General features: G+C 58.6%; 99 protein-coding genes, 4 tRNA genes, 1 rRNA gene and 1 pseudogene (2 of these 105 running past the window's edge). 54 read left to right on the top strand and 51 right to left on the bottom strand.

Annotated elements, in window-relative coordinates:
* From ACYZTY_RS24315 to ACYZTY_RS24300, 4 genes are all read right to left on the bottom strand, one after another.
* Nucleotides 1-253: the start of a FadR/GntR family transcriptional regulator gene (locus ACYZTY_RS24315; protein WP_461955795.1), read on the bottom strand. It extends 452 nt beyond the left edge of the window; only the first 253 of its 705 coding nucleotides appear in the window; it begins with the start codon at nt 251-253; its stop codon lies off the left edge, out of view.
* A gap of 67 nt (nt 254-320) precedes the next feature.
* Nucleotides 321-1,634 (bottom strand): C4-dicarboxylate transporter DctA, encoded by a 1,314-nt coding sequence (locus tag ACYZTY_RS24310; protein WP_461955794.1) that lies wholly within the window; start codon nt 1,632-1,634, stop codon nt 321-323.
* Nucleotides 1,635-1,915: 281 nt separating this feature from the next.
* Nucleotides 1,916-3,169 (bottom strand): serine hydroxymethyltransferase, encoded by a 1,254-nt coding sequence (glyA, locus tag ACYZTY_RS24305; protein WP_092277784.1) that lies wholly within the window; start codon nt 3,167-3,169, stop codon nt 1,916-1,918.
* 211 nt (nt 3,170-3,380) lie between these two features.
* Nucleotides 3,381-7,229 carry a sensor domain-containing protein gene (locus ACYZTY_RS24300; RefSeq protein ID WP_461955793.1) on the bottom strand — a complete coding sequence of 1,283 codons (3,849 nt, stop codon included), beginning with the start codon at nt 7,227-7,229 and terminating at the stop codon, nt 3,381-3,383.
* Between the two features lie 285 nt (nt 7,230-7,514).
* On the opposite strand from ACYZTY_RS24300, the gene ettA reads away from it, so the two are divergent.
* On the top strand, nt 7,515-9,179 hold the full coding sequence (gene ettA, locus ACYZTY_RS24295; protein ID WP_461955792.1) for an energy-dependent translational throttle protein EttA: 1,665 nt from the start codon (nt 7,515-7,517) through the stop codon (nt 9,177-9,179).
* A 163-nt stretch (nt 9,180-9,342) separates the two neighbouring features.
* Here ettA and ACYZTY_RS24290 read toward each other — a convergent pair whose 3' ends face one another.
* The 4 genes from ACYZTY_RS24290 to ACYZTY_RS24275 form a co-directional block, all read right to left on the bottom strand.
* Nucleotides 9,343-9,837, bottom strand: a complete 495-nt coding sequence (locus ACYZTY_RS24290; RefSeq protein WP_461955791.1) for a GreA/GreB family elongation factor — start codon at nt 9,835-9,837, stop codon at nt 9,343-9,345.
* A gap of 70 nt (nt 9,838-9,907) precedes the next feature.
* The gene (locus ACYZTY_RS24285; protein ID WP_461955790.1) at nt 9,908-10,264 is read right to left on the bottom strand and encodes a hypothetical protein; all 357 of its coding nucleotides are present in this window, start codon (nt 10,262-10,264) and stop codon (nt 9,908-9,910) included.
* 207 nt (nt 10,265-10,471) lie between these two features.
* Complete coding sequence (locus ACYZTY_RS24280) at nt 10,472-12,325, bottom strand: Lnb N-terminal periplasmic domain-containing protein (RefSeq protein ID WP_461955789.1); 1,854 nt, start codon at nt 12,323-12,325, stop codon at nt 10,472-10,474.
* Nucleotides 12,326-12,542: 217 nt separating this feature from the next.
* Nucleotides 12,543-13,031 (bottom strand): DUF3015 domain-containing protein, encoded by a 489-nt coding sequence (locus ACYZTY_RS24275; RefSeq protein ID WP_461955788.1) that lies wholly within the window; start codon nt 13,029-13,031, stop codon nt 12,543-12,545.
* A gap of 276 nt (nt 13,032-13,307) precedes the next feature.
* On the opposite strand from ACYZTY_RS24275, the gene ACYZTY_RS24270 reads away from it, so the two are divergent.
* Both ACYZTY_RS24270 and ACYZTY_RS24265 read left to right on the top strand, forming a co-directional pair.
* Nucleotides 13,308-15,746, top strand: a complete 2,439-nt coding sequence (locus ACYZTY_RS24270) for a Lon protease family protein (protein ID WP_461955787.1) — start codon at nt 13,308-13,310, stop codon at nt 15,744-15,746.
* Between the two features lie 319 nt (nt 15,747-16,065).
* A pseudogene (locus tag ACYZTY_RS24265) lies at nt 16,066-16,405 on the top strand (PA4575 family protein).
* Nucleotides 16,406-16,410: 5 nt separating this feature from the next.
* On the opposite strand, the gene ACYZTY_RS24260 reads toward ACYZTY_RS24265, so the two are convergent.
* Nucleotides 16,411-18,240 carry a hypothetical protein gene (locus tag ACYZTY_RS24260; RefSeq protein WP_461955786.1) on the bottom strand — a complete coding sequence of 610 codons (1,830 nt, stop codon included), beginning with the start codon at nt 18,238-18,240 and terminating at the stop codon, nt 16,411-16,413.
* Between the two features lie 159 nt (nt 18,241-18,399).
* On the opposite strand from ACYZTY_RS24260, the gene ACYZTY_RS24255 reads away from it, so the two are divergent.
* From ACYZTY_RS24255 to ACYZTY_RS24245, 3 genes are all read left to right on the top strand, one after another.
* Entirely contained in the window at nt 18,400-18,888 is a 489-nt protein-coding gene (locus ACYZTY_RS24255) for a TIGR00645 family protein (protein ID WP_131061871.1), read from the top strand.
* 242 nt (nt 18,889-19,130) lie between these two features.
* Complete coding sequence (locus ACYZTY_RS24250; RefSeq protein ID WP_461955785.1) at nt 19,131-19,442, top strand: DUF6482 family protein; 312 nt, start codon at nt 19,131-19,133, stop codon at nt 19,440-19,442.
* Between the two features lie 121 nt (nt 19,443-19,563).
* On the top strand, nt 19,564-20,181 hold the full coding sequence (locus ACYZTY_RS24245; protein WP_109634978.1) for an FKBP-type peptidyl-prolyl cis-trans isomerase: 618 nt from the start codon (nt 19,564-19,566) through the stop codon (nt 20,179-20,181).
* A gap of 126 nt (nt 20,182-20,307) precedes the next feature.
* Here the strand turns inward: ACYZTY_RS24245 and ACYZTY_RS24240 are convergent, their stop codons facing one another.
* The 3 genes from ACYZTY_RS24240 to ACYZTY_RS24230 form a co-directional block, all read right to left on the bottom strand.
* Nucleotides 20,308-20,565, bottom strand: coding sequence for a PA4570 family protein (locus ACYZTY_RS24240; protein WP_084319505.1), 258 nt, complete (start codon nt 20,563-20,565; stop codon nt 20,308-20,310).
* A 206-nt stretch (nt 20,566-20,771) separates the two neighbouring features.
* Nucleotides 20,772-21,113, bottom strand: coding sequence for a zinc ribbon domain-containing protein YjdM (locus tag ACYZTY_RS24235; RefSeq protein ID WP_461955784.1), 342 nt, complete (start codon nt 21,111-21,113; stop codon nt 20,772-20,774).
* A 180-nt stretch (nt 21,114-21,293) separates the two neighbouring features.
* Entirely contained in the window at nt 21,294-22,262 is a 969-nt protein-coding gene (locus ACYZTY_RS24230) for a polyprenyl synthetase family protein (RefSeq protein ID WP_461955783.1), read from the bottom strand.
* A gap of 240 nt (nt 22,263-22,502) precedes the next feature.
* Here ACYZTY_RS24230 and rplU point away from each other — a divergent pair, with 240 nt between their 5' ends.
* From rplU to ACYZTY_RS24205, 5 genes are all read left to right on the top strand, one after another.
* On the top strand, nt 22,503-22,817 hold the full coding sequence (rplU, locus tag ACYZTY_RS24225) for a 50S ribosomal protein L21 (RefSeq protein ID WP_003176051.1): 315 nt from the start codon (nt 22,503-22,505) through the stop codon (nt 22,815-22,817).
* Nucleotides 22,818-22,851: 34 nt separating this feature from the next.
* Nucleotides 22,852-23,127 (top strand): 50S ribosomal protein L27, encoded by a 276-nt coding sequence (gene rpmA / locus ACYZTY_RS24220; protein WP_003215862.1) that lies wholly within the window; start codon nt 22,852-22,854, stop codon nt 23,125-23,127.
* 193 nt (nt 23,128-23,320) lie between these two features.
* Nucleotides 23,321-24,544 (top strand): Obg family GTPase CgtA, encoded by a 1,224-nt coding sequence (gene cgtA, locus ACYZTY_RS24215; RefSeq protein WP_461955782.1) that lies wholly within the window; start codon nt 23,321-23,323, stop codon nt 24,542-24,544.
* A gap of 137 nt (nt 24,545-24,681) precedes the next feature.
* Complete coding sequence (proB, locus tag ACYZTY_RS24210) at nt 24,682-25,800, top strand: glutamate 5-kinase (protein ID WP_461959392.1); 1,119 nt, start codon at nt 24,682-24,684, stop codon at nt 25,798-25,800.
* Between the two features lie 12 nt (nt 25,801-25,812).
* Nucleotides 25,813-26,277 (top strand): CreA family protein, encoded by a 465-nt coding sequence (locus ACYZTY_RS24205; protein WP_007938427.1) that lies wholly within the window; start codon nt 25,813-25,815, stop codon nt 26,275-26,277.
* 184 nt (nt 26,278-26,461) lie between these two features.
* On the opposite strand, the gene rpsT is transcribed toward ACYZTY_RS24205, so the two are convergent.
* On the bottom strand, nt 26,462-26,740 hold the full coding sequence (gene rpsT, locus ACYZTY_RS24200) for a 30S ribosomal protein S20 (protein ID WP_008154937.1): 279 nt from the start codon (nt 26,738-26,740) through the stop codon (nt 26,462-26,464).
* Nucleotides 26,741-26,992: 252 nt separating this feature from the next.
* Between rpsT and murJ the strand changes: the two genes are divergently transcribed.
* From murJ to ispH, 6 genes are all read left to right on the top strand, one after another.
* A complete protein-coding gene (gene murJ, locus ACYZTY_RS24195; protein WP_461955781.1) occupies nt 26,993-28,531 on the top strand; it encodes a murein biosynthesis integral membrane protein MurJ in 1,539 nt (512 codons plus the stop codon).
* A 129-nt stretch (nt 28,532-28,660) separates the two neighbouring features.
* Nucleotides 28,661-29,611, top strand: a complete 951-nt coding sequence (ribF, locus tag ACYZTY_RS24190) for a bifunctional riboflavin kinase/FAD synthetase (RefSeq protein ID WP_461955780.1) — start codon at nt 28,661-28,663, stop codon at nt 29,609-29,611.
* The gene (ileS, locus tag ACYZTY_RS24185; RefSeq protein WP_461955779.1) at nt 29,612-32,443 is read left to right on the top strand and encodes an isoleucine--tRNA ligase; all 2,832 of its coding nucleotides are present in this window, start codon (nt 29,612-29,614) and stop codon (nt 32,441-32,443) included.
* Complete coding sequence (gene lspA, locus ACYZTY_RS24180; protein WP_461955778.1) at nt 32,436-32,948, top strand: signal peptidase II; 513 nt, start codon at nt 32,436-32,438, stop codon at nt 32,946-32,948. The genes ileS and lspA overlap by 8 nt, the downstream gene beginning before the upstream one ends.
* A gap of 7 nt (nt 32,949-32,955) precedes the next feature.
* Nucleotides 32,956-33,393, top strand: a complete 438-nt coding sequence (fkpB, locus tag ACYZTY_RS24175; RefSeq protein ID WP_461959391.1) for an FKBP-type peptidyl-prolyl cis-trans isomerase — start codon at nt 32,956-32,958, stop codon at nt 33,391-33,393.
* A gap of 140 nt (nt 33,394-33,533) precedes the next feature.
* Complete coding sequence (ispH, locus tag ACYZTY_RS24170) at nt 33,534-34,481, top strand: 4-hydroxy-3-methylbut-2-enyl diphosphate reductase (RefSeq protein ID WP_461955777.1); 948 nt, start codon at nt 33,534-33,536, stop codon at nt 34,479-34,481.
* On the opposite strand, the gene ACYZTY_RS24165 is transcribed toward ispH, so the two are convergent.
* Entirely contained in the window at nt 34,450-35,007 is a 558-nt protein-coding gene (locus ACYZTY_RS24165) for a GspH/FimT family pseudopilin (protein WP_461959390.1), read from the bottom strand. The two genes, ispH and ACYZTY_RS24165, sit on opposite strands and share 32 nt — an antisense overlap.
* Before the next feature lie 131 nt (nt 35,008-35,138).
* Here ACYZTY_RS24165 and ACYZTY_RS24160 point away from each other — a divergent pair, with 131 nt between their 5' ends.
* The 7 genes from ACYZTY_RS24160 to thiO are packed head-to-tail and all read left to right on the top strand — an operon-like array spanning nt 35,139 to nt 41,903.
* Nucleotides 35,139-35,612 carry a GspH/FimT family pseudopilin gene (locus ACYZTY_RS24160; RefSeq protein ID WP_461955776.1) on the top strand — a complete coding sequence of 158 codons (474 nt, stop codon included), beginning with the start codon at nt 35,139-35,141 and terminating at the stop codon, nt 35,610-35,612.
* Complete coding sequence (gene pilV, locus ACYZTY_RS24155; RefSeq protein WP_461955775.1) at nt 35,609-36,058, top strand: type IV pilus modification protein PilV; 450 nt, start codon at nt 35,609-35,611, stop codon at nt 36,056-36,058. Before ACYZTY_RS24160 ends, pilV begins: the two co-directional genes overlap by 4 nt.
* Nucleotides 36,055-36,768: a PilW family protein gene (locus ACYZTY_RS24150; protein WP_461955774.1), complete on the top strand. Its 714-nt coding sequence runs from the start codon at nt 36,055-36,057 to the stop codon at nt 36,766-36,768. Before pilV ends, ACYZTY_RS24150 begins: the two co-directional genes overlap by 4 nt.
* Nucleotides 36,765-37,235 carry a pilus assembly PilX family protein gene (locus ACYZTY_RS24145; protein ID WP_461955773.1) on the top strand — a complete coding sequence of 157 codons (471 nt, stop codon included), beginning with the start codon at nt 36,765-36,767 and terminating at the stop codon, nt 37,233-37,235. Before ACYZTY_RS24150 ends, ACYZTY_RS24145 begins: the two co-directional genes overlap by 4 nt.
* A complete protein-coding gene (locus ACYZTY_RS24140; RefSeq protein WP_461955772.1) occupies nt 37,222-40,329 on the top strand; it encodes a pilus assembly protein in 3,108 nt (1,035 codons plus the stop codon). Before ACYZTY_RS24145 ends, ACYZTY_RS24140 begins: the two co-directional genes overlap by 14 nt.
* A gap of 14 nt (nt 40,330-40,343) precedes the next feature.
* Nucleotides 40,344-40,745, top strand: a complete 402-nt coding sequence (locus ACYZTY_RS24135; protein WP_461955771.1) for a type IV pilin protein — start codon at nt 40,344-40,346, stop codon at nt 40,743-40,745.
* Between the two features lie 57 nt (nt 40,746-40,802).
* Nucleotides 40,803-41,903 carry a glycine oxidase ThiO gene (thiO, locus tag ACYZTY_RS24130; RefSeq protein ID WP_461955770.1) on the top strand — a complete coding sequence of 367 codons (1,101 nt, stop codon included), beginning with the start codon at nt 40,803-40,805 and terminating at the stop codon, nt 41,901-41,903.
* A gap of 94 nt (nt 41,904-41,997) precedes the next feature.
* Here thiO and ACYZTY_RS24125 read toward each other — a convergent pair whose 3' ends face one another.
* The 4 genes from ACYZTY_RS24125 to ACYZTY_RS24110 form a co-directional block, all read right to left on the bottom strand.
* On the bottom strand, nt 41,998-43,344 hold the full coding sequence (locus ACYZTY_RS24125; protein ID WP_461955769.1) for a sigma-54-dependent transcriptional regulator: 1,347 nt from the start codon (nt 43,342-43,344) through the stop codon (nt 41,998-42,000).
* Nucleotides 43,341-44,930: a sensor histidine kinase gene (locus ACYZTY_RS24120; protein ID WP_461959389.1), complete on the bottom strand. Its 1,590-nt coding sequence runs from the start codon at nt 44,928-44,930 to the stop codon at nt 43,341-43,343. The genes ACYZTY_RS24125 and ACYZTY_RS24120 overlap by 4 nt, the downstream gene beginning before the upstream one ends.
* Nucleotides 44,920-45,153, bottom strand: a complete 234-nt coding sequence (locus tag ACYZTY_RS24115) for a PP0621 family protein (RefSeq protein ID WP_131061749.1) — start codon at nt 45,151-45,153, stop codon at nt 44,920-44,922. The genes ACYZTY_RS24120 and ACYZTY_RS24115 overlap by 11 nt, the downstream gene beginning before the upstream one ends.
* Before the next feature lie 185 nt (nt 45,154-45,338).
* On the bottom strand, nt 45,339-46,361 hold the full coding sequence (locus ACYZTY_RS24110; RefSeq protein ID WP_461955768.1) for an outer membrane protein assembly factor BamD: 1,023 nt from the start codon (nt 46,359-46,361) through the stop codon (nt 45,339-45,341).
* A 151-nt stretch (nt 46,362-46,512) separates the two neighbouring features.
* Between ACYZTY_RS24110 and rluD the strand changes: the two genes are divergently transcribed.
* From rluD to ACYZTY_RS24070, 8 genes are all read left to right on the top strand, one after another.
* Nucleotides 46,513-47,475 (top strand): 23S rRNA pseudouridine(1911/1915/1917) synthase RluD, encoded by a 963-nt coding sequence (gene rluD / locus ACYZTY_RS24105; RefSeq protein WP_007942311.1) that lies wholly within the window; start codon nt 46,513-46,515, stop codon nt 47,473-47,475.
* Nucleotides 47,472-48,197, top strand: a complete 726-nt coding sequence (gene pgeF, locus ACYZTY_RS24100) for a peptidoglycan editing factor PgeF (RefSeq protein WP_461955767.1) — start codon at nt 47,472-47,474, stop codon at nt 48,195-48,197. The genes rluD and pgeF overlap by 4 nt, the downstream gene beginning before the upstream one ends.
* 130 nt (nt 48,198-48,327) lie before the next feature.
* The gene (gene clpB / locus ACYZTY_RS24095; RefSeq protein WP_461955766.1) at nt 48,328-50,892 is read left to right on the top strand and encodes an ATP-dependent chaperone ClpB; all 2,565 of its coding nucleotides are present in this window, start codon (nt 48,328-48,330) and stop codon (nt 50,890-50,892) included.
* Between the two features lie 298 nt (nt 50,893-51,190).
* Nucleotides 51,191-51,266: transfer RNA gene (locus tag ACYZTY_RS24090), tRNA-Asn, on the top strand.
* 9 nt (nt 51,267-51,275) lie between these two features.
* Nucleotides 51,276-51,352, top strand: a tRNA-Pro gene (locus ACYZTY_RS24085).
* 5 nt (nt 51,353-51,357) lie between these two features.
* Nucleotides 51,358-51,433: transfer RNA gene (locus ACYZTY_RS24080), tRNA-Lys, on the top strand.
* 96 nt (nt 51,434-51,529) lie between these two features.
* A tRNA-Pro gene (locus tag ACYZTY_RS24075) sits at nt 51,530-51,606 on the top strand.
* 181 nt (nt 51,607-51,787) lie between these two features.
* Nucleotides 51,788-53,413 (top strand): methyl-accepting chemotaxis protein, encoded by a 1,626-nt coding sequence (locus tag ACYZTY_RS24070; protein ID WP_461955765.1) that lies wholly within the window; start codon nt 51,788-51,790, stop codon nt 53,411-53,413.
* A gap of 62 nt (nt 53,414-53,475) precedes the next feature.
* Here ACYZTY_RS24070 and ACYZTY_RS24065 read toward each other — a convergent pair whose 3' ends face one another.
* The 3 genes from ACYZTY_RS24065 to ACYZTY_RS24055 form a co-directional block, all read right to left on the bottom strand.
* Nucleotides 53,476-53,874 (bottom strand): HvfA family oxazolone/thioamide-modified RiPP metallophore, encoded by a 399-nt coding sequence (locus ACYZTY_RS24065; RefSeq protein WP_461955764.1) that lies wholly within the window; start codon nt 53,872-53,874, stop codon nt 53,476-53,478.
* Nucleotides 53,875-54,191: 317 nt separating this feature from the next.
* On the bottom strand, nt 54,192-59,345 hold the full coding sequence (locus ACYZTY_RS24060) for an RHS repeat domain-containing protein (protein ID WP_461955763.1): 5,154 nt from the start codon (nt 59,343-59,345) through the stop codon (nt 54,192-54,194).
* 34 nt (nt 59,346-59,379) lie between these two features.
* Complete coding sequence (locus ACYZTY_RS24055) at nt 59,380-59,853, bottom strand: hypothetical protein (protein ID WP_461955762.1); 474 nt, start codon at nt 59,851-59,853, stop codon at nt 59,380-59,382.
* A 960-nt stretch (nt 59,854-60,813) separates the two neighbouring features.
* Between ACYZTY_RS24055 and ACYZTY_RS24050 the strand changes: the two genes are divergently transcribed.
* Both ACYZTY_RS24050 and ACYZTY_RS24045 read left to right on the top strand, forming a co-directional pair.
* Entirely contained in the window at nt 60,814-61,833 is a 1,020-nt protein-coding gene (locus ACYZTY_RS24050; RefSeq protein ID WP_461955761.1) for a hypothetical protein, read from the top strand.
* An 83-nt stretch (nt 61,834-61,916) separates the two neighbouring features.
* Nucleotides 61,917-62,894 carry a hypothetical protein gene (locus ACYZTY_RS24045; RefSeq protein ID WP_461955760.1) on the top strand — a complete coding sequence of 326 codons (978 nt, stop codon included), beginning with the start codon at nt 61,917-61,919 and terminating at the stop codon, nt 62,892-62,894.
* A 121-nt stretch (nt 62,895-63,015) separates the two neighbouring features.
* Here the strand turns inward: ACYZTY_RS24045 and ACYZTY_RS24040 are convergent, their stop codons facing one another.
* The 4 genes from ACYZTY_RS24040 to ACYZTY_RS24025 are packed head-to-tail and all read right to left on the bottom strand — an operon-like array spanning nt 63,016 to nt 65,751.
* Nucleotides 63,016-64,314, bottom strand: coding sequence for an NAD(P)/FAD-dependent oxidoreductase (locus ACYZTY_RS24040; protein WP_461955759.1), 1,299 nt, complete (start codon nt 64,312-64,314; stop codon nt 63,016-63,018).
* Nucleotides 64,315-64,374: 60 nt separating this feature from the next.
* On the bottom strand, nt 64,375-64,548 hold the full coding sequence (locus tag ACYZTY_RS24035; RefSeq protein ID WP_008028730.1) for a DUF3094 domain-containing protein: 174 nt from the start codon (nt 64,546-64,548) through the stop codon (nt 64,375-64,377).
* 52 nt (nt 64,549-64,600) lie between these two features.
* Entirely contained in the window at nt 64,601-65,128 is a 528-nt protein-coding gene (locus tag ACYZTY_RS24030; protein WP_461955758.1) for an MOSC domain-containing protein, read from the bottom strand.
* Nucleotides 65,125-65,751: a DUF1780 domain-containing protein gene (locus tag ACYZTY_RS24025; RefSeq protein WP_419116713.1), complete on the bottom strand. Its 627-nt coding sequence runs from the start codon at nt 65,749-65,751 to the stop codon at nt 65,125-65,127. The genes ACYZTY_RS24030 and ACYZTY_RS24025 overlap by 4 nt, the downstream gene beginning before the upstream one ends.
* A 138-nt stretch (nt 65,752-65,889) precedes the next feature.
* Between ACYZTY_RS24025 and ACYZTY_RS24020 the strand changes: the two genes are divergently transcribed.
* Nucleotides 65,890-66,579: an energy-coupling factor ABC transporter permease gene (locus ACYZTY_RS24020; protein WP_461955757.1), complete on the top strand. Its 690-nt coding sequence runs from the start codon at nt 65,890-65,892 to the stop codon at nt 66,577-66,579.
* 63 nt (nt 66,580-66,642) lie between these two features.
* Nucleotides 66,643-66,858: a hypothetical protein gene (locus ACYZTY_RS24015; protein WP_131061760.1), complete on the top strand. Its 216-nt coding sequence runs from the start codon at nt 66,643-66,645 to the stop codon at nt 66,856-66,858.
* A 3-nt stretch (nt 66,859-66,861) separates the two neighbouring features.
* On the opposite strand, the gene yacG is transcribed toward ACYZTY_RS24015, so the two are convergent.
* The 5 genes from yacG to pilB are packed head-to-tail and all read right to left on the bottom strand — an operon-like array spanning nt 66,862 to nt 71,473.
* Nucleotides 66,862-67,062, bottom strand: coding sequence for a DNA gyrase inhibitor YacG (gene yacG, locus ACYZTY_RS24010; RefSeq protein ID WP_150764878.1), 201 nt, complete (start codon nt 67,060-67,062; stop codon nt 66,862-66,864).
* Nucleotides 67,059-67,682 (bottom strand): dephospho-CoA kinase, encoded by a 624-nt coding sequence (gene coaE, locus ACYZTY_RS24005; protein WP_461955756.1) that lies wholly within the window; start codon nt 67,680-67,682, stop codon nt 67,059-67,061. Before coaE ends, yacG begins: the two co-directional genes overlap by 4 nt.
* Complete coding sequence (locus tag ACYZTY_RS24000) at nt 67,679-68,551, bottom strand: prepilin peptidase (protein ID WP_461955755.1); 873 nt, start codon at nt 68,549-68,551, stop codon at nt 67,679-67,681. The genes coaE and ACYZTY_RS24000 overlap by 4 nt, the downstream gene beginning before the upstream one ends.
* 1 nt (nt 68,552) lies before the next feature.
* A complete protein-coding gene (locus ACYZTY_RS23995) occupies nt 68,553-69,770 on the bottom strand; it encodes a type II secretion system F family protein (protein WP_461955754.1) in 1,218 nt (405 codons plus the stop codon).
* A 2-nt stretch (nt 69,771-69,772) separates the two neighbouring features.
* A complete protein-coding gene (gene pilB / locus ACYZTY_RS23990) occupies nt 69,773-71,473 on the bottom strand; it encodes a type IV-A pilus assembly ATPase PilB (protein WP_461955753.1) in 1,701 nt (566 codons plus the stop codon).
* Nucleotides 71,474-71,698: 225 nt separating this feature from the next.
* Here pilB and ACYZTY_RS23985 point away from each other — a divergent pair, with 225 nt between their 5' ends.
* Together ACYZTY_RS23985 and ACYZTY_RS23980 are read left to right on the top strand one after the other, a co-directional pair.
* A complete protein-coding gene (locus ACYZTY_RS23985; RefSeq protein ID WP_461955752.1) occupies nt 71,699-72,112 on the top strand; it encodes a pilin in 414 nt (137 codons plus the stop codon).
* Nucleotides 72,113-72,427: 315 nt separating this feature from the next.
* Nucleotides 72,428-72,781, top strand: coding sequence for a BON domain-containing protein (locus ACYZTY_RS23980; protein ID WP_438659568.1), 354 nt, complete (start codon nt 72,428-72,430; stop codon nt 72,779-72,781).
* A gap of 302 nt (nt 72,782-73,083) precedes the next feature.
* Here ACYZTY_RS23980 and ACYZTY_RS23975 read toward each other — a convergent pair whose 3' ends face one another.
* The 16 genes from ACYZTY_RS23975 to dksA form a co-directional block, all read right to left on the bottom strand.
* A complete protein-coding gene (locus tag ACYZTY_RS23975; protein WP_461955751.1) occupies nt 73,084-73,380 on the bottom strand; it encodes a DUF2845 domain-containing protein in 297 nt (98 codons plus the stop codon).
* Nucleotides 73,380-76,334, bottom strand: a complete 2,955-nt coding sequence (locus tag ACYZTY_RS23970; RefSeq protein WP_461955750.1) for a DUF748 domain-containing protein — start codon at nt 76,332-76,334, stop codon at nt 73,380-73,382. The genes ACYZTY_RS23975 and ACYZTY_RS23970 overlap by 1 nt, the downstream gene beginning before the upstream one ends.
* A 104-nt stretch (nt 76,335-76,438) precedes the next feature.
* Complete coding sequence (locus tag ACYZTY_RS23965) at nt 76,439-77,455, bottom strand: class I SAM-dependent rRNA methyltransferase (RefSeq protein ID WP_461955749.1); 1,017 nt, start codon at nt 77,453-77,455, stop codon at nt 76,439-76,441.
* 183 nt (nt 77,456-77,638) lie between these two features.
* The gene (locus ACYZTY_RS23960) at nt 77,639-78,511 is read right to left on the bottom strand and encodes an oxygenase MpaB family protein (RefSeq protein ID WP_461955748.1); all 873 of its coding nucleotides are present in this window, start codon (nt 78,509-78,511) and stop codon (nt 77,639-77,641) included.
* 50 nt (nt 78,512-78,561) lie between these two features.
* A complete protein-coding gene (gene acs / locus ACYZTY_RS23955) occupies nt 78,562-80,499 on the bottom strand; it encodes an acetate--CoA ligase (RefSeq protein ID WP_461955747.1) in 1,938 nt (645 codons plus the stop codon).
* Nucleotides 80,500-80,730: 231 nt separating this feature from the next.
* Nucleotides 80,731-82,395 (bottom strand): glucose-6-phosphate isomerase, encoded by a 1,665-nt coding sequence (pgi, locus tag ACYZTY_RS23950; protein WP_461955746.1) that lies wholly within the window; start codon nt 82,393-82,395, stop codon nt 80,731-80,733.
* 225 nt (nt 82,396-82,620) lie between these two features.
* Entirely contained in the window at nt 82,621-83,001 is a 381-nt protein-coding gene (gene panD / locus ACYZTY_RS23945) for an aspartate 1-decarboxylase (protein WP_003228271.1), read from the bottom strand.
* A gap of 195 nt (nt 83,002-83,196) precedes the next feature.
* A complete protein-coding gene (gene panC, locus ACYZTY_RS23940; RefSeq protein ID WP_461955745.1) occupies nt 83,197-84,057 on the bottom strand; it encodes a pantoate--beta-alanine ligase in 861 nt (286 codons plus the stop codon).
* Entirely contained in the window at nt 84,054-84,854 is an 801-nt protein-coding gene (panB, locus tag ACYZTY_RS23935; protein ID WP_461955744.1) for a 3-methyl-2-oxobutanoate hydroxymethyltransferase, read from the bottom strand. Before panB ends, panC begins: the two co-directional genes overlap by 4 nt.
* 367 nt (nt 84,855-85,221) lie before the next feature.
* On the bottom strand, nt 85,222-85,701 hold the full coding sequence (folK, locus tag ACYZTY_RS23930; protein ID WP_461955743.1) for a 2-amino-4-hydroxy-6-hydroxymethyldihydropteridine diphosphokinase: 480 nt from the start codon (nt 85,699-85,701) through the stop codon (nt 85,222-85,224).
* Nucleotides 85,702-85,704: 3 nt separating this feature from the next.
* A complete protein-coding gene (locus ACYZTY_RS23925; RefSeq protein ID WP_461955742.1) occupies nt 85,705-87,105 on the bottom strand; it encodes a polynucleotide adenylyltransferase PcnB in 1,401 nt (466 codons plus the stop codon).
* Nucleotides 87,106-88,002: 897 nt separating this feature from the next.
* A complete protein-coding gene (locus tag ACYZTY_RS23920) occupies nt 88,003-89,439 on the bottom strand; it encodes a sigma-54-dependent transcriptional regulator (protein WP_461955741.1) in 1,437 nt (478 codons plus the stop codon).
* 22 nt (nt 89,440-89,461) lie between these two features.
* Nucleotides 89,462-92,416, bottom strand: a complete 2,955-nt coding sequence (locus tag ACYZTY_RS23915; RefSeq protein WP_461955740.1) for a sensor histidine kinase — start codon at nt 92,414-92,416, stop codon at nt 89,462-89,464.
* Nucleotides 92,400-92,576, bottom strand: coding sequence for a hypothetical protein (locus ACYZTY_RS23910; protein WP_003176118.1), 177 nt, complete (start codon nt 92,574-92,576; stop codon nt 92,400-92,402). The genes ACYZTY_RS23915 and ACYZTY_RS23910 overlap by 17 nt, the downstream gene beginning before the upstream one ends.
* 77 nt (nt 92,577-92,653) lie before the next feature.
* Nucleotides 92,654-93,550: a tRNA glutamyl-Q(34) synthetase GluQRS gene (gluQRS, locus tag ACYZTY_RS23905; protein ID WP_461955739.1), complete on the bottom strand. Its 897-nt coding sequence runs from the start codon at nt 93,548-93,550 to the stop codon at nt 92,654-92,656.
* Nucleotides 93,551-93,824: 274 nt separating this feature from the next.
* Nucleotides 93,825-94,265, bottom strand: a complete 441-nt coding sequence (gene dksA / locus ACYZTY_RS23900) for an RNA polymerase-binding protein DksA (RefSeq protein WP_131061781.1) — start codon at nt 94,263-94,265, stop codon at nt 93,825-93,827.
* A 334-nt stretch (nt 94,266-94,599) separates the two neighbouring features.
* On the opposite strand from dksA, the gene ACYZTY_RS23895 reads away from it, so the two are divergent.
* Nucleotides 94,600-95,772 carry a pyridoxal phosphate-dependent aminotransferase gene (locus tag ACYZTY_RS23895; RefSeq protein WP_461955738.1) on the top strand — a complete coding sequence of 391 codons (1,173 nt, stop codon included), beginning with the start codon at nt 94,600-94,602 and terminating at the stop codon, nt 95,770-95,772.
* A complete protein-coding gene (sfsA, locus tag ACYZTY_RS23890; protein ID WP_461955737.1) occupies nt 95,772-96,485 on the top strand; it encodes a DNA/RNA nuclease SfsA in 714 nt (237 codons plus the stop codon). Before ACYZTY_RS23895 ends, sfsA begins: the two co-directional genes overlap by 1 nt.
* Here sfsA and ACYZTY_RS23885 read toward each other — a convergent pair.
* The gene (locus tag ACYZTY_RS23885) at nt 96,482-96,799 is read right to left on the bottom strand and encodes a Rieske (2Fe-2S) protein (RefSeq protein WP_461955736.1); all 318 of its coding nucleotides are present in this window, start codon (nt 96,797-96,799) and stop codon (nt 96,482-96,484) included. The two genes, sfsA and ACYZTY_RS23885, sit on opposite strands and share 4 nt — an antisense overlap.
* A gap of 165 nt (nt 96,800-96,964) precedes the next feature.
* Between ACYZTY_RS23885 and ACYZTY_RS23880 the strand changes: the two genes are divergently transcribed.
* Genes ACYZTY_RS23880 through ACYZTY_RS23865 form a run of 4 tightly spaced genes read left to right on the top strand, consistent with a single transcriptional unit; the run spans nt 96,965 to nt 100,511 of the window.
* Nucleotides 96,965-97,837 carry a heme/hemin ABC transporter substrate-binding protein gene (locus ACYZTY_RS23880; protein WP_461955735.1) on the top strand — a complete coding sequence of 291 codons (873 nt, stop codon included), beginning with the start codon at nt 96,965-96,967 and terminating at the stop codon, nt 97,835-97,837.
* The gene (locus ACYZTY_RS23875) at nt 97,834-98,871 is read left to right on the top strand and encodes a FecCD family ABC transporter permease (RefSeq protein WP_461955734.1); all 1,038 of its coding nucleotides are present in this window, start codon (nt 97,834-97,836) and stop codon (nt 98,869-98,871) included. The genes ACYZTY_RS23880 and ACYZTY_RS23875 overlap by 4 nt, the downstream gene beginning before the upstream one ends.
* The gene (locus ACYZTY_RS23870) at nt 98,871-99,638 is read left to right on the top strand and encodes a heme ABC transporter ATP-binding protein (protein ID WP_461955733.1); all 768 of its coding nucleotides are present in this window, start codon (nt 98,871-98,873) and stop codon (nt 99,636-99,638) included. Before ACYZTY_RS23875 ends, ACYZTY_RS23870 begins: the two co-directional genes overlap by 1 nt.
* A 21-nt stretch (nt 99,639-99,659) precedes the next feature.
* Nucleotides 99,660-100,511: a ChaN family lipoprotein gene (locus ACYZTY_RS23865; protein ID WP_461955732.1), complete on the top strand. Its 852-nt coding sequence runs from the start codon at nt 99,660-99,662 to the stop codon at nt 100,509-100,511.
* Between the two features lie 265 nt (nt 100,512-100,776).
* Here ACYZTY_RS23865 and ACYZTY_RS23860 read toward each other — a convergent pair whose 3' ends face one another.
* From ACYZTY_RS23860 to ACYZTY_RS23850, 3 genes are all read right to left on the bottom strand, one after another.
* Entirely contained in the window at nt 100,777-101,049 is a 273-nt protein-coding gene (locus ACYZTY_RS23860) for a TfoX/Sxy family protein (protein WP_010467623.1), read from the bottom strand.
* Nucleotides 101,050-101,292: 243 nt separating this feature from the next.
* Nucleotides 101,293-101,637 (bottom strand): pentapeptide repeat-containing protein, encoded by a 345-nt coding sequence (locus ACYZTY_RS23855; protein WP_461955731.1) that lies wholly within the window; start codon nt 101,635-101,637, stop codon nt 101,293-101,295.
* A 91-nt stretch (nt 101,638-101,728) separates the two neighbouring features.
* The gene (locus ACYZTY_RS23850; RefSeq protein ID WP_461955730.1) at nt 101,729-103,285 is read right to left on the bottom strand and encodes a bifunctional aminoglycoside phosphotransferase/ATP-binding protein; all 1,557 of its coding nucleotides are present in this window, start codon (nt 103,283-103,285) and stop codon (nt 101,729-101,731) included.
* 118 nt (nt 103,286-103,403) lie between these two features.
* Between ACYZTY_RS23850 and mrcB the strand changes: the two genes are divergently transcribed.
* From mrcB to ACYZTY_RS23835, 3 genes are read left to right on the top strand one after another with little or no spacing between them, the layout of a single operon-like run.
* Nucleotides 103,404-105,728 (top strand): penicillin-binding protein 1B, encoded by a 2,325-nt coding sequence (gene mrcB / locus ACYZTY_RS23845; protein ID WP_461955729.1) that lies wholly within the window; start codon nt 103,404-103,406, stop codon nt 105,726-105,728.
* A 16-nt stretch (nt 105,729-105,744) separates the two neighbouring features.
* Complete coding sequence (locus ACYZTY_RS23840) at nt 105,745-106,479, top strand: tetratricopeptide repeat protein (RefSeq protein WP_461955728.1); 735 nt, start codon at nt 105,745-105,747, stop codon at nt 106,477-106,479.
* On the top strand, nt 106,479-106,814 hold the full coding sequence (locus ACYZTY_RS23835; RefSeq protein ID WP_461955727.1) for a YqcC family protein: 336 nt from the start codon (nt 106,479-106,481) through the stop codon (nt 106,812-106,814). The genes ACYZTY_RS23840 and ACYZTY_RS23835 overlap by 1 nt, the downstream gene beginning before the upstream one ends.
* Before the next feature lie 85 nt (nt 106,815-106,899).
* On the opposite strand, the gene ACYZTY_RS23830 is transcribed toward ACYZTY_RS23835, so the two are convergent.
* The gene (locus tag ACYZTY_RS23830; protein WP_461955726.1) at nt 106,900-107,325 is read right to left on the bottom strand and encodes a DUF4124 domain-containing protein; all 426 of its coding nucleotides are present in this window, start codon (nt 107,323-107,325) and stop codon (nt 106,900-106,902) included.
* 399 nt (nt 107,326-107,724) lie between these two features.
* Here ACYZTY_RS23830 and ACYZTY_RS23825 point away from each other — a divergent pair, with 399 nt between their 5' ends.
* The 7 genes from ACYZTY_RS23825 to ACYZTY_RS23795 form a co-directional block, all read left to right on the top strand.
* Nucleotides 107,725-109,449, top strand: a complete 1,725-nt coding sequence (locus ACYZTY_RS23825) for an acetolactate synthase 3 large subunit (protein WP_131061795.1) — start codon at nt 107,725-107,727, stop codon at nt 109,447-109,449.
* Between the two features lie 2 nt (nt 109,450-109,451).
* A complete protein-coding gene (gene ilvN / locus ACYZTY_RS23820; protein ID WP_003205610.1) occupies nt 109,452-109,943 on the top strand; it encodes an acetolactate synthase small subunit in 492 nt (163 codons plus the stop codon).
* Between the two features lie 48 nt (nt 109,944-109,991).
* Entirely contained in the window at nt 109,992-111,008 is a 1,017-nt protein-coding gene (gene ilvC, locus ACYZTY_RS23815; RefSeq protein WP_007948647.1) for a ketol-acid reductoisomerase, read from the top strand.
* 144 nt (nt 111,009-111,152) lie between these two features.
* On the top strand, nt 111,153-112,010 hold the full coding sequence (gene pssA, locus ACYZTY_RS23810) for a CDP-diacylglycerol--serine O-phosphatidyltransferase (protein WP_461955725.1): 858 nt from the start codon (nt 111,153-111,155) through the stop codon (nt 112,008-112,010).
* Between the two features lie 63 nt (nt 112,011-112,073).
* Nucleotides 112,074-113,087: a protein-methionine-sulfoxide reductase catalytic subunit MsrP gene (gene msrP / locus ACYZTY_RS23805; RefSeq protein ID WP_461955724.1), complete on the top strand. Its 1,014-nt coding sequence runs from the start codon at nt 112,074-112,076 to the stop codon at nt 113,085-113,087.
* Nucleotides 113,087-113,707 carry a protein-methionine-sulfoxide reductase heme-binding subunit MsrQ gene (gene msrQ / locus ACYZTY_RS23800; protein ID WP_461955723.1) on the top strand — a complete coding sequence of 207 codons (621 nt, stop codon included), beginning with the start codon at nt 113,087-113,089 and terminating at the stop codon, nt 113,705-113,707. Before msrP ends, msrQ begins: the two co-directional genes overlap by 1 nt.
* A 544-nt stretch (nt 113,708-114,251) precedes the next feature.
* A 16S ribosomal RNA gene (locus ACYZTY_RS23795) occupies nt 114,252-114,914 on the top strand (it continues 876 nt past the right edge of the window).

Here is a 114,914-nt window from a genome sequence, read left to right as displayed (position 1 = left end):
CTGCGCTGTCGTGGCTTTGGCTGTCGCTGAGATTGGCCTCCAGCACCACCACGCCTTTACCCGGCATGGAGCGCACCAGCCCAAGGGTTTCGAGCACGATGACGGCTTCACGCAGGCTCGGGCGGCTGATGCCCAGTTGTTCCGCCAGTTCACGCTGCCCCGGCAGCATTTCGCCGGAGCGCCACTGACCACGGGCCAAAGCGGCCCGGAGTTTTTCTACGACTGAGTTCACAACGGTCGACGAGGTAATCACTGTTCGCTCCATGAGCATCCAAAACGATTGATGGCCGTGCCTGCCCGCAGGCAGGCACGGCGATGATTCAAAATTCCTGCTGATGCGCCGGGGCAACCGGTTTTCTTGCCTGGAAGGTATAACCCACCTGGCCGGAAAGCACTTTGTTCGCCCGTTGAATATCGATGTCCTTCTCCCAGCGGGCGATGGCCACGGTAGCGACGCAGTTGCCGATCAGGTTGGTCAGCGCCCGGCCGATGCCCATGAACCAGTCCACCGCCAGCACTAGCACCAGGCCCACCACCGGAATCGCCGGGATCGCCGTGAGTGTCGCCGCCAGAATCACCAGCGCCGAGCCGGGAATCCCGTGAGCGCCTTTGGAGGTGATCAGCGACACCAGCAGAATCGTCAGCAGGTCGGTCATGGCCAGCGGCGTGCCGGTGGCATTGGCGATGAAGACGATGGCGAGGGTCAGGTAGATCGAGAAACCGTCGAGGTTGAACGAGTAGCCGGTAGGAATGACCAGCCCGACCGTCGAACTGCCGATGCCCAGATGCTCAAGCTTGCGCATGATTTGTGGCAGCACAGCGTCGGAGGAGGCGGTGCCCATGACGATCAGCAGTTCTTCGCGCAGGTACTTGAGCAACGGCCACATCTTCAGGCCCGAAAGGCGCATCACCAGGCCGAGAATCAATGTCACAAACGCCACACAGGTCAGATAAAACAGGCCGACCAGGCTGCCCAGGTGCTGCAGCGAATCCAGGCCATATTTGCTGGTGGTGAAGGCAATGGCTCCGAATACGCCGATCGGCGCCAGGCGCACGATCATGCCCATGATGCGGAAGATCACGTGGCTGAGTTCGTTAATCAACCGTGAGATACCGGAGGCCGCCTCGCCCACCAGGTTCAGCGCGCTGCCGAACAGCACCGAAAACAGCAGCACTTGCAGAATATTGTTCTCCGCGAAGGCGCCGATCACCGAGGTCGGGATCAGGTTCATCAGGAACTGGGAGGTGGTTTGCATGTGCTGACCACGCTGGGCGATGTCGCCCATGTCGGCAGCGGAAAGCTGATCCAGATGAATGTTCGCACCGCTGCCGATCCCGGTGGTGAAGGCGAGCACCAGGCCAATTACCAGGGCGATGGTGGTCAGGATCTCGAAGTAAATCACCGATTTCAGGCCGATGCGGCCGACTTTCTTCAAATCTCCGGCACCGCTGATGCCGCTGACCACTACGCAGAACACGATCAGGCCGATGAGCATCTTGATCAGTTTGATGAAGCCGTCGCCGAGCGGTTTGAGCTGGGCAGAGTATTCAGGAAGGGTCAGCCCGCAGACGATGCCGAGCACCAGTCCGAGAACCACTTGGAGGAAGATTGAACGCGAGCACCATCTGAGCATGGGAGGAATCCTGGTCGGTGTCCTGGCTGCCGTGCGCTTGAGTGGGCGCATCAGATTAAGGACTTAATTATTGTGGTCTTACCGGTATGTCCAGTGCAGGCGCAGTCTAGGCGCTGTTTTTGGGTGATCGCAAGCGGAAATTGTGGAATTGGCATGACCGGTCTTACCAGTTGAGCGCAATAGCCCGACCTTGAGCCTTTTCGTCCTTTGAAAATAATCCAGACGAAAAAAAACCGGCCATCACGTGGCCGGTTTTTCAGTGCTGCGGTTCAGCGGTGCAATTAAGCGCCGTACACCGGCAGCTTCTTGCAGATGGCCTTGACCTTCTCACGAACGGCGTCGATCACCGCTTCGTTGTTCAGGTCCGCCAGGATGTCGCAGATCCAGCCGGCCAGCTCTTTGCACTCAGCTTCCTTGAAGCCGCGAGTGGTCACAGCCGGAGTACCGAAGCGCAGGCCGGAGGTGACGAACGGGGAGCGTGGATCGTTTGGCACGGAGTTCTTGTTCACGGTGATGAACGCTTTGCCCAGAGCGGCGTCAGCGTCTTTACCGGAGATTTCCTGCTTGATCAGCGACAGCAGGAACAGGTGGTTTTCAGTACCGCCCGATACCACGTCGAAACCGCGCTCGATGAACACGCCGGCCATGGCCTTGGCGTTCTTCACCACTTGTTGCTGGTAAGTCTTGAACTCAGGCTGCAACGCTTCTTTGAAGCAGATCGCTTTGGCGGCGATCACGTGCTCCAGCGGGCCACCCTGGGCGCCCGGGAATACGGCGGAGTTCAGCTTCTTCTCGATGTCGGCGTTGGCGCGAGCCAGGATCAGGCCGCCACGTGGACCGCGCAGGGTCTTGTGCGTGGTGGTGGTCACGACGTCAGCGAAAGGCACCGGGTTCGGGTAGACGCCAGCGGCGACCAGACCGGCCACGTGAGCCATGTCGACGAACAAGTAGGCGCCAACTTTGTCAGCGATTTCGCGGAAGCGCGGGAAGTCGAGGATCTGCGAGTAGGCAGAGAAACCGGCCACGATCATTTTCGGCTTGTGTTCAACGGCCAGGCGCTCGACTTCGTCGTAGTCGATCAGGCCATTGGCGTCGATGCCGTACTGAACGGCGTTGTACAGCTTGCCGGAGGAGGAAACACTGGCACCGTGGGTCAGGTGACCACCGTGGGCCAGGCTCATGCCCAGGATGGTGTCGCCCGCTTGCAGCAGGGCCAGGTACACGGCGCTGTTGGCTTGCGAACCAGCGTGCGGCTGAACGTTGGCGTAATCGGCGCCGAACAGTTCTTTTGCACGGTCGATGGCCAGTTGCTCAACGATGTCGACGAACTCGCAACCACCGTAGTAGCGCTTGCCCGGGTAGCCTTCGGCGTACTTGTTGGTCAGTACCGAGCCTTGAGCTTCCATCACCGCTGGGCTGGTGTAGTTTTCCGAAGCGATCAGCTCGATGTGTTCTTCCTGGCGCTGAGCTTCTTGCTCCATGGCGGCAAAAAGATCGGCGTCGTACTTGGCAATAGTCAAATCACGGCTGAACATGGCGGTCCTCAAGGATCGGGGGCAGAAAAGGGGGGCATTCTAACCCAACCGCTTTTAGAAGGGATATGAAACGCAGTCAGGTTGTGGATAAGCGGGCTTCAAGCAGCAAGCCCCAAGCGGCAAGCAAAAGCCGATTTGCTCTTACTTGTAGCTTGCCACTTGAAGCTTGCAGCTCTTTTCATGTTCGATTGATTGGAGCCAACAGCTCCGATCAGTCGAACATGAACAGCGCATCATTGCTGAACTGCGCCTCAAACCGGCTCGCCGGCATCGGCCGCCCGAACAGATACCCCTGAACCTCATCGCAGCCATGCTCACGCAGGAAGTCGAGTTGCTCGTGGGTTTCCACGCCCTCGGCGATCACCGCCAGATTGAGGCTGTGGGCCATGGCGATGATCGCCCGGGCAATCTGCGCATCCTGTTCACCCGACGGCAGGCCATCAACGAAGGTGCGGTCGATTTTCAGCACGTCGATCGGGAATTGCTTGAGGTAGTTGAGCGATGAATAACCGGTGCCGAAGTCGTCAACCGCGATGCTCAGGCCGAGATTTTTCAGCCCGGCGAGAATCTGCATCGCTTCGCTGACTTCACGCATCAGGATACTTTCGGTCAGTTCCAGCTCCAGGCATGCCGGCGGCAGGCCGGTTTCCTTGAGGATGTTAGCGATCCGCGTGCCGAGCTGGCCGTCGGAGAACTGCCGGGCCGAAATGTTCACCGACACCTTCGGCACCCGCACCTTGGCCTGATGCCAGGTCTTGAGCTGACGGCAGGCTTCACTGATCACCCAGTCGCCGACATCCACCACCAGACCGAGCTCTTCGAGCACCGGAATGAAGTCTCCCGGCGGCACCAGACCGCGTCGCGGATGGCGCCAACGCAGCAAGGCTTCGGCACCTGTCAGGCGTTTGCCATCGCCGCTGAACTGCGGCTGGTAATACAGCACAAATTCGTCTTGCTCCAAGGCATGCCGCAAGTCGCTTTCCAGCTCCAGGCGCTCCAGGGCGCTGGCGTTCATGTCCGCCTGATAAAACTGGAAGTTGTTCTTGCCGCGCTCCTTGGCGTGGTACATCGCGGTGTCGGCGTTCTTCATCAGTTGACTGAGCTCGTTGCCATCCTGCGGGCTCAGGGCGATACCGATACTGGCGGTGACGAAGAACTCCCGGCCTTCCAGCACGAACGGTTTCACCAGGCTGGCGAGGATCTGCTCGGCCACATGAATCGCCCGGTTCAAGGCGATTTCACGGTTGACCCGCGGTTGCAGCAGCAAGGTGAATTCATCGCCGCCCATGCGCGCCACGGTGTCGTCATCGTCGACGCAACCGAGCAGGCGCGTGGCCATTTCCTTGAGCATGCGGTCGCCGGCGGCATGGCCGAGGGAGTCGTTGATCGGTTTGAAACGGTCGAGGTCGAGGAACATCAGCACCACCCAGGACTTCTGCCGCTCGGCCGATTGCAGCGCGGTGTGCAGACGGTCCTGGAACAGCGTGCGGTTGGGCAGGTGGGTCAGGGCGTCGTAGTAGGCGAGGCGGTGAATCCGCTGTTCGCTGGCCTTGCGCTCGCTGATGTCGCTGAAGAAGCACACGTAACTGGCCAGATCACCTTCATCGTCGAGCACCGCGGTGATGCCGACCCAGGCCGGGTAATGCTCGCCATTGCGCCGCTTGAGCCAGACTTCGCCCTCCCAGGTGCTGTTCTCATGCAGTTGCTTGAGCACATAACGCAGATGGGCTTCCTGCTGCTCGTCGACGGTCAGCATGTTCGGCAACTGGTCCAGCACCTGCTCCACGGCATAACCGCTGACGCGACTGAACGCTTCGTTGGCCTGGACGATGTAGCCGGCCGGGTCGGTGATCAGGATCGCCGAGGTCGAATGCTCGAATACCGTGGCGGCCATGCGCAGGTCTTTCTCGGCCCGGCGTTGCTGGCTGATGTCGCGACCAACCCCGAGCACGCCTTCGAATGCACCGTGCTCGTCCCAGACCAGCACCAGCCGCAGCTCGATCGGGATCTTTCGCCCGTCGGCCCGCAGGCAATCGAACAGGAACAGTTGGGTCTGCACCTGGCTGCGCAACAACGCCAGTTGCTCGGGTTTATCCAGCGCTTTGCTGACCCGGTCCATCAGGCCGTAAATGCCGGTCAGTTGCTGCGGGTTGGCGATGGTCGATTGCCAGCCGTTCTGGAAGATCCACTCGGCGTCGTAGCCCAGCACGGCATGCACCGACGGGCTGACGTAATTGAGCGACATCTTGCTGTCGGTGGAGAAAATCACGTCGCTGATGCTTTCGGCGAGCATCCGGTAGCGCTGCTCGCTGTCACGCAGGGATTCACTGGCTTCGATCTGTTCGGTGATGTCCTTGGCCACGCCGATGATCCGCGTGACCTGATCGTGTTTGTCCCGCGCCAAAGCCTGTTCGCGAATGTCGAAGCGCCGCCACTTGCCGTCGCGATGACGGAAACGCAGTTGGCATTGCAGCAATTGGGTGTAACCCGCGTGGCGCTGGGTTTGGCGCGAGCGGTGGTAGTAATCGGCGTCTTCGGGGTGCAGGAGGATTTCCCAGAAGTACTCGCCCATCTGTTGCAGCTCGGTGCGGTTGTAACCGAGGGTCTGGCCCAGGTGATGGTTGCTGAAGATCATTCGCTGGCTGATCACGTCCTGCACGTACAGGTGATCCGGCACGGTGCGCACTACGTCGGACCAGAATCCTTCGCGTTCCAGCAGCGACAGCTCGATGAGTTTGCGGCTGGTGATGTCGGTGATGCTCAGGATCACCGCTTTGTAGTCGTCCTGGTCTTCCGGCAGGCGCAGCACCAGCCACAGGTGCTGGTCGCGGCCATTGGCATCCTGGAGTTGGATTTCCAGTTCAAGCTGTTTCTGCTGGTTGAGCACGGTTTCGAGCACTTGGTGGCCAATGGCAGTGCCGTCCAGCGGGGAGCCATCAATCAACAGTTTCCAGGCCTGATCGCAGGAGTTGACGTTCAGCAGTTGCAGGGCGACCTGGTTGACCTCGGTGATGCGCAGCTCCGAAAGCAGCTGCCCGCGCTGCTCCGGTATTTCGAGCCAAGCCTTGAGTTGCTCGCTGTTGTGCAGGTGGGCCTTGTCGAAGAAGGTCTTGAGCCCCGAGACGTCAAGTACGCAAAGGGCAACGCCGGTGCCTTCGAAAATATCGTGATAGCGCCGGCGGCCTTCATGCAACTGTCGTTGACGGCGGCGAATGTTCAGCAGCGCGATGAACGGCAACAGGGAGAAGGCCAGGCCCAACAGGCATTTGCCGATGAACGCCGGCAACAATTGTTCGAGCACTTGCTGGCGATCGAACAGCCCGCGCAGCTGCCAGTCGCTGCTGCTCAGGGGCACCGTCAGCACGCTGTTGGCCAGATCGTCCGGGGACAACGCGCTCGGTTTGACCGAAGGTGACGCTTCATCGCGGCTGATGATCTGGTGATTGACCCGGTTTTCCACCAGCCACAGCGGGCGGATGCCGGCTTCGTTTGGTTTGGTCAGTGACGAGAAAAATGTCGGCGTCAGGCGCAGGGCCCAGTAACCACGGCTGCTGCCAATGGCTTGATGCAGCAGCAGGTGCACCACTGAACCGTCATCAGCATTGCTGAAATAGTGGGCCTGAGCGCGGCTGCGCCGGACCAGCTCGCTCAGGTAGTCGGCGTCCTGGCTGTCGGCGGCGCTGTCGCTGAGGACTTTGCCGGAAGGACTGAGCAACGCCAGGCTGCGCAGTTCTGGCAGCGACTGTTGCAACTTGCGCAGCAACGCCTGCTGTTCGTCGGCAGTTTGCGGTTGTTCGACGATTGGTAGCAGGTTGAGGGCAATCTGGGCGTTGAGCGCCATGTTCAGGCTGACTTGCGCGGCCAGGTCGGCGGTGTAGTCGATGGTGTATTGGCGCTGGTGTTTCTGTGTTTCGCGAAGTTGATCCAGCAGCTGCCAGAACAGCAGCGCGAGCAGCAACAGCACGAGCGTCGCCAACGCACCCTTCAAGGATCCGCGCAGGGGCGAGCCGGTCGCAGGACTGGCTGCGCTCACGGACGATGGCGGAGAGACATTAGACAAACTGTAATCCTGCGGTTTGGCTGGACTGGCGCGACGTGCACTATAAGCCGGACGCCCGAAGGGCGGCTAGCATGCCTTGAGTTGTGGCGAAGTGCCAGCCCCTCACGGCTGGACTGCCATCTGTCATTAAGGTAGCTTTGCCGGTTACGCGGGAGCGTTCCAGCTCCTAGAATCAGACTTTTTCAGCGCGCACGCATTGATAACCATCAATCGGACGACGCGCACAGTCTGGCCGGGCTTCGCCTGCGCTCCAATCATTCATCTGTCACTGACCCAAGGTTCTCCATGGCTCAATACGTATTCACCATGCATCGGCTGGGCAAAGTTGTTCCGCCGAAGCGGGAAATCCTGAAAAACATTTCGCTGTCCTTCTTCCCCGGCGCCAAAATTGGCGTACTCGGCCTCAACGGTTCGGGTAAGTCCACGCTGCTGAAAATCATGGCGGGCGTCGACACCGAGTTCGAGGGCGAAGCCCGTCCGATGCCGGAGCTGAACATCGGCTACCTGCCACAGGAACCGATCCTGGACCCGACCAAGACCGTACGTGAAGTGGTCGAGGAAGCGGTCAGCGTGATCAAGAACGCCCAAGCGCGCCTGGATGAGGTCTACGCCGCTTACGCTGAGGAAGATGCCGACTTCGACAAGCTGGCCGCCGAACAGGCCAAGCTCGAAGCCATCCTGCAAGCCAGCGACGGTCACAACCTGGATCGCCAACTGGAAGTCGCCGCCGATGCGCTGCGTCTACCAGCGTGGGATGCCAAGGTCGAATTCCTCTCCGGTGGTGAAAAGCGTCGTGTGGCCCTGTGCCGTCTGCTGCTGTCCGCCCCCGACATGCTGCTGCTCGACGAACCGACCAACCACTTGGACGCCGATTCTGTCGCCTGGCTGGAACACTTTCTGCACGATTTCCCGGGCACCGTGGTCGCGATCACGCACGACCGGTACTTCCTGGACAACGTCGCCGGCTGGATCCTCGAGCTCGACCGCGGCGCCGGTATCCCGTACGAGGGCAACTATTCGGGTTGGCTTGAAGCCAAGTCCGATCGTCTGGCGGCTGAATCCAAGTCGCAGTCGGCCCACGAAAAAGCCATGAAGGAAGAACTGGAGTGGGTGCGCAAAGGCGCCAAGGCCCGCCAGTCCAAATCCAAGGCTCGTCTGCAACGCTTCGAAGAAATGCAATCGCAGGAATTCCAGAAGCGCAGCGAAACCAACGAGATCTACATCCCGGCCGGTCCGCGCCTGGGTGACAAGGTCATCGAGTTCAAGAACGTTTCCAAGGGTTATGGCGATCGCGTGCTGATCGACAACCTGTCGTTCTCCATGCCTAAAGGCGCCATCGTTGGCGTGATCGGCGGTAACGGTGCCGGTAAATCGACCCTGTTCCGCATGCTGATGGGCAAGGAAACACCGGATTCGGGCAGCATCGAAGTCGGCGAAACCGTGCAACTGGCGTGCGTCGACCAGAGCCGCGAAGACCTGGATGGCAGCAAGACTGTGTTCCAGCAAATCTCCGACGGTTCCGATCAGATCCGCATCGGCAACTACGAGATCCCGTCGCGCACCTACGTCGGTCGCTTCAACTTCAAGGGCGGCGACCAGCAGAAGTTCGTCAAGGACCTGTCCGGTGGTGAGCGCGGTCGCTTGCACCTGGCCCTGACCCTGAAAGAGGGCGGCAACGTCCTGCTGCTCGACGAACCGTCCAACGACCTCGACGTTGAAACCCTGCGTTCCCTGGAAGAAGCCCTGCTGGACTTCCCGGGCGCCGCCATTGTGATCTCTCACGATCGGTGGTTCCTTGACCGCGTCGCGACGCACATCCTGGCGTACGAAGACGACTCGCAAGCGGTGTTCTTCGAAGGTAACTACACCGAGTACGAAGCCGATCGCCGCAAGCGCCTTGGCGAAGCCGCTACTCAGCCGCATCGTGTACGGCACAAGAAACTGGCCTGATAGCGGGTGGGTTGCATGAAAAACGGAGCCTTCGGGGCTCCGTTTTTTTATGGGTGTTATTCAGCTAAAACGCGGCGCGGCCTTCGCGGGCAAGCCTCGCTCCTACAGAGGAATGCATTCCAAATTGTAGGAGCGAGGCTTGCCCGCGAAGGCGTCCTCCTGATCACCCGATCTCAATGCCCAGAACCTCAATCACCAAATCCCCCACCGGCCGCTTCCACACAACTTCATCCCCGACCTGCGCGCCCAGCAACGCCCGCCCCAGCGGCGAACCCCAGTTGATCAGCCCGCTCGCAGCATCCGCCTGATCCTCGCCCACCAACTGCACGCGTTGTTCGTTGCCCTGTTCATCGGCAAAGGTCACCCAGGCGCCCATCTGCACTTTGTTCGTCGAGGAAGCCGGGACGACTAGCTGAGCACTTTGCAGGCGTTGATTGAAATACCGCCAGTCACGCTCAAGGTCGGCCTGGCGTTGTTTGTCCGCCAGTTCACCCTTGGCACTTTGTTCATTGAGCAGTTTTTGCACCTCGGCGACTTTCGCCTGAAGCTGCGCAAGCCCGGCGGGCGTGACGTAATTGGGCTGCGCGCTGATCTGCCGTTCGACGGGCTGATCGGCTTGCGCGGCGGCGTTATCTTCATTGACGAAAGCGCGACTCATGGTTTTCTCCCGTTATAGGGTTTGGGCCATGGTTGCAGGCTTTTAGTTTCGAGGGATGTCTGTCAGCGACTCATTGCGAGCGATAGGCACGGGCAGCATCCTGGTCTTTCTGTTGCTGCCAGGCTTTGTCGCGGTCGTCCCAATGGTGGCTGCGATAGTCCTGGCGATCCTCGCTTTCGCGCATGGCCTGGCACTGGCGAAAGCCGTCGCTCCAGCCTTCGGCGTACTGCTTGTCCTTGAGATAACGCGGGACGTTCTTGCGAAATTCCCCGGTGATTGCCCCCGCGGCTTGCCGGCCACTGCTGCAACCGTCATCGAAACCATCGGCGAACGCCGGTGGATAACCTTTGGCGATCAACTCCTCGTGGGTCGTCTGGCAACCCGCGATCAACATCAACAACCCCAGCACACCTGCGTAACGCGACATCTTGGACTCCCGGGCCGTTAGACGGCTTACAGGGAAAGTCTAGGACCGGATTCGTGAGGCGCTTGTGAAATGAGCGTGATGAATCTGTTGGTCAACGATATCCCCTGTAGGAGTGAGCCTGCTCGCGAATGCGGTGGATTAGTCAACATTGATGTCGACTGACACTCCGCCTTCGCGAGCAGGCTCACTCCTACAGGGGAACTTGCGTTAATAGTGATACCACTTCACCTCAAGCATCACCTCGTTCTCGGGCGAGGCGAGGTGGCTGAATTCGCGCTGGGCACTCAGGCGTACACCGAGGTTGCGCGACAATTCCCACTGCTGATTCAGGCTCATGCTGCGGCGCACTTCGCCATTGGTGAAGAAATCGCCCTTGGTTTCGAGGCTGAAGTTGCCCAACGGGTTTTTCCACAGCAGACCACTGTTGAAACCTGCCGCCGGAGCAATAAAGCCCGCAAAGTCGTTGTTGTGCTCGACACGCACGGTGCCCAGTGCAAAGCCCAGCATGTCTTCGCCCAGTTGCCAGGTGCCGCCGCCGCCACCGTTGACGTGGCTGACCAGCGTTTCATCGTCATGCTTGCCCGGTACGCGCTCCAGACCACCCGTGACTTGCCACGACAACGGCTGCAACAGCTCATTGCGCGGCGTCAGGGAGCGAATGGTCGCCAGGTCCAGTTGCTGGAACTGCCAGTGATTGCCTTCGTACTGGCGCAGTTTCATCTGCAGGATTTCGATCTGCGCACCGAGCGGGAAGCTCTCGGCGTTATCGTTGAGGTCGTGATAAGCCATGCGCAGGCCATATTCGCCGAACGCCTTGTCACCCCGGGTGCCGATACCGGCCTGCCAGGTGCGGGATTCGTGTCCGTCTTCGGGCAAGCCGGGTTGCGGGATGGCCAGCTCAGGCGGTGGGTTCTGATTGATCGCGCGCAGCAGTTCGAAACTGCGTTGCGCCTGCTCTGGATCGCGTTCCTGACCGTTGGCGCGGTAACGCTCCAGTCGGTAGGCCGCATCGATGATCAGCGCCTGGCGCTCGCGGGGCTGGGCCTTGAACGCAGGCGTCTGCAATTGCTTCTGGTCGGCGCTGACTTTCAGCACCCAGTCCTGCTCGTCGCGGGTTAACGGCTCGGCGCGGCTCAGCAGCTCTCGTTCACGGGACGGCCGATACTGAATGGATTCCACCAGCCCGGCTTCCTTCACTGCTTTGACGGTGTCGGTCGGGATCGCGGTCAGCGGGAACTGTTCGGTCAATCGCAGGCTCGGGCGGGCGACTTGCAGCAATTCCAGCAGCCTATAAGAGCAGTTTTCGTCGAAGAAAAAATAGTCGAACTGGATCTGCTTCAACTCCCAGACGTGCTCGACCATGCGCTCGGTTTCTGCCTGCGTCAGGTTCAGCCTGTACTCCCACAGGTCCCGGTTCTCGAGGCTGCGGTATTCCGAGAGTTTTTCCTGATACGGCACCAGCGCAAACAGACCCGGATAGCCACCCATCAAACCTTTCCAGGCGTACAGGATGCTGTTGTCCGAGCCTTCGATGTACGCGCCGAAGTTGATCGCATAACTGAGCAGGGCGGTTTGATCGCTCTGCACATTGGCCTGGTCAATGCGCAGCAAGGTATGGCCGAACATCGATGATGGACTGTTCAGATAAGCCGCCGGGAAAATCATCACCGCACTATGGGGCGAAACATCCTTGAACCATTGCTTGAATTCGCTGCAATCGAGCGTCGGCAAATCAGTCAGGTTGAGCTGCGCCTTCAGCCAACGGGTGCGTGCCGGATAGACGCATTGCGCATGTTTTTCGCCGGCACTGGCCGGGGCGTACAGCGCCTGCACGGTGGCGGCCAGTTCGCGGTCGGGGTGTTCGTTGCCGTCGGGTGCGAGAAAGAACTTCCTGTCGCTGACATAGCTGCGCCAGCCGCCCAGCTTGGCGGTTTCGTAATGGCCCAGGGAAATCCAGAAGGGGTCGTTGGCCAGTTGCTGCAAACGTTGATTGTCGACATGTGGCGCGGCGGACAGCGGGGCGCAGACACAGAGCGCCAGCCAGGCAAGGCGTTTGAGCATAGTGGGCAACTTAAGTCGAAAAAAACAAAGACCCAGTACGGAAGATACGTCGTTGTAGGAGCCGGCTTGCTGGCGATGGCATCGACACGGTATTTCTGAATCACCGCGGTGATGCCATCGCCAGCAAGCCGGCTCCTACAATTGGACGGTATGGCCGAAAGAGGGGCAGGTCCAAAAAAACAAAACCCGCTCCCCGGAAGGAGCGGGCGGGTCGAGCTTAAGCTTGAGTCGCGTACTTGGCCAGACGCGGATCGCTCTTCAGAACGGCCAGGGTGTTGGTATGCACGTCGTCAGCGGTCACGTCAGCCTTGCTGAAGATCTGCTGGAAGTGCTCGTGAGTCACGGCAGCGAAGTGCGCACGGTCTTCCGGCGCTACGCCCAGTACCACAGCGTAGGTCGTCAGCGCTTCGCCGTTACCTTTGGCCATGTCTTCGGACAGCTCGTTCATCATGCCATTCATGGCAATCCAGGATTTGCCGCCATAGGTCAGCGACGCATTAGTCGAGCAACCGTTGGTACCGGAGGTCATACCGAAGGTTGCGTTACCGGAAGTGCCGTTGGTGGTGGATGCCAGGAAGTGAGCCGGGGTGCCACGCTGACCTTCGAACAGCATGTTGCCCCAACCGCAATCCGGGCCGCCTGGCGCCTGTGCCATGGCGTTGATGGATACAGCGGTGAAGAGAGTACCGAGAAGAATCCGTTTCATAGCTTTGTTCTCTTTATGTGCATACCAATGGACAAGGGGTCTGGCCCGATCTGGCGCCAGTGGGCCGGTTATTGTTCCAGCCGCGCAGTTTGGAGTTTAGGCACGTTCCTGAGGTTCCGTGATTTTTTGCAAAACATTTGCTGAAATCATTGATTTTCCCCCGGCGGGCCTGGAGATGACGGTTTGTCTATGCTTTGGCTGGAGGCGCGCCTTGCAAGTGAGGTATGGGCAGCGCCAGAATGCCGCTATCTGCCCCGCCTGATGTAAGGAAGCCCGATGCCTGATCCTGTTGCTGCCAGCTTGCGTCTAGCGCCTGAAGCGCTGACCCGTCCGTTTTCCGCTGAACAGTTCAGCTTCTCTACCACCAATGATCTGGAGCCCTTCCGCGGTGTGCTTGGCCAGGAGCGTGCGGTTGAAGCGTTGCAGTTTGGCGTGGCCATGCCGCGCCCCGGTTACAACGTCTTTGTCATGGGCGAGCCCGGCACCGGCCGGTTTTCGTTCGTCAAACGCTACCTGAAGGCCGAAGCCAAACGCCTGCAAACCCCGGCGGACTGGGTCTATGTCAATAATTACGATGAGCCTCGCGAGCCTCGCGCGCTAGAACTGCCATCGGGCACGGCCGGTGCCTTCATCGGTGACATCAACGGTTTGATCGACAACCTGTTGGCGACCTTTCCGGCGGTGTTCGAACACCCGTCCTACCAGCAGAAGAAAAGCGCCATCGACCGCGCCTTCAACCAGCGCTACGACAAGGCACTGGACGTGATCGAGCGCCTGGCGCTGGAGAAGGAAGTCGCGCTGTATCGCGACGCCAGCAACATTGCGTTCACGCCGATGGCCGAGGGCAAGGCCCTGGACGAAGCGGAATTCGCCCAGCTGCCGGAAGCCGATCGTGAGCGTTTCCACGACGATATTTCCGGTCTGGAGGAGCGACTGAACGAAGAGCTCGCCAGCCTGCCGCAATGGAAGCGCGAGTCGAGCAATCAACTGCGCCACCTCAACGAAGAAACCATCACCCTGGCCTTGCAGCCGTTGCTGTCGCCGTTGTCGGAGAAGTACGCAGAAAACGCGGCCGTTTGCGGTTACCTGCAAGCCATGCAGGTCTACCTGCTCAAGACCGTGGTCGAGCAACTGGTGGACGACAGTAAGACCGACGCCATCGCCCGCAAGCTGCTGGAAGAACAATACGCCCCGAGTCTGGTGGTGGGGCATTCGTCCAGCGGTGGTGCGCCGGTGGTCTTCGAGCCGCACCCGACTTACGAAAACCTGTTTGGCCGCATTGAATACAGCACCGATCAGGGCGCGCTCTACACCACGTATCGGCAGCTGCGCCCCGGTGCGCTGCACCGCGCCAACGGCGGCTTCCTGATCCTTGAAGCGGAAAAAATGCTCAGCGAGCCGTTCGTGTGGGATGCGCTCAAGCGCGCCCTGCAATCGCGCAAACTGAAAATGGAATCGCCGCTGGGTGAGCTGGGCCGTCTGGCCACGGTAACCCTGACGCCGCAACACATTCCGTTGCAGGTCAAAGTCGTCATCATCGGTGCGCGTCAGCTGTATTACACGCTGCAAGACCTCGATCCGGACTTCCAGGAGATGTTCCGCGTCCTGGTGGACTTCGACGAAGACATCCCGATGGTCGACGAGAGCCTGGAGCAGTTCGCCCAGTTGCTGAAAACCCGCACCTCTGAAGAGGGCATGGCGCCGCTGACGGCCGATGCCGTCGCACGCCTGGCGACTTACAGCGCGCGTCTGGCCGAACACCAGGGGCGTTTGTCGGCACGCATCGGTGATCTGTTCCAGTTGGTCAGCGAGGCGGATTTCATCCGCCACCTGGCGGGTGACGAGATGACCGATGCCGGGCATATCGAGCGTGCGCTCAAGGCCAAGGCCACCCGCACCGGGCGCGTCTCGGCGCGGATTCTCGATGACATGCTGGCCGGAATCATCCTGATTGACACGGACGGCGCCGCCGTCGGCAAATGCAACGGGCTGACCGTGCTGGAAGTCGGCGACTCGGCGTTCGGTGTCCCGGCGCGGATTTCCGCCACGGTCTACCCGGGCGGCAGCGGTATCGTCGACATCGAGCGCGAGGTCAACCTCGGTCAGCCGATTCACTCCAAAGGCGTGATGATCCTCACCGGGTATCTGGGCAGCCGTTACGCCCAGGAATTCCCGCTGGCGATTTCCGCGAGTATCGCCCTGGAGCAATCCTACGGTTACGTCGATGGTGACAGTGCGTCGCTGGGCGAGGCGTGTACGCTGATCTCGGCCCTGTCGAAAACGCCGCTCAAGCAGTGTTTTGCGATCACCGGCTCGATCAACCAGTTCGGTGAAGTGCAGGCAGTGGGCGGGGTAAACGAGAAGATCGAAGGCTTCTTCCGACTCTGCGAGGCCCGCGGGCTGACGGGTGAGCAGGGGGCGATCATTCCGCAGGCCAACGTGGCCACGCTGATGCTCGACGAGAAGGTGTTGTCGGCGGTGCGGGCGGGGCAGTTCCATGTCTATGCCGTGCGCCAGGCTGACGAGGCGCTGAGCCTGTTGGTCGGCGAACCGGCCGGTGCGCCGGATGCCGATGGCCAGTTCCCTGAAGGTAGCGTCAACGCGCGGGTGGTGGAACGCTTGCGGGTGATCGCGGAAATGATCAGCGAGGAAGACCTCAAGGAAGCCGAGAAAGAAGCGGCGCTGGAAGCATTGGTCGAAGCCAAGCCGGCCTGACACAAACCTGAGGTCACCCTCAATCCCTTGTGGGAGTGAGCCTGCTCGCGATGAGGCACTGTCATCCAACACATAGGTTGGCTGGAAGTCCGCTATCGCGAGCAGGCTCGCTCCCACATTTGTTTGAAGTGAACCCTGAAAAAGTGCCATCACTCTGACGTCAACATTCACACAATGACCATTCGGCGCCTTCTGGTCTCACTTGACGTGCTAGTCAGACTTTTCTTCTATTCTCAGCTCAAGGATATCGACAGTAATCACTGGATCGAGACAGCCTTCCCGTGGGGGCTGAATACCGGATCTACCGAGGGTCGCCGCCATGTCGCGCAACCTCTGCCTCACCCGTCAATGTTTGGGCCTTGTGACCCGTATCGAGTGTGCCATCCGCCCATTGGCGGGGGATACGGGCATGTGGACCTTACTCTTTGCCGCCGGAATGGCCGGCGAACAACCTTCCGCCATTAAGGCGCAGGGCCCGTTCCATGGTCCTTTCGTGGCTGAATCCATCCTCGACACGATTGTTGAAAGCTTGACTCTGCATGGCTACGAGCTGGCCGATGACCCACAGATCTGGTGCCTGCACCTGCAAGCCCAACTGCGGGAAATCAACGGCGGCCGTTGCCGCAACCTCGGTGGCTGAGTTTCGGCCCGAGCACTGAACCGGCTATTGATCAAGGTGGGTCAGATCAGCCTTGGCCAGTTTGAGCTCGAAACCATATTGCACCGTGGTGAGGTCGGTTCGCTGATAACTTTCCAGACGTGTTGGCTGGCCGTAGAAGTAATGCACGGCAAATAACGCCGGGCCTTCTGCGCTTGCGTCGTGAGTGACCGAAAGAATTTCTTTCAGATAGTTTCCAGAACCGTCCTTGGCGAAAAATCGCCAGTCCTGGGCAGGAAACAGCTTCAAATCCACCACCAGCGCATTGCCCTTGAGTTCCAGGCCTTTGGGTAGCGCATGGGCATCGAGCGTTTGTTTGGCCACTGTCGCCAGGAACAGCGGCATGGAGCCCACCGCATAGGCTGGCGTTTCCGGAAACAGATTCAGGTCATAGGTAATGACGCCGCGTAGGGGATCGACCTCGTAAGCCTCTGTTGGCAGCTCGATCGGCTCATCGCGTTTGCCGCTGCCATTCTCTGTAAAGAAAGTGACTGGGCTATCGCCAGGACTGAACGATGTGCCGAGCAGTTCATCATTGAAGCTTCTGGGGTGATCGAACTCGATGCGCGCGGCGCTGGGGTCATCCACCGACTGACTGACGAGAATGCCCTTCTTCAGCTGTTCCTCGCTCAATGTCGCGCCCTTGAGCCAAATCGGGGCCTGATCGTCATACACCACCACCGGCAAGGTCAGTGGCTGGATGGTTTTTTCCGTGGTGTGTGAGTCGAAGCGGCGCACCGGCAGGTTCAGGTCCTTGCGAGTCACCGTGGCGGCCGAGAAGTCCAGCACGCTGACCTCAACAGTTTCGACCGGTCCGTTGAAATACACTTTGCTGTAATGATTCTTCTGCTGCGCCTCGAAGCTGCGCTGTTCTTCTTCGATCTGTTTTGCGAACGTCTCGCTCCAGGCCTTCTGTTGCTGCAATTTCGCCAGTTGTTTTTGATAGAAGGTGATTTGCGCGGCGGTTTCATTGATCGAGCCCGAGCGCGAGAGGAATTGCCCAGTGGAGTCTTTGGCCTGGACGATCAGCGGATTCAACGGTGTTTCGCTGACTTCCGGGGCCAACGGCGCGCTGTTGTTGAATTCGATTTCGGCGTAATTGTTGCCAAGTTTCAGCAGGGTGACGCTGAGGTTATCGTTGGTGCGGGTCTGGCCAACGTCTTTTTTCGTCAGGTCGAAGGTGTAGAGCTTGCGCGGGGCAATGACCTCGACCTTGCCTTGTAGGCTTGCGGGTTGGGGCTGGTTCTTGTTGTCCACGTCCAGGCCGTCGATGAACGGATAGGTCACCGTCAGATCATCCGGGTTGGTCAGGTTGGAACTCGACGGGCTCAGCTGAATGCCGGGATCGGTTTCCGACCATTCCGGCTGGAACGCGATGACGCGTTTGTTGCTCAGGGTCACCGATTGCCATTCCAGGCCATGGGGAAACAGAAACGCAGCCGGATTGTTGAAGTTGAAGGGGAACACCGGTTGCAGATCGGTCAGGTAGTCGGAGCTGGAGTCTTTGTGCAGCACGAACAAACCATTGATGTAGGTATCCACCAGGGCCTGTGGCGTGGGGTAGTGCTTGAGCACGGCAAGAACGTCTTCGCCGTATTCGGTTTCCACGGGTTTACTGTCGAGCTTGAGTTGCGCACGCTCAAGCAACAACAGCGAACCGCCGAGTTCGGCGACGGCATCCTTGAGTTTCGGGTCCTGAATCGCGTCCAGAGACTTCTCGAACTGCGCGGTCTTTTCCTCGAGGCTGGTCTGGCGCTTCTCATCGCTGGGTGAGCAGCCGCTCAGCAGCAGAGCCAGGCAAATGCCGGCACTCGTTATTGGCAATCGCACATCCATTTCCAGTCTTCCTGTCCGATGTCGCTGAGCTGTCAATAGTCTGGACACTAGCAGAAAAACTTTGTGACACACGCGCAGGTGGCGGATTTCCCGACGGTTTCTGGCTGTAACGGGGGGCTGTTATACTCGCCGCCATTTCCAGCCCACGTGTGAGATTCAATGGAACGCTTTATCGAAAATGCAATGTACGCATCCCGCTGGCTGCTGGCGCCGATCTACTTCGGTCTGTCCCTCGGGCTACTGGCGCTGGCGCTGAAATTCTTCCAGGAAGTGTTCCACGTCATTCCCAACGTATTCTCGATGGCCGAGTCGGACCTGATCCTGGTGCTGTTGTCGCTGATCGACATGGCGCTGGTGGGTGGTTTGCTGGTGATGGTGATGATTTCCGGTTACGAGAACTTCGTTTCCCAACTGGACATCGACGACGGCAAGGAAAAGCTCAACTGGCTGGGTACCATGGATTCGTCTTCGCTGAAGATGAAAGTGGCGGCCTCCATCGTGGCGATTTCGTCGATCCACCTGCTGCGGGTTTTCATGGACGCCAAGAACGTCGATCCCGAGCATTTGAAGTGGTACGTGATCATTCACATGACCTTTGTGGTGTCGGCGTTTGCCATGGGCTATCTGGACAAACTCACCAAGCACTGATCCTGCCAGGAACGCTCCCTGTGGCGAGGGAGCTTGCTCCCGTTGGGCTGCGAAGCGGCCCCGCTTTATCTCCAGTGGTTTCCCTTGCAGCATTGACGACTGCTGCGCAGCCGAGCGCGAGCAAGCTCGCTCGCCACAGGTTCTGTCAAACCAGACGGGCGGTGTCGTTCGTGGCTTGTACTTTGAGGCATCAAGGCATATGCCTGTAAGTATCTTGGCTCGACACCGTATGAGGTGCCTTCATGAACTTCGTTGAGTTGCGTGCTTATGCCATCGCTGGGAAAATCGATGAGCTGAACCTGATCTCCATGGAAGGCGGGATCTACCTGCTGGAAGCGCGCATGCATGGTGCGGCGTATCCCTTGAGTGATGCCCGCGGGGAAATGTTTCACCTTCGCTCGGTCGAGCACGCGCGCGAAGTGCTTCACGATTTCCCCTCCTTGTCATTCAACCTTGTCCACACGTCCGTTCATGACGAGATGTGTGGGATGGGCTCCGGTGCAGAGGAAAGCCTGAAGGTACCGATTGCCTTCCGTTCTGCCTGGCACCACTGACACCTCTCATCAGCGCAACGACATCTGTGCTAGTCTGCTGGCCCTTTTGGTTCCGGGCGCTCCGGGACGCGCTGTGCACGCACGGCAAGTTCCAGGGCCGTCCGCACAGCGGAGCAGTGTCATGTCCGAAGTAAATCTGTCCACCGACGAAACCCGCGTCAGCTACGGTATTGGCCGTCAGTTGGGCGACCAACTGCGCGACAACCCGCCACCGGGCGTTAGCCTGGACGCGATCCTGGCTGGCCTGACCGACGCATTCGCCGGTAAGCCTAGCCGTGTGGGTCAGGAAGAAATGTCCGCAAGCTTCAAGGTCATCCGCGAAATCATGCAAGCCGAAGCCGCTGCAAAAGCTGAAGCGGCCGCTGGCGAAGGCCTGGCCTTCCTGGCTGAAAACGCCAAGCGTGACGGCATCACCACCCTGGCTTCGGGCCTGCAATTCGAAGTGCTGACTCAAGGCGAAGGCGCCAAGCCAACCCGTGAAGATCAAGTGCGCACTCACTACCACGGCACCCTGATCGACGGCACCGTGTTCGACAGCTCCTACGATCGCGGCCAGCCTGCAGAATTCCCGGTCGGTGGCGTGATCGCTGGCTGGACCGAAGCCCTGCAACTGATGAATGCCGGCAGCAAATGGCGTCTGTACGTGCCGAGCGAACTGGCTTACGGCGCTCAAGGCGTTGGCAGCATTCCGCCGCACAGCGTTCTGGTGTTCGACGTCGAGTTGCTCGACGTTCTGTAACACATGACCTCGTAAACCTGTAGGAGCGAGGCTTGCCCGCGAAGGCGGTGTGTCAGTCGCATTGATGTCGACTGATAAATCGCATTCGCGAGCAAGCTTCGCTCCTACAGGGTTTTTCAGTACTTCTCATACTTCGATCTTATGGTTCAGATCGCTCGTCGGGCGCAACGCCCGGGCATAGCAGAACAGAAACAGATTACGCACCAGTTCCTTGAGCACCACCGGCTCGCTGGAACTCAAGCCGTTGACGTCCAGATCACCCTGATCCTGCAGCTCGTTCAAGGCTTCTTCTTCAAGCACTGCACAGACTTCTCCGGTTTCCCGATGCAGGATCCTGAGGTACGGGTGTGGGCGGTCCAGCCAGGCATCGATCAAATAAGTCATGGGTCTCATCTCCATTGATGGGTTTCAATGAGAATAATTCTTATTCATCAAATAGCAAGGGCCTATTGGCAGTTTGTGATTTTTTTCGGGTAAAGATTGCGTAAGGTCAAAACGACTGGCGTTTGGCTATTGCGAGGGATGGCTGGGCGAAGCGAGGGAAGGTGAAGCACCATCCCACGCAGGGCGCGGGATGGAAGACAGCAGATTCAGACTTTTCTGACGAACTCGGATTTGAGCTTCATCGGGCCGATGCCGTCGATTTTGCAGTCGATGTCGTGATCGCCATCGCACAGGCGGATGTTCTTGACCTTGGTGCCGACCTTGACCACCAGTGACGTGCCTTTGACCTTCAGGTCCTTGATCACGGTGATGGTGTCGCCGTCCTGCAGGACGTTGCCGACCGAATCCTTTTTCACGGTGTCAGCGGAAGCCGCTTCGGCTTCGCCACTGGCGGACCACTCGTGGGCGCACTCAGGGCAGATCAGCTGCGCGCCGTCTTCATAGGTGTATTCGGAATTGCATTTTGGGCAGGGTGGCAACGTGCTCACTAAAGCTCCTTGGATTCAGGATCGCTAAAAAGCGCACATTATATAGGGTTTATACGGGGTAAAGGGCAGCGCGTGATTTTGTAGGAGCGAGGCTTGCCCGCGAATGCGGTTTGTCAGTCCGCATCGATATCGCCTGACGCGCCGCCTTCGCGAGCAAGCTTCGCTCCTACAGGGCCGGGGCTAGTGCGTGCGGGCTACCGCAAACTCACTCAATTCGACCAATGCATCACGATATTCGCTGGCTGGCAGCGCATCGAGGCATTCGATTGCACGGGCCACGTAATCACGGGCTAGCTGCGCGGTGTAATCCAGCGAACCGGACGCTTCCACGGCTTCGCGAATGCTTTCCAGGTCTTCGATGCCGCCTTTCTGGATCGCTTTGCGCACCAGTGCCGCCTGTTCCGGTGTTCCTTCGCGCATGGTGTAGATCAGCGGCAGGGTCGGCTTGCCTTCGGCCAGATCGTCGCCGACGTTCTTGCCCAGGGTTTCCGCGTCACCTTTGTAGTCCAGCAGGTCGTCGACCAACTGGAAGGCTACACCAAGGTGATCGCCAAACGTGCGCAGGGCTTCGGCCTGTTCCGGTGTCGCTTCGCACAGGGCCGCCGCACTGTGGGTCGAGGCTTCAAAGAGCATCGCGGTTTTACCGCGGATGACTTCCATGTAGGTTTCTTCAGTAGTGCTGGCGTCACGAACCTTGGACAGCTGCAACACTTCGCCTTCGGCGATGATGCGCGTGGCTTGCGAAAGGATTTTCATCACCGGCATGGAGCCCAGTTCGACCATCATTTCGAAGGAGCGTGAATACAGGAAGTCGCCAACCAGCACGCTCGGAGCATTGCCCCACATGGCGTTGGCGGTCGAGCGGCCACGGCGCATGCCGGACATGTCGACCACGTCGTCGTGCAGCAGGGTGGCGGTGTGCAGGAACTCGATGGTCGCGGCGAGCAGGCGCAGGTCGTCGCCTTCGCGACCCAGAGCCTTGCCACACAGCAACACTAATAGAGGACGCAGGCGTTTACCGCCAGCCGAGGTAATGTAATCGCCGATTTTCGATACCAGCGGCACTCGGGAAGTCAGCTGCTTCTTGATGATGCCGTCGACGGCGCTAAAATCGTCCGCCACCGCGCGGTAGAAAGCTTGGGGTTGCATCAGCGACAGTTGCTCCAGAAGGGTTGCGCGGCATGCTAGGACCCACGTCGGCGGGTGTCAAGGCACGATGGATGGCCTCTTGCATCGCCCCGGCAGCTTGCGTACAATCGCGCACCCTGAACTTCCTGGGCAGCACCTGCCTTACGCAATTGCAAACAGGCCTTCCAGCCTTATGCAGCCATGCCAGCCAATACCTCTTCTTATAAAGAGCTGGGTGAGCAGGATTATCGGAGAAATACCATGTCGTACGCAGTAATTGTTACTGGTGGCAAGCAATACAAGGTCGCCCCAGGTGAATACCTGAAGATCGAAAAACTGGAAATCGCTACCGGCGAATCCGTTACTTTTGATCGCGTTCTGTTGGTCGCCAATGGCGATGACGTGAACATCGGCGCTCCAGTTGTTGCCGGCGCTACCGTTGTGGCTGAAGTGATCTCCCAAGGTCGTCACGATAAAGTCCGCATCATCAAGTTCCGTCGTCGTAAGCACCACATGAAGCGTATGGGCCACCGCCAGTGGTACACCGAGATCAAAATCACCGGTATTCAGGCTTAATTTCAGCCTAATTCCTCACTAGGAGAATTGACTCATGGCACACAAAAAAGCTGGTGGTAGTACCCGTAACGGTCGCGACTCAGAAGCCAAACGCCTTGGCGTGAAGATGTATGGCGGCCAGGTTATCATTCCGGGCAACATCATCGTGCGTCAGCGCGGCACCCAATTCCACGCCGGTTACGGTGTTGGCATGGGTAAAGATCACACTCTGTTCGCTAAAATCGACGGCGTGATCAAGTTCGAAGTAAAAGGCGCTTTCAACCGCCGTTACGTGAGCATTGTCCCGAAGACTGAAGTCGTCGCGGCATAATTACGTAGTTGCTGGAAAAGCCCTGTCTCGCGACGGGGCTTTTTCGTTTGTGGGGTGAGTCTCTTGCAAAGCTGTTTGTGATGGGCTCCAGCGCTGGATTTTCGGTCGTTGATTGAGGTCGCTGCGCTCATTTTTGCAAGAGTCTTATGTCTGGATTTTTTCGGCTCGTCCGTATGACGAGAGGCGTTTTGTTATGAAGTTTGTTGATGAAGTATCGATTCGAGTAAAGGCCGGTGACGGCGGCAACGGTTGCATGAGCTTCCGTCGCGAGAAATTTATTGAAAACGGCGGCCCGAACGGCGGTGACGGTGGTGATGGCGGCTCGGTCTACATGATCGCCGACGAAAACCTCAACACCCTGGTGGACTACCGTTACACCCGGCACTTCGATGCCGAGCGCGGTTCCAACGGCGGCAGCACCGACTGCACCGGCAAAAAAGGTGAAGAGCTGGTGCTGCGTGTTCCGGTTGGCACCACCGTCATCGACTCCGCGACTCAGGAAGTGATCGGCGACCTGACCAAGGCCGGCCAGCGTCTGCTGGTGGCTCATGGTGGCTGGCATGGTCTGGGCAACACCCGTTTCAAATCCAGTACCAACCGTGCTCCGCGCCAGACCACTCCGGGTAAGCCGGGTGAGGCGCGTGACCTCAAGCTGGAAATGAAAGTGTTGGCTGACGTCGGCCTGCTGGGCTTGCCGAACGCCGGTAAAAGTACCTTCATTCGCTCTGTTTCGGCTGCCAAGCCGAAAGTCGCCGACTACCCGTTCACCACGCTGGTGCCAAACCTGGGTGTGGTCAGCGTCGATCGCTGGAAGAGCTTCGTGGTCGCGGACATTCCGGGTCTGATCGAAGGCGCTTCCGATGGCGCGGGCCTGGGGATTCGCTTCCTCAAGCACTTGTCGCGTACCCGTTTGCTGCTGCACCTCGTCGACATGGCGCCGCTGGATGACGCCAGTGCTCCGGATGCCGCTGAAGTGATCGTCAGCGAGCTGACCAAGTTCAGCCCGTCCCTGGCTGAGCGTGATCGCTGGCTGGTGCTGAACAAGTGCGACCAGATCCTTGAAGAAGAGCACGATGCTCGCGTCAAGGAAATCGTTGATCGCCTGGAATGGACCGGTCCGGTTTACGTGATCTCCGCCATCTCCAAGCTGGGCACCGAGCGTCTGTGTCACGACATCATGCGTTACATGGAAGATCGTGCTGACCGTCTGGCTAACGATCCGGCCTACAAAGAAGAGCTGGCCGAACTCGATCAGCGCATCGAAGACGAAGCCCGTGCCCAGTTGCAGGCCCTGGATGACCAGCGTGCCCTGCGTCGCAGCGGCGTGAAGTCGGTCCATGATATCGGCGACGATGATTGGGACGAAGAAGATGTGGATGATGAAGACGGTCCGGAAATCATTTACGTGCGTGACTGATCCGTTGCGATAAACTTGAACGCCGCTCAATCGAGCGGCGTTTTAGTATCTGGAAATCGATCGTTGGTCAGTAATAGCCACGATTAACGTCACGGGCAGCGCTGGGTCGCGCTGTCCTCAAGCTAAGGTTGAAGATGATGCGGAGCAAGGTGACAGGTGCGCAGCGTTGGGTCGTGAAGATCGGCAGCGCTTTGCTGACGGCGGACGGCAAGGGGCTGGATCGCACGGCAATGGGTGTCTGGGTCGAGCAGATGGTGGCTTTGCATGAAGCTGGCGTCGAACTGGTGCTGGTGTCCTCCGGGGCGGTAGCGGCGGGGATGAGCCGTTTGGGCTGGACTGTACGACCCAGTGCGATGCACGAGCTGCAGGCCGCCGCTGCCATCGGTCAAATGGGCCTGGTGCAGGCCTGGGAGTCGAGCTTTGCCGAGCATGGCCGGCATACTGCGCAGATTCTCCTGACTCACGATGACTTGTCTGACCGCAAGCGCTACCTGAACGCCCGCAGCACCTTGCGTGCGCTGGTCGAACTGAAAGTGATCCCGGTGATCAACGAAAACGACACCGTGGTCACCGACGAGATCCGTTTCGGCGACAACGACACCTTGGCAGCGCTGGTGGCCAACCTGGTCGAGGCTGACTTGCTGGTGATCCTCACCGATCGCGACGGCATGTTCGACGCCGATCCGCGCAACAACCCTGACGCTCAGCTGATTTACGAGGCGCGCGCCGATGATCCGGCGCTGGACGCAGTCGCTGGCGGTACCGGTGGTGCGTTGGGTCGTGGCGGTATGCAGACCAAATTGCGTGCTGCGCGTCTGGCGGCGCGCTCCGGTGCGCACACCATCATCGTCGGCGGGCGCATTGAGCGCGTGCTGGATCGTCTGAAGGCTGGCGAGCGCATCGGCACCCTGTTGTCGCCTGAGCGCGGCATGCTGGCAGCGCGCAAGCAATGGCTGGCTGGTCATCTGCAAACCCGTGGCACGTTGGTGCTGGACGCGGGCGCAGTGACGGCGCTGTCCCAGGGTAACAAAAGTTTGCTGCCGGTCGGCGTCAAACTGGTCCAGGGCAGTTTCCGTCGTGGCGAGATGGTGGTGTGCGTCGCGCCGGACGGTCGTGAGATCGCCCGTGGCCTGGCCAACTACAGCGCGCTGGAAGCACAAAAAATCATCGGTCAATCGTCCGAGGCGATAGTCGGTCTGTTGGGTTACATGGCGGAGCCGGAACTGGTCCACCGCGATAACCTGATTCTGGTCTGAAGGAATATTTGAATGCGTGTAGCAAAAGGATTGTTGGGTCTGCTGTTGGCAATGCCGCTGCTGGCCTCGGCCGAGGAAATTGGGCAGGTGTCGACGGTGTTTAAATTCGTCGGCCCGAACGACCGAATCGTCGTCGAGGCGTTTGATGATCCGAAGGTTGAAGGCGTGACCTGCTATCTGTCTCGCGCCAAGACTGGTGGCGTGAAGGGCGGGTTGGGGCTGGCGGAGGATCGTGCCGAGGCGTCCATTGCGTGCCGCCAGGTGGGGCCGATCAACTTCAAGGGTGAGCTGAAGGATGGCGAGGAGGTGTTCAAGGAGCGCACCTCGCTGGTGTTCAAGACCATGCAAGTGGTGCGCTTCCTCGACAAGAAGCGCAACACGCTGGTGTACCTGGTCTACAGCGATCGCTTGATCGAAGGCAGTCCGCAGAATGCGGTAACGGCAATTCCGATTTTGCCGTGGACACACGCCCAATAAGCTAACGAAGATCCAAATTGTAGGAGTGAGCCTGCTCGCGATAGCGGTCTAACAGTCGACATCACTGTTGAATGTTAAGCCGCTATCGCGAGCAGGCCCACTCCTACCTTTTTTTGCGCGCGTTTGTTAAATCGCAGGCAATAAAAAACCGACCCGGGGGTCGGTTTTTTAACAAGCTTATCGCTTATGCGGCAACAGCAAGGTTCAGAGCCTTGACGTGACCGTTCAGGCGGCTCTTATGACGAGCTGCCTTGTTCTTGTGGATGATGCCTTTATCGGCCATACGGTCGATAACTGGCACAGCCAGAACGTAAGCTGCTTGAGCTTTTTCAGCGTCTTTTGCGTCGATGGCCTTAACTACATTCTTGATGTAGGTACGAACCATGGAACGCAGGCTGGCGTTGTGGCTGCGACGCTTCTCAGCCTGTTTTGCACGTTTTTTGGCGGAAGGTGTGTTGGCCACCGTCGAGCTCCTCGAAAGACTTTTTAGGAAATAGCAAACAAAATAGGCCGCGAATCATGCCGATGAGTTGATGTCTTGTCAAGGGCGGTTGAGACGTTCCGCTAAGTGGTAGGTATAAAGAGGCGGGATATTTATTTCCGGCGCTTGACCTGTAAACTCGCGAGCTTTGGCTCTGTGCTGCTGCGGCGCGGAGTATCGCATAAGTAGGCGCTTTGTTCGCCTGCTGTTTATCGACAGGCACAAACTCTTTCAATGAATCTGCTCAAATCGTTGGCCGCCGTCAGCTCTATCACGATGCTTTCCCGGGTTCTGGGGTTCGTCCGTGACACTCTTATCGCGCGCACATTTGGCGCCGGGATGGCGACTGACGCCTTCTTTATCGCCTTCAAACTGCCCAATCTGTTGCGACGAATCTTCGCCGAAGGGGCTTTTTCCCAGGCATTCGTGCCGATTCTTGCCGAATATAAAAGCCAGAAGGGCGAGGAGGCGACGCGAACTTTCATTGCTTACGTTTCCGGCCTGCTGACGCTGGTGCTGGCCCTGGTCACCGCGCTGGGCATGCTCGCTGCGCCGTGGGTGATCTGGGCGACAGCGCCGGGTTTCACCGACACCCCGGAAAAATTCGAGCTGACCTCCAATCTGTTGCGGGTGACTTTTCCTTATATATTGCTGATCTCCCTGTCTTCATTGGCCGGTGCGATCCTCAATACGTACAACCGCTTTTCGGTGCCGGCCTTCGTGCCGACCTTGCTCAACGTCAGCATGATTATCTTTTCGGTGTTCCTGACACCGTACTTCGATCCTCCCGTCATGGCCTTGGGCTGGGCAGTACTGGTGGGTGGCCTGGCGCAGTTGCTCTATCAGCTGCCGCACCTGAAAAAGATCGGCATGCTGGTGCTGCCACGCCTGAATCTGCGTGACAGCGGCGTCTGGCGGGTCCTGAAGCAGATGTTGCCAGCGATTCTCGGCGTGTCTGTAAGCCAGATTTCGCTGATCATCAACACCATTTTCGCCTCGTTCCTGGTCGCCGGCTCCGTGTCTTGGATGTATTACGCCGACCGCCTGATGGAGTTGCCATCTGGCGTTCTGGGCGTGGCATTGGGCACGATTCTGTTGCCGACGCTGGCCAAGACCTACGCCAGCAAGGATCGCCAGGAGTACTCGCGCATCCTCGATTGGGGGCTGCGCCTGTGCTTCATGCTGGTGCTGCCGTGTTCGCTGGCGCTGGGAATCCTGGCCGAGCCGCTGACGGTTTCGCTGTTCCAGTACGGTCAATTCAGTGCGTTTGACGCCTCCATGACCCAACGGGCGCTGATCGCCTATTCGGTCGGGTTGCTCGGGATTATCGTGATCAAAGTGCTGGCGCCGGGCTTTTATGCGCAACAAAACATTCGCACGCCGGTAAAAATCGCGATTTTCACCCTGATCGTTACCCAGTTGTTCAACCTGGTGCTGATCGGTCCGCTGGCTCACGCCGGTCTGGCCCTGGCCATCAGCGTCGGTGCCTGCATCAACGCCGGGCTATTGTTCTATCAGCTGCGCAAGCAGCAGATGTATCAGCCGCAACCGGGCTGGGCCAAATTCGGCCTGAAGCTTGTGATTGCGGTGCTGGTGATGTCTGCTGTGCTGCTGGTCGGCATGCACTTCATGCCGGCCTGGGATCAAGGGCATATGCTGGAGCGATTCCTGCGTCTGGGCGCGTTGGTCGGTGCCGGCGTGGTCAGTTATTTCGGCATGCTGCTGTTGATGGGCTTTCGTTTGCGCGACTTCAATCGCAAGGCGTTGAGCTGAGGCTTGGGCCTCGATAAACATGGGCGAACCGACGGTTTTGTCGGCTCGATTACTTTGGGTTACGGTGTTGCCTGTCGTCGGCCGCCGGGTGTGGTTATAATCGACCACTTTATGAGCAAGAAGCGCGTTATGCAGCTGGTTCGAGGCCTCCACAACCTGCGCCCCCAGCATCGGGGCTGTGTCGCCACTATTGGCAACTTTGACGGTGTTCACCGTGGCCACCAGGCTATCCTGGCGAGGCTGCGTGAGCGCGCTATCGAGTTGGGCGTGCCCAGCTGCGTGGTGATTTTCGAGCCGCAGCCGCGAGAATTCTTCGCCCCGGACACGGCCCCGGCCCGTCTGGCCCGGCTGCGGGACAAACTGCAGCTGCTGGCCGACGAAGGTGTCGACCGGGTCCTGTGCCTGGCCTTTAACCAGCGTCTGAGCAAGCTCAGCGCCAGTGAGTTCGTCGATACCATTCTGGTCGACGGCCTCGGCGTCCAGCACCTGGAGGTCGGTGACGACTTCCGGTTCGGCTGTGATCGGGTCGGGGATTTCGATTTCCTGCAACAGGCCGGCATCGTTCAGGGCTTCACCGTTGAAGCGGCGCAAACCGTCGAGCTGGACGGCATTCGTGTCAGCAGCACCCAGGTCCGCAATGCCTTGGCCGCTGCCGATTTTGCCTTGGCCGAGCGGTTGCTCGGTCGTCCGTTCCAGATCACCGGGCGGGTCCTGCATGGCCAGAAGCTGGCGCGTCAACTGGGTACGCCAACCGCCAACATTCAACTCAAGCGTCGCCGCGTGCCGCTGACCGGGGTTTACCTGGTCGACGTCGACATCGACGGCAAGACCTGGCCCGGCGTCGCCAACATTGGCGTGCGGCCCACGGTCCAAGGGGATGGCAAAGCCCACCTCGAAGTACACCTTTTAGATTTTGCCGGCGATCTGTATGACCGGCGTTTGACGGTGGTTTTCCACCACAAGCTGCGTGAAGAGCAGCGTTTCGCCTCTCTGGAGGCGCTTAAGACGGCGATCAATGCGGATGTTGCCGCCGCCCGTGCCCTGTCGCACCTAGCGCCAATCGCTAATGAAGAGCCTTAAATGACCGACTATAAAGCCACGCTAAACCTTCCGGACACCGCCTTCCCAATGAAGGCCGGCCTGCCTCAGCGCGAACCGCAGATTCTGCAGCGCTGGGACAGCATTGGCCTGTACGGTAAGTTGCGCGAGATTGGCAAGGATCGTCCGAAGTTCGTACTTCACGACGGTCCTCCGTACGCCAACGGCACGATTCACATCGGTCATGCGCTGAACAAGATTCTCAAGGACATGATCATCCGCTCGAAAACCCTGTCGGGTTTCGACGCGCCTTATGTCCCGGGCTGGGACTGCCACGGTCTGCCGATCGAGCACAAAGTCGAAGTGACCCACGGCAAAAACCTGGGCGCGGACAAAACCCGCGAACTGTGCCGTGCCTACGCCACCGAGCAGATCGAAGGTCAGAAATCCGAATTCATCCGTCTGGGCGTGTTGGGCGACTTCGCCAACCCGTACAAGACCATGGACTTCAAGAACGAGGCCGGTGAAATCCGTGCACTCGCCGAAATCGTCAAAGGCGGTTTCGTGTTCAAGGGCCTGAAGCCTGTGAACTGGTGCTTCGACTGCGGTTCGGCCCTGGCTGAAGCGGAAGTCGAGTACGAGAACAAAAAATCCTCGACCATCGACGTGGCCTTCCCGATTGCCGACGAAGCCAAACTGGCTGCCGCTTTCGGTCTGCCGTCGCTGGGCAAACCTGCTTCGATCGTGATCTGGACCACCACCCCGTGGACCATCCCGGCCAACCAGGCGCTGAACGTTCACCCGGAATTCAACTACGCCCTGGTCGACGTCGGCGACAAACTGCTGGTGCTGGCTGAAGAGCTGGTCGAGTCGTGCCTGGCCCGTTACAGCCTGGAAGGCTCGGTCATCGCGACCACCACCGGTAAAGAGCTGGAGCTGATCAACTTCCGTCACCCGTTCTACGATCGCCTGTCGCCGGTTTACCTGGCCGATTACGTTGAACTGGGCGCTGGCACCGGCGTGGTTCACTCCGCTCCGGCCTACGGCGTGGACGACTTCGTGACCTGCAAGAAATACGGCATGGTCAACGACGACATCCTCAATCCGGTACAGAGCAACGGCGTTTATGTGACGTCGCTGGAGTTCTTCGGCGGCCAGTTCATCTGGAAGGCCAACCCGGCCATCGTCGACAAGCTGACCGAGGTCGGTGCGCTGCTGCACACCACCATCATCGAACACAGCTACATGCACTGCTGGCGCCACAAGACCCCGCTGATCTACCGCGCCACCGCGCAGTGGTTCATCGGCATGGACAAAGAGCCTGTCAACGGTGACACCCTGCGTAAACGCGCGCTTAAAGCCATTGAAGAGACTCAGTTCGTCCCGGCCTGGGGCCAGGCGCGCCTGCACTCGATGATCGCCAACCGTCCGGACTGGTGCATCTCCCGTCAGCGCAACTGGGGCGTGCCGATCCCGTTCTTCCTGAACAAGGAAAGCGGCGAGCTGCACCCACGTACAGCCGAGCTGATGGAAGAAGTCGCCAAGCGCGTTGAAGTCGAAGGCATCGAAGCCTGGTTCAAGATGGACGCTGCCGAGCTGCTGGGCGACGAAGCGCCGCTGTACGACAAGATCAGCGACACCCTCGACGTCTGGTTCGATTCGGGTACCACGCACTGGCATGTACTGCGCGGTTCGCACGCGATGGGCCACGAGACCGGCCCGCGTGCAGACTTGTATCTGGAAGGCTCGGACCAACACCGTGGCTGGTTCCACTCGTCGCTGCTGACCGGTTGCGCCATCGACAATCACGCGCCGTACCGCGAGCTGCTGACTCACGGCTTCACCGTCGACGAGTCCGGTCGCAAGATGTCCAAGTCATTGGGCAACGTGATCGCGCCGCAAAAAGTCAACGACACCCTGGGCGCCGACATCATGCGTCTGTGGGTGGCTTCCACCGACTACTCGGGTGAAATGGCGGTTTCCGAGCAGATCCTGCAACGCAGTGCGGACGCCTACCGGCGTATCCGTAACACCGCGCGCTTCCTGCTCTCCAACCTGACCGGGTTCAACCCGGCCACCGACATCCTGCCGGCCGAAGAAATGCTCGCGCTGGACCGTTGGGCCGTGGACCGCACCCTGCTGCTGCAACGCGAGTTGCAAGAGCACTACGGTGAATACCGCTTCTGGAACGTCTACTCCAAGATCCACAACTTCTGTGTGCAGGAGTTGGGCGGTTTTTACCTCGACATCATCAAGGACCGTCAGTACACCACTGGCGCCAACAGCAAGGCCCGCCGCTCGGCGCAAACCGCGCTGTACCACATCTCCGAGGCACTGGTGCGCTGGATCGCGCCGATCCTCGCGTTCACCGCCGATGAACTTTGGGAATACCTGCCAGGCGAGCGTAACGAATCGGTGATGCTCAACACCTGGTACGAAGGCCTGACCGAACTGCCGGAAAACGTCGAACTGGGCCGCGCCTACTGGGAGCGGATCATGGCGGTGAAGGTCGCTGTGAACAAGGAAATGGAAATCCAGCGCGCGGCCAAGGCCGTCGGTGGCAACCTGCAAGCCGAAGTGACGCTGTTCGCCGAAGACGCGCTGAGCGCCGACCTGGCCAAGCTGAGCAACGAATTGCGCTTCGTTCTGATCACCTCGACTGCCAGCGTTGCGCCTTTTGTTCAGGCACCAGCGGACGCGGTAGTGACCGAAGTCAGCGGCCTGAAGTTGAAAATCGTCAAGTCGGCTTTCGCCAAGTGCGCCCGTTGCTGGCATTGCCGTGAAGACGTCGGCGTGAACCCGGAGCATCCGGAAATCTGCGGTCGTTGCGTCGACAACATCAGCGGCGCAGGCGAGGTTCGTCACTATGCCTAACGCTGCTGGCCGTTTCGGACGGCTGAGCTGGCTCTGGTTGAGCTTGCTGGTCCTGGTCATCGACCAGGCCAGCAAGTTCTACTTCGAAGACAAGCTCGAGATGTACCAGCAGATCGTGGTGATCCCCGACCTGTTCAGCTGGACACTGGCCTACAACACCGGCGCGGCGTTCAGTTTCCTGGCCGACAGCTCTGGCTGGCAGCGCTGGTTGTTTGCCCTGATCGCTGTGGTGGTCAGTGCCGTGCTGGTGGTCTGGCTCAAGCGCCTGGGGCGCAATGAAACCTGGCTGGCCGTTGCGCTGGCCCTGGTGCTCGGCGGCGCGCTGGGCAATCTGTATGACCGCATTGCCTATGGCCATGTGATCGATTTCATTCTTGTGCATTGGCAGAACCGCTGGTATTTCCCGGCGTTCAACTTTGCTGACAGCGCAATTACTGTCGGTGCCGTGATGCTTGCGCTGGATATGTTCAAAAGTAAAAAGACTGGAGAAGCCGTTCATGACTGAACAGGTATTGGCTGAGCAACGCATCCGCCAGAACACGGAAGTCACCTTGCACTTTGCACTGCGCCTGGAGAACGGCGACACCGTCGACAGCACCTTCGACAAAGCCCCGGCGACCTTCAAGGTAGGCGACGGCAACCTGTTGCCAGGTTTCGAAGCAGCGCTGTTCGGCTTCAAGGCGGGCGACAAGCGCACGCTGACGATTCAACCGGAAAACGCGTTCGGTCAGCCGAACCCGCAGAACGTACAGATCATTCCGCGCTCGCAGTTCAAGGACATGGAACTGTCTCCGGGCTTGCTGGTGATCTTCAACGATGCGGCCAATACTGAGCTGCCAGGCGTTGTGAAGGAATTCGATGACGAGCAAGTGACCATCGACTTCAACCACCCGCTGGCCGGCAAGACATTGACCTTTGACGTCGAGATCATCAACGTCGTGGGTCTTTAACTTGTAGGAGCGAAGCTTGCTCGCGAAGGCGTCATCACATTCAACGTTGATGTCGAATGAGATACCGCCTTCGCGAGCAAGCTTCGCTCCTACAGGGATGTAATGTTCTAACTTCTTGCGCGCAAGACACGAGGCACAGCATGCAAATCAAACTCGCCAACCCCCGTGGCTTCTGCGCCGGTGTGGACCGGGCGATCGAAATCGTCAACCGCGCCCTGGAAGTCTTCGGGCCGCCGATCTATGTGCGCCACGAAGTGGTCCACAACAAATTCGTCGTCGAAGACCTGCGTGCTCGCGGGGCGATCTTCGTCGAAGAACTGGATCAGGTGCCAGACGACGTCATCGTGATCTTCAGTGCCCACGGCGTTTCCCAGGCTGTGCGCACCGAAGCCGCTGGCCGTGGCCTGAAAGTGTTCGACGCGACCTGCCCGCTGGTGACCAAGGTGCACATTGAAGTCGCGCGCTACAGCCGCGACGGTCGTGAATGCATCCTCATTGGCCACGCCGGTCACCCGGAAGTCGAAGGCACCATGGGCCAGTACGACGGCAGCAATGGTGGTGCGATCTATCTGGTTGAAGACGAGAAAGACGTCGCCTCGTTGCAGGTGGTCAACCCCGAAAAACTGGCGTTCGTGACTCAGACCACCTTGTCCATGGACGACACCAGCCGCGTGATCGACGCCCTGCGTGCACGTTTCCCGGCGATCGGTGGTCCGCGCAAGGACGACATCTGCTACGCCACACAAAACCGTCAGGACGCCGTGAAGCAACTGGCCGACGAATGTGACGTGGTACTGGTGGTCGGCAGCCCGAACAGTTCCAACTCCAATCGCTTGCGTGAACTCGCCGAACGCATGGCCACCCCGGCTTACCTGATCGACGGCGCCGAAGACCTGCAAAAGAGCTGGTTCGACGGTGTCGAGCGTATCGGCATCACCGCTGGCGCCTCTGCTCCGGAAGTGCTGGTGCGTGGCGTGATCCAGCAGTTGCAGGCCTGGGGTGCCACCGGTGCCGATGAATTGGCCGGTCGCGAGGAGAACATCACGTTCTCCATGCCTAAAGAGTTGCGCGTGCGCTCCCTGCTTTAACTGTTTTCCCTCCCGGACACAGCGCCTGCTCAGCCTTATCGCTGCGCAGGCTGACGCGACCGGTCGCGGCCAGCACCACCTGGAGCTGGCTGACCGGTTCGCGGGCTGCGCAAATGTGCAGCGTCCCCGCTTGAAAGGCCCGCCCAGGCATCTGTGGTTCGCCGATACGGCTGAAACGTACGTATCGCTTGACCGGCCAATTGCCGACAACGGGCACCCTGGCGCTACTCGCGTGTTCAACAAGCAGCGGATTGCTGCTGTCCTCCGGCCCTTTGCCGCTGATATCCAGAATGATTCGCCAGCCCTGACCCCAGTCGTCGTTGATGCCATGAATGACGACGGTCTGATTACGCGCGAGTGCTTCGCTTCTGGCACTGCGAATACCACTGGCAAGAGACTTCGCCGCCTCCTCACGATGATTCGATTCTGTCAGTGATGCGAACGCCGGACTGACCAACAGCAGAACAATCCCGGCAATTGTCAGTCCCATGAGCAGTTCGATCAGGCTGAAACCTCGCTGATGCATGTCATCTCCCTCCATGGAGTGGTGCGGCCCGCGCAATCCGTGCGCGAGTAATGGCAAATCAACCGTACGCCGCTCGGTCGAATGTTCTAGCGTGTAGAAGCAGGTATAGCCGACGGCAACGGAGGGCACCGATGGATCATCGTACAAAAGGTTTCACGCTGATCGAGCTGCTGGTCTCGCTCGCGGTATTTCTGATCCTGATTACCCTAGCCGTGCCGGCGTTTACCCGGTCGGTGCAAGGCACCAAGGCCGACACCGAAATCGGCGACCTGCAACGCGGACTCAATTTCGCACGACTTGAGGCCATCGACCGGGGCGTCGCCACTCGGGTTCGTCCGACAGCGGGCGGCAGCGTCTGGACGGGAGAGCTTACGGTCTATGACGGTACTGGCAATCTGGCCAATGTATTGCGGGTTGTTCCAGCGATGAGCAGCGGCGCGACTCTGACGCTACCCTCAGGAGTGACCGCCATCGATTTCAATAATCTGGGCGGTTTGTCGGCGCCGCCCACACCCGTGGTGATCAGCTATGTATTGGGGGCGCAGAGCAGGACGCTGAATGTGTGTTTGAACGGACGAATTCTACTGGGTGGAAATTGCGGATGAGGGAACGAAGTAAACATGCACAGGAGGGCATGACGCTGATCGAAGTGCTGGTCGCGTTGGTGATTCTGACCGTGGGCCTGCTGGGCGCGGCGGCAATCCAGCTCAACGCGCTGAAATACACCGACAGCTCGCGGATGACCAGTCAGGCGAGTTTTATCGCCTACGACATGATGGATCGCATCCGCGCCAACTCCGGCGCCGATTACACCGTGACGCCACCGACGTCCGGCAACCTGAACGTCGCCCGCGATCAGGACCTCTACGATTTCACCACCAACATCGTCAATTTCGGCGGTGCGACAGCCACCGGCACCGTTACGCTGAGTCAGCGGGTGTACACCATCGCCATCACATGGGATGACTCGCGCGCCGCCAATACTGCCAATTCACGCCGCAGCTTTGTCTTGACCAGCCGCGCCGCTGTCGACCCGGTGGCAACACCATGAGGCGGTCCAACAGCGGTTTTGGGCTGATCGAATTGTTGATCGCCCTCGCATTGAGCCTGGTTGTCGTGCTGGGCGTGGCGCAGATTTTCATCGCCGCCAAGAACACCTACGTCAGCCAGAACACCGCCGCCGCCATGCAGGAAGACGCGCGATTCGTGCTGAGCAAGATGATTCAGGAAATCCGCATGGTCGGCATGTTTGGCTGCCTGGGGACGATCACCGACTCAAGCACTGCCGGCGATTTCAACACCAGCCAGATAGCGCCCATTAGTTGGGATAACGCCAACCTCAAGTTGACGCTGGTCACCGCCGATGTCGGAAGCAGTGGCGGGGTGCCGGCCTGGACGGTGATCTCCGACTGTCGAAACACGGCAACGGCCTACACAGGTGCGCGAATTCCGGCCTCGGGGTTTCTTGCATTTCCGATCCGGCGGCTGATCTACAGCTTCAGCAATAACAAAATCATGATGGGCTCCGGTATCGGCACGCCGGCCCAGTTCGTGCTGGTGGATAACGTCAGTGCCTTCAGCGTGAGCTTCGGCCTCGCCAGCTCAGCCACTGACGTAGCCGCTACCAGCTACAGCACGAATCCGTCCGACCCCGCACGAATTCGCAGCGTACGTCTGAGCTTGACCCTCACCGACCCGAACAACCGGGTGCGCAATCAAACCTTCAACGTGGTTGCCGCCTTGCGCAACAGGTTGCCATGAGAAAGGCCTCCATGACCGCTCACACCCAGCGGGGCATGGCGCTGCTGGTCAGCCTGGTGTTTCTGCTGTTGCTGACCTTGATCGGCCTTTCATCGATGCAGAACGCCACCCTGCAGGAAAAAATGGCCGGCAGCGTGAGCTTGCGCAACCAGTCGTTTCAGGGCGCCGAAGCGGCGTTACGTGTGGGAGAAAGCGCGGTGCAGCTGGACAGCTATTCATTGCCGGTCTGCAGCCAGTGCGCACCACCGGCCGACGCGCCGACGATCACCGCCGCCGGCGCCAGTTCCACCTCCGGAGTGACCTGGATCGCCTCTGGCAGGGGATTTTACGGGGTGCAGAACATCGGCACCACGGTCAACGCCGTGAATGTGCCGAGCAACACCTCGGCGACGCTTTACCGGGTGACTGCCGTCGGCATCGCGGGCAACTCGCGCAGCGTCGTGGAGAGTATTTATGCGAAATACTGAAAGGCGTGGTGGCGTGTGGCAGCTGATTTGCGGCGTGATACTGGGGCTTTACCTGACGGCTCCGGCCTACGCCTTCACGCCCTCGGACTCTCCGCTGTTGAGTGCCGCGGCCGTCGCCCCGAACGTCATGCTGCTGATCGATGACTCGGGGAGCATGAACAACATTATCTGGGCGCCGGATTTCGATCCGACTGTCAGCCGCGCGCAAATTGCGAACTGCAATTCAAACGGCTCATGTTTGAACGGACAGAACCTGGACATGGAAGATAACAATATCGCCTTATCGAGCCTTAAACGCGGCAACTGCTCCAACAACGGCAACTGGTACGGTTTTTATCGGGGGTTTTTGGGGTTGTCATCGATATGCCTGAAGCTGCCCGACCCTGTGGGTAATGAAAACACGCGTTATACGGCTAACTATCTGTCTTATCTGGTGAGCCTGGCCAATGGTTCGAACAGGGATTTCACCACGGGCACTGGTGCCATCCCAAACGATTACCGCATGAACGTAGCGAAGGATGTTTCTACGAATCTGGTCACCAGCAATCGCGAGCTGCGTATCGGGCTTGCGACATTCAACCCGCCCACGGGCAGTAATTCCGGCCCCGGCGGGTTTATCCCCCGCGCTGTCAGCGATCTATCTGCTGGCGGGAGCATCACCCAGGGGCAGGCGCAAACCAACTTCAACAATCTTATTTCATCGATCGATGGTTTGAGTGCAATCGCCAATACCCCGTTGGCGGAAACCTATTACGAGATCACGCGGTACATGCGCGGCATGGCGCCGTACTACAACTCGACGCCAACCACTTACACCAGCCCGATCCAGTATCGCTGCCAGAAAAACTATGGCGTCGTGATCACCGATGGCTTGCCGACCTATGACCGGACGTTTCCGACTACCGATCCACTGGGTGGTACTCGCTTGCCCAACTGGGATGACGTGAATAACGATGGTGACAACCTGAATGGTGACGGGGAAGGCGACACGCTGTATCTGGACGACATCGCCAAGTTCTCCTTCGACATCGACATGCGCTCTACAGGTAACGATCTGGCAGGCAAAAGCTGGAATGCAGCGGATTTTCCCAAGCAGAACTTGAACACCTACACCGTGGGTTTTACCGCCGCGAATCAGATGTTGTCGGATGCCGCCAGCTATGGGCAGGGCAAGTACTATCAGGCGACCGACAGCGCAGGACTCAACAGTGCATTGTCCTCGGCTCTGAGCGATATCACCTCCAAGTCCGGTTCCGGTGGTAGCGGCGTCACCAGCGGCACCACCCTGGCCAGCAACTCAAGTTACTTCCAGACCAGTTATGACCCGAAGGACTGGCGCGGCACGATCAAGTCCTTTGGCTTCACCTCGGCGGGCATCGTGAACACCGCCGCAGCGCTGTGGACCACCGACACCACCATCGTTCCCGGTGCTACAGCGCCGACTTACCAGTCCTGGAACACTTTGACCAACGCCGCCGTCACCTTGGCGTATGCCAGTTTCTCCCCGGCGCAGCAGACCTCCCTCAGCCAAAGCCTGCCCACCGGCATCACCGGCAGCGATCTGGTGGAGTGGAGCAAGGGCACCAACAAAACCGGGCTGAAGGTGCGCAGCGTACTGCTCGGCGACATCATCAATTCGCCGCTGGTACTGGCGTCACCCACGGATAAAACCGCCTCCGATCTGGTGGGCGACACCACCTACAGCGCCTACCTGACCACCAAATCCACCACCATGAGTCCCAGCCTGGTGGTAAATGCCAACGACGGGTTCGTGAATGTCATCAACTCGGCCAATGGCGTCCGGCGTTATGCCTATATGCCTTCCAGCGTGTTGCCATCGCTGCGCTTTATCGCCGACCCGACCTACATCAACGGTGTGAGCCACAAGTTTTTGGTCGACGGTCAGGTCGGGGTGTTCGATGCCCAATTCAGCGGCGCCTGGAAAACTGTCGCGATTGGCGGAACAGGGGCGGGCGGCAGGACCTTTTATGCGTTGCAGCTGTTCGATGCGTCAGCGGGTAACGTGTTCAAGGCGTTGTGGGAAATCAGTGCGCCGGCCACTGCCAGCACCGCGAACGCTTTCAATGATCTGGGTTATGCCTATGCACGACCGGAAGTGGCACGCTTGGCTGATGGTCGATGGGCCGCGTTCATTTCCAACGGTTATGGCAGCAACTCCGGGGTGGCAGCGTTGTACGTGGTGGACATTCGTGACGGCTCGTTGATCAAGAAAATCGTGGTCGACAGCACCGATACCACCAATGGGCTGTCGTCGGTGAAGCTCAGGGTCAACTCGCAGAATGTGGTGCAGGCTGCTTATGGTGGCGACTTGAAAGGGCGGTTATGGAAGTTCGATTTAAGCGCTACCGCGCCCGACACCTGGGGTGTGGCATTTTCCGGCAGGCCGCTGTTTACCACCGCGGGTGGCGCCACCCAGCCCATCACCGTGCAGCCATTGCTGGCGGACAACTCGCTGGGCGGCAAGGAGGTGTTTTTCGGCACCGGCAAATTCAACGAGACTGCCGACAAGACCAACAAGGATTTGCAGGCGTTCTACGCCGTGTGGGATGCGGAAGGCGGAGCCGGTCAGATCACCGTGTCCAGTTTGCAGGCGCAAGCGGTGACCGGTGTGTTCTCGGGCAGCACCGGGCAATTCATCACCACCAGCCAGAACGAAGTGACCTATCCGGCGGAGAAGGGCTGGTACTTGCCGCTGGTGTACAACAACGTGCTCACGGGGGAGCGGGTGATCAATCAGGCCAATCTGGTGTTGGGGCGGATCGTCTTTACCACGGCGAGTGTGGACACCACGGACCCGTGTGCCAGCTTCGGCACCGGCAAACTGGTCGAACTGGATGCGTTCAGCGGTAAGATGCTCAACTACGCGGTGCTCGACACCAACAACGATGGGACGGTCGACAGCACGGACACGGTGTCCAGCGGAGTGATTTTCACCGGTGGCATCCCGACCCTGAACGCCATCGTCAACGGCGCGTCCCGTAAGATCGTGAACGATTCCAGTGGCGGCATCAGCACCCTGGTGGAAAAATCCGGCGGCGGCAGCCGTCGCATCATGTGGCGACAAATACAGTAAGTGAGAGTTGAGGAATGCACAGATCCAACCGAGGTTTCACCCTGATCGAAATCATGATCGTGATTGCGATCATCGGGATCGTCATGACCATTGCCGCCCCGAGCCTCACCGAGTACGTGAAAAAGGGCCGCCGCACCGAAGTGGCCGGGCTACTTTCCGAACAGGCGCAGATCCTTGAGCGGTTCTACTCGAAGAACAATGTCTATACCGCTGCCACCGGACTGAGCGCCGGCAATGACTTTTACACCATCACCCCGACCCTGACCGACCAGACCTTCCTGCTGACGGCCGCGCGCAAGACCGGCGCAGCGATGGCGACCGACAAGTGCGGGGATTTCACCCTCACCAACACCGGCGTCAGAAGCATGGTCAATGCGACGTCCGGGCTCGTCACCAAAGATTGCTGGGGTCGCTGAGTTCCTTTTTCGGGCGCCTTTTTGCGCCTTCTGTCTATTTATCGGTTGGATCAGAACATGAGCAGGCAACAGCAAGTGGTGATTGTCGGCGGCGGCGTGATTGGGCTGCTGACGGCATTCAATCTCGCGTCCGAAGTGCAAAGTGTCGTGTTGCTGGATCGTTCGAGCGTCGGTCAGGAATCGTCATGGGCCGGTGGCGGAATTGTCTCGCCGCTCTATCCGTGGCGCTACAGCCCGGCAGTCACCGCGCTTGCGCATTGGTCCCAGGATTTTTATCCACAGCTCGGTGAGCGACTGTTTGCAGCGACCGGGGTTGATCCTGAAGTGCACACCACCGGCCTGTACTGGCTGGATCTGGATGACGAGGCCGAGGCGCTGGCCTGGGCCGAACGGGAAAACCGTCCGCTGCGGGCGGTGGATATCTCGGCAGCACACGACGCCGTACCCGTGCTGGGTGGCGGGTTTTCCCGGGCGATCTACATGGCCGACGTGGCCAACGTGCGTAATCCGCGGCTGGTGAAGTCCCTCAAGACTGCGTTGCTGGCGCTGCCGAACGTGACGATTCGTGAGCAGTGTGAAGTCAGCGGGTTTATTCGTGAAGGCGATACGGTCGTCGGTGTGCAGACCTCGTCGGGCCCTGTTCACGCTGATCAGGTGGTCCTCACGGCTGGCGCCTGGAGTGGTGACTTGCTGAAGAGTCTGGATCTGGAGCTGCCGGTTGAACCGGTCAAAGGGCAGATGATTCTTTACAAGTGCGCGGCGGACTTCCTGCCGAGCATGGTATTGGCCAAGGGACGCTATGCGATTCCCCGGCGCGACGGTCACATCCTGATTGGCAGCACGCTGGAGCATGAAGGCTACGACAAGACGCCGACCGATTCGGCGCTGGAGAGTCTGAAAGCATCGGCGGTGGAGTTGATTCCTGCGCTGGCGGATGCCGAAGTGGTGGGGCATTGGGCCGGATTACGGCCGGGTTCGCCGGAGGGGATTCCCTATATTGGCCGAGTGCCGGGGTTCGACGGGCTTTGGCTCAATTGCGGGCATTACCGTAATGGGCTGGTGCTGGCGCCAGCGTCGTGTCAGTTGTTTGTGGATGTGATGCTGGGGCGGGCGCCGATCATTGATCCGGCGCCGTATGCGCCGACCGGGCGGATCTAGTTTGGACCGCCATCGCGAGCAGGCTCACTCCCACATTGGTTCTATGAACGACACAAAACCCCTGTAGGAGCGAGGCTTGCCCGCGAAGGGGCCCTCAATCCAACCCCAATTTCTTCAGTCGATAACGCATCGATCTGAACGAAAGATTCAACCGCTGAGCCGCCGCCGTGCGGTTCCAGCGGGTTTCCTCCAATGCCTGGAGGATGAGTTTGCGTTCGACGTTTTCCAGATAGTCTTCCAGGTTGTCGATCTGCGTCAGGTCCGCCACACCATTCTCTGCCGTGCAGTTACCTTCGGCCAGTCGCAGGTCGCTGGCCTCGATCTGTCTGTTCTCGCACAAGGTGTAAGCCCGTTCCAGCACATTTTCCAGTTCACGCACGTTGCCCGGAAAGCGGTAGCTTTTCAGCGCATCCAGGGCGAGCGGGTGGAGTTTTGCGGCGGGTTGTCCGCTGCCGGCTGCCAGACGCTTGAGCACATGGCTGGCCAGCGGTTCAATGTCATCGCGGCGCTCACGCAAAGGAGGGACGCGTAGCTCGATCACGTTCAACCGGTAGTACAAATCCTGGCGAAAGCGTTCGGCGGTGACTTCGGCGTCGAGGTCTTTGTGGGTGGCGCAAAGGATGCGGACGTCGACCACCATTTCTTGCTGCCCGCCGACGCTGCGAACGGCTTTCTCCTGAATGGCCCGAAGCAGTTTGACTTGCATCGCCAATGGCAAATCGGCCACTTCGTCGAGAAACAGTGTGCCGCCATGGGCGGCCTGAAACAGCCCGGGTTTGTCTTCGATGGCGCCGCTGAAACTGCCTTTGCGATGACCGAAGAACTCGCTTTCCATCAGCTCCGACGGAATGGCCCCGCAGTTGACTGGGACGAACGGCTGATTCGCCCGCGGACCCTGTTCGTGAATCAGCCGGGCGACCAACTCTTTGCCGCTGCCCGATTCGCCGCTGACATACACCGGTGCCTGGCTGCGCGCGAGTTTGTCGATTTGTTTGCGCAGGTTACGCATGGGCAGTGAGTCGCCCAACAACCGGCGATCGATGGCGGTACTGGTGCCGCCCGGTGCCGGCAAGCGCAGGGCGCTGGTGACCAGTTCGCGCAGGCGTGTCAGGTCGACCGGTTTGGTCAGGAAGTCAAAGGCGCCTGCCTTGAGGGCGTTGATCGCCGTTTCGAGGTTGCCGTAGGCGGTGATCATTGCCACCGGCACTTGTGGGTAACGTTGCTGGATGTACTGCACCAGCTCAAGGCCGGTGCCGTCGGGCAGGCGCATGTCGGTCAGGCACAGATCGAATGTCTCCCGCGTCAACAAGGCCTGGGCTTCGCCAAGGTTGCGGGCACTGTAGGTATCGAGTTTCATCCGTCCCAGGGTGATTTCCAGGAGTTCGCGGATATCCGGTTCGTCGTCGACGATCAGGACTTTGGGCCGTGGGCTCGTGTTCAACTTTGTTTCCGTCCGTGAGCAAAAGTAATGCGAAAGCAGCCGCCGCCTTGGCGTGGTTTGAAGTCTAGGCGGGCCTGGTTGCTTTCGCACAGCTCACGGGACAGATAAAGCCCCAGGCCAGTGCCCTGGCTACTGGTGGTGAAGAAGGGTTCGAATAAATGCGTCTGTTGGTCCAGCGCCACGCCAGGGCCGTTGTCCAGGACTTCAAGCGTCGCCAACTGGCTGTCAGGGTCGACAAACAACTCGAGCCAGACCTGCGCCAGGTCGTGATTCAGGGCGCTATGGCGCCAGGCATTGCGCAGCAGATTGTCGAGAATCTGGGTCAGCTGATTGGGGTCCATCAGGGTTTTGAAGTCCCCCGAGCCGATGCGCAGGTGAATCAGTTGGCGATCGGTCGCCCCTTCGCGGGTTTCGGCGACGAAGTGCTCCAGCCACGGCTTCAGATCGAGCCTTTGCGGCACGGTTTGCTGACGGCGGGACAGTTGCAGGACGTTTTCGATAACCCGATTCATTCGCTGAGAGTGGTCTTGGATAATCTGGGTCAGACGCCGATCCGCGCCGTTCAGTTCCTCGGATTCCCGTAATAGCTGCGCGGCATGACTAATGGCGCCCAGTGGATTACGGATTTCATGGGCGATACCGGCCGTCAGGCGACCGAGTGCGGCGAGTTTCAGTTGCTGGGCTTGTTGAGCGATCTGGGCCAGGTCTTCGAGAAACACCAGGGTCTGATGATTCGGGCTTTGGTCCAGGGCAATGAAGCTGGGTTGCAGTTCCAGGCCACTGCTGGCGATTTTCAGGCTTTGCGGGCGCAACGACGGATTGTTGAACCACAGTTGAAGGCGTTCGACCAATGTCGGCGAATAATCGTCGATCAACCGACCGTCGAGGTTTTTCTGCCCCAGCAAAATCAAGGCGCTGTGGTTGGCCAGTTGCACCCGCCGCTGATCGTCCAGCACCAGAATGCCCGTGCGCATGCGATGCAGGATCAACGCGTTGAGCGCTTCCAGACCAACCACTTCACTGGCCCGCTGTTCGGCCAGGCTTTCGCTGTCCTCCAGGCGCCTGATCAGCCCTTGCACCAGTAACGCCGCGGCAAAACACAACGCGCCGAGGGTGCCGACTTGCAGGTATTCGCTGGGACTGATCGGGTGACTGAAGCTCAGGAGGAAACTGAAACCGACGATGCCAAGGGCAGCGACCGCCGCTATCAACAGGCCGATACGCCCGCGCAACAGGGTGTTGCTGATGGCCACCGACACGATCAGCAGGTTGCCGATGGCGCTGGCCAATCCGCCAGCGGCGTAGAACAGGCCGCACAGCAGCAGGACGTCGATCAATGCGAGGCTGAAAAGTTGTGCCGGCCGTCGGGTGTTCTCCCAAAAGACCACCAGCAAGATATTCAGCACCAGGTACAACCAACTGCCACTGCGCAGCAGGTCGTCCTCGGCGAAGGCCAGCAACTGATTGTCCATGTTGCTGGAGATCAACAGCACCAGGGTGATGCCGACGCTCAAACGGTAGAGATGATAAAGGCGCAGCAGTCGCAGGGCCTGTTTGCCGCCGGGACTGGACGTCTCAGCGATCACTTGAGCCTGGGCCTTGCTCAAGGTGAGCCTGGCTGCAATACCACTGTTGTTGAAGGCTCAGCGCGCGGTCGCGGGGCAGGTGAACGCCGCAATGAGCGCAGCGGACCATGGGCGCCGCATCCAGCTCGGCGGAGGATTTTGGAGCGGAAGTCGAAGCCTTGTACTTGCGCCAGAACCATACCGCAGCGGCAATCAGGGCAATCCAGAACAATAAACGAAGCATGGTGGGCGGCTTTATTAGCTAATGAACAGGCAGTTTAGCCAAGGACCCGACCCGCGCACAGCGTTATAGCGCTGCGTAACCTTGTAGGAGCGAGGCTCGCCCGCGAAGAACGATAACGCGGTGATTCAGGAACACCGCATTGGCTTCTTCGCGGGCAAGCCTCGCTCCTACAGAGTCTCCGTTTATCAGTCGAACACGCCGAAGGTCATGTAGCTGAACCACGAGCGGTCTTCGTTGTTAGCTTCGGATTCGTGTTCCTCTTCTTCGATCACGTCGCCATCTGCGTCTTTAGGCTTCAGATCGCTTGGAATCGCGTCCTTGGCATCCTGGAACTGCTTCTGGACATCCTGGTTGGCGCGGGTTTCGCCCGGCGGCAGCGGCGGACGGGATTCGATCAGGCCCAAAGTAGCCTTGCTCAGCCACGAACGGTTGTCGGCTTCATCGACCGAAGGCTTGAACTGTCCGTCCACCAGGGTTGGGTGGTTCGGGTAGTTGAGCTTCAGGGTTTCGAGGCTAGTGGCTGCCAGGTCGTCCAGGTGCAGACGCTGGTAGGCTTCGGTCATCACCGCCAGGCCGTCACCGACCGAAGGGGTTTCCTGGAAGTTTTCCACCACATAACGGCCACGGTTCGCGGCTGCGACATAGGCCTGACGGGTCAGGTAGTAGTCGGCAACGTGAATCTCGTAGGCCGCCAGCAGGTTGCGCAGGTAAATCATGCGCTGCTTGGCGTCCGGCGAGTAGCGGCTGTTCGGGAAACGGCTGGTCAGCTGGGCGAACTCGTTGTAGGAGTCGCGAGCGGCACCCGGGTCACGCTTGGTCATGTCCAGCGGCAGGAAGCGCGACAGCAGGCCAACGTCCTGGTCAAAGGAAGTCAGACCCTTGAGGTAGTAGGCGTAATCGACGTTCGGATGCTGCGGGTGCAGGCGAATGAAACGCTCGGCAGCAGACTTGGCAGCTTCTGGCTCGGTGTTCTTGTAGTTGGCGTAAATGAGCTCGAGTTGAGCCTGATCGGCGTAGCGACCGAACGGATAACGCGACTCCAGCGCCTTCAGCTTGGCTGTGGCGGCGGTGTAGCTATTGTTGTCCAGATCGTGCTGAGCCTGCTGGTACAGCTCGACTTCGCTCAGGTTTTCGTCTACGACTTCCTTCGATGAGCAAGCAGCGGTCAATGCGAGGATGGCGATCAGCAGCAGGTGTTTCACTTGCATGGCGGCTTGCGTCCCTATGACGGCCGCTGTCTTGGGCGGGGCCGTCCTGTTATGATGAGCGCCCCGTTGAATAGCCTCGGGGCAAAAGACGCCGTATTTAACCACAAGCGCGCAGCCGAAACCAAAGGCTGTGCCGACGCCTAGTCTGAGCATGTCCGATAAAATTGAACTTCGCGCAGAGGTGCCGTCCGAATTGGGCGGCCAACGCCTCGATCAAGTCGCCGCACAATTATTCGCTGAGCACTCGCGCTCGCGCCTTTCCGCCTGGATCAAAGACGGCCGCCTGACTGTGGATGGGGCGGTTATCCGCCCGCGAGACATCGTTCATGGTGGCGCCATTCTTGAACTGACTGCCGAGCAGGAAGCTCAGGGCGAATGGATCGCTCAAGATATCGAGCTGGACATCGTCTATGAAGACGACGACATCCTGGTGATCAACAAACCTGCGGGCCTGGTGGTGCATCCTGCCGCCGGTCACGCGGACGGCACCTTGCTCAACGCCTTGCTGCACCACGTGCCGGACATTATCAATGTGCCCCGCGCCGGTATCGTGCATCGCCTGGACAAGGACACCACCGGTCTGATGGTGGTGGCCAAGACCATTCAGGCGCAGACACAGCTTGTCACGCAATTGCAGAGCCGTAGCGTAAGCCGGATCTACGAATGCATCGTGATCGGTGTGGTGACTGCCGGCGGCAAGATCAACGCGCCGATCGGTCGTCACGGCCAGCAACGCCAGCGCATGGCCGTGATGGAAGGTGGCAAGCAAGCCGTCAGCCATTACCGCGTGCTCGAGCGTTTCCGCTCCCACACTCACGTGCGGGTGAAGCTGGAAACCGGTCGTACGCACCAGATTCGTGTGCACATGGCTCACATCAACTACCCGCTGGTCGGAGATCCTGCCTACGGCGGTCGTTTCCGCATTCCGCCGGCAGCCAGTGTGACCATGGTCGAATCGTTGAAGGCTTTTCCGCGTCAGGCCCTGCATGCGCGGTTCCTGGAGCTGGATCACCCGACCACCGGTAAACGCATGAGCTGGGAATCGCCACTCCCGGACGATTTCGTCTGGTTGCTGACCCTGCTCAAGCAAGACCGTGAGGCGTTCATCGGATGAGTGACTGGCTGATTCCCGACTGGCCTGCGCCTGCCGGGGTGAAAGCCTGTGTGACCACCCGTGCGGGCGGCGTCAGTCTGGCGCCGTTCGACAGCCTCAACCTCGGCGATCACGTCGACGACAGCCCCGAAGCTGTTGCCGAAAACCGCCGTCGCCTCACCGATCACTTTTCTATTCAACCGGCCTGGTTAAAGCAGGTTCACGGCATTGTCGTGGCTCATGCCGACCCGAGTCTGGTCGCTACCGCCGACGCCAGCTGGACGGCAACCCCCAGGATTGCCTGCACCGCAATGACCGCCGATTGCTTGCCGGCCTTGTTTTGCGACCGTGCCGGTACACGCGTTGCGGCGGCCCATGCCGGATGGCGTGGATTGGCAGCGGGTGTGCTCGAAGCCACCCTCGACAGTCTCGACGTGCCACCAGAAGAAGTGCTGGTATGGCTCGGCCCGGCGATTGGCCCGCAAGCCTTTGAAGTCGGCCCCGAAGTGCGCGAAACCTTCGTCCAGCAACTGCCCGAAGCGGCCAAAGCCTTTGTGCCCAGCCAAAACGCTGGCAAGTTCATGGCTGATATCTATGAGCTGGCGCGTTTGCGTCTGGCAGTTCGTGGTGTCACCGCTGTCTATGGTGGCGGATTCTGCACCGTGACCGATCCTCGCTTCTTTTCTTACCGCCGCAGTCCTCGCACCGGTCGGTTTGCCTCCCTGATCTGGCTCGAAGACTAGACTTCTCTGATCTGCATCAACTGATCGACGCTTGAAACTCCCAGAATCGACCGCATCTATAACGGTATCTGGCAGGTTTCTTCATTCAGGATGTTTTATAGGTCCGGCCTGCTCAAAAGGAAGGTGACCCATGCGTATAGATCGTTTAACCAGCAAATTGCAGTTAGCTCTATCCGACGCCCAATCTCTGGCCGTCGGCCTTGACCACCCCGGCATTGAGCCGGCGCATTTGATGCAGGCCATGCTTGAACAGCAGGGTGGTTCGATCAAACCCCTGCTGATGCAGGTCGGTTTCGACGTCAACAGCTTGCGTAAAGAGCTGACAAAAGAGCTCGACCAGCTCCCGAAAATCCAGAACCCGACTGGCGACGTGAATATGTCGCAGGACTTGGCGCGCCTGCTCAACCAGGCCGATCGCCTGGCCCAGCAGAAGGGCGATCAGTTCATCTCCAGCGAATTGGTGCTGCTCGCCGCGATGGATGAGAACAGCAAGCTCGGTAAGTTGCTGCTCGGCCAGGGTGTCAGCAAAAAAGCCCTGGAAAACGCCATCAACAACCTGCGCGGCGGTGAGGCCGTCAACGACGCCAACCACGAAGAGTCGCGTCAGGCGCTGGATAAATACACTGTCGACCTGACCAAGCGTGCCGAAGAAGGCAAGCTCGACCCGGTGATCGGCCGTGACGACGAAATTCGCCGGACCATTCAGGTGCTGCAACGCCGCACCAAGAACAACCCGGTGCTGATCGGTGAGCCTGGCGTGGGTAAAACCGCCATTGCCGAAGGCCTGGCCCAGCGCATCATTAACGGTGAAGTGCCGGATGGTCTCAAGGGCAAGCGCCTGTTGTCCCTGGACATGGGGTCGCTGATTGCCGGTGCCAAGTACCGCGGTGAGTTCGAAGAGCGCCTCAAATCCTTGCTCAATGAGCTGTCGAAGCAGGAAGGGCAGATCATTCTGTTCATCGACGAACTGCACACCATGGTCGGCGCCGGTAAAGGCGAAGGCTCGATGGACGCGGGCAACATGCTCAAGCCTGCGTTGGCTCGTGGTGAGCTGCACTGCGTCGGCGCGACCACGCTCAACGAGTACCGCCAATATATAGAGAAGGATGCGGCCCTCGAACGGCGCTTCCAGAAAGTCTTGGTGGACGAACCGAGCGAAGAAGACACCATCGCGATTCTGCGTGGCCTCAAAGAACGTTACGAGGTTCACCACAAAGTGGCGATCACCGACGGCGCCATCATCGCCGCGGCCAAGCTCAGCCATCGCTACATCACGGACCGTCAGTTGCCGGACAAGGCCATCGACTTGATCGACGAAGCGGCCAGCCGTATCCGCATGGAGATCGACTCCAAGCCGGAAGTACTGGATCGTCTGGAGCGCCGTCTGATTCAGCTGAAGGTGGAATCCCAGGCACTGAAAAAAGAAAGCGACGAAGCGGCTATCAAGCGCCTGGAAAAACTCCAGGAGGAAATCGTTCGTCTTGAGCGTGAGTATTCGGACCTCGAAGAAATCTGGAACTCGGAAAAAGCCGAAGTTCAGGGTTCTGCGCAGATCCAGCAAAAAATCGAACAGTCCCGTCAGGAGCTGGAAGCCGCACGCCGTAAAGGCGACCTGAACCGCATGGCCGAGCTGCAATACGGGGTTATCCCGGACCTGGAGCGCAGCCTGCAAATGGTCGATCAGCACGGCAAAAGCGAGAACCAGTTACTGCGCAGCAAGGTGACTGAGGAAGAAATTGCCGAAGTCGTTTCGAAGTGGACCGGCATTCCGGTGTCGAAAATGCTCGAAGGCGAGCGCGACAAGCTGATGAAAATGGAAAGCCTGTTGCACCAGCGCGTCATCGGTCAGGACGAAGCGGTGATCGCCGTTTCAAACGCAGTGCGTCGTTCGCGAGCCGGGTTGTCCGACCCGAATCGCCCGAGCGGTTCGTTCATGTTCCTCGGCCCGACCGGTGTCGGTAAAACCGAGCTGTGCAAGGCGCTGGCCGAGTTCCTCTTTGATACTGAAGAGGCGATGGTGCGGATCGACATGTCCGAGTTCATGGAGAAACATTCCGTGGCCCGACTGATTGGCGCGCCACCGGGCTACGTGGGCTATGAAGAAGGCGGTTACCTGACCGAGGCGGTGCGTCGCAAGCCTTATTCGGTGATCCTCCTGGACGAGGTCGAGAAGGCCCACCCGGATGTGTTCAACATCTTGCTGCAAGTGCTAGAAGATGGCCGCCTGACCGACAGCCATGGCCGCACGGTGGATTTCAAGAACACCGTGATCGTCATGACGTCCAACCTGGGCTCGGTGCAGATTCAGGAGTTGGTCGGTGATCGCGAGGCCCAGCGTGCGGCGGTGATGGATGCGATTTCCACGCACTTCCGGCCGGAGTTCATCAACCGGGTCGACGAAGTGGTGATCTTCGAGCCATTGGCGCGGGATCAGATCGCGGGCATTACCGAGATCCAGTTGGGTCGTCTGCGCAGTCGTCTGACTGAGCGCGAGCTGAAACTGGAACTCAGCCCAGAGGCCATGGACAAGCTGATCGCGGTGGGTTACGACCCGGTGTACGGCGCGCGGCCGCTCAAACGAGCGATCCAGCGCTGGATCGAGAACCCGTTGGCGCAGCTGATTCTGTCCGGTCGTTTCATGCCTGGCGACACGGCTGTGGGCACGGTGGAAAACGACGAAATCGTATTTGCCTGACCCGCAACAGCAGTGAAATAAACAAGGCCTCGCATCGCGAGGCCTTTTTTTCGTCAGGTTGTTGAACTGAAAGGAAAAGGCTTGTAAAGTGCGCCCCGCAGTAAGTCACCCGGAAGGGTTTCTGCTCCCCAAGCAGGAATCTGAAATAAGTTGCAAATCATTAACTTGAATGCAATTTAAGGGGTTGACAGAGGTGCTTAAGATTGTAGAATAGCGCGCCTCAGACACACGAACGCAGCGATGCGAACGGGTCGAAGAGGTGAAGCAAGCTTCACAGTTGTAAATTGAAATGTGTAGTTCCGTGATAGCTCAGTCGGTAGAGCAAATGACTGTTAATCATTGGGTCCCAGGTTCGAGTCCTGGTCACGGAGCCAATTTCAAACCGGGGTATAGCGCAGTCCGGTAGCGCGCCTGCTTTGGGAGCAGGATGTCAGGAGTTCGAATCCCCTTACCCCGACCATTTTTGGGTCGTTAGCTCAGTTGGTAGAGCAGTTGGCTTTTAACCAATTGGTCGTAGGTTCGAATCCCACACGACCCACCATTTTTGAAACCAGTTAACGCTGGGATCAGATCTTAAGATCAGAGGCCAAAAGCCCTGATCGAAGAAGGCGACTTGCGAAGGTCGCCTTTTTTTTACCGGGGTATAGCGCAGTCCGGTAGCGCGCCTGCTTTGGGAGCAGGATGTCAGGAGTTCGAATCCCCTTACCCCGACCATATTAAAAATCCTCGTATCGAAAGATACGGGGATTTTTTTTGTCTTCGATTTTTTGTTTTCGATTTTTTGTTTTCGAGAACCAACACTTCAGTCATCGTACAACTTGCCGATAACGAGGCGACGGGGTACTGCCGAAACAACGCCCCTTTTCCAGGCCATTACAAGAATAGGGCGTTCGTTATGCTACTGCGTCAGTTGAATATTGCTCCTCGGGCCGCCTTGGGGTTTGCCCTGATTGCCGTGTTGGTTGCCTTGCTCGGGATTTTTGCACTGGGGCAGATGTCGAGCATTCGCGACAGCGAAGTGGCCGTGGAGAAACAATGGCTGCCGAGTATCCGCGGCGGTGACGAGATCCGCGAGATCATGCTGCGCATCCGCACCATTTCCCTGCGCATGGCGCTGGATCAGGACCCGAAGAACATTTCTGTGTACCGCGGCCAAATGGATACCCGCGACAAAGAATTGAGCGAGAAGATTGCGGCCTACGACAAGTTGGTCAACACCGTCGAAGGCAAGGCGTTGTATGACCAGTTCAAAACCACCTTCGCGGCGTATCGTGCCGGCATTGCCCAATCGTTCTCACTGGCGGAGCAGGGACGCCGTGACGAACTGACCAAGCTGCTGCTGGTCGACATGAAAACCGTGGTCGATGGCTCCGGTAAACAGCTCAATGACCTGGCGGACCTCTTCGCCAAACAGGTTGCCGCCGAAAGCCAGAAATCCGAGGCGCATTACGAAACATCGCGGATGATCGTCAGCCTGTTCATCGCGTTGGCTGCGCTGGCCACCGTTGGTCTGGCCATGCTGTTGACCCGTAGCATCGTCAAACCGCTGGGCGAAGCGTTGCACGCCGCAGAAAACGTAGCCCGAGGCGATCTGACTCGCCCCATCGAAACCCATGGCAACGACGAAGTCAGCCGTTTGCTCAAGGCCCTCGCGACCATGCAACAGAACCTGCGGGAAACCCTGCAAGGTATCAGCGGTTCGGCGGCGCAATTGGCCACGGCAGCGGATGAATTGAACGCCGTCACCCTCGACAGCACACAGAACCTGCAACAACAGAACAACGAGATTGAACAAGCCGCCACCGCCGTCACTGAAATGACCACCGCGGTGGAAGAGGTTGCGCGCAACGCGGTGTCGACCTCCGACGCCACGCGCCAGTCCAGTGAGTCCGCGCACGTTGGCCAGGAGCGCGTCAGCGAAACCGTCAGCGCCATCGGCGCACTCGCCAGCGATGTGCAGATTACCGGCGGGTTGGTGCAATCCCTGGCCAACCAGTCGCAGGACATCGGCAAGGTGCTGGATGTGATTCGGGCGATTGCCGAGCAAACCAATCTGCTGGCGCTCAATGCGGCCATCGAAGCGGCGCGGGCCGGGGAAAGTGGTCGAGGTTTTGCGGTGGTGGCGGACGAAGTGCGTGCGCTGGCCTATCGCACGCAGCAATCGACCCAGGAAATCGAGCAAATGGTCCAGGGCATGCGCAGCGGCTCAACCCAGGCGCTGGACTCCATGCAAGCCAGCTCGACCCGGGCGGCCAGCACGTTGGCCCTGGCCGAGCGTGCGGGCGAGGCGTTGCAGACCATCACTGAGTCGGTGCATCAGATTCACGAACGTAACCTGGTGATCGCCAGCGCCGCTGAAGAACAGGCGCAAGTGGCGCGGGAAGTTGATCGCAACCTGGTGAACATCCGCGATTTGTCCGTGCGCTCCACTGCCGGTGCGGATCAAACCAGTGCCTCAAGCCATGAGCTTTCACAGCTGGCCAATTCGTTGCAATCCATGGTGCAGCGCTTCCAGGTGTAAATCCGCCAGACGAAAAAAAACCGCGCTTCCCGACGGAAAAACGCGGTTTGATGCTTGGAAGCTTAAGCGCCGTCTTGGTCTTTCAAGTGTTCGAACAGACCTTTTGGCATTTTCTTGCCGTTGGCTTCGTAGTTGGCTTTCACGTTATCAAATGCTTCTTGCTCGTCGATGAAGCCGTCATGGTTAGTGTCGATCTTGTCGAAATTGGACTTCGGCGCGACTTTCAGGAATTCGGCGCGGGATACCTTGCCGTCGCCATCGGTATCGGTTTTTGCCATCGAGGCATCGCCACACTTGCCTTCGCCACATTTGCCTTCCGGGGTTTTCACCACCTGTTCAGCCGAGGCCAGCAGGTAGCCCTGAGTCAGAGGCTGCGCAGCGAATACGGAACCGGACAACATCATGCCACCCGCCAGAACAGCGCCGAGCAGACCAATAGTGTTCTTGGTAGTACGGGACATTTCAATACTCCTGGGTTGCACGACACAACCGTTCGATAAAGGACGCCACGTGAGTGCGGCGATAACCGTAGCGGGCGAGTTGCCTTGCTCGGATGTGGCCATTTAAAGGGCGGGGTGTATCGCTACTGTGTCGCGCAAGGGGGGAGTTTGTAAGCGAAGGGGGAAAATCGCGGGGGAGATACAGTGAGACACATCTCTGCAGATCGATGAAGAGCGGGGGGGGGGCTTGTGATGGTAACTTGATTGTCAATTTTTGTGAAAATCAAGTTGTCATCGCAAGCAGGGTTGAGGCCATAAGGGGGGGCGATTAAAGCCCTTTATGGCACCGGTGGTGGGCTTTGTGGAAAGTAAGTACGCAGTCGGGCTGGTCTTAAAGCCCAGTGCACTCCAGGCATCCCAAGTCGACGCAGGATCCAGCCAAGCGGTCCTCGAGAGGGTTCCATAAGTCGGTTATGGTCAGTCACTGCATTGCTTAGCGTCGAAAAGTCTGGATTCGTAAATGTCCTGCCTTGAGCACTCACCACAGGACGGTTCAGGGTGTTGGAAACTTGCTGCGCAGCGCCACTTCGTCCTGCGTAGCAAGCCCTTAGAAACAATAGTTGCTCAGGCGGATATCCTACTAATCTCGGTGCGATATCAAGGCGTGCCACATCAACTGCTGAGCTAACCTCTCCAGCTGCATTAAGCATATTCCCTGAACGATCACCGTGAGAGAAAAACATAAGATTTCCTTCGCCGTAGAGATTGTCAAAGAAAGCTACCCCCGGCGCGCTGTTTGGGGGGGGAGACTCCATTATCATTTCAACGCCATTGGGTAGGCGACGAGACCCACCTGCGTGTTGCAATTTGTACTGCCATCGGCCAACAAATCTCCCGAGTTTGGACGTAGCCTGCACTGCTGCGGGTGCCAAACCGACAACCGCTGCTGCCAGCCCTGTCCCCAACGATATCTTGCCCAGTGTTGCCGCGGCCTGTTTGTTACCTGTTGCTTCCAGCACGGGAACGGCCAGTCCAGTGCCTGCTGATGTTGTTTCCAGTATGAGTACCCCGACTGCAATCGCGCCCACTGCAGTCGTCGCGATGGCGACGATGGCTCCAATCACAAGCCCTGTGATGACGGCCCCAGAGACAGTGCCTGCGGCAACAGCTGCGCCAAGAGCAGCCACAGCAACTGCTCCCGCCAACGCACCAAATGTTACGACGACGCCTACAGCACCTAGCACGACGCCGGCAATCGCGCCAAACCAACTCCAGAAACTATGCCCGTCCGGATCGACTCGATTCACCGGATCCCCGCCACAATAGGCATAGCGGTTCAACCCGCCTTTACCCAGTGGACTGGCACTGTCGGGTGCCAGGAACAACATCAGCTCAGGATCGTAAGGGCGATAGCTGCCGGGATGGTAAAGCCCGGTTGCCGTGTCGCGTAACTCCCCGGCAAACCCCACTCGACTTTGCGCGGTTTCATCGTCGGCGCCGTGGGCGGTGTAACTCACCAGGCGGTTTTCGCCGTCGCTCTCCAAGCGGACGGAGCCTTGATCATCGGTGCCGGTCAACAATACGGAGCGTATCGATTGACTCAGCCGGCTTTCGGCAAACACCGCGTCGGCGGAACGTACCAGCGTCAACATGGCGCCATCGGTTGTGCGTTCGTTCACGACCTGATTGCCTGCATAAAAACGGCGGGCGATACCGGCGATTGTTTCTTGTTCACCCAATTGTCCGAAGGGGTTGTAGCGATAAAGACTGCTTGCACCGTTTTCGATGATTTGGCGCAGGCGGCCATTGGTGCCCCATTCGAGTTTGCGATACAGCACGCCGTTGTGGCGCTCTTCCACCAGCCGGCCGGCACGGTCCCAGACCAGTTCGATATCGGTGTCTTGAACGCCACGGTGCGTGATGGAAACGGGACGATCCGGTGCGACAGCGTCATAGCTGAACGTCATGGTGTTGCGGGTGGAGTCTGCGTAGGTGGTGTCGAGCTGTTGATAACCGTCCAGTGCATTCAGGGTGAAGACCTGTTGGCTGATCCGCTTGCCCGTCCGATTGTCCAGCGGTGCATTGGGACCTGTGGCCGTGGTTTGCAGCAAGCGGCCACGGCAGTCGTAGGTATAACGCTCATCACTCTGAAGGCTGCCGGCCAGTTCCCAGCGGCGTGACGACACTTTGTCACGCCCGGTGAACGACAGCGTCTGCACGGTTTTCTGTAGGGGGCCATTGCCGGTGTTTTCCCAAGTGCGGCTCAGCTCGCGGCCATCGGCATCGTAGATCAGTGTCTGCTGAAGGCTGCTGCCTTTGGCGGTGTCGGTGGTGGTGATTTGATGAACCCGGCCAAAGGCGTCATAGGTCGACTTCACAGTGATCGAGCCTGCCTGTTGCGCATCCGGGCGTCCGAACGCGTCATATTGAACCCGGTGCTCCGTTCCCCCTACATCGGTAAAGATCAGGGCTCGCCCCTGAAGCGATTGGCTCGATGTATTGGAGTGCGTTTCGTTTCCCACCGTCCAGTGTTCTGCGAAGAGTCTTCCGGCTGCGGAATACTCTTGTTTGATCATCCCCAGTCCGCCCTTTATTTCGGTGAGGTAACCCTCAGGTGGGCGATAGGTATAGGACGTGCCGTAGCTGCCCTCCGGTATTGCTGCAATAAGCTCGTAATTGAGTGCCTGCTCATAATGCAGATTGACCCGGGTGCCGTCGGCTTGAATGGTGGAGGCGGGAGGGAGCTGGCCTTTGAGGTATCCGAGGCTTTCGGTCTGGCCGCCTGCACGCCGTTCCATCGGCCGGCCGAGGCCATCAAAGGATTGTTCGGCCAGCAGCTGTTCGGTGCCGCCGGGGGCGGTAAGGGTGATCTTGACAGGATGGTCGCCGTCGCTGTGAGGCGCATAGGTCCAGCGTACAACGCTGCCATCTTCGCGAGTGAGGCGCGTCGTTCGGCCAAACACATCACGTTCTGTTTGAGTCGAGGTGGTAAGACCATCGGCTTCAACCCGATGGCTGATTGGCCGGTACAGACCGTCGAATGTCCAGCTTTCAACACGCAACACGTCGCCTGGACTTCCGTTGTCAGTCCGTGGTCCCCGCAGGGTGACTTTTTCGACTTCTCCTGCCAGATTGCGCGCCACCTCTGTTTCGCCACCGCGCTCGCCGCTCCGGCTCTGCTGCCAGTGACGACTGATCAACGTGATGGGGTCCAAAACGGTGTGACTACTGGTGCCATCGGCTTGGTGTAGAACGCTGACTTGCCCCCAACCGTCTAACTCGTTGGTGGTGGTCAGGCGGATGGGATCGGTTTGACCGGGCAGCCAGTCGAGAACGGTTTCAGTACTCAAGTTGCCGTCATGGTCGTAAACGCCGGACCACACTTCGCAAAACGCCAGGCCGGTGATGTCGGCGTCCTGGCGCTCCTCGCGCACGGTTCGACCGTTGCCGTCCAGATACTGGCGACGTTTCTGCCCGGCAATGTCGATTTGCTCCACCACCACCGTACGCTTGTGATCACTGCCTGCGGTGGTATAGCTGCAGGTAGTGGTCACGGCATAGGGAGTTCCTGCCGACGCAGTACGGCGCACGACTCGGCCAAGACTGTCATAGGCAAACGTGGTCAACACAGCGTTTTCATTGCGCTCGGACAGCGTCAGGCCCGTCAAGGAATTGCGCATTGTGCTGGTATTGATGACCAGACCGTCATGCCCGGTCTGAGTTTGTGTCTCGCTCAGTCCCTCGACGCCGATCGTGCGAATGTAGTCTGTGGTTGTGGCGAAACCGTTCAGGGTATTGACGCTTTGAACCGTCTGACCAAAAAAAGCGCTAGTAATGTCGGTATCCCAGATCTGTTCGGTTTTCCCGATCAGCTGTTCCTCTGTGTCAGTGAGTGCTACGGCTATTTCCTGATGGGCTACCAGATTCTGAATATCGTCGGTTTTTCGCTTGGGCAGCAGTGAGTATCGATAGCGTGACTCGGTGGTCAGCGCGCCCCCGGTCAGCTTCGCGGGGATCAGGGTTTTGCTCTTTACCCAGCGTATGAACTGGCTGCCATCATCCGGGCATCCATCCCCCCCACCCAATGGGTACCAGGCCGAGGTTTCGACGCGACCATCCGGGTAGCGTTTTTGCAGTACGTTGCCATAGTCGTCGTAGTCAGTTTCCTCGCGCACTTCCCGCGGTGTTTGTTCACCGTCTTCATAGCGAGTCACTGTCGCGACGGGGAGCTGGCACCAGGCGGGTTGATCTTCCCAGCTCTTGTCCGGATCGTCGCCGTAGACAGTTTTTCGGGTGATGGTTTTTTGCTGAGCTACGGTCACCCCTTGTTGCACGCGGGTGCTGTGGCGAATCATCTGCTCATCGGTTTGCAGGTGAAAGCGGTTCCAGGTACGCCTTGCAGTAGCCAGGATTTCACCTTTTGCATTCAGAACCGTCTCGATGCCGGTGTAGCCATAGTTGGTCATGCGGTAGAGGTTGTCGGTGCCGTCCTGCCAGCCGCCCGGTGGGGCGACATCTCCGCCGAGGAAATTGGAGGTGCCGACATACGTGTAGTGGCGGTAGATTTCCGGTTGCCCGGCACCGGGGACATGACGGTGGCTGATGATCCTGGGCAGCCACGCCAATGGGGCACCCGGGGGCAAGATATGACCTTGATTGCCGATGGCGTATTGCACCGTGTCTTCGCTGCCCAGCGGCCCCAGCACCTTGTTGGGAAACAACAGGCCACTGTCCGGATCCGGCAGGTATTGAAAGGTCCAGCGGCTGTCGCCATCGGGCAGAATCAAATGGGTCAGTTGCCCGTTAACCACTTTCAGGGTGATAGTCGATTCACTGTCACTGCCGGGGAGCATAGTGAATATCACGGCTTCACTGCTCATTGCGACCCGCAGTAGCGGGTGATCCGGGCCACGCTCATCCCATACGCTTTGCAGGCCAAACTGATCATTGCCCCGGGGTATCCACTCGAAGAACGCCTGCCGTCCTTGCGGTGAGCGCATTTGCACCACCATCGCCAGCCCACTGCGTTCCTGGATTTCCAGCCATTCGGTATCACCGCTTTTGTGTTCAACGCGAAACAATCTGCCGTCCATGCCAATCTGACGTACCACGAAACTGCGCAACTTTTGATCATGAAAGGCCAGCAAACCACCGTCAGAGAATTCAGATTTATGCCGGTCAAGACGAAATTGTTCGCCGGTACTGAGGCTGATGCGGTTGGCATTGAGGTCCAGGGTAGAAACGCCCAATTGCCAGCCAAGGCCAAAACCGACATCGGAGTGAGAGGCCAGCGGACTGAAGTGCAGTGCCGGTGAGATGACCGGGCCGGAGAGGGCGTTGGCCTGCAATCCGGGCAGTTTGACAGCAAGGGTGAATTGACCGGTGCGGGGGTCAACGCCGGTGCTGACATGACTGAGAAAATTGCCAGCCTGGGAGTACAGGCCGCCGTCGCTCAGGCGGGTGGAGGAGTGACATGGTGTATTACATGACATAAAAGTACCTCGAAGCACTTATATGGGTTGTTCGTCAGTTGTTTGGGTTCGAGATGATCACGCAAAGTGGACCGCCGGGATAAGCCATTTTTGTTGCCTTTCGCATATTCTTAATACCTGGAACGATTTCTATATTTGGATCCATGCCAATACCGGCGTTAGTAGGGAACGGAGGTGTTTCCTCTCCGTCACGAAGGTCTGCTAATGCATATTGGGGGGTTCCCTGTGTGTCACATCTTTCGGTGATGAAGTCGTTATTGCCTAGGGTGAAAGTGATCCCTTCTCTAGGGTTTACAATGACGAGATATTCTATGGGGATATAGGTTCTTGGGCACGTGGCGCGTTCAGGTGGGTTTGATGAGTAATGTGTTCCGGAAGTCATTGTGAACGCGCATAGCAATATGCCGTTTTTCTCACGTAGTTCAAGTATGGGATAAGCAGCCGAGGTGACGGATGCATACATTATTGCAATTAGTGCCAGAGTCGATTGTTTTGTTGTGATGTTCATTGTCGTTTTCCGATGTTTTTAGTGTTGGCTCGTCGGCGTTATATGTGCAGAAGGAGACTGTTCAATTGTTATTTAAAATATGCAGGGTGGTAGTATTGAGAAGTGGTAGTATGTTGCTGGAGGGGCTCGGTTGATTAGTCCAGATTCCTCGAACTGTTTCGACATTTGCGGGTAGTGTAGCACCGGCATTTATTGACATGATTTTGGTGGGTTTCCCGTGTGAAGGATTGTGTATTTTGTAGCTGTATTTCCCCGGATCAGGGTCTAGAAAACTAAGCGTGGTAAATGTGAACGACACACCTTCCCGCGGATTTTCGATTATAAAGAAATAAGGAAACGCATTCTTCGTATTTGGACATATCGTATATAAATAGTAATCACCTGTTGTCATGGTTTTGTTACACAGGAACTGTCCATAAGCACCGTACAATACCAATATTGGGTAGGACAGAGGATCCTGTTGTTTCTCTAGTGCTCGGTTCGATTGTATTTCGCTACAGGCGGTGAGGCTGAATACTATTGTGAGAAGTGACATAAAATTTCTGGGGAGGCGCATTTTTGGAACTCCATGTCAGTGCTGGTGTGGATGTGACGTGTGTACTAAGTGTTTCCAGGGTTCGAAGAATTATCGATAGGTATATTCCAAAAAACGACATCTGACACCTGTCAGAAATTACAGTGCCGACGAGTGGGGTGCGCGGAGCAAGCATTAATAATGGAATTGCTAAATTGCCCGATTGGCTTTGATTTGCTAATTAAATATGTAATTAGAACAGTTGGTTGTGGCGTTTTTTATGAAATGGCCATGGCTGTACCGTTCGTCGGGACTGTAATTTCTGACAGGTGATATTTGTTGTTAATCAATCTATACATCTGACATCCAGGTGCGTGATTTGCCAGGTGTTCTAGTTAACTCAGAGATGATGTTTGGCCAATAAAGACTAAACTAGGGGGGATTTCATGAAAAAAATAGACTCTGACTCTGCCCAGACAAACGAGCCCGTGAGTATCAGCTATCTGCTGATAGAAACCGCAGCCTTTCAAGGACAACAGGACGCTCAAGCGCGTGTATTCGCTAATGGAGTGCAGAAATGTTTCGCGTTGATTACGGTCCAAGCTCGAAATAGCAATGGGGAGGTAGTGACACTTCCTGACGATGTGAACATCAACGTTGTCCCCTACACTTCAGCCTCGGGAAACTGGGTAAGTGATCGCACACCGCCGGCGGCCGGTATTTTGCAGTTTCCCGAGCAAATGATTGCATCTGCCGACAGTGAAAGTTCATTCGATTTGCCTGTCGCGCGGCCTGACAGTTTTCAGCAGTTTGTTCGATACGTCAGTTACAAGGATATTCCAGAAGGTTCGGTGATTCAGTTTGCTGCCCGGGTCAAGTTGCCGAATGTCGAATACGTCAGTAATCACCGCGATGTAGCCTATGGCGGCGCGGGTGAAAATGGACGTTTCAACAGCAGCTTTCGTTTGAAGTCGGTCAAGCCGCCACAGTATGCTTCTTACAATGGTGGGCTCGTGGTGACCGAACCTGCGGAGGTATTCAGTGAGACGATCGAGGGGTACACTGCAAAAGTTCAGAACTTGTACATCAGTTTGCGCTATCCCGGAACTTCGATACCTATGGCTATTCACTCGAGTTCAAGTTCCGCTGCCGATTCATCCTTGCACGAGAACAAGGCGACCGCGTTCGGTGATCCAGGAAGTGGTGCCGCGAAAAAGAATATACCTGCCACCCATCAGTTGGGTCGATCATTAAATCAGGCATTATCGACGATTCGCCAGCCTCGTGCGGGTGCAATAGCGCTGGCCGTCGCGATGTATGCCCGGATAACCGAGTTTTTTTCAGGGTCGGCAACTCAGTCATTACTCCAACGGCATGGATGTATACGGCAACCCGCTTCGGTTTGCAGTCACCTTGACGTCGGATCGACCTCATCGAGATCCGTGGGTTTACCAATTAAGCGTTGAATCGGCAGGCACCCAAGTGCAGAGCGAGACGGATCAGTTAAACCCTTCAGGTGTGTGATCAGGATTTATCAAAGGGAGTTTGTATGAATACTGTCAAAGCCAGACCGCCGCTCGGGAGTTGGTTGACCAAACTGACTATCGCCGTCAGTTCCCCTTCGAACCGTGTGTATCCGAACGGACGTCAACAGTTGGAGGTGACGGTGGTGGTCGAGCCACTGATGAGTCAAACCGTAAAACCCGAGGAGTTGGCCAGTGTAAAACTCATGGTGCGGGATGCCCTCGGTCGGTTTCTGCCTCTAAATGACGATAACAAGGCGCCGTGGTTCTTCAGTCTTGTGCGCAACGCCTATCTCGAGTATCCGGGGTCGAGGAGCACCGTTTCGTCAGAGGATGAAACGTCGGTGTACACCCGAAAGTTTTATGTCATGGCCAGTAACACTGCCGGTAGCGGTCCAGGCATGGAAACCTTGTATGTGGGTATTAGCCGACATATAGGCGGGGAAACGCATGATTACGTTACCGATGGTTCTGAGTCAGGTTTTAGTTCGACCGCTGAAGTTCGCACGGCCGAGATTCCGAAATATCAGGTACCGGGCAATTACACCTTTGAGCGCACGCTGATTGCGGGAAATGGAGATTCAGATATTTTCACCTGGCTGTATGCGCTGGCTGGGACCAATGTGCAGCAGCCGGTAGTGGGGTTTGAATCTGCCAGCATGCAGCGCGAAGGCATGATTCAGTGGGATGACAAGGCGCCAAATGTAACCCGGGCGTCTCATGTGGGTTACGCAGCACCGGGTGCGACAGCCGTTCAATACAACACCGCGATTCAGTTAGGCGGCGTCTTTCAGCCGCTCCCTCAGTTGGACAGTCCGAAAAATGGCTATGTCCTGCTGGTGCTGCAGGGCGACAACACCATTCCTTACGACAGCGAGAGTGCGATTAATCACAATGGCCCGTGCGTGATAAATGCTGTTGATGTCTATGGCAATGATCACCAGCTACGGATCCGGTTCAAGGATTCATCAGCTCAGGGGCGTCATGAATTGGTGCTGTCTTGAGTCTGTACAGTCAGGAGAACTGTGGGAGCGGGCTTGCTCGCGAGAAAGGAGTGTCAGTCGACATAAATGTTTGCCTGATTCACCGCTTTCGCGAGCAAGCCCGCTCTCACACTAGACCGAGTTAGTGCAGCTTGAGCCGCGGCTCAGTCCCGCGCCCGATCTTGCTGCCCAGCATCAGCATCGCCGTGCGAAACGCGCCATACAGCGCCATCTGGTGCATGCGATACAACGACACGTAAAACATCCGCGCCAGCCAGCCCTCAAGCATCACGCTGCCGGTCAGGTTGCCCATCAAGTTACCCACAGCCGAAAAACGCGACAGCGAGATCAGCGAGCCGTAGTCGGTGTATTTGTATTCCGGCAAGGTCTTGCCTTCGATCCGCAGCTTCAGCGATTTGGCCAGCAACGAAGCCTGCTGATGCGCTGCCTGCGCGCGCGGCGGTACGTTGCGATCGGTGCCCGGTTGCGGGCAGGCCGCGCAATCACCGAAGGCGAAGATGTTCTCGTCGCGGGTGGTTTGCAGGGTCGACAACACTTGCAGTTGATTAATGCGGTTGGTTTCCAGGCCATCGATGTCCTTGAGGAAGCCCGGTGCACGAATGCCGGCGGCCCAGACTTTCAGGCTCGCATTGATCACTTTGCCGTCGGCGGTGATCAAGCTGTCGGCGGTCACTTCGCTGACCGCCGAATTGGTCATGACGTTGACCCCGAGTTTCTCCAGGGTTTTATGCACAGGCCCGCCGATGCGTTCCGGCAGGGCTGGCAGCACCCGTGGTCCGGCTTCGATCAGGGTGATGTGCATGTTTTCCGGTTTGATCCGGTCAAGACCATAGGCTGCCAGCTCGTGTGCGGCGTTGTGCAGCTCTGCGGCCAGCTCAACCCCGGTGGCACCCGCGCCGACGATGGCGACGCTGATCTGCTCGACTTTGTCGGTCTGTCCGGCATGGGCGCGCAGGTAGTGATTGAGCAGTTGCTGATGGAAACGCTCAGCCTGCTTGCGCGTGTCGAGGAACAGGCAATGTTGCGCCGCGCCTTGAGTGCCGAAATCATTGGTGGTGCTGCCGACGGCAATCACCAGCGAGTCGTACGCCACTTCACGCGCCGGGACCAGTTCCAGGCCGGCTTCGTCATAGGTGGCGGCCAGCTGGATTTTCTTCTGCGTGCGATCGAGCCCGCTCATGCGCCCCAGCTGGAACTCGAAGTGGTTCCATTTCGCCTGGGCAACATAGTTGAGTTCGTCTTCGGAAGAGTTCAGCGACCCGGCCGCCACTTCGTGCAACAACGGCTTCCAGATGTGGGTCAGGTTCGCGTCGACCAGCATCACACTGGCCGTGCCACGTTTGCCCAGAGTCTTACCCAGACGGGTAGCCAACTCCAGACCGCCGGCGCCGCCGCCAACGATGACAATACGATGGGTCATAGGGATATCTCGCAAGGCTAAAAGAAATCGGTGCAGTCAACCGAGCGAGCGCGAGGCAGCTCATAGCGTCAGGTAACTGATAAATCGGCTCAACAGGCCTAAACCAATGGTCACTGCCAACACCACTACCAGGAGCATCCACGGCCGGAAAGGCCGGCGCTCGACTCGGTGCTGGGACAGGTGCAGGTACTCTTCGACATGCTTCTGGTCGTCGGGGTTCAGGCGGCTGGTCATATTGGGCCTCGTCAGGTAGACGTTGCTGAATGTGTAGAAGCTACAGGCTGATTCAACGAACGTTGAACGGAGCATAGCCGCTGGCTGGAACAGGCTCGACGCTCACCGTATCGTCCAGGCGAATGATTCCACCTTGTAACACTCGGGCAGTGATTCCGCCATGTCCGCGAACGGCCTGAAACGTCCCGGCGCCGAGGTTGTTCTGCAGGCGTGCGCACGGCTGGCACCAGCCGGTGGTTTCGAAAATCGCCTGGCCGATGCGGAAGCGACGACCCTTGAGGCTGAACAGGTTGATACCGCTGATAACGAGGTTGCGCCGCAAATCATTAGGCAAGACCGGTTTGTCGTCGGCACGGCCCATCAGCGAACTGATCACCGCCAGATGCTCCCACTGAATCAACGTCACCTGCCGCGCGTTACGGATACCGGGGCGGGCTCGATCGCCGGTCAGGCCGGCTTCAAGTCGTGCCTCCACGGCGTCAAGTTCGATCATCGGCACGTGAGGTTCCGGGCGCACACCGATCCAGCGCACGCGGCCTGTTTGCGGAACTTCGGCGATTAATGCCTGCAACGGGCTCAAAGGCTGATCCCGACGTCGAAGACGATGCTGCGGCCGAGGTTATTGCGCAGGAAGTCCGGCGCCTCAGGATGAGCGAACAGCACCCGGGCGAACGTCGGGCCGACCAGCGACAGCGAACGCCAGCCCTGGCGCAGGTATTCGGTCGGCGGCGGGAAATGGCTGTTGAGGTCCAGCACTTCGCGCTTGAGGCTGGCGAACGCAATGATGTCCAGTTCCCCCAGGTCCATGCCGCGTTCTTTGTAGTTATGGGCTTTTTTGCGCAATGTCGGCGCCAGTCTCAGCAGAAACTCATTGGCCGGAATGCGCCGTGGCTTGGCCTCGCGACGCACGAGCTGGCTCAGGGAAAACGCGCTGCGCCGGCGTTGCAGCTCATCGCGCCATTCGTCGTTGAGGCGCCGGCCTTCGTCGAGGACGAAGAACACCTCGAAACTGGCGTCACGAAACAGCACGTCCGGAGGTTCTCCTGCGGGGGCGAATTCGTCGGCGCGATAGGGAATGTTCAGGCCTTGCAGCAGGCGCTGGCAGACCCAACGCTCACGCTCCCATTTGCGGGCATTGGACAGGAACGCGTTGGCTTGCTCGGCCGCGATGGTCAGCAGGCGTAAATAATCTGAGTCATCCATAGGCCCAAGCTTAGCGTTCAAATGCGACAAGCAGAAAGCTTTGCATCAGGTGGAGCGACTTTTGCGCCGGTGTAGACTGCTGGGCATAAAGCCGTAATCACACAAGGAGCCTGCGGTGGCGTTCAAGGGGTTGCCCACATGATCGGTGCAGAGTTGCTGTCACCTCAGACGCTGACCGTCGGCTGGCTGATTTATGTGCCCGTGCTGCTCTGGGCCATCTGGCGTGCGCCGTGGGTTGAGCTATTCACCGACAGCCGTCGTCAGCATTTGCTGTTTGGCACGGTGTTCGCGCTGTTTATGCTGTGGCTGGTGCGACGTGATTTTGATACGGGCGTGTCTTATCACTTCATTGGCATGACGGCCGTGACCTTGTTGCTGGATTGGCCGTTGGCGATCGTCGGGGCGTTGGTGGCGCAATGTGGGCTGGTGCTGCTCGGGCGCCAGGATCTGGTGGCGATGGGGGTTAACGGCGGGCTGTTCATTCTGCTGCCGGTGCTGGTCACCGAGTGCTGCGCAATCCTTGTGGAGCGAGCGCAGCCGCGTAATCCTTTTGTGTACATCTTTGTTTCCGGCTTCTTTTCTGCAGCCCTCTCTGCGTTGTTGTGCCTGGTGTTGGCGCTGACATTGCTATGGTTTGACGAACGTTTTGCCATGCCCTATTGGCTTGAGGATTTTGTCGGTTATCTGTGGCTGCTGATTTTTCCGGAAGCTTTTATCAACGGAATGATTGTCAGCGCGCTGGTGGTGTTCAGTCCGGAGTGGCTGGAGACCTTCAATCGCACGCGCTACCTTTCGGCGCCCTGGAAGGACGACGATCCCAATTCTTGATCCACATCAAATCCATAAAACGCAGACGCTTCCATGCTCCGCAAAACCTTCAGGAGCATCGATATGAGTGTCTACGAATGGGCAAGGCAAGAGTTGCGTCAGAGTCTGGATGGCGCGCAGGAAGTGGGGTTTGATCCGGGATTGAGCTTGCGCGCCTTGCTCAGTGCGGTGGTGCAGCAGAGCAAGGCCGTGCGCAGTGCCGAAGACCTGGCCGACGAGTTGCGTTTTCTTGCGGAAAACCTCGATGAAGGCCAGGACTACGGCTTTATGCGGCCCTGAGGGTCAGTGGCGCGGTTCGAAGTCTTCGCTGAACAGGTCGTCTTCGGCATCCGGGCTGACCGGGATCTTGTGCTCTTCCGACGCCCAGGCGCCCAGGTCGATCAGTTTGCAACGGTCCGAGCAGAACGGCCGGAATTTGCTCTCCGGGCTCCATTCAACGGGGGCGCCACAAGTTGGGCATTCGACGGTTGGGGTTTGGCTCATGACTGGCCTCCACGCAAAGTAAGGTAAAAGTGATGCAGGCGTTCGACCTCGCTGTGCAGCCAGGCGAGGTCGCGGTCGTTGACCACCACATCGTCGGCGTGGCTCACGCGGTCCTGGCGGCTGGATTGCGCCTTGAGGATCGCCTGGACCTGTTGCTCGCTGGTCTGGTCACGCTGCAAGGTGCGTTCGATCTGTAGCTGTTCCGGGGCATCGATCACCAGGACCCGTTGGGTCATGGCGTACTGGCCGGACTCGATCAACAGCGGCGAAACCAGAATCGCGTAAGGCGATTGTGCCTTGGCCAGGTGATCGGTGATTTCCTTGGCGATCAGCGGATGCAGCAACGCTTCGAGCCAGCGGCGCTCCTCCGGCACTTCGAAGATCAGCTTGCGCAACGCCGCACGATCCAGTTGCCCGTCGGCTTGCAATACGCCGGGGCCGAAATGTTCGGCGATTGTTGCCAGCGCCGGGCGACCCGGTTCCACCACCCAGCGCGCCGCATGATCGGCGTCCACGACGTGCACACCGAGGTCGATGAAGTGCTGGGCCGCCGCGCTTTTGCCGCTGCCGATGCCGCCGGTCAGGCCGAGAATCCAGGGTTTTTCCACAGGGGTATTCATTTCAAACCGACAAACTGCCAATAGAAGCCGGTTATTTGACCACCCCAGAGCAAGGCAATCCAGCCGGCAATCGCCAGAAAGGGGCCGAAGGGGATCGCTGTCGAGTTTTTCGCGTTACGCAGTCGCAACAAAATCACCCCGATGATGGCCCCCACAAGCGATGACAGGAGGAGGGTCAGCGGCAACATCTGCCAGCCGCCCCAGGCCCCGAGCATGGCCAGCAGCTTGAAATCGCCGTGGCCGATGCCGTCCTTGCCGGTGAGCAGCTTGAACAGCCAGAACACCGACCACAACGTCATGTAACCGACCACCGCGCCCCACAGCGCTTCATGCAGTGACACGAACAGCCCGAAACTGTTGACGATCAACCCCAGCCACAGCAGCGGCAGCACCAGCACATCCGGCAGCAGTTGGTGCTCGGCGTCGATCAGACTCATCGCCAGCAAACCCCAGGTCAGTACCAGAACCATGCCTGCCTGCCAGCCGAAACCAAAATGCCAGGCGATAAACGCCGAGAGCAGACCACAGGCCAGTTCGGTCAGCGGATAGCGCTTGCTGATCGGCGCGGCGCAGTTCGAGCACCGACCCCGTAAAAACAGATAACTGAGCAGCGGAATGTTTTCCCAGGCGCGGATGCGATGGTCGCAATGCGGGCACTGCGAATGAGGCAGCATCAGGTTGTAGGCCGGGCCCGGCGCTTCTGGCGGTACGCCCAAAACATCATGGGCTTGCAGCCGCCATTCGCGGTGGAGCATTTTCGGCAGGCGCCAGATCACCACGTTGAGAAAACTGCCCATCAGCAGGCCGAGCGCCAATGCGATGACCACGAAGACCAGCGGATAGAAAGTCAGGATTTCATTCAAGGGCATGTCAGATCGCTGCGCCGAGTTGGAAGATGGGCAGGTACATCGCAACCACCAGGCCACCGACAATAACACCCAGCACCACCATGATGAACGGCTCCATCAGGCTGGTGAGGTTGTCGACCATATTGTCCACTTCATCCTCGTAGAAGCTCGCGACCTTATCGAGCATGTCATCCAGTGCACCGGACTCTTCGCCAATGGCCGTCAGCTGAATCGCCATGCTGGGGAAGATGCCGGAGGTGCGCATGGAAAAATTCAGCTGCATGCCGGTCGACACATCCTGCTTGATGCGCAGCACTGCACGCTTGAACACGATGTTGCCGGTCGCGCCCGCCACCGATTCCAGGGCCTCGACCAGCGGCACGCCGGCGGCGAACGTGGTCGACAAGGTGCGGGCGTAACGGGCCACGGCGGACTTGTACATCAGCGTGCCGATCAGCGGCAGCTTCAGTAGCCAGGTGTCCATCCGGTCCCGAAAGGCCTGGGATGTTTTAAGGGCGTGGCGCACACCGAAGGCGGCCGCGATCAACGCGCCAAGCATCATCCACCACCAGGCCTGCATGAACTCCGACAAGCCGATGACCATCACGGTGAAGGCCGGCAATTCGGCGCCGAACCCCTTGAACACCGACTCGAATTGCGGCACCACCTTGACCAGTAGAATCCCGGTCACAATGATTGCCACGAAGACCACTGCCAGCGGGTAAGTCATGGCTTTCTTGATCTTGGCCTTGAGGCTTTCGCTTTTTTCCTTGTAGGTCGCTACCCGTTCCAGCAGGGTGTCCAGAGCGCCGGCCTGCTCACCCGCGTCCACCAGGTTGCAGTACAACTCATCGAAATACTGCGGCTTTTTGCGCAAGGATGCTGCGAAGCTGTTGCCCGCCGCGACTTCCTGTTTCACCTCGTCCACCAGCTTGCGCATGGCCGGGTTGTCGAAGCCTTCGCCGATGATGTCGAACGACTGCAGCAGTGGCACGCCGGCTTTCATCATGGTCGCCATCTGCCGGGTAAACAGGGCAATTTCCTGAGCTTTGATGCGTTTGCCGAAGCTGAAAATCGACACTGACTTCTTGCGCACCTTGCCTGGGTTGATCCCCTGCTTGCGCAATTGAGCCTTGATCAGCGCCGGGTTGAGTCCGCTCAACTCGCCGGTCATTGAAGAGCCTTTCCTGTCCGTGCCTTCCCAGGCGTAGACGCTGATTTTTGCTGCTTTGACCGCCATGTTCAGTCCTTGGTAACCCGGTTGATTTCTTCAAGGCTGGTGACGCCTTGCATGGCCTTGATCAAGCCCGAGGTGCGCAAGTCATTAAAACCGTCCTTGCGCATCTGGATGTCGATTTCCAGTGAATTGCCTTCGGCCATGATCAGCCGCTGCAGGTCCGGCGTGTTCTTCACCACTTCATAAATCCCCAGTCGCCCTTTGTAACCGCCGTTGCACTGATCGCAACCGACCGGCTCATAGATCGTGAAAGAACCGATGCGTTCCTCGGGGAAGCCTTCCTTGATCAGCGCTTCGCGGGGAATATCGATGGGTGTCTTGCAGTGGTTGCACAGTTTACGCGCCAGGCGCTGGGCGATGATCAAAGTGATCGACGTCGCGATGTTGAAGCCCTGAATGCCCATGTTGTGCAAGCGGGTCAGGGTTTGCGCCGCGCTGTTGGTGTGCAGGGTGGAAAGTACCATGTGCCCGGTCTGGGCGGCCTTGATGGCGATCTCGGCGGTTTCGAGGTCGCGGATTTCACCGACCATGATCACGTCCGGGTCCTGACGCAGAAACGAGCGCAGCGCCTGGGCGAAATCCAGCCCTTGCTTGGGATTGACGTTGACCTGGTTGATACCTTCCATGTTGATTTCCACCGGGTCCTCGGCGGTGGAGATGTTGATGTCCACGGTGTTGAGGATATTCAGCCCGGTGTAGAGCGACACGGTCTTGCCTGAACCGGTGGGCCCGGTGACCAGGATCATGCCTTGTGGCTGCTTCAGCGCAGCCATGTACAAGTCCTTCTGTTCAGGCTCGTAGCCGAGAGCGTCGATGCCCATTTGCGCGCTGGACGGGTCGAGGATCCGGATCACCACTTTCTCGCCCCACAGGGTCGGCAGGGTGTTGACCCGGAAGTCGATGGACTTGGTCTTGGACAGGCGCATCTTGATCCGCCCGTCCTGGGGTTTGCGCCGCTCGGAGATGTCGAGGCTGGCCATGACTTTCAGCCGCGCCGCGATGCGGTTGGCCAGTTGACTCGGTGGCTTGGCGACTTCTCGCAGCATGCCGTCGGTGCGCATCCGCACCCGGTAGGTTTTTTCGTAGGGCTCGAAATGCAGGTCGGACGAACCGCTTTTGATCGCATCGAGCAACATCTTGTGGACGAAGCGCACCACCGGCGCGTCATCGGCATCCTGACCCGGGATGGAGTCCTTTTTGTTGTCATCGACCGACTCGATGTCCAGCCCATCAAGGTCAACATCAGCCATGTCTTCCAGGCCGGTCGATTGGCTGTCGAAGAATTTCTCGATGGCGTCGCTGAGCTTGTCGTCCTCCACCAGAATGGCTTCGGTGTTCAGCCCGGTGCTGAACTGGATGTCATTGATGGCTTGATGATTAGTCGGGTCGCTAATCCCCACGAACAGCTTGTTGCCGCGTCGCCAGAGGGGCAAGGCGTGATGCTGACGAATCAGTTTCTCGCTGACCAGCTCTCGGGGCTGGGTTTCCTTGTCCAGGCAATTGAGGTCAAGCAGCGCCATGCCGAAATGCTCCGAGGCAATCTCCGCAACCTGTCGGCTCTTCACCAGTTTGTTTTGCACCAGGTAACTGACCAGGGAAATTTTAGTGCGTTGGGCTTGCTGATACGCCTGTTGCGCGCTTTGGTCAGTTAGCAATTCGGCCAGGACCAATTGCTTGGCCAGACCGCTAAGGGCGATGTCATTCATTGGGATACCGGACGCAGACAGTTCATGACTTATAGCCTAGTCAAGGAGCTGAGCCAAACCAGCGGCCATCAGGTGACAAATAGTGTCAGATAGTGCGGATCCTGAGGGTAGGAAAGGTCTTTGCCCCGGTTTTGCGCCCCGCCAACAGGGGCCGGGGCGCTTGGCACGGGCTGTGCTGAAGCTATTTCAGATCATGAGATTTCGACTCATGCATGGAGCCTGTCTATGAATACTCAAAAAGGTTTTACCCTGATCGAACTGCTGATCGTGGTGGCGATCATCGGGATTCTGGCGACGTTTGCGTTGCCGGCTTACTCGAAGTATCAGGCGCGGGCCAAGGTGACGGCCGGTCTGGCGGAGATCACGGCGTTGAAAGTCCCGTTCGAGGACCTTATGAACTCCGGCACCAATCCGGATCTGACGAAGGTCGGCGGAACCGCCACAACCTCCAACTGCACAACCACAGCATCGGGTACCGCGACTGATGGTACCGGCTCTATTGGTTGCACGATTCTGAATGCGCCCGGTCCGGTATTGAGTAAAACAATCACCCTGTCGCGCACGTTGACTGGCTGGACATGCGCCACCACGGTTGCACCTGATTACGCGCCGAAAGGTTGTAACGCCACCGGGACGTAGTTTCTCGACGGTTTAATGAGTGCCCTGTCGGCAGAGACGGGGCATTTTTTTGTCTGTCAGAAAGTAAAACCAGGCCAAAGAAAGAAAACCCCCGACAATTCATGGCCTTAGGCCCACGGTAAAACCTGCAACTTGCATGTAGATAAATTCCAAGTCATGCATTTTGCATGATTCCGAAAATCAGGAGATTCAATAAGTAATTGTTTTATAACGATTTATTGTCTGTCTCAAAGTTGGCACAGCGTTCGCAATATCTCTGGTAACCCTGCTGACAAGACATGCAGCAGACTTTCTAGAAAAACAGGAGTTACTCGTATGAAGAAGTTCGCTATCGCTGCCGCTACTGCTACCGCGCTGACCCTGACCATGGCCAACGCTGCATTCGCTCAAACCCAGGCGACCCAGGCTCCAATGGTCCTGGCTGCCGGTGAAGTCACCGAAGCAAAAGCAGATGTCTCCGATACCTGGATCACTACCAAAGTCAAAGCAGACCTGGTGACCGAGAAAGGCATTCCTGGCACCGACATCAAGGTTGAAACCAACAAAGGTGTTGTTTCCCTGTCTTCCACCACTGCCGTGACTGAATCTCAGAAAGACGTCGCAGTGGCTATCGCCAAGAAAATCAAAGGCGTGAAAGACGTATCCGCTGCCGGCCTGAAAGCCGAGTAAGGCAAGACTTCTCGCCTGGACTGGGAGAAGGCGCGACAGGCGGGCTGAGCAATACGCCTGTCGTTTCTGGAGAGTTCATGCGAAAGGCCACAAGGATGTGGTCATTACAGGCCTCCGACATTCGTGTCGGGGGCCTGTTCTATTGTGGGCGCCGCAAAAAAACAAATGTGGGAGTGAGCCTGCTCGCGATAGCAGTGTGTCAGCCAACATCAAGGCTGAATGACACACCGCTATCGTCGGAACGCCGCCCGGAGCAGGCTCACTCCTACATTGAAATGTGCCCACATAAGATTTAAGTGGGTTCAGTTACCGCGCTTGCTGGTGATCTGTCTCAGCCGATTACCTTCAAACCGCAGGTACTGATACATCCCGCCATTGGGCCCGTAGGTCCATTCCTCGACCTGAAACTCTTCCCGTCGGTTGGCGCTGCGCTTGTACCCCAGCAGATCGCGGCTGACCGGTTCGCCGCACTTCTGCAGCACTTCGCTGGAGCGGTCGCCGACGCTGACCAATTGACTGCCGCAACGCAGGGTATCGGCCGCCGAGGCCTGACTGGCCGCCAGTGCGAGGGTCAGGCTGATCAGTAATCGCCTGATCATCACTCGGCATCCAGGTGCATTGGCGTCACCACCCGACCGTCACTTTGCGCCTCGCCCAGTTGGGCGTCGATGAAGTAGACGCGGTCGTCGGCCATCTGCGCCTTGTCCACCAGGTAGTCCTTGATGCTACTGGCGCGCTCCTGACCGAGCTGGCGCAGCAGCACATCGCTGGAACTCCAGAACTTGATCACGTCTGCGCGCATTTTTGCGGTGCGTTCTTCCTTGCCCAGATCCTTCCATTCAGCCGGTGGCTGGGTCTTCAGGCGGGTGCGATAAATCCCTTCCAGCAGCGGAGCTTTCTCGCCGTCCGGCACTTGCAGCAATGAAGCCTGGGCCGGAACCTTGTCACCGCGTCGCTGAAGCATTTTGTAGTAGTTGTACTGGTATTCGCGTTCAAGACGTTGCTCGGCAATCAGCGGGCCGTCGCTGCTGGCGGCCGCCGTGCCTTCGATTTCCAGGCGCAGGGCAGGACGTTCCTTGAGCGCCTGGGACAGTTTGATCAACGAACCCTCGGCGTCTTTGCTGAGCTCGCTTGAACCCGGTGCAAACGAGACCGTGCCCAAATCTTCAGAACCCCCGCCGCTGACCAGCCCGCCAATCATTTTGAACGGTGCGGCAGCGGCCTTGACGATCAGGTTGCGCAGGGTCTGCCACACAATGGGCATGACGCTGAACTGCGGGTTGTTCAGGTCGCCGGTCACCGGCAGCTCGATGGAAATCTTGCCGTCGACGTCCTTGAGCAGGGCGATTGCCAGTTTCAGCGGCAGGCTCGTGGCGTCCGGGCTGTCGACTTTCTCGCCCAGTTGCAGTTGCTCGACCACCACTTTGTTTTCGGCCTTGAGCTGGCCCTTGGTGATGATGTAATGCAGGTCGAGATTGAGCCGGCCCTTGCGGATGCGATAACCGGCGAACTTGCCGGAGTAGGGCGTCAGCGTGGTCAGTTCCACACGTTTGAAACTGGTGGCGATGTCGAGGCTGGCCATTGGGTCGAACGGGTTGACTGAACCCTTGATCGTCACTGGCGCGTAGCGGTCGACCTTGCCTTTGATATCGACAGTGGCCGGCTTCGCCTGACGGCTGTCGATGGTGCCGATCTGCCCGTTGAGCTGTTGCACGGCCGTGGCGAAGTTCGGGGTCAGGCTGAAGTCGGCGAAGTTCGCCGAACCGTCATTGATGGCAACGCCGCCAACGTGGATGCCCAGCGGTTTTTCCTTGCTGGCGGGTTTGGCTGCTGCGGTCTTGGGAACTCCAGTATCGGCCGGTTGCGGGATCAGCAGGTCATCGATGTTGGTGGTGCGGTCATCGTTGATCATGAAGCGCACGTAAGGCTGGAACAGATTGACCTTGTCGATCGACAGGCTGTCGCCGTGTTGGTAGTTCAGGCCTTCGAGCACCAACTGCTGCCACTTGAGGAAGTCGCGGGTCTTGAGGGTGTCGAGGGTATGCAGCTGATCAACCTGTGCTTTACCGGTGACGCTGAATGCCAATGGCTCGGTGCTTTTCAGATCGACCGCCAGGTCGCTGCCAAGCATGCCGCTGCGCAGTTCCAGGCGAATGAACGGGTTGATGTAGGACTGGGCGATACGCAGGTCGATGTCCTTGGTCTGCACGTTCAGTTTGGCGCTGACCGGTGCCAGATTGACCACACCGTCCGCCATGAGCTTGCCCTGTTTGCCCACGCCGGTGTCGAGCTTGAGGTTGAAAGGCGAGCCGTTGAGGCTGTCGAAATTCTGCAAATCAAGGTTCAGCGGGCCAATGTCCAGTGCTACGGCGGGTTGCGCTTTACGGTCGGCCAGATGCACCTGGTAATCGCGCAGTTGCACGTCTTTGAGGAGCACTTGCCAAGGTTTGCTTGGCGGGACCGGCTCGGCTTTCGGTGAGTCGGCGGCCGCTGGCGTGCTGGTTGGTTCGGCATCAGCCTTCACGGCTGCCTTGGACGGTTGGCTGGCGAACAGCTTCTGCCAGTCGAGTTGCCCATCGGCTTCGAGGGCGGCCCAGGTTTCGAGCTTCTGGCTGCGGATCTTGCCGACCACCACTTGCTGCTTGGCCAGGTCCACGGTGGTGTCGCTGATGTCCAGACGCGCAAGCTTTGCCAGTGGACGACCGTCCGGTGCGTTGATGGCGAATGGCGCGATGCTGACCGCGACATTGCTCAGCAGCAGTTCGGTTTCCTTGGATAAGTTGAGTTTGTAGTCGGTGCTGAGGTTGATGACGCCGTCTTTGAGCACCAGTGGCAACGCGTCACGCACATACGGCCAAAAGGCTTTCATCTTGCCGTCGGTGATCTTCAGCTTACCTTCTGAGGCAATCGGGATCAGGCTGAAGTTACCGGTCCAGTCGATCTGCCCGCCTGCCGGGCCGATGGCCACCAACGTCATGTCGGCACTGTCTTCGGGCAGGGTGCTGAGGTTCTTCAGTTCGAAGTCCAGCTTGTCGTAGAGGAATTCAATGGGTTCGCTGGGGCGTGCATCCAGGAAGTGCACATTACCGCCTGCCAGTTTGATCCGCTCGATACGCAACGGAAACGGCTTGGCGTCCGGGTCGGCCGGGGTCGGTTCGCTGGCGGGGATTTTGAACAGGCCCAGCAGATTGAGTTTGCCGTCCTTGCCAAAGAGGATTTCGGTCTTGGGTTTGTCCAGTTCGACATCGGACAGGTGCAGCGCTTTGGTCCACAGGCTGTCGATCTGCAAGTTGGCGTACAGGCGTTCAAAACCGACCTGTTCTTTGCCCGGCTCGCCGATGATCAGGCCCCAGAGGGTCACTTCCAGGCTGAAAGGGTTGAGTTCAATACGGGAAATCGTGGCGGGTGTCGTGGCGTAATTGGCCAATTGCTGGTTGGCGACCCGCAACGCGATGCCCGGCAAAATCAGAAACCCCAGCAGGCTGTAAAGGGCCAGAGCAGTCAACAATGCGCCAATAGCGCGAATCAATCCTTTGGGCATGTGCGGCTTCATCTGTCTGAATCGGAGTGCGTTGGAGTATGGCACGCGTTTCCGGTTCCGAAGTGATCGCACTGTTCTGCTTTTTCAGAAAACAGCGTAGGAAATTTCCTGCGTGCTCAGAGTTGCAGAATCAATGTTTTCAACGGCGGTTGCTGATCCATCGACGGGAAATCGCCACCCGGTTTCATCACGGTCCACTCACGCACCGGACGCCCGGCCTTCTCCGCGCAACGCAAAACCTGTTCGCGCCAATCGTCCATGCTGACCTTTGCCAGGTTGTTGCAGCAGATCAGCACGCCGTTGTCGGCGGTAGACAACAGCGCCGGTTTGAGCAGGCTCTGGTAGTCGCGCAGCAGGTCGACCGTGCCAAACGCGCTCTTGGCCCAGGCCGGTGGATCGAGCAGTACCAGGTCGTACTGACGCTGTTCAAGACGTGGGTAACTTGGCAATTTCTGCCCGCGCCGCTGACTGATCGGCAGGCCCGCCAGTTGGCGGATGGCCGGGAAGTAATCGGACTGGATGAATTGCATCGCTGGCAGCTGCGGATTGAGCAGACCGTTCTCACGACCAACCGCCAGATTGCCTTCGGCGAAATCCAGGTTGCACACCTCGCTTGCCCCACCGGCCGCAGCACTCAGGCCGACACCGCAGGTGTAGGCGAACAGGTTGAGCACGCTTTTGTTTTTGCTGTGCTCCTTGACCCAGCCGCGGGTGTTACGCAGGTCGAGGAACAGCAGCGGATCCTGACCGGCGTGACGCCCGCGAACCCGGTAGTTCAGGCCCCATTCGTGGCCGATCAGGTCTTGCAGGGCGGCTTCGTCGGCGCGGTAAACGGTGTCTTCACGGTCGATGCGCGAATTGCCCCGGGAGCGGTCGTTGTAGACCAGCAGGGTTTCGAGGCTCAGGTGTTGATTGATGGTTTCGTGCAGTTGCAGCAGGGCATCACGTTCCAGCGCCTGATGGAAGCTTTGCACCAGCAGTTGCGGGCCGTAGCGGTCGATGGTCAGGCCGCCGGCACCTTCCTGGCTGCCGTGGAACAGGCGATAGCAATCGGTGTCTTGCTGATGCAGCTCGGCGAGCAGGTCCTGGCGATGTTCGAGGGCGGCGCACAGCGCCTGATTCAAGGAAGACATGCTGGGCGCCTTGCAGGAGGGAATTTGGCGCGGGAGTTTAACACTGTGGCGAGGGAGCTTGCTCCCGCTGGGCTGCGAAGCGGCCCCAAAATCTCAGACTTGTCGGAGTATTTTGCGAGCGCTTCGCACTCGAGCGGGAGCAAGCTCCCTCGCCACGAGTTTTGCGGCGCAGGGTGCGGAGCGTCAGGTCAACAACCCCATCCGCCGCTTGGCCCGCTGTACCGAGCCATTACGCATTGCCCAGCGCAGCATTGGCGCACTGCGCTTGACGCTGGCGCGGATCAGTTGACGTCGCAACGGGTTCTGATTGACGTCGAGCATGTCACTGGCCCAGTCCGGCAGCAGATCGATCCCGGCCTGCATCATCAAGCCGCCAAACGGTTTGGCCAGGCGACTGGGGGCAGGCGCATTCAACAGCAGACGCAGCACCTCGCGACTGCGTTGGTCGCACAGCAATTGCGGGCGGATTCGTTCAAGGTAATCAGCGATTTCCTTGCGGCTGCGCGGCACATCGCGGGCGCCCAGGCGTTCGGCCACCCGTGCGATTTCGCCGTAGTAACGGTCCTGATCAATCAATGAAAGGTGCGGATTGCGATAACGCAGATGCGCGGCGAGGAAGTTGCTGACCTCGGCCACGTGCACCCACGTCAGCAAGTCGGGATCGCTGGCGGCGTAAGACCGGCCGTCTGGTGCAATGCCGACCACTTGCAGGTGAATGGTGCGAACCTTCTCGATCAGCCAGTCGGCGTCCTTGCTCGAACCGAAAGTCGTCCCGGAGATAAACTGACTGGTGCGGCGCAATCGGCCGATCATGTCTTCGCGAAAATTCGAGTGATCCCAAACCCCGGCCAGGGCCAGTGGATGTAGAGCTTGCAGCATCAGCGCGCTAATGCCGCCGATGAGCATGCTGCTGAAATCACCATGGACTTGCCAACTCACCGAATCGGGACCGAACAGGCCGGGATCGCCTTTGGGATTTTCCAGGTCGAGCTTGCCCAATGACAGACCGGTCAGGCTCATGAGCTGGCTTTCGATGCGGGTACGGATGAATTCCATGGCAACTCAGTGGCGAAAATAAAACGCGGCCATGACTGGCCGCGCGGGGCTTATTGGTTCAGGCGTTTGTCGACCAACTCCTGGACGACACTCGGGTCAGCAAGGGTCGAAGTGTCACCCAGACTGTCCAGTTCGTTGCAGGCGATCTTGCGCAGGATGCGCCGCATGATCTTGCCCGAACGGGTTTTTGGCAAGGCCGGGGCCCACTGGATCAAGTCCGGTTTGGCGAAGCTGCCGATTTCTTTGCTGACATGGGCCAGCAGTTCTTTCTTCAGTTCGTCATTGGGCTCGGTGCCGTTCATGGGTGTGACGAAAGCGTAAATGCCTTGGCCCTTGAGGTCGTGGGGATAACCGACCACGGCCGCTTCGGCGATGCTGTTGTGCAGCACCAGCGCGCTTTCTACTTCCGCAGTACCGATGCGGTGCCCGGAAACGTTGATCACGTCGTCGATGCGCCCGGTGATCCAGTAATCGCCATCCTCGTCGCGCCGCGCGCCGTCGCCGGTGAAGTAGTAGCCGGGGTAGGGCTTGAAGTAGGTGTCGACCATTCGTTGCGGGTCGCCATAGACGCTGCGGATCTGCGCCGGCCAGCTGGATTTGATCGCCAGCACGCCGCTGCCGGCGCCTTTGATTTCCTTGCCCGTTTCATCCAGCAACACCGGTTGCACGCCGAACATCGGTTGTGTGGCGCAGCCGGGTTTGATCCGTTGAGCGCTGACCAGCGGGCTGAGCATGATCCCGCCGGTTTCGGTCTGCCACCAAGTGTCGACGATCGGGCAACGCTGCTCGCCGACGACGTTGAAGTACCAGTCCCACGCTTCCGGGTTGATCGGCTCACCAACACTGCCGAGTAATCTGAGACTCTGGCGAGAAGTTTCCTTCAACGGTTCCGGACCTTCACGCATCAGCGAGCGCAGCGCAGTCGGGGCGGTGTAGAAAATGTTGACGTGATGCTTGTCGATCACCTGCCAGAAGCGCGAACTGCTCGGGTAACTCGGCACGCCTTCGAAGATCAGCGTGGTCGCGCCGTTGGCCAGCGGGCCATAGACGATGTAACTGTGGCCGGTGACCCAGCCGACGTCGGCGGTGCACCAGAAGACTTCGCCATCGCGGTAGTCGAGCACGTACTTGAAGGTCATCGCCGCTTGCAGCAGATAACCACCGGTGGTGTGCAATACGCCTTTGGGTTTGCCGGTGCTGCCGGAGGTGTAGAGGATGAACAGCGGGTCTTCGGCGTCCATGGGTTCCGGCGGGCAGTCGTCGCTGACATCGCGCAGCGCCTGGTGATACCAGAGGTCGCGACCTTCAACCCAGTCCACTTCGCCCTGGGTGCGCTCGACGACGATGACGGTGCTGACGTTCGGGCAACTTAGCAGCGCCTGGTCGACTTTCTGCTTGAGCGGTACGAATTTTCCGCCGCGCACACCTTCATCGGCGGTGATCACCGTGCGGCAGTCGGCGTCGAGTATCCGGTCGCGCACAGAGTCAGGTGAGAAGCCACCGAACACCACCGAATGCACCGCGCCAATCCGCGTGCAGGCGAGCATGGCGTAGGCCGCTTCGGCAATCATTGGCATGTAAATACACACGCGGTCGCCTTTTTTAACGCCTCGGCTTTTGAGCACGTTGGCCAGGCGACAGACGTTGTGATGGAGTTTTTTGTAGGTGATCTGCGCGGACTCGGCGGGGTCGTCGCCTTCCCAAAGGATTGCGATCTGATCGCCGCGTGTTTCCAGGTGACGGTCGATGCAGTTGTAACTGACGTTCAGTTTGCCACCGGCAAACCAGCTGGCCTCGCCGGTTTCCAGGTTATAGCGCTGGACGGTTTCCCACGGGGTACTCCAGTCGAGAAAGCGGGTGGCCTGCTCGGCCCAGAACTCACTGGGGTGTTCGATGGATTGGCGGTAGAGGCGGTGGTAGTCGTCTTGACTCAGGTTTGCAGCCCGGCGGACGGCATCGGCTTTGGGGAATGTGCTGATATCGAACATGACGGTTCCTTATTCTTGTTTTGCGACAAGATCTAAAGATGCGCCGAGTGACAAACGGGTTCAAGTCATACACAAAACAACTGTAGGAGTGAGCCTGCTCGCGATAGCGGTGGATCAGTCAACATCGATGTTGAATGACAAACCGTTATCGCGAGCAGGCTCACTCCTACAGTGATTGGTGTTGCCCACAGAATGTGTGCTTGGCACAAACCCTGTGGGCGGGGCGTCAGGTTAGCCGCGGTGACGACCGCGGAAGTAGTTGATCAGGCCTTGGGTTGACGCATCGTCAGCCGGGGTTTCTTCGCTGCCAACCAGGCGGTTGTAGACGCCTTTGCCCAGTTCTTTACCGAGCTCCACGCCCCACTGGTCGAAGGCGTTGATGCCCCAGACCACGCTTTGCACGAAGACTTTGTGTTCGTACATCGCCACCAGCGCACCGAGACGACGCGGACTGATGCGCTCGACCACCAGGGTGTTGCTCGGACGGTTGCCCGGGATCACCTTGTGCGGCGCGAGTTTGTGCACTTCTTCTTCGCTCATGCCTTTGTCACGCAGCTCGGTTTCCGCTTCGGCAAGGGTCTTGCCGAGCATCAATGCCTGGCTTTGCGACAGGCAGTTGGCGTACAGCCACTGGTGGTGGTCGGAGACCGGGTTGAAGCTGACAATCGGCACAATGAAGTCGGCCGGAATCAGTTGGGTGCCCTGGTGCAGCAACTGGTGATACGCGTGCTGACCGTTGCAACCCACGCCACCCCAGATCACCGGGCCCGTGTCGGTGGACACCGGCGTGCCGTCCTGACGCACGCTCTTGCCGTTGGATTCCATGTCCAGCTGTTGCAAGTGCTTGGTGATGTTACGCAGGTAGTGGTCGTACGGCAGGATCGCGTGGCTTTGCGCGCCCCAGAAGTTGCCGTACCAGACACCGAGCAAGGCCAGAAGCACCGGCATGTTCTGCTCGAATGGCGCGCTCTGGAAGTGCTGGTCCATGGTGTAGGCACCGGACAGCAGTTCCTTGAAGTTCGACATGCCGATGGCCAGGGCGATTGGCAAGCCGATGGCCGACCACAGCGAGTAACGGCCGCCGACCCAGTCCCACATCGGGAAGATGTTTTCTTCACGGATACCGAACGCCACGGCCGCCGCGTTGTTGCTGGATACGGCGATGAAGTGACGATACAGCTCGGCTTCCGAACCACCCTGGGCCAGGTACCAGGCGCGAGCGGCCTGAGCATTTTTCAGGGTTTCGAGGGTATTGAAGGATTTCGACGAAACGATGAACAGCGTGGTTTCAGCGCGCAGCTTCATGGTCAGTTCGTGGAACTCACTGCCATCGATGTTCGCCAGATAATGGCAACGCACGCCTTTATGGGCATAGGACAGCAGCGCTTCAGACACCAGCTCAGGGCCGAGGAACGAGCCACCGATGCCGATGTTGACCACGTCAGTGATTGGTTTCTCGGTGTAACCGCGCCACAAACCGTCGTGGATGCGGCCAACGAGGTCGGTGATCTGGTTCAGCACTTTGTGCACTTCAGGCATCACGTTGACGCCATTGACCGACAGCTTGTCGCCTACCGGGCGGCGCAGAGCGGTGTGCAGGGCCGGGCGCCCCTCGGAGGCGTTGACGATTTCGCCTTCAAACAGCGATTTGATCGCGCCTTTGAGGTCGACTTCATTGGCCAGGCCCACCAGCAGATTGCGGGTCTCGGCGTTGATCAGGTTCTTCGAGTAGTCGAGAAACAGGCCGCAGCTGCTGAGGGTGAATTGAGTAAAACGCTGCGGATCGGCATTGAAGGCCTCGCGCATGCTGAAATCCTGCATGGCTTGGCGGTGGTCATTCAACGCTTGCCAGGCGGGCAGAGCGGTAACGTCGTGAGGAGTGCGGTAGTACGCCATCGCTGCGGGTTTCCTTTTTACTTGAACGGCTTTTTTGAACACTGAAAATCCCGGAGCACCGTGGGCAGGCGTCCGGTCAACTGCGTCGACTCGAATTCAAAGACACAGGGCGAATACAGTAAACCTCGCGCTGCGATCTGTCTTGACTTTGTCTAACACGTTCCCGGTACTTTTTTATACACACAGCAGTGAACGTTTCGACAAGCGGGAGAGGCGTCGGTTCGATCAGGCGACCTGAACCGGAATGGCATTGCTGGTGTGGCTCAGTTCATTGCCCGGCGCCATGTAAAGCATGCGCGGCTTGAAGTTGAGTAGCTCGGCTTCGCTGTAATGCGCGTAAGCGCAGATAATCACACGGTCACCGACCTTGGCCTTGTGCGCGGCAGCGCCGTTGACCGAAATCATGCGCGAGCCTTCTTCGCCACGAATCGCGTAAGTGGTGAAACGTTCGCCGTTGTCGACGTTATAAATCTGGATCTGTTCGTATTCACGGATGCCGGACAAGTCCAGCCATTCGCCGTCGATGGCGCAAGAACCTTCGTAATCGAGTACTGCATGAGTGACTTCGGCGCGATGCAGCTTGGCTTTGAGCATGATGGCGTGCATGAGTGTTTTCCCAGGTCGGAATCGAACGGCGGGCAGTTTGCCCGAAGGCTTAAAGGGCAGCAATAAGGGGGCGAAGCCACGCATATCCTGTAGGAGCGAAGCTTGCTCGCGAACGCGTCGTATCAGTCGACGCAAATGTCGAGTGTGACTGCCTCTTCGCGAGCAAGCTTCGCTCCTACAGTTGTTCTGCGGTGTTCAGGCGGGGGCGTCGAGGTTCAAGTGCAGGTTGTCGATCAACCGCGTGGTGCCCAGGAATGCCGCTACCAGAATCACCAGATCCCGATCCTCCGGGGTCGCCGGGCGCAAGGTTTGCGCGTGACGAATCTCCAGGTAATCGGTGCGCAAACCCGCCGCTTCAAGCTGCTTGATCTGTGTGTCGATCAACGCCGGGAAATCCCGCTGACCCTGTTTGATCGCCTCGGCCATCTGGCTCAGGACGCGATACACCACCGGCGCAACGGCCCGTTGCTCTTCACTGAGGAAACCGTTGCGCGACGACAGCGCCAGGCCATCGGCCGCACGCACGGTCGGTTCGCCAATGATCTGGACCGGCATGTTCAGGTCATGGACCAGGGATTTGATCACCGCCAGTTGCTGGAAGTCTTTCTGGCCGAAGATCGCCAAGTCCGGCTGAACCATGTTGAACAGCTTGCTGACAACCGTCGCCACGCCTTCGAAATGCCCGGGACGGCTGGCGCCGCACAGGCCTTCGGAGAGTTGCGGGACGCTGACGCGGGTCTGGCCGGCCATGCCGTCGGGGTACATTTCTTCGACGGTTGGCGCGAACAGCAAGTGGCAACCGGCCTGGAGCAGTTTCTCCTGGTCAGCGGCGAGGGTGCGCGGGTACTTGTCGAGGTCTTCGCCGGCGCCGAATTGCAGCGGGTTGACGAAAATGCTCGCGACCACGAAATCCGCCCGCTGGGACGCTTTGGTAATCAGTGCAACGTGGCCGCTGTGCAGGTTGCCCATGGTCGGCACGAAGCCGATGCGCTTGCCTTCGCTGCGGGCGCGGGCCACGGCGGCCCGCAGTTCGCGTACGGTTTTTACGGTGTTCATGCAGAGAATCCGTGTTCGATCCCAGGGAAAGTGACTGCTTTGACTTCAGTGACATAGGCGCTGAGTGCAGCGTGAATGCTGGTTTGGCCGTTCATGAAGTTCTTTACGAATTTTGGCACGCGGCCGGTAATCGACAGGCCAAGCATGTCGTGCAAAACCAGGACCTGGCCATCGGTGTCACTGCCGGCGCCGATGCCGATCACCGGAATACCCACTGCCTGGGTGATTTCCTGGGCCAATTCGCTCGGTACGCACTCAAGCAGCAACATGGATGCACCAGCCTGTTCCAGCGCTATGGCGTCGGCGCGCATCTGTCGCGCCTGGTTCTCGCTGCGGCCCTGGACTTTATAACCCCCGAGAATGTTCACCGATTGCGGCGTCAGCCCCATGTGTGCGCACACAGGTACACCACGTTCGGCCAGCAGGCGGATCGAGTCCGCGAGCCACAATGCCCCTTCAACCTTGACCATGTGCGCACCGGCCTGCATCAACAGGGCGCTGTTGGCCATGGCTTGTTCGGTGGTGGCGTAGGCCATGAACGGCAGGTCGGCGAGGATCAACGCATCGGCGTTGCCGCGTTTGACGGCTGCCACGTGGTAAGCCATTTCCGCGGTGGTCACCGGCAGGGTGCTGTCGTGACCTTGCAACACCATGCCGAGGGAGTCGCCCACCAGCAGCACTTCGACGCCAGCCTCATTACAGGCGTGGGCGAAGGTCGCGTCATAGCAGGTCAGCATGGTGATTTTTTCACCTTTTTGCTTCAGACCTTGCAGAGTGGTCAGGGTGATGGCTGGCATGAAAAGTTCCTCATTCAGGCGCTTGGAAACTACTGCGAGTAACGCGCGTGATTCTTCGTTAAATACAGGCGCACGCTCTGTTGTCGTGCTTTTAAGGCCTGGATTGCGCCCTTCAACGCCGTGTTGGCGGCAGCGGGACGCCTATAGTCGTGAGGAGAACTCGGGAAGTCAATTGCATGTGTTACCGCATTGTTACGCGTGGGGTGTTACCGGGGTAACTGATGCGTTTCAGCAGTCGGGATCTGGCTATGCACTATTTTTGTAGGAGCGAAGCTTGCTCGCGAAAGCGGTGTGACAGTCGACATAAATATTGGATGTCAGTGCGCTTTCGCGAGCAAGCTTCGCTCCTACAGGGGAATGGCGGCGTTCAGGGGAGGCGTTCCAGGCCGACGAACGGGCAGGCTGCGAGTAATTCGTTCAAGCTGCGGCCATCAGGTAGGCGCAGATCTTCAGGCACCAGTTCGGCCAGTGGATAGAGAACGAAGGCCCGCTCCTGCATATGGTAGTGAGGCACCTTGAGGCGCGGTTCGTCGATCAGCCGATTGCCAAACAGCACGATGTCGAGGTCCAGCGTACGTGGGCCCCAGCGTTCAAGACGCTCGCGGCCTTGTTCGTTCTCGATGGCTTGCAACGCATCAAGCAGGTCCAGCGGTGGGAGCGTACTTTCGAGGGCCGCGACTGCGTTGGTGTAACGCGGTTGGCCGGGCAGGAGTGAGTCGCTTTGATAAAACCCGGACACTGCGACCAGCTCGGTCTGCGGCAACTGCGCCAGCGCCTCGACGGCACTGCGCAATTGTTCGGCGGGGTCAGCCAGATTGCTGCCCATGCCGATGTAGATGCGTTCCATGGATTACTCGCCCGTGGCGCTCGGTGCGCCAGCTGCGCGTTTACGCTTGGCGCCACCGCTGCGGCGACGTTTGCGTGGAGCGCCGGTGCCGTCATCCTTGCCGCTGAGGTCGCGGATCATGTCACGACGTTCGCTGTCGTTGGCGTCCTGATAGTCGGTCCACCATTCGCCCAGGCCATCGGTCTGCTCGCCGGCGCTTTCGCGCAGCAGCAGGAAGTCGTAACCGGCGCGGAACCGCGGGTTGTCCAGCAACAGGTCGGCACGCTTGCCGCTGCGGCGCGGAAGACGCTCCTGCATGTCCCAGATCTCGCGGATCGGCATGGTGAAACGTTTCGGAATCGCAATCCGCTGGCACTGTTCGGCAATCAGCTCGTGAGCCGCTTCCTGCATCGCCGGAATCGGCGGCATGCCACGTTCTTGCAGACGCAGTACGCGAGCCGGCAGGGCAGGCCACAGTAGGGCTGCAAACAGGAACGCCGGGGTCACCGGTTTGTTCTGTTTGATCCGCAGGTCGGTGTTGATCAATGCTTCGCTGATCAAGGTGTGGGTGTAGGTCGGGTTGTATTCCAGCGCCTCGGCACTGGCCGGGAACAGCGGGTCGAACAACTGCAGGTCGACCAGCATCTCGAAGGTGTCCGCGGCATGGCCGGAGAGGAACAGCTTGAGCACTTCTTCAAACAGGCGGGCTGACGGGATCTCGCGCAACATCGGCGCCAGGTCACGGATCGGCAGGGCGCTGTGTTTTTCAATGCCGAAATTCAGCTTGGCGGCGAAACGCACGGCTCGCAGCATCCGGACCGGGTCTTCCTGGTAGCGTTGCTTCGGATCGCCAATCAGGCGGATCAGGTGATTGCGGATGTCGTGTACGCCGTTGGCGTAATCGAGGATGCGTTCGCTGACCGGGTCGTAATACAAGGCGTTGATGGTGAAGTCGCGGCGTTGCGCGTCTTCTTCCAGCGTGCCGTAGACGTTGTCGCGCAGGATACGCCCGCTCTCGTTACGGGAAGACTGGTTGCTGTCTTCTTCCTCGTCGTTTTGCGGGTGATTGGCGCGGAAGGTCGCGACTTCGATGATTTCGCGACCGAAGTGGATATGCACCAGTTTGAAGCGGCGACCGATGATCCGTGCGTTGCGGAATTCGGCTCGAACCTGTTCAGGCGTGGCGCTGGTGGCGACGTCGAAATCCTTGGGCGTGATGCCCAGGAGCATGTCACGCACACAGCCGCCAACCAGGTAAGCCTGGTAACCGGCGTTCTGCAGGCGCTCGACGATGTTCACCGCATAACGGCTGAATTGGGCCTTTTGCAGCGAATGTTGGCCGCTGTTGAGCACTTCAGGCGTACTGCGAATGTGTTGCGTATGACGCTTGGGAGAACGGAATGACTGGAACAACTTCTTCAGCATGGGATGCACTGTTTGAAGGAATGTTCGGCCATAACGAAGAATGACCGCATGATGGGCCGGGATTCTAGCATTTAGTCGGGGGATGGTGTAGGAAGCTGCGCAAGCGCTTGAAGGGCATATCTGGGAAGGGACTGTGTAGCGGCCCCTGTAGCAGCTGTCGAGCAGCGCGCTGTGGCGAGGGGATTTATCCCCGTTCGGCTGCGAAGCAGTCGTGAATTCATACTGCGCGGTGCTTCAGATAGACCGAGCGTTCAGGTTTTACGACTGCTTCGCAGCCGAACGGGGATAAATCCCCTCGCCACAGTGCAGCTGCAAGGCTCAAACGCCAGAAACTACAAGGGGAGCCGAAGCTCCCCAAGAAAGTAGTTGCATGCTCTATTTTTATTTTTGATTCGGGCTTTTTGTTTTTGTTAAGTGCCCTCGCCATGAAGTTTTTCCTTCATGACCCTCCCAATCGGGAGCCAAGAGCAAACGGATTGCTTTGGTCGCTGTGCTGCAGTGATCTTTCGATCCAACCAGTTCAGGCACTGTCTTATGACAGCTTTTTATTATTCTCGGCCTGGTCGTGGGGCAAGCCCCAAATACAACGCCTCTCCAAAAGAATCAGTTAGCTGCGCCTCTCGCCGTCTTGTTTTTATTGTGCGTGAGTCGATTCGTCTTATTTTTATTGTCTTGTGCATTGCTTGTTATTGTTCTTGTACTGAACATATAGCAGGGTGCGTGCCAACTTTTGCGAGGCCCAGTAAAACAAGGGGTTAGGCAGGTTGCTGGGGTTTTTCGAGGCCCAAAAAAACCGGGGCTTCGTTACCGTAAGCCCCGGCTTCTGTTACGTGAAATACGTGAGGTAACAGTTTTTTCACAAAGTCACGTGTTACCCACACATCAGACAGGCGCGGTTCAGCTCTCGCTGGCCACCCCGGTCTTGCGCCGCGGGATACCCAGGCGCTGACGACGTTCCCACAGGCATTTGCGACTCACCCCGAGTTTGCGGGCCAGTTCGGTTTCCGTCATGTGGTCCTGATGCTCAAGTACGAAGTGCTGGAAGTAGTCTTCCAGTGACAGGTCTTCAGTCGGCTCGTGGCTGTTATTGCTGGCGTTGTTGCCCTGTTGCGGGGGCAGGCCGATGAAGTCGTCGTCTTCCAGATCGCTCAGTTCGATGTCGATCCCCAGCAACTCGGCGGAAATCTCCGGGCTCTCGCACAGGATGACAGCGCGCTCTACTGCGTTTTCCAGTTCGCGCACGTTGCCCGGCCAGGAGTAATGACGAATCGCCTGTTCGGCATCCGCAGCGAACTTCAGGTCGGTGCGGTTGACCCGCGCGCTCTGTCGCGCCAGGAAGGCATTGGCGATTTCATTGACGTCTGCACCTCGCTCACGCAGGGCCGGCAGTTTCAGGGCGATCACGTGGAGGCGATAATACAAGTCTTCACGGAACTGGCCGATCTTCGCCAGGCTCTTGAGGTCCCGGTGAGTCGCAGCGATCAAACGCACATCGACCTTCTGCGACTGCACCGAACCGACCCGGCGAATTTCACCTTCCTGCAACACGCGCAGCAAGCGGGCCTGGGCTTCCAGCGGCAGTTCGCCGATTTCGTCGAGGAACAAGGTGCCGCCATCCGCCGCTTCCACCAGACCGGCACGCCCGGCGCTGGCGCCGGTGAACGCGCCTTTTTCGTGGCCGAACAGTTCGGACTCGATCAGGCTTTCCGGAATGGCTGCGCAGTTCACCGAAATCATCGGCGCCTTGGCGCGTTTGGACAGGTTGTGCAGGGCGCGGGCCACCAGTTCTTTACCGGTACCGGATTCGCCCTGGATCAGGACATTGGAGTCAGTCGGCGCGACTTTGCGGATCTTGCTGTACAGGTCCTGCATCGGCGGGCACGAACCAATGATGCCGATTTCGCCGTTGCTGTTATCGACACCCGGTTTCGCCGCGCCATTGCCGGCTTTGCCGACGGCAGGTTCGCCGCTGGCTTGCACAGCTTGACGGTCACGCAGGATTCGCGCGACGGCCTGGAGCATTTCATCGTGATCGAAAGGCTTGGCGATGTAATCCACCGCGCCCATCTTCATCGAGTCGACGGCTGAACGCAGGCTGGCGTAGCTGGTCATGATCAGCACCGGAGTGCCCTGGCCGAGCTTGATCAACTCGGTACCCGGAGCGCCCGGCAGACGCAAGTCGCTGACGATCAGGTCGAACGTGGGAATAGTGAAGCGTTCTTGTGCTTCCTGCACTGAACCGGCTTCGCTGACCTGGTACTGGTTGCGTTCCAGCAGGCGGCGCAAGGCGGAGCGGATAATTGTTTCGTCTTCGACGATCAAAATGTGCGGCATTGATTCGATACTCTCGACGGTCTCAGTTCACAGCGGACGTCGCTTCGACATGACGCGGCAAGGTCACCCGGATACGGGTGCCGCGTTGGCTTTGTACATCAGCCGGGCTGTCGATGGTGATTTGTCCATAATGCTCTTCAACGATGGAATAGACCAGTGCAAGGCCCAGACCGGTGCCTTCGCCAGGATCCTTGGTGGTGAAGAAAGGTTCGAACAATCTGTCCATGATGTTCTTCGGAATTCCGCTGCCTTCGTCTTCCACGATCAAGTCGACCGTGTGTTCGCCGGCTTCGCTTTTGACCCGCACCGCACTGCCGGGAGGCGAGGCGTCACGGGCGTTTGAGAGCAAGTTGATCAAGACCTGGGCGAGGCGCTGCGGATCGCCTTCGACCCAGTGATCGGGGTCACACAGATTATAGAACTGCACTTCGAAATTGCGTCGGTTCAGGGCCAGCAAACCGATGGCATCCTGAGCCACTTCGGCCAGACAGACGGGCTCGTCGCTGTGCTGATGACTGCCGGCGTGGGCGAAGCTCATCAGCGATTGAACGATGCGTGACACGCGTTTGGTCTGTTCAAGGATCTGTCCGCTGATTTCCTTCAGTTCGCTATCGTCTTCACGCTCTTCGCGCAGGTTCTGCGCCAGGCACGCGATGCCGGTGATCGGGTTGCCGATTTCATGGGCCACGCCGGCGGCGAGTCGGCCGATGCTGGCCAGGCGCTCGGAGTGCACCAGTTTGTCTTCGAGCATCTGCGTTTCGGTCAGGTCTTCCACCAGCAATACCAGACCACTGTTGCCCGGCGCGAGCGGTTCATCGATCGCTGCTTTGTGCAGGTTCAGCCAGCGGGTCTGGCCATCGAGGGCCAAGTGTTGTTTGTGCAAATGCTCGTCCGGCAGATTGATGAAGCCTTGCAGCAGTTCTTTCCACGGATCGGCGATGGTGCTCAGGCGCGAACCGACCACACGCTGCGCCGCAATCCCGGTCAGCTCCTCCATGGCTTTGTTCCACATGAGGATTTCCTGATCCTTGGCCAGCGAGCAAACGCCCATCGGCAATTCCTGCAAGGTCTGGCGGTGATAGCGGCGCAGGGCATCGAGTTCGGCGGCAAGGCCGGTGAGGCGCGAGTGGTAGTCCTCGAGGCGGCTTTCGATGAAGTGGATGTCTTCGGTAACGTAGTTTTCGCCGCCGGCCTTATACGGCAGGAAGGTCTCGACCATGTCCTGAGCCACGCTTGGCCCCATCAGGCCGGAGAGGTTGGCTTCGATACGGTCACGCAGACGGCGCAAGGCATAAGGCCGGCGCTCGTCGAACGGCAGATAGAGATCGCGCAGGGCTTGCTCGACCTCTTTCTGAGCGGCCTTGGCACCCAATGGTTTTGCAAGCTGCGTGGCGAATTCCTGGGGCGAGGCGGCGTGCAATTCACGGCGTTGCGGGCGACGCACGTTGTCCACGGCGCAGGCTTCGGCGGCGCTGGCCTCTTCGGGGCTGGCGTTGGTGAACAGCGAGATCAGGGTGAACATCAGCACGTTGGCGGCCAGGGACGCGATCGCGGCCATGTGCCAACTGGTGTCGTCCAGCACGTAGATCATGTTCAGCAGTGGAATGTAGAAGCCCTGCAGATTGCCGACCAGCGGCAACAGCATGGTCACCAGCCACACCAGAATCCCCGCCAGCAAACCGGCAATGAAGCCGCGACGGTTGGCGGTCGGCCAATACAGGACCGACAGCACGCCCGGAAGGAATTGCAACGTGGCAACAAACGCGACGATGCCGAGGTTGGCCAGATCCTGTTCGGCGCCCAGTAACAGGTAGAAACCGTAACCGGCCATGATGATCGCAACGATCAGCGCCCGGCGAGTCCACTTCAGCCAGCGATAGATGTTGCCTTCGGCCGGTGGTTGATAGAGCGGCAGCACCAAATGGTTCAGCGCCATCCCGGACAGCGCCAGGGTGGTGACGATGATCAGGCCGCTGGCCGCCGACAATCCGCCGATATAGGCCAATAGCGCCAGGGCCTTGCTGTTGGCGGCGATGCCGATGCCCAGCGTGAAATATTCAGGATTGGTGGTGGCGCCGAGTTTCAGGCCGGCCCAGAGAATCAGCGGCACCGCCAGGCTCATCAGCAGCAGGAACAACGGCAAGCCCCAGCTCGCACTGACCAGCGAACGCGGGTTGAGATTCTCGGTAAAGGTCATGTGGTACATGTGCGGCATCACAATCGCCGAGGCGAAGAACACCAGCAGCAACGTACGCCACGGACCTTCCTGCAACGGCGTGTGCAACGCGGCGAGGGCGGTCTGGTTTTGCAGCAGCCACAGTTCCAGCTGTTGCGGGCCGTCGAACACGCCATAAAGGGCATAGAGGCCGACGCCGCCAATGGCGATCAGCTTGATCACCGACTCGAAGGCAATCGCGAACACCAGGCCTTCATGTTTTTCTCGGGTGGCGATGTGGCGCGATCCGAAGAAAATCGTGAACAGCGTAATCAGTGCGCAGAAGCTCAGGGCCACGCGATGTTGCACCGGCTCGCGGGTCAGGATGCCGATGGAGTCGGCCACCGCCTGAATTTGCAAGGCCAGCAATGGCAGCACGCCGATCAGCATGAAAATGGTGGTCAGCGCCCCGGCCCAGGTACTGCGGAAACGGAAGGCGAACAGGTCGGCAAGGGACGACAACTGATACGTGCGGGTGATTTTCAGGATCGGGTACAGCAACACCGGCGCCAGCAAAAACGCCCCGGAAACCCCGAGGTAACTGGACAGAAACCCGTAGCCGTACTGATAGGCCAGGCCCACCGTGCCGTAAAACGCCCAGGCACTGGCATAAACACCCAACGACAGGGTGTAGGTCAGCGGGTGGCGAATGATCGCCCGGGGGATCATGCCCCGTTCGCTGATCCAGGCGACGCCGAACAGCACCGCCAGGTACGCGGCGCTGATCAGGATCATCTGGGTCAGGCTAAAGCTCATCGGCATCTTTTTGGCTCTGCAGGATGAAGGTCACGACGATCAGAATCAGCCAGAGCAGATAAGGGCGATACCAGGCGCCAGTGGCGTCGATCCACCAATCCATGATGGCCGGGGAGAACAGATAAATCCCCACTACCAGGAGCAGGACCAAGCGATAGATGTACATCCCGGCCTCTCTTTTTTATGCGCGTGCCCGAAAACGTGCGGCGATGGTAACGGATGGGCGCGCCACTGCAAGTGTGATCACTGTAGTTGCGCTTCGGGCAGGGTCAGTGTGCGCGGGATTAATAACGCATCCCAGTGGGCGATGCCCCAATCCAGCACTTCCCGTGGTGTCGCATACGCCAGTTCCTTGCCCGGGTTTTGCCCCAGTGCACGCAACGCACGCAGCAACAAAGGCGTGGCCTGGTCTTCGGTCAGCGGCGGCGAGCGATAGGATTTGCCCAGTTTGTTGCCATCGGGCTGGGTAATCAGCGGGATGTGCAGGTAGCGCGGTTGCCGCAGGCCCAGCAGTTCTTGCAGATAGAGCTGGCGCGGCGTTGAGTCCAGCAGATCAGCGCCACGGACGATGTCGGTGATGCCTTGCCAGGCATCGTCCAGCACCACCGCCAGTTGATAGGCGTAGAGCCCGTCGCGGCGGCGGATCACGAAATCGCCGACCTCCCGCCCCAGATGCTGGCGGAACTCGCCTTGCACGCGGTCGATGAAGTGGTAGTCCAGCTCGGGCACGCGCAGTCGAATCGCGGCGTCTTCAGTGCCATGGCCGGCATTTCGGCACAGGCCCGGGTAAATGCCGTGATACGGCTCCAATTGTTTGCGCGAACAGGTGCAGGCGTAGGCGAGGCCCTGATTGAACAGGCGATTGAGGACTTCGGCGTAAGCCTCGTGCCGGTCGCTCTGGAGGACCATTTCACCGTCCCACTCGAAACCGTAGCTTTCCAGCGCTTTCAAGATGGCTGCCTGAGCGCCGGGTTCTTCCCGTGGCGGATCGAGATCCTCCATGCGCATCAACCAGCGACCGCCCACCGCACGGGCGTCGAGGTACGAGGCCAGCGCTGCGACCAGCGAACCGAAATGCAGATGGCCGCTGGGCGTGGGGGCGAAGCGCCCGATGTAGGTGGGGGAGGCGATGGCGGTCATAAGTGCAATTTACGTTGTCCGGGCGTGCGCAAGTCACTTGTGGGAGTGAGCCTTTGTGGCGAGGGGATTTATCCCCGTTGGGCTGCGTAGCGGCCCCAAACCTGTAATCGCGATGCGTAAGATTGATCGCATTCAACCAGCTTGCGACTGCTCTGCAGCCGAACGGGGATAAATCCCCTCACCACAAAGGCTCGCTCCCATAGGTTTTCTGCGGGGCAAATTTCAGAAACAAAAACGGAGCGTTCTCACGCTCCGTTGTTCGTTCAAGGCGACATTACTTGCCGACTTGTTTTTCCTTGATTTCCGCCAGGGTCTTGCAGTCAACGCACATGTCGGCGGTAGGGCGGGCTTCCAGTCGCTTGACGCCGATCTCGACGCCGCAGGACTCGCACCAGCCATATTCTTCGTCTTCGATCAGCTGCAGCGTCTTGTCGATCTTCTTGATCAACTTGCGCTCGCGGTCGCGGGCACGCAGTTCAAGGCTGAACTCTTCTTCCTGGCTGGCACGGTCTGCCGGGTCAGGGAAGTTGGCCGCTTCGTCCTTCATGTGATCAACCGTACGGTCGACTTCCTGCATCAAGTCCTGTTTCCACTTATTCAGGATCTTGGTGAAGTGAGCGCGCATGGGCTTGCCCATGTACTCCTCGCCCTTTACTGCCTGGTAGGGTTCGAAGCCGCTGATCGACGTATTTTGCTGCTTTGCTTGGGTGGGCATGAAATGGACCGCCTCTACTCTTGTAATCCATTGCGCAGGATTGCTCCATCACCGACACCTGCCGGCCCTGCGGCTGCAAGCGGGCGAACTTACCAGATCAAATCGGGGCGCGCTACTCCCGGATGTCGAGGTAGTGGCCCCAAGGGCTTGCAAATGATTGCAAAGCCTTGTCTGGCGGCGTTGGAGACCTGATCAATTATTGATTTTAGTCAAACCTGGGGTACACGCTTGAGTCGTTTACGGTCAGGGTTATAACGCCTCTGACCGCTTTAGGTTCTCGCTCGTTCCGGCGCTTGGGTAGAATCGATTCTTTTCTCCGTTGTAAGGAAGGCTAATGGCTCAGTCCTACAGTGCCCGCAGTCGCGCGATCGAACCTTTCCATGTCATGGCGCTGCTGGCGCGGGCCAATGAATTGCAGGCTGCGGGTCACGATGTGATCCACCTGGAAATCGGCGAGCCGGACTTCACCACCGCCGAGCCGATCATCCAGGCCGGCCAGGCGGCACTGACGGCGGGGAAAACTCGTTATACGGCAGCGCGCGGCATCCCCGAGTTACGCGAAGCGATCTCGAATTTCTATCAACAACGTTACAGTTTGAACATTGATCCGCAGCGAATCCTCATCACGCCCGGCGGTTCCGGTGCGCTGTTGCTGGCCAGCGCCTTGCTGGTGGACCCGGGCAAACACTGGCTGCTGGCTGACCCGGGTTACCCGTGCAATCGGCATTTTCTGCGGTTGGTCGAAGGCGCAGCGCAACTGGTGCCGGTCGGCCCGGATGTGCGTTATCAGCTGACGCCGGACCTGGTGGCGCGCCATTGGGATCAGGACAGCGTCGGCGCCTTGGTGGCCTCGCCCGCCAATCCGACCGGGACGATTCTGACCCGCGATGAACTGGCAGGCTTGTCGGCTGCGATCAAGGAGCGCCACGGTCACCTGGTGGTGGACGAGATCTACCATGGCCTGACTTATGGCACTGATGCCGCCAGTCTGCTGGAAGTCGATGACAGCGCCTTCGTCCTCAATAGTTTTTCCAAGTATTTCGGCATGACCGGTTGGCGGTTGGGTTGGCTGGTCGCGCCTGAAGCAGCTGTCGGCGAACTGGAAAAACTCGCGCAAAACCTCTACATCAGCGCCCCAAGCATGGCCCAGCACGCTGCTTTGGCTTGCTTTGAGCCGGCCACGATCAGCATTCTGGAAGCGCGTCGCGCCGAATTCGGGCGTCGTCGGGATTTCCTCTTGCCGGCTCTGCGAGAACTGGGCTTCGGCATCGCCGTCGAACCGGAAGGCGCGTTCTACTTGTACGCCGATATCAGCAAGTTCGGCGGCGATGCCTTCGCGTTCTGCCGATATTTCCTCGAAACCGAGTACGTGGCAATTACCCCGGGACTGGACTTCGGGCGCTATCAGGCCGGGCATCACGTGCGTTTTGCGTACACCCAAAGCCTGCCGCGCCTGGAAGAAGCGGTCGAGCGGATCGCTCGTGGTTTGCGGAGCTGGCAAGGTTGATGCGTTTTCATCCTCCCCTCGAAGAAGGTCGCCTGATCCGCCGCTACAAGCGTTTTCTCGCCGATATCGAAACCGTTGGCGGCGAATTGCTGACCATCCATTGCCCGAACACTGGCTCGATGCTCAATTGCCAGGTGGAAGGCGGCCAAGTCTGGTTCAGCCGCTCCAATGACCCGAAACGCAAATTGCCTGGCACCTGGGAAATCGGTGAAACCCCACAGGGTCGTCTGTTTTGCGTGAACACCGGGCGCGCCAACGGGTTGATCGAAGAGGCGTTACGGGCCGGCGTTATTACCGAACTGAACGGCTTTACCGAGTTGAAACGCGAAGTGGCCTACGGGCAGGAAAGCAGCCGCATCGATTTCCGCCTCGATTACCCGGACGGGCCGGCGTATGTGGAAGTCAAAAGCGTGACCCTGGGCTTCGACGGTTCATCGGTGGCGGCGTTTCCTGATGCAGTGACGCAACGGGGCGCCAAACATTTGCGGGAACTGGCTCATCTGGCTCGGGACGGGATTCGTGCGGTGCAGTTGTATTGCGTAAACCTCACGGGGATCGACGCCGTGCGTCCGGCAGAAGAAATCGATTCGGCCTACGCGGCGGCATTGCGTGAGGCGGTGGTGTGCGGAGTCGAGGTGCTGGCCTATGGCGTGCGATTGACTCACGAAGAAATGGTGGTCGATCGGCGTCTGGATGTGCAGCTGAACGGCTAAAGGCTGATCCAGATCCCTTGCGCGTCTTCGCGGCAGGCAACGGTGGCGAGGGATTGCCCGGCGCACGGGCCGGCGACGCATTCGCCGTCTTCGATCAGGAACAGTGCGCCGTGGGTGGCGCACTGGATCAAACTGTTGCTGGGGTCGAGAAACTGGTCGGGTTTCCATTCCAGGCCAACACCCCGGTGCGGGCAGCGATTGATGTAGACATACACGTGGCCGCCCCGGCGCACGGCGAAGAGTTTCTGGTCGTCGACTTCGAATCCGCGACTGCTGTTGTCAGCCAATTCGGCACCTGTGCAAAGCAGCTTCATGTCTATCCTCAACGCCGGCGGCTCGTGACCGGATATGTCCGAGCTTGACGTTCAAATGCAAACAATTATCAAATGGCCGCTTCGCCCGTCGGGTGCAGGTGCCGGATGCCGAGGATACTTGGCCTGACATCTCGATGCCTGGGAAAACTTAAAAGGAAGCTGTTTATGCGCCTGAGTACCCGCGTTGCTGCGCTGTGTGTCGGACTCCTCGTCAGCCATCACGCCGCAGCGGCCGAGTTGCCCCAGCGTTGGGTCAGTGCCGGCGGCGCCCTGTCGGAGTGGGTGAGCGCGCTGGGCGGGGAGTCGAAACTGGTCGGAGTCGATACCACCAGCCAGCATCCGCAATCGTTGAAGGCGCTGCCGAGCATCGGTTATCAGCGGCAACTGTCGGCGGAGGGCATCTTGAGCTTACGCCCGCAGATTCTGGTCGGCACCGAAGAAATGGGGCCGCCGCCGGTGCTGTCGCAGATTCGAAGCGCGGGCGTGCAGGTTGAGTTGTTCTCGGCCCAGCCAGATCTGCCGACGTTGCAGGGCAACCTGGCGCACCTGGGCAAGTTGCTCGGTGCCGAGGACAAGGCTGCGCAATTGATCCAGTCTTATCAGCAGCAACTTGACCAGCAGAAGGTCCGGGTCACTCGTACGCAGTTGAAGGAAAAATCGCCGGGTGTGCTGTTGCTGCTGGGCCATGCGGGCGGCAAGCCGCTGATCGCCGGCAAGGACACCGCCGCCGATTGGTTGATCCAGCTAGCCGGTGGGCACAATCTGGCAACGCATACCGGCTACAAACCCTTTTCTGTTGAGTCGCTGGTCAGTCTTGACCCGGACGTGTTGGTGTTTGCGGACCGAGCGCTGACCGGCGATGCCGCGCGTGCGGCGTTGTTCAAGGAGAACCCGATTCTGTCTTCGACCCGTGCAGCCAAGGATGGGCGCGTCATGGAACTCGATCCGACATTGCTGGTAGGTGGTCTCGGTCCACGGTTGCCCGATGAACTGAAAAAGCTCTCTGACAGCTTCTTTCCCGGTAAACCCGCCCAATGACCATTCTGGTTAAACCCCGCACGTTGTTCATTGGTTTAAGCCTGCTTTGTTTAGTGGCGATCTGGTTGTCGTTGGCGCTCGGACCGGTGAGCCTGCCTTTGTTCGATACCTTGCGCGCGGCGATGCGCCTGATCGGCCTGCCCATTGCGCCCGACGGGCTGGAGCAGGCCGAGTTGATCCTCGGGCAAATCCGCCTGCCTCGAACCTTGTTGGGCCTGGCGGTGGGTGGTGTGCTGGCGCTTTCCGGCGTGGCGATGCAGGGCTTGTTTCGTAACCCTCTGGCTGATCCCGGGTTGGTAGGCGTGTCCAGCGGTGCTGCGTTGGGTGCTGCTATCGCGATTGTCGGTGGTTCGATATTTGGTGGTCTGCCTGAATCGTTCGGACCTTATCTATTGTCGGTGTGCGCATTTCTCGGTGGCTTGGGCGTGACGGCGCTGGTGTATCGGCTGGGTCGGCGCAACGGGCAGACCAATGTCGCAACCATGCTTCTGGCCGGTATCGCATTGACTGCGCTGGCGGGTTCCGCGGTAGGTTTGTTCACTTATCTGGCCGACGACGCGACCTTGCGCACGCTGACGTTCTGGAACCTGGGCAGCCTCAACGGCGCCAGCTATTCGCGGCTCTGGCCGTTACTGCTGGTGAGCGCCGGTGTGGCGCTGTGGTTGCCGCGCCGGGCCAAGGCCTTGAATGCGCTGTTGCTGGGCGAATCGGAGGCCGGTCACTTGGGCATCGACGTCGAAGGGCTCAAGCGCGAACTGGTGTTCTGCACTGCGCTGGGCGTTGGCGCGGCGGTGGCGGCAGCGGGGATGATCGGCTTTGTCGGTCTGGTGGTGCCGCATCTGATGCGACTGCTGGCCGGTCCTGATCATCGGGTGTTGTTACCGGCCTCGGTGCTGGCGGGTGCCAGTCTTCTGCTGTTTGCCGATCTGGTGGCGCGGCTTGCCCTGGCACCGGCGGAGTTGCCGATCGGGATTGTCACGGCCTTCATCGGCGCGCCGTTCTTTCTGTATTTATTGCTTAGAGGGCGTGCCTGATGTTGCGAACCCAGCGCCTGCAAATCCGTCGAGGCACGAAGATCGTTCTGACGGACATCACACTTGAGCTCAAACCAGGCGAAGTGCTTGGCGTGCTGGGGCCCAACGGTGCCGGCAAAAGCACCTTGCTCGGCGCCTTGTGCGGTGAGTTGAAGGCTGATCATGGCAGCGTCTGGCTCGATGAGCGCGAGTTGAGTCATTGGACCGGCGCGCAGCGAGCCCAGCGGCTGGCGGTATTGCCGCAGGTATCGACCCTGGACTTCGCCTTTCGTGTCGAAGAAGTGGTCGGCATGGGGCGATTGCCTTACCAAAGCGGACGGGTCCGGGATGACGAGATCGTCGCCGCTGCCTTGCACGCTGCCGATGCCGGGCACCTGAGTGGTCGCAGCTATCTGGCCTTGTCCGGCGGCGAGCGTCAGCGGGTGCATCTGGCGCGGGTGCTGGCGCAGCTCTGGCCAGGCGAAGCGGGGCAAACGCTGTTGCTCGATGAGCCGACCTCGATGCTCGATCCGCTGCACCAGCACACCACCCTGCAAGCGGTGCGCGAATTCGCCGATCACGGCGCTGCAGTGCTGGTGATCCTGCATGATCTGAACCTGGCGGCGCGCTATTGTGATCGCCTGTTACTGCTCGAAGGTGGGCGGCCGGTGGCGCTTGATACGCCGGAGCAGGTATTGCGTCCGGAACCACTCAAGGCCGTGTTCGGGCTGGAGGTGCTGGTGCAGCAGCACCCGGAACGTGGGCATCCGCTGATCATCGCCCGCTGAGCAATTCATCGAGGTGAGCACATGCGTGTGATTTTGCTGTTGGCGCTGCTGGTCTTGAGTGGCTGCCAGCACCTATCGAGCCCGCCGCCGGTCACCGGTGAGATTCGTGACCTGCGCAGCGGTCAGGTCCTGACACCTCGGGAACTGGTCGCACGGCTGGCCGAGCCGACGCGGCTGATCGTCGGCGAGCAGCATGACAATCGTGATCACCATCAACTGCAATTGTGGTTGTTGCAGGCGCTGGGCGAGCGTCGACCACAGGGCAGCCTGCTGCTGGAGATGCTTACGCCGGATCAACAACCGCGCGTCGATGACGTTCGTCGTGCCTCGACACTGCCCGCTGATTTGCCCGGCGCGTTGAACTGGCAGTCGGGGTGGGACTGGAGTCTGTACGGACCGATCGTGGGTTTTGTGCTGACTCAACCGTACCCTCTACTGGCGGCCAATCTGGATAATCCTGAAATCCGTACCGTCTACGCCAAGCCACCGACACTGAGCGGTTCGCGTTCCAACGCTGATTCGGTCAAGGATGAGTTGCTTGCACAGATCAACGACTCCCATTGCGGCCTGCTGCCCACCTCACAAATGCCCGCGATGCTGGCGGTCCAGCAGCAACGTGATCGGCGGATGGCCGCGCGTTTGCTGTCGGCACCGACGCCTTCGCTGCTGTTCGCTGGCGCCTATCACGCGCGCAAGGATGTTGGCGTGCCGATCCACGTGCTTGATATTGGAGAGCCGCAAGCACCCACGGTTTTGATGCTGGCGGAGCAGGGCGGTGAGGTAACACCGGCCATGGCTGATTACGTCTGGTATACGCCCGCCACGCCGGCTCAGGATTACTGTGCAGAAATGCGTAAGCAGTTCGGTCAGTAAACGACCACTTTTTCACAGGCAAAAAAAGACCCGACAAGAGTCGGGTCAAATAACCGTGATTAGCCTGATGAGGAGATATCTGAGAGTCCGAACCAAGGGCTTTTCAAATATCGACCAGTCTCGCGACCAGTTGTGATAATCATAGCGATTCTCATTACCAAGTCAACCGCTGTTTTTTGATTTCTTTGAAATCCTCCATCCTCTTGCTGAATAGCCCCGAAATCATTGCGCTTCAGGCGGTAATCCTGAGGCGAAATCTGCCTGTTCAATTCTTGTGACGTGACGAGATGGCTTCCAGTTGTTTGTTCAAGGCTTCTTTGCGATCAGCCGGAATGTCATTCCAGTGCACGTCCATCAGTGCGCCTTCGATCGCATACAACAACACCTTGGACGCCCGGAATCCGCGCGTACGCACGGCCCGATAAGCATCCACCGCCCCGAGGCGACGCAAGTCCGAGGCGCTGTGGATGCCCACGGCATGCAGCCACTGCGCCGACGTCTTGCCAAGATTCTTCAGGTGTTGCAGTTCATCATTCATCAAGCCTCCTTGCGACGGCCGATCGGTGCGTGGGCGAGCCTCTCAGGAGTGTAGCCATCAGTAGGAAAAGCGTGATTGTTTGGTCGGTTTCGACGCAAAAGCTTCTAAGAGGAATACTCAAAGAGCCGCGTAAAGGTCTGCGGGTGCAGTAGGGGGAGGCGCGGAGGAATCAACTTTCGCGACAAAAAAACCAGCGTCCAGCGCAAAGCAGGGGCGCTGGACTTGTCAGGCAGAAGGTCGTTTTTAGCGAGTGCGGTAACGCAGGCGCGTACCGAAATTCATCGACATCAGGATCTCGTCAGCGCTCAGTTCTGGCGGAAAGTAGGCGCCGGAGATCTGTGCGTGAGCCAGGCTCGCACCTTCCAGGCAAGCGTTGCGAAAGTCGATGCCGCGCAAATCGGCGGAGCGGAAATAGGCATCGGTAAAGTCGACACCCTCGGCGTTCAGTTCACGCAGGTCCAGGCCACGAAAATCGCCGCCGACCATGTCGACGGAGGCGTGACCGGCACGTTCGGCATTGAAGCCTGCGATGTCGTCTTTGTGCAGCAAGGCATAAAGCGGGGTGTCGAGAAGTTTCGGCTGGCTCATGTCGCATCACCTGATGGTTTTATGACGCCAGTATAGTGCCACTATTTGACAGCCGTGAAGCCGGCGAAGGCTTCACGGCTGAAATAGTTTTTTACAGACCTGGCATGCGCTGGCGAATCTGCGCAACGACGGTATCGAGGGTTCCGCTTTCATTGGTCTGGACGCGTTTGCTGCACAGAATCTCGGCAGGCGTCAGGGCTTCACGACTGGCTTGCTGCGCGGCGATGACAGCCAGGTTGGCGTCGGACGGATCCTTTTTGTCTGCCTGACGCAAAGCCAGCCAGCTCTCGATGACCGCTTGTGGTGCGTTGCAATCGAGGATCAGGAACGGTGCACCGGTGGCCTCGGCGATTTTCGCCGCGCCGTCGCGCTGGTCGCGTTTGAGGTAAGTCGCATCAATGACCACCGGGAAACCGGCACGCAGGATGACTGCGGCAATCTCATGCAAGCGGTTGTAAGTGGCGGCGCTGGCGTCGGCACTATAAATGCCGGCCTGCGGGTCATTCGCTACGGTTTGCTCGCCGAACAAGCGCTTGCGTTCAACATCCGAACGCAGGCGAATGGCGCCCAGCGCTTCCACCAGGCGCATGGCTACGTGACTCTTGCCGACGGCGGAAACACCGTGGGTTATCGCCATGAAACGCGAAGGAATGGTGCTGTAGCTTTCCGCCAGGTTGGCGTAGTTGCGGTACTGGCGCAGGGTGGTTGCGCGTTGCACCGGGTCGGCCTCGGCCGGCATGCTGAACAGGCTGACCTTGGCGCGAACCAGTGCGCGGTAGGCTTTATAGAAGTTCAGCAGCTCAAGGCCCTGATAGTCACCGGTCAGTTCCAGGTACTGGCTGATGAAACGACGTGCCAGGCTCTTCAGGCCGCGGTCTTCCAGGTCCATGGCCAGGAAACCGGTGTCGGCATAAACGTCGGTGAAGCGGAACGGTTCGTTGAACTCGATGCAGTCGAAGATCACGACCTTGCCGTCGATCACGGTGGCGTTGCCCAAGTGGATATCACCGTGGCATTCGCGGATGAAGCCTTCAGTCTTGCGCTGGGCAAACAACGGCTTGAGGCGTTCGAAGCTGCTTTCGGCCCAGGCTTGCAAAGCATCGAGTTGCAGCAGATCGGCCTTGTCGCTGAGGAACGGACGGATCTGTTCGAAGTTCTGGCGTACTGGCGCCATCACGCTATCCGGGGTGCCGGCTTCGTGTTCGCCAGGCACTTTCGGTGCAGTGAGGTGGAATTGGGCAATCTGCGCGGCCATCTCGTCGATGTGCGCGGTGGTCAGCTCGCCGTTGGCTTGCAGGGTGCTGAGCAACTGGCTTTGTGGGAATTGACGCATTTTCAGCGCGAAATCGACAACCGGACCGTCGCCACCCAACTGAGGTGCTGTTTCGCTGCCAGTGATCGGCAACACTTCCAGATACAAATCGTTGGTCAGGCGCTGGTTAAGGCGCAATTCTTCGCTGCAGAAATGCTCACGAGCGTCGAGGCTGGTGAAGTCGAGGAAGCCGAAATTCACTGGCTTCTTCACTTTATAAGCAAAGGGGCCCGTGAGAATGACCCAGGAGATATGGGTCTCGATGACCTGGAACCCGTCTACCGGATGCGGGTAGAGGGCCGGGTTTTGCAGGGCGGCGATCAGGGACTGGCTCACAGGCGATCCTTCAAAGTCTTGGGAAAATTCACGGTCGCCATTATGGCTGCAAGTCCGCCTGACGCAAACCTCGGAGGGCTCCTGTTGAGTATGAATAAAGTGCGTATAATCCGCCGCCATGACTCGTACTCGATCCCCCCGCACCCCCAAAAAACCACCTTCCAAGGGCTTGAGCCCCTGGCTGGGCTGGGCCCTTAAACTCAGTCTGGTCGGCCTCGTGGTGCTCGCCGGGTTCGCGGTTTACCTCGACGCCGTGGTCCAGGAGAAGTTCTCCGGCAAGCGTTGGACCATCCCGGCCAAGGTGTATGCGCGCCCGCTCGAGCTGTTCACCGGCCAGAAGCTGAGCAAGGAAGACTTCCTGACCGAGCTCGATGCCTTGGGCTATCGCCGCGAAGCCGTGAGCAACGGCCCCGGCGCTGCGGCGGTCAACGGCAACACCGTCGACTTGAATACCCGCGGCTTCCAGTTCTATGAAGGCCTGGAGAACGCTCAGCCGGTGCGCGTGCGCTTCTCCGGCGACTATGTGGCCGAACTTTCGGCGACCAACGGAGCGAAGCTTTCTGTCGTGCGGCTGGAGCCGCTGCTGATCGGCGGGATTTACCCGAAAAATCTCGAAGATCGCATTCTGATCAAAATCGATCAGGTCCCGCCGTATTTGCTGGAAACCCTGGTGGCCGTGGAAGACCGGGATTTCTATAGCCACTGGGGCGTGTCGCCCAAGTCGATTGCCCGCGCCGTGTGGGTCAATACCTCTGGCGGCAAGATGACCCAGGGCGGCAGTACGCTGACGCAGCAGTTGGTGAAGAATTTCTACCTGACCAGCGAACGCAGCCTGACCCGCAAACTCACCGAAGCCATGATGGCGATGCTGCTTGAGCTGCATTACGACAAACGGGAAATTCTTGAGGCGTACCTCAATGAAGTGTTCGTCGGTCAGGATGGCCAGCGAGCGGTGCACGGTTTCGGCCTGGCCAGCCAGTTCTTCTTCGGGCAGCCATTGTCCGAGCTGAAACTGCATCAAGTCGCCATGCTGGTGGGCATGGTCAAGGGGCCGTCTTATTACAACCCGCGCCGCAATCCGGAACGGGCGCTGGAGCGGCGCAATCTGGTGCTTGATGTTCTTGAACAGCAAGGAGTCGCCACGGCCGAGCAGGTCGAAGCCGCAAAGAAAATGCCACTGGGTGTGACAACTCGCGGCAAGCTGGCGGACAGTTCTTTCCCGGGCTTCCTCGACCTGGTTAAACGTCAGTTGCGCGAAGACTACCGCGACGAAGACTTGACCGAAGAGGGCCTGCGGATCTTCACCAGTTTCGACCCGATCCTGCAGATGAAAGCCGAGGCGTCGGTCAACGACACCTTTAAACGCCTGGCCGGGCGCAAGGGTTCCGATGAAGTTGAGGCGGCGATGGTCGTGACCAACCCGGAAACCGGTGAAGTCCAGGCCATGATCGGCAGCCGTCAGGCGAGTTTCGCCGGCTTCAACCGTGCGCTGGATGCGGTGCGGCCGATCGGCTCGTTGATCAAGCCTGCGGTGTATCTGACAGCCCTTGAGAAACCGAGCCAGTACACGCTGACCAGTTGGCTGTCGGACGAATCCTTCTCGATCAAAGGCGCGGATGGCCAGGTCTGGAAACCCCAGAACTACGATCGCCGTTCCCACGGTACGGTGTTCCTGTACCAGGGCCTGGCCCATTCCTACAATCTGTCGACGGCGCGCCTCGGGTTGGCGGTGGGTGTACCGAATGTCCTGAAGACACTGGCACGCCTGGGGGTCAGTCGCGAGTTTCCGGCGTTCCCTTCGATGTTGCTGGGGGCCGGTGGTTTGACCCCAATCGAAGTGGCAACCATGTACCAGACGCTGGCCAACGGTGGTTTCAATACGCCGATGCGCGGGATTCGTAGTGTACTGACCGCCGAAGGCGAGCCGCTCAAGCGTTATCCGTTCCAGATCGAGCAGCGTTTCGACCCGGCCTCCATTTACCTGATCCAGAGCGCCATGCAGCGGGTCATGCGTGAAGGTACCGGCAGTTCGGTTTATAACGTGCTGCCGAAAACCCTGACCCTGGCGGGTAAAACCGGTACCAGTAACGATTCGCGTGACAGCTGGTTCGCCGGTTTCAGCCAGGACTTGCTGGCGGTGGTGTGGCTGGGCCGCGATGACAACGGCAAGACGCCGTTCACCGGTGCCACCGGAGCGTTGCAGGTCTGGACCAGTTTCATGCGCAAGGCCGATCCGCTGCCGCTGGACATGCCGCAGCCGGACAACGTTGTTCAGGCCTGGGTCGATTCGCGTACCGGACAAGGTTCCGAAGGCAGCTGCCCAGGTGCCGTGCAGATGCCGTATATTCGCGGCAGCGAACCGCCTCCCGGCGCTGCGTGCGGTGGCGAAAGCCCGGCATCCGGTGAAACGGTGATGGATTGGGTCAAGGGCTGGATGAATTAAGCAAAGAGGGTTTCAAGTGAACAAGTGGTTGATTCCAGCGGTTACCGCCGTGGCTTTGCTCAGCGGTTGCTCCTCCGTACAACGCGGTTCGATCCCGGTTGTGGATTCTGGCAGCGCGGTCTCCAACAGTGAGCGAGTGTCGGCCAATGGCGGTTTCCGTCAGACGACGTCAAAACGCCCTGTGCAAGCCCAGACTCAGGCGATTCCACAAGGTGACACCGGTGTCGTCGTGATGGTCCCAGGTGGCGGCGCAGTGGCGTCGGCACCGATCAGCACCGGGCCGATCACGCCGGGCCCGATTACCCCTGGGCCGATCGACACCTCGCCGGTGCAATCGGCACCGATCAATCAGGGCAGCTACAGCATGCCGTCGACGCCGAGCGGGATTCCTCCGTCGAGTTCCGGTGGCTTGTCTGCCGATGAGCAATTGGACGGTCCGGTACTGGCATTGTTGACCACTGCTCAGCAGCAACAGGCCGGCGGTGATCTCAACGGTGCGTCCTCCAGTCTCGAGCGCGCCCAGCGTGTTGCACCGCGTGAGCCGCAAGTGCTTTATCGATTGGCTCAGGTGCGCATGGCCCAAGGCGATGCACCTCAGGCTGAACAGTTCGCTCGTCGTGGCCTGACATTCGCCAATGGTCGTCCGGCGCTTCAGGCCAGCCTGTGGGATTTGATCGCCCAGGCGCGTGAGAAGCAGGGTGATTCCTCCGGTGCTGCACTGGCCCGTCAGAAGGCCAAGGTTTCGCTGTGATGGATGCACGTTTCCCAAAGATTGCCGAACAACTGCTGTTGATCGAGCGTGAATTGCGGGTTCAGGGCTGGTGGGACGAGGTTTCGCCATCCGCTGAAGCGTTATCCAGCGTCGAACCGTTTTCGGTGGATACGCTGAATTTCGAGCAGTGGCTGCAATGGATCTTCCTGCCGCGGATGAAGCTCATCCTCGAACAGGATCTGCCGCTGCCCAACGCGTCGGGGATTCAGGAGATGGCTGAAATGGTCTTCGCTGCCCGCGATGTCCAGGGCAGGGATCGGCAGTTGCAGGTCTTGCTCAAAGAGTTCGATCTGCTGATCACCGCTTCTCGCTGACTCCGATCCGTGTAGCAGCTGTCGAGTGAAACGAGGCTGCGATCTTTGTTTGTAAAAAGCAAAGTCAAAAGATCGCAGCCTCGTTTCACTCGACAGCTCCTACACAGTTATCCGCAATCTGTTTCTGTGCTTCGGTTGTGCGCTCCTGACGTTGCTCGTCGGTCAGGCGGCGCCGCTCGCCGTCGACATCCTCCCGCAATCGCGGATTGTTCTGCAGCTGGGCCAGGTTCGTTCGCGCCTGCTCGCAAAACACCTTTAGCTGGGCTTGCTGCTCGGCGACCTGCTTTTTCACTGTGTTGTCGATGGCCTGTTGATCGCCAATCGCCGTGCTGCGCATTGGCGCAGCGGGTTTGCCGGCAGGCGGAGAGGGCGTCACCATCGTGGCGGCCTCCTGGCCTCGCGGCGGTTGTGCGTCGAAATGGGTAACGCCTTGGGCGTCGACCCATTTGTAGATATGACCGGCCATACACAAAGGGCTGATCAGCAGACTGACCATTAAGAACGTTCGCATGCCATTTCCTTGCCAGAGTTGCGCAATTGAAGCTAACACAGTTGCGGTTTAGCGGTTTTTTCTTGCTTTCTCATGTGCTTACTTCAATAAAGCACATAGACGGCTTGACTTGCAGAGGACGAAACAGAAGAATCCAAAGTCCGCTGTAGAGGGACTGCCAGAAGCAGGCCCACTCAGCAGATCATGAGGCGCACATCCGCGCCGACCTGTTACACCCGCAACGCGTTACCTCGCGCTGGGTGGGAAAGCCCCGCAACACTTGGGACGATCCCAATACTTGCTCAGTCAGTGCTGACGTAGTCGGCGACCACCGTCGCTCATGCTCTGCTGAGAAGTAAACCTATTAAGACCCGTCCTCTTTGATGTGGGCGGTATTCTGGCGTTTTAGAGGTGAACAACGTGGAGCTTTTATCTGGCGGTGAGATGCTCGTCCGCTTTTTGCGTGACGAAGGCGTTAAATATATCTATGGGTACCCGGGTGGTGCCGCATTGCATATCTACGACGCACTGTTCAAAGAACCAGCCGTTCAACATATTCTCGTTCGTCATGAGCAGGCTGCCACTCACATGGCTGACGGCTATGCGCGTGCCACCGGCAAGGCCGGCGTCGTACTGGTGACCTCGGGTCCCGGTGCGACCAACGTCATTACCGGTATTGCTACTGCGTACATGGACTCCATCCCGATGGTGATCTTGACCGCCCAGGTGCCTAGCACCATGGTCGGTACCGATGCCTTCCAGGAAACCGACATGATCGGTATCTCCCGGCCGATCGTGAAACACAGTTTCATGATCAAGCATGCTTCGGAAATCCCGGAAGTCATGAAAAAGGCGTTCTACCTGGCGCAATCCGGTCGTCCTGGTCCTGTCGTTGTCGACATCCCGAAAGACATGACCAACCCGGCCGAGAAGTTCGAATACATTTTTCCGAAAAAAGCCAAGCTGCGTTCCTACAGCCCGGCGGTTCGTGGCCACTCCGGCCAGATCCGCAAAGCGGTGGAAATGCTGTTGGCGGCCAAGCGGCCGATCATCTATGCCGGCGGCGGCGTCATTCTGGGCAACGGCTCCGCGCCATTGACCGAACTGGCGCAACTGCTGAACGTGCCGGTCACCAATACCTTGATGGGCCTCGGCGCCTATCCGGGCAGCGACCGTCAATTCCTCGGCATGCTCGGTATGCACGGCAGCTACACCGCTAACCTGGCGATGCACCATGCGGACGTGATCATGGCCGTGGGCGCGCGTTTTGATGACCGTGTTATCAACGGTGCATCGAAGTTCTGCCCAAGCGCCAAGATCATCCACATCGATATCGACCCGGCTTCGATCTCCAAAACCATCAAGGCCGACGTTCCTATCGTAGGTCCGGTGGAAAGTGTGTTGACCGAAATGGTCGCTACCTTCAAGGAAATCGGCGAGACCCCTAACAAGGACTCGGTCGCCGCTTGGTGGAAGCAGGTTGAAGAGTGGCGCGGTGATCGCGACATGTTCCCTTACAACAAGGGCGACGGCAGCATCATCAAGCCGCAGACCGTTATCGAAACCCTGCACGAAGTGACCAAGGGCGATGCCTACATTGCTTCCGACGTAGGTCAGCACCAGATGTTCGCGGCGCAGTACTACCGCTTCAACAAGCCTAATCGCTGGATCAACTCCGGCGGCCTGGGCACGATGGGCTTCGGTTTCCCGGCAGCAATGGGCGTGAAACTGAGCTTCCCGGAAGCCGATGTGGCGTGCGTGACCGGTGAAGGCAGCATCCAGATGAACATCCAGGAGCTGTCCACTTGCCTGCAACATGACCTGCCGGTGAAGATCATCCTGCTCAACAACGGCGTGCTCGGCATGGTCCGTCAGTGGCAGGACATGAGCTACGGCGCACGTCACTCGCACTCCTACATGGAATCGTTGCCGGACTTCGTCAAGTTGGCAGAAGCCTACGGCCACGTCGGTATGCGCATCACGGACTTGAAGGATTTGAAGCCGATGATGGAGCAGGCATTCGCGATGAAGGATCGTCTGGTGTTCATCGACATCAAGGTCGACGCCGGCGAACACGTCTACCCGATGCAGATCAAAGACGGCTCCATGCGTGATATGTGGCTGAGCAAGACGGAGCGTACTTAATCATGCGACATATTATTTCCCTGCTTCTGGAAAACGAACCCGGCGCTCTGTCTCGTGTAGTCGGCCTGTTCTCGCAGCGCAACTACAACATCGAAAGCCTGACTGTGGCCCCAACCGAAGACCCGACTCTGTCGCGTCTGACGCTGACCACTGTTGGCCACGATGAAATCATCGAGCAGATCACCAAGAACCTGAACAAGCTGATCGAAGTGGTCAAACTGGTCGACCTGTCGGAGAGTGCTCACATCGAGCGCGAACTGATGCTGGTCAAGGTCAAGGCCACCGGCGCCCAGCGCGCCGAGATCAAGCGCACCACCGATATTTACCGTGGGCAGATCGTCGATGTCAGCGCTAGCGTGTATACCGTTCAACTGACCGGTACCAGCGACAAGCTCGACAGCTTCATTCAGTCCATTGGCACCGCCTCGATCCTGGAAACCGTCCGTAGCGGCGTCACCGGTATCGCTCGCGGCGACAAAGTACTCAGCATCTAAACCAAATTAGCGAACGGCCTGAACGGCCTGGATATATAGGGGAATTTCATGAAAGTTTATTACGAAAAAGACTGCGACCTGTCGATCATCCAGGGCAAGAAAGTTGCCATCATCGGTTACGGCTCCCAGGGCCACGCCCAAGCGTGCAACCTGAAAGACTCCGGCGTTGACGTTACTGTCGGTCTGCGCAAAGGTTCGGCCACTGTTGCCAAAGCCGAAGCTCACGGCCTGAAAGTGACCGACGTTGCTTCCGCTGTTGCGGCTGCCGATCTGGTCATGATCCTGACCCCGGACGAGTTCCAGTCTGCCCTGTACAAGAACGAAATCGAGCCAAACATCAAGAAAGGCGCCACCCTGGCCTTCTCCCACGGTTTCGCGATCCACTACAACCAGGTTGTTCCGCGCGCTGACCTCGACGTGATCATGATCGCGCCGAAAGCACCGGGCCACACCGTGCGTTCCGAATTCGTCAAAGGCGGCGGTATCCCTGACCTGATCGCTATCTATCAGGATGCTTCGGGCAACGCCAAGAACGTTGCACTGTCCTACGCCGCTGGCGTTGGTGGCGGTCGTACCGGCATCATCGAAACCACCTTCAAGGACGAGACCGAAACCGACCTGTTTGGCGAACAAGCCGTTCTGTGCGGCGGTACCGTTGAACTGGTCAAAGCCGGTTTCGAAACCCTGGTTGAAGCTGGCTACGCGCCGGAAATGGCCTACTTCGAATGCCTGCACGAACTGAAGCTGATCGTTGACCTCATGTACGAAGGCGGTATCGCCAACATGAACTACTCGATCTCCAACAACGCTGAATACGGCGAGTACGTGACGGGTCCGGAAGTGATCAACGCCGAATCCCGTCAGGCCATGCGCAACGCCCTGAAACGTATTCAGGACGGCGAATACGCCAAAATGTTCATCAGCGAAGGCGCAACCGGCTACCCTTCGATGACCGCCAAGCGTCGCAACAACGCCGCTCACGGTATCGAAATCATCGGCGAGCAACTGCGCTCCATGATGCCGTGGATCGGTGCCAACAAGATCGTCGACAAAGCTAAAAACTAAGTCGCGCACTTGTACGAAAAACGCGGCTTAGGCCGCGTTTTTTCGTTTGGGTAGCCGGTTCTGGTATAAAGCTGCATCGTTTGCGGCCGAACCGTCGTCCCAGACACCTGTCGAAACTTTCCACCCCGTTGCAAGGTAATGTCCATGAGCGAACGTCCCGAAGAGCCAAACAAGGCTTCTGACGCCGAAAGCCTGCTGCCCATCGATGAACACATCGAGGAAGGGCATGACGCTGAAGGCCGTAAAGTCCGGCATCGTGGTATCTATCTTCTGCCGAATCTGTTCACCACTGCGAACCTGTTTGCAGGGTTTTATTCCATCATCAGCTCGATGAGCGCCCAGAGTGCCTTGAGTGCCGGTGATTCGATTGGCGCGAGCAAGTATTTCGCGTTTGCCGCGATCGCGATTTTCGTCGCCATGGTGCTCGACGGCCTTGATGGTCGCGTTGCCCGCATGACCAATACCCAGAGTGCTTTCGGCGCCGAGTACGACTCGTTATCGGACATGGTCGCCTTTGGCGTTGCGCCGGCATTGCTGGCGTTTGGTTGGGCCTTGGGTGACATGGGCAAGGTCGGCTGGATGGTTGCCTTCATCTATGTAGCGGGGGCGGCGCTGCGTCTGGCGCGTTTCAACACTCAAGTCGGTACTGCGGACAAACGCTACTTCATCGGTCTGGCCAGCCCGGCTGCCGCGGGTGTGGTGGCGGGGATTGTCTGGGCGTTCAGCGATTACGGCATTCAGGGGTCGAAGATGTCGTTCCTGGTTGCGCTGATGGTTGCCGCCGCCGGCATGCTGATGGTCAGCAACATCAAATACAGCAGCTTCAAGGAGCTGGACTTGAAGGGGCGAGTGCCCTTTGTCGCGATCCTGGCGGTGGTATTGGTGTTTGCCGTGGTCTTCAGTGATCCACCGCGCATTCTGCTGTTGGTTTTCCTCGCTTACGCGGCGTCTGGTCCGGTGCAATACCTGTTGCATCTTCGTCGGCACAAAAACGCCGAGTGATGTAATTTCCCTCATACTCCGCAGTCTATTGGTGCATCTGTCCTCCAATGCTGCGGAGTTGCCATGCTGATCAAAGTCCCCAAAGCGTCTGACTGCCATGAGTCGGACGTCACGCCTGAAGCCTTCTATCTTTCTCGACGCAATCTATTGGGTGCAGCCGCTGCCGGTCTGGCTGTGAGCAGTCTGCCGCGATGGGCCAGTGCTGACGAAGCCGCTCGTTACGCCGATGTCGAGCCTGGCAAGGCACCTTCCTGGTTTGCCGAAAAGCTTCCTTCTACTAAGTGGGGGGCGGTCAACGTCAAGGATGAGGCGATCACGCCCTTCAAGGATGCGACCCACTACAACAACTTCTATGAGTTCGGCACTGATAAAGGCGACCCTGCTGCCAATGCCGGTTCGTTGAAGACTGAGCCTTGGACCGTGGTGGTGGACGGGGAGGTAGGCAAGCCGGGGCGGTATGCGCTGGAAGACTTCATGAAGCCTTATCAGTTGGAGGAGCGGATCTACCGTCTTCGCTGTGTTGAGGCTTGGTCGATGGTCATTCCCTGGATCGGTTTTCCCCTTTCGGCTTTGCTGAAGGAAGTCGAGCCGACATCAAAGGCTAAATTCATCCGCTTTGAAACACTGCAAGATCCGAAAAGCATGCCGGGGCAGCGATCCGGTTTTGCCTTGATCGAGTGGCCCTATGTAGAGGGTTTACGCCTGGATGAGGCGATGAATCCTTTGGCCATTCTTGCAGTGGGCATGTATGGGCGCGAACTGCCGAATCAGAATGGAGCGCCGCTGCGTTTGGTGGTGCCTTGGAAGTACGGCTTCAAGAGCGTTAAATCCATCGTGCGGATCAGCCTGGTCAGTGAACAACCGAAAACTACCTGGCAGAGCATTGCCGCGGATGAGTATGGTTTCTACGCGAACGTGAATCCTACGGTTGATCATCCGCGCTGGACCCAGGCGCGGGAGCGTCGTTTGCCGAGCGGTCTGTTCAAGCCGAATGTTCGGGACACGCAAATGTTCAACGGCTACTCGGATGAAGTTGCCTCTCTCTATACAGGGCTCGATCTGCGGAAGAACTACTGATGCGCTATCCGTTTTGGCGAATTGGCGTCTTTATAGCTGCAGCGGTGTGGCCGCTGTTTTGGTTGTATCAGGCCTGGCAGGATGTGTTGGGTCCAGATCCGGGCAAGGTGCTGGTTGATCGGCTAGGGCTGGGGACGCTTGTCCTGCTACTAATAACGTTAAGCATGACGCCTTTGCAGAAACTCACCGGTTGGGCGGGGTGGATTGCCGTACGGCGACAGCTGGGTTTGTGGTGTTTCGCTTATGTGGTTCTGCATTTGAGCGGCTATACGGCGTTCATTCTTGGGTTTGATTGGTCGCAGCTGGGTGTCGAGTTGCGCAAGCGGCCGTACATTATTGTCGGGGCGTTGGGGTTTCTTGGTTTGTTGGCGTTGGCAGTGACCTCCAATCGTTACAGTCAGCGACGCCTGGGTGTTCGCTGGAAGAAGCTGCATCGTCTGGTGTACGTGATTCTCGGGCTTGGATTGCTGCATATGTTGTGGATCGTACGTGCCGATCTGAAGGAATGGGCTATCTATGCCTCTATAGGGGCGTTGCTATTGGTGCTGCGCATTCCCCCGATTGCCCGTCGAATCCCACGTTTAATAGCTAAAAAGGCCCCTTCTGCAAGAAAGGCGTAATTAGGGGTTGACGGCAGATTCTGGAAGTCTATAATTCGCCCCACTTCCGGCGCAGTCGAAACGGAAAACTCCTTGATAAACAATGAGTTACGCAGTTTTCGACAGCGAGTTGCTTCAGGTCATCGAAGCCCAGAAGGAGTTGATCAGGCAAGGTTGTAGGGCTTGATTGACGGTTCGATCTTCTCGGTCGAAAGCGGAGAAAAAGAGGTGTTGACAGCAGCGAGTAACGCTGTAGAATTCGCCTCCCGCTAACGAGAGATCGGAAGCGCAAGTGGTTGAAGTTGCAAAGGAAACTTTGAAAACTTCTGAAAATAACCGCTTGACAGCAACAGAGGCTGCTGTAGAATGCGCGCCTCGGTTGAGACGAAAGATCTTAACCAACCGCTCTTTAACAACTGAATCAAGCAATTCGTGTGGGTGCTTGTGGAGTCAGACTGATAGTCAACAAGATTATCAGCATCACAAGTTACTCCGCGAGAAATCAAAGATGTAACCAACGATTGCTGAGCCAAGTTTAGGGTTTCTTAAAAACCCAAAGATGTTTGAACTGAAGAGTTTGATCATGGCTCAGATTGAACGCTGGCGGCAGGCCTAACACATGCAAGTCGAGCGGCAGCACGGGTACTTGTACCTGGTGGCGAGCGGCGGACGGGTGAGTAATGCCTAGGAATCTGCCTGGTAGTGGGGGATAACGCTCGGAAACGGACGCTAATACCGCATACGTCCTACGGGAGAAAGCAGGGGACCTTCGGGCCTTGCGCTATCAGATGAGCCTAGGTCGGATTAGCTAGTTGGTGAGGTAATGGCTCACCAAGGCGACGATCCGTAACTGGTCTGAGAGGATGATCAGTCACACTGGAACTGAGACACGGTCCAGACTCCTACGGGAGGCAGCAGTGGGGAATATTGGACAATGGGCGAAAGCCTGATCCAGCCATGCCGCGTGTGTGAAGAAGGTCTTCGGATTGTAAAGCACTTTAAGTTGGGAGGAAGGGCAGTAAATTAATACTTTGCTGTTTTGACGTTACCGACAGAATAAGCACCGGCTAACTCTGTGCCAGCAGCCGCGGTAATACAGAGGGTGCAAGCGTTAATCGGAATTACTGGGCGTAAAGCGCGCGTAGGTGGTTTGTTAAGTTGGATGTGAAATCCCCGGGCTCAACCTGGGAACTGCATTCAAAACTGACAAGCTAGAGTATGGTAGAGG

Source organism: Pseudomonas sp. LB1P83 (genome assembly GCF_054897885.1).
This window is presented reverse-complemented; position numbering and strand designations above follow the sequence as displayed.

Coding starts and splice junctions, on each gene's coding strand:
- ACYZTY_RS24310 (WP_461955794.1), bottom strand. CDS start 1,634: ATGCTCAGATGGTGCTCGCGTTCAATCTTCCTCCAAGTGGTTCTCGGA.
- glyA (WP_092277784.1), bottom strand. CDS start 3,169: ATGTTCAGCCGTGATTTGACTATTGCCAAGTACGACGCCGATCTTTTT.
- ettA (WP_461955792.1), top strand. CDS start 7,515: ATGGCTCAATACGTATTCACCATGCATCGGCTGGGCAAAGTTGTTCCG.
- ACYZTY_RS24290 (WP_461955791.1), bottom strand. CDS start 9,837: ATGAGTCGCGCTTTCGTCAATGAAGATAACGCCGCCGCGCAAGCCGAT.
- ACYZTY_RS24285 (WP_461955790.1), bottom strand. CDS start 10,264: ATGTCGCGTTACGCAGGTGTGCTGGGGTTGTTGATGTTGATCGCGGGT.
- ACYZTY_RS24280 (WP_461955789.1), bottom strand. CDS start 12,325: ATGCTCAAACGCCTTGCCTGGCTGGCGCTCTGTGTCTGCGCCCCGCTG.
- ACYZTY_RS24275 (WP_461955788.1), bottom strand. CDS start 13,031: ATGAAACGGATTCTTCTCGGTACTCTCTTCACCGCTGTATCCATCAAC.
- ACYZTY_RS24270 (WP_461955787.1), top strand. CDS start 13,308: ATGCCTGATCCTGTTGCTGCCAGCTTGCGTCTAGCGCCTGAAGCGCTG.
- ACYZTY_RS24260 (WP_461955786.1), bottom strand. CDS start 18,240: ATGGATGTGCGATTGCCAATAACGAGTGCCGGCATTTGCCTGGCTCTG.
- ACYZTY_RS24255 (WP_131061871.1), top strand. CDS start 18,400: ATGGAACGCTTTATCGAAAATGCAATGTACGCATCCCGCTGGCTGCTG.
- ACYZTY_RS24250 (WP_461955785.1), top strand. CDS start 19,131: ATGAACTTCGTTGAGTTGCGTGCTTATGCCATCGCTGGGAAAATCGAT.
- ACYZTY_RS24245 (WP_109634978.1), top strand. CDS start 19,564: ATGTCCGAAGTAAATCTGTCCACCGACGAAACCCGCGTCAGCTACGGT.
- ACYZTY_RS24240 (WP_084319505.1), bottom strand. CDS start 20,565: ATGACTTATTTGATCGATGCCTGGCTGGACCGCCCACACCCGTACCTC.
- ACYZTY_RS24230 (WP_461955783.1), bottom strand. CDS start 22,262: ATGCAACCCCAAGCTTTCTACCGCGCGGTGGCGGACGATTTTAGCGCC.
- rplU (WP_003176051.1), top strand. CDS start 22,503: ATGTCGTACGCAGTAATTGTTACTGGTGGCAAGCAATACAAGGTCGCC.
- rpmA (WP_003215862.1), top strand. CDS start 22,852: ATGGCACACAAAAAAGCTGGTGGTAGTACCCGTAACGGTCGCGACTCA.
- cgtA (WP_461955782.1), top strand. CDS start 23,321: ATGAAGTTTGTTGATGAAGTATCGATTCGAGTAAAGGCCGGTGACGGC.
- proB (WP_461959392.1), top strand. CDS start 24,682: ATGCGGAGCAAGGTGACAGGTGCGCAGCGTTGGGTCGTGAAGATCGGC.
- ACYZTY_RS24205 (WP_007938427.1), top strand. CDS start 25,813: ATGCGTGTAGCAAAAGGATTGTTGGGTCTGCTGTTGGCAATGCCGCTG.
- murJ (WP_461955781.1), top strand. CDS start 26,993: ATGAATCTGCTCAAATCGTTGGCCGCCGTCAGCTCTATCACGATGCTT.
- ribF (WP_461955780.1), top strand. CDS start 28,661: ATGCAGCTGGTTCGAGGCCTCCACAACCTGCGCCCCCAGCATCGGGGC.
- ileS (WP_461955779.1), top strand. CDS start 29,612: ATGACCGACTATAAAGCCACGCTAAACCTTCCGGACACCGCCTTCCCA.
- lspA (WP_461955778.1), top strand. CDS start 32,436: ATGCCTAACGCTGCTGGCCGTTTCGGACGGCTGAGCTGGCTCTGGTTG.
- ispH (WP_461955777.1), top strand. CDS start 33,534: ATGCAAATCAAACTCGCCAACCCCCGTGGCTTCTGCGCCGGTGTGGAC.
- ACYZTY_RS24165 (WP_461959390.1), bottom strand. CDS start 35,007: ATGCATCAGCGAGGTTTCAGCCTGATCGAACTGCTCATGGGACTGACA.
- ACYZTY_RS24160 (WP_461955776.1), top strand. CDS start 35,139: ATGGATCATCGTACAAAAGGTTTCACGCTGATCGAGCTGCTGGTCTCG.
- pilV (WP_461955775.1), top strand. CDS start 35,609: ATGAGGGAACGAAGTAAACATGCACAGGAGGGCATGACGCTGATCGAA.
- ACYZTY_RS24150 (WP_461955774.1), top strand. CDS start 36,055: ATGAGGCGGTCCAACAGCGGTTTTGGGCTGATCGAATTGTTGATCGCC.
- ACYZTY_RS24145 (WP_461955773.1), top strand. CDS start 36,765: ATGAGAAAGGCCTCCATGACCGCTCACACCCAGCGGGGCATGGCGCTG.
- ACYZTY_RS24140 (WP_461955772.1), top strand. CDS start 37,222: ATGCGAAATACTGAAAGGCGTGGTGGCGTGTGGCAGCTGATTTGCGGC.
- ACYZTY_RS24135 (WP_461955771.1), top strand. CDS start 40,344: ATGCACAGATCCAACCGAGGTTTCACCCTGATCGAAATCATGATCGTG.
- thiO (WP_461955770.1), top strand. CDS start 40,803: ATGAGCAGGCAACAGCAAGTGGTGATTGTCGGCGGCGGCGTGATTGGG.
- ACYZTY_RS24115 (WP_131061749.1), bottom strand. CDS start 45,153: ATGCTTCGTTTATTGTTCTGGATTGCCCTGATTGCCGCTGCGGTATGG.
- ACYZTY_RS24110 (WP_461955768.1), bottom strand. CDS start 46,361: ATGCAAGTGAAACACCTGCTGCTGATCGCCATCCTCGCATTGACCGCT.
- rluD (WP_007942311.1), top strand. CDS start 46,513: ATGTCCGATAAAATTGAACTTCGCGCAGAGGTGCCGTCCGAATTGGGC.
- pgeF (WP_461955767.1), top strand. CDS start 47,472: ATGAGTGACTGGCTGATTCCCGACTGGCCTGCGCCTGCCGGGGTGAAA.
- clpB (WP_461955766.1), top strand. CDS start 48,328: ATGCGTATAGATCGTTTAACCAGCAAATTGCAGTTAGCTCTATCCGAC.
- ACYZTY_RS24070 (WP_461955765.1), top strand. CDS start 51,788: ATGCTACTGCGTCAGTTGAATATTGCTCCTCGGGCCGCCTTGGGGTTT.
- ACYZTY_RS24065 (WP_461955764.1), bottom strand. CDS start 53,874: ATGTCCCGTACTACCAAGAACACTATTGGTCTGCTCGGCGCTGTTCTG.
- ACYZTY_RS24060 (WP_461955763.1), bottom strand. CDS start 59,345: ATGTCATGTAATACACCATGTCACTCCTCCACCCGCCTGAGCGACGGC.
- ACYZTY_RS24055 (WP_461955762.1), bottom strand. CDS start 59,853: ATGAACATCACAACAAAACAATCGACTCTGGCACTAATTGCAATAATG.
- ACYZTY_RS24050 (WP_461955761.1), top strand. CDS start 60,814: ATGAAAAAAATAGACTCTGACTCTGCCCAGACAAACGAGCCCGTGAGT.
- ACYZTY_RS24045 (WP_461955760.1), top strand. CDS start 61,917: ATGAATACTGTCAAAGCCAGACCGCCGCTCGGGAGTTGGTTGACCAAA.
- ACYZTY_RS24040 (WP_461955759.1), bottom strand. CDS start 64,314: ATGACCCATCGTATTGTCATCGTTGGCGGCGGCGCCGGCGGTCTGGAG.
- ACYZTY_RS24035 (WP_008028730.1), bottom strand. CDS start 64,548: ATGACCAGCCGCCTGAACCCCGACGACCAGAAGCATGTCGAAGAGTAC.
- ACYZTY_RS24025 (WP_419116713.1), bottom strand. CDS start 65,751: ATGGATGACTCAGATTATTTACGCCTGCTGACCATCGCGGCCGAGCAA.
- ACYZTY_RS24020 (WP_461955757.1), top strand. CDS start 65,890: ATGATCGGTGCAGAGTTGCTGTCACCTCAGACGCTGACCGTCGGCTGG.
- ACYZTY_RS24015 (WP_131061760.1), top strand. CDS start 66,643: ATGAGTGTCTACGAATGGGCAAGGCAAGAGTTGCGTCAGAGTCTGGAT.
- yacG (WP_150764878.1), bottom strand. CDS start 67,062: ATGAGCCAAACCCCAACCGTCGAATGCCCAACTTGTGGCGCCCCCGTT.
- coaE (WP_461955756.1), bottom strand. CDS start 67,682: ATGAATACCCCTGTGGAAAAACCCTGGATTCTCGGCCTGACCGGCGGC.
- ACYZTY_RS24000 (WP_461955755.1), bottom strand. CDS start 68,551: ATGCCCTTGAATGAAATCCTGACTTTCTATCCGCTGGTCTTCGTGGTC.
- ACYZTY_RS23995 (WP_461955754.1), bottom strand. CDS start 69,770: ATGGCGGTCAAAGCAGCAAAAATCAGCGTCTACGCCTGGGAAGGCACG.
- pilB (WP_461955753.1), bottom strand. CDS start 71,473: ATGAATGACATCGCCCTTAGCGGTCTGGCCAAGCAATTGGTCCTGGCC.
- ACYZTY_RS23985 (WP_461955752.1), top strand. CDS start 71,699: ATGAATACTCAAAAAGGTTTTACCCTGATCGAACTGCTGATCGTGGTG.
- ACYZTY_RS23980 (WP_438659568.1), top strand. CDS start 72,428: ATGAAGAAGTTCGCTATCGCTGCCGCTACTGCTACCGCGCTGACCCTG.
- ACYZTY_RS23975 (WP_461955751.1), bottom strand. CDS start 73,380: ATGATCAGGCGATTACTGATCAGCCTGACCCTCGCACTGGCGGCCAGT.
- ACYZTY_RS23970 (WP_461955750.1), bottom strand. CDS start 76,334: ATGAAGCCGCACATGCCCAAAGGATTGATTCGCGCTATTGGCGCATTG.
- ACYZTY_RS23965 (WP_461955749.1), bottom strand. CDS start 77,455: ATGTCTTCCTTGAATCAGGCGCTGTGCGCCGCCCTCGAACATCGCCAG.
- ACYZTY_RS23960 (WP_461955748.1), bottom strand. CDS start 78,511: ATGGAATTCATCCGTACCCGCATCGAAAGCCAGCTCATGAGCCTGACC.
- acs (WP_461955747.1), bottom strand. CDS start 80,499: ATGTTCGATATCAGCACATTCCCCAAAGCCGATGCCGTCCGCCGGGCT.
- pgi (WP_461955746.1), bottom strand. CDS start 82,395: ATGGCGTACTACCGCACTCCTCACGACGTTACCGCTCTGCCCGCCTGG.
- panD (WP_003228271.1), bottom strand. CDS start 83,001: ATGCACGCCATCATGCTCAAAGCCAAGCTGCATCGCGCCGAAGTCACT.
- panC (WP_461955745.1), bottom strand. CDS start 84,057: ATGAACACCGTAAAAACCGTACGCGAACTGCGGGCCGCCGTGGCCCGC.
- panB (WP_461955744.1), bottom strand. CDS start 84,854: ATGCCAGCCATCACCCTGACCACTCTGCAAGGTCTGAAGCAAAAAGGT.
- folK (WP_461955743.1), bottom strand. CDS start 85,701: ATGGAACGCATCTACATCGGCATGGGCAGCAATCTGGCTGACCCCGCC.
- ACYZTY_RS23925 (WP_461955742.1), bottom strand. CDS start 87,105: ATGCTGAAGAAGTTGTTCCAGTCATTCCGTTCTCCCAAGCGTCATACG.
- ACYZTY_RS23920 (WP_461955741.1), bottom strand. CDS start 89,439: ATGCCGCACATTTTGATCGTCGAAGACGAAACAATTATCCGCTCCGCC.
- ACYZTY_RS23915 (WP_461955740.1), bottom strand. CDS start 92,416: ATGCCGATGAGCTTTAGCCTGACCCAGATGATCCTGATCAGCGCCGCG.
- ACYZTY_RS23910 (WP_003176118.1), bottom strand. CDS start 92,576: ATGTACATCTATCGCTTGGTCCTGCTCCTGGTAGTGGGGATTTATCTG.
- gluQRS (WP_461955739.1), bottom strand. CDS start 93,550: ATGACCGCCATCGCCTCCCCCACCTACATCGGGCGCTTCGCCCCCACG.
- dksA (WP_131061781.1), bottom strand. CDS start 94,265: ATGCCCACCCAAGCAAAGCAGCAAAATACGTCGATCAGCGGCTTCGAA.
- ACYZTY_RS23895 (WP_461955738.1), top strand. CDS start 94,600: ATGGCTCAGTCCTACAGTGCCCGCAGTCGCGCGATCGAACCTTTCCAT.
- sfsA (WP_461955737.1), top strand. CDS start 95,772: ATGCGTTTTCATCCTCCCCTCGAAGAAGGTCGCCTGATCCGCCGCTAC.
- ACYZTY_RS23885 (WP_461955736.1), bottom strand. CDS start 96,799: ATGAAGCTGCTTTGCACAGGTGCCGAATTGGCTGACAACAGCAGTCGC.
- ACYZTY_RS23880 (WP_461955735.1), top strand. CDS start 96,965: ATGCGCCTGAGTACCCGCGTTGCTGCGCTGTGTGTCGGACTCCTCGTC.
- ACYZTY_RS23875 (WP_461955734.1), top strand. CDS start 97,834: ATGACCATTCTGGTTAAACCCCGCACGTTGTTCATTGGTTTAAGCCTG.
- ACYZTY_RS23870 (WP_461955733.1), top strand. CDS start 98,871: ATGTTGCGAACCCAGCGCCTGCAAATCCGTCGAGGCACGAAGATCGTT.
- ACYZTY_RS23865 (WP_461955732.1), top strand. CDS start 99,660: ATGCGTGTGATTTTGCTGTTGGCGCTGCTGGTCTTGAGTGGCTGCCAG.
- ACYZTY_RS23860 (WP_010467623.1), bottom strand. CDS start 101,049: ATGAATGATGAACTGCAACACCTGAAGAATCTTGGCAAGACGTCGGCG.
- ACYZTY_RS23855 (WP_461955731.1), bottom strand. CDS start 101,637: ATGAGCCAGCCGAAACTTCTCGACACCCCGCTTTATGCCTTGCTGCAC.
- mrcB (WP_461955729.1), top strand. CDS start 103,404: ATGACTCGTACTCGATCCCCCCGCACCCCCAAAAAACCACCTTCCAAG.
- ACYZTY_RS23835 (WP_461955727.1), top strand. CDS start 106,479: ATGGATGCACGTTTCCCAAAGATTGCCGAACAACTGCTGTTGATCGAG.
- ACYZTY_RS23830 (WP_461955726.1), bottom strand. CDS start 107,325: ATGCGAACGTTCTTAATGGTCAGTCTGCTGATCAGCCCTTTGTGTATG.
- ilvN (WP_003205610.1), top strand. CDS start 109,452: ATGCGACATATTATTTCCCTGCTTCTGGAAAACGAACCCGGCGCTCTG.
- ilvC (WP_007948647.1), top strand. CDS start 109,992: ATGAAAGTTTATTACGAAAAAGACTGCGACCTGTCGATCATCCAGGGC.
- pssA (WP_461955725.1), top strand. CDS start 111,153: ATGAGCGAACGTCCCGAAGAGCCAAACAAGGCTTCTGACGCCGAAAGC.
- msrP (WP_461955724.1), top strand. CDS start 112,074: ATGCTGATCAAAGTCCCCAAAGCGTCTGACTGCCATGAGTCGGACGTC.
- msrQ (WP_461955723.1), top strand. CDS start 113,087: ATGCGCTATCCGTTTTGGCGAATTGGCGTCTTTATAGCTGCAGCGGTG.